The sequence below is a fragment of the Neorhizobium populisoli genome, from assembly GCF_019430945.1.
Lineage (GTDB): Bacteria > Pseudomonadota > Alphaproteobacteria > Rhizobiales > Rhizobiaceae > Neorhizobium > Neorhizobium populisoli.
The window spans coordinates 1-103072 of the sequence record NZ_JAHYCB010000015.1; the positions used below are offsets into that span (position 1 = coordinate 1).

120 protein-coding genes and 15 pseudogenes are annotated in these 103072 nt (G+C 58.6%); 50 read left to right on the forward strand and 85 right to left on the reverse strand.

Translation table 11 applies throughout. The features are described 5' to 3' along the window. Window positions 1–125 precede the first annotated feature (125 nt). The 3 genes and pseudogenes from KX729_RS28365 to htpG all read right to left on the reverse strand — a co-directional run. A pseudogene (locus KX729_RS28365) lies at window positions 126–611 on the reverse strand (PAS domain-containing protein); the annotation flags it as partial. A gap of 315 nt (window positions 612–926) precedes the next feature. Further along, window positions 927–1394 carry a PRC-barrel domain-containing protein gene (locus tag KX729_RS28370; protein ID WP_219745844.1) on the reverse strand — a complete coding sequence of 156 codons (468 nt, stop codon included), beginning with the start codon at window positions 1392–1394 and terminating at the stop codon, window positions 927–929. Between the two features lie 279 nt (window positions 1395–1673). Then, window positions 1674–3563, reverse strand: coding sequence for a molecular chaperone HtpG (gene htpG, locus KX729_RS28375; RefSeq protein WP_219745845.1), 1890 nt, complete (start codon window positions 3561–3563; stop codon window positions 1674–1676). 190 nt (window positions 3564–3753) lie between these two features. On the opposite strand from htpG, the gene KX729_RS28380 reads away from it, so the two are divergent. After that, window positions 3754–3981 carry a hypothetical protein gene (locus tag KX729_RS28380; protein WP_219745846.1) on the forward strand — a complete coding sequence of 76 codons (228 nt, stop codon included), beginning with the start codon at window positions 3754–3756 and terminating at the stop codon, window positions 3979–3981. 80 nt (window positions 3982–4061) lie between these two features. Here the strand turns inward: KX729_RS28380 and KX729_RS28385 are convergent, their stop codons facing one another. Both KX729_RS28385 and KX729_RS28390 read right to left on the reverse strand, forming a co-directional pair. Further along, on the reverse strand, window positions 4062–5144 hold the full coding sequence (locus KX729_RS28385) for a DNA topoisomerase IB (RefSeq protein WP_219745847.1): 1083 nt from the start codon (window positions 5142–5144) through the stop codon (window positions 4062–4064). A gap of 159 nt (window positions 5145–5303) precedes the next feature. Next, on the reverse strand, window positions 5304–5495 hold the full coding sequence (locus KX729_RS28390) for a CsbD family protein (RefSeq protein ID WP_219745848.1): 192 nt from the start codon (window positions 5493–5495) through the stop codon (window positions 5304–5306). A gap of 283 nt (window positions 5496–5778) precedes the next feature. On the opposite strand from KX729_RS28390, the gene KX729_RS28395 reads away from it, so the two are divergent. From KX729_RS28395 to KX729_RS28415, 5 genes are all read left to right on the forward strand, one after another. Then, window positions 5779–6321 carry a lipocalin family protein gene (locus tag KX729_RS28395; protein WP_219745849.1) on the forward strand — a complete coding sequence of 181 codons (543 nt, stop codon included), beginning with the start codon at window positions 5779–5781 and terminating at the stop codon, window positions 6319–6321. 57 nt (window positions 6322–6378) lie between these two features. Then, window positions 6379–6831, forward strand: coding sequence for a TspO/MBR family protein (locus KX729_RS28400; RefSeq protein WP_281423278.1), 453 nt, complete (start codon window positions 6379–6381; stop codon window positions 6829–6831). A gap of 261 nt (window positions 6832–7092) precedes the next feature. Beyond that, the gene (locus KX729_RS28405) at window positions 7093–7326 is read left to right on the forward strand and encodes a DUF6894 family protein (protein ID WP_219745851.1); all 234 of its coding nucleotides are present in this window, start codon (window positions 7093–7095) and stop codon (window positions 7324–7326) included. A 39-nt stretch (window positions 7327–7365) separates the two neighbouring features. Further along, window positions 7366–8082: a Crp/Fnr family transcriptional regulator gene (locus KX729_RS28410; protein ID WP_219745852.1), complete on the forward strand. Its 717-nt coding sequence runs from the start codon at window positions 7366–7368 to the stop codon at window positions 8080–8082. Between the two features lie 178 nt (window positions 8083–8260). After that, complete coding sequence (locus KX729_RS28415; protein ID WP_219745853.1) at window positions 8261–8752, forward strand: sigma-70 family RNA polymerase sigma factor; 492 nt, start codon at window positions 8261–8263, stop codon at window positions 8750–8752. Between the two features lie 481 nt (window positions 8753–9233). On the opposite strand, the gene KX729_RS28420 is transcribed toward KX729_RS28415, so the two are convergent. Further along, the gene (locus KX729_RS28420; protein WP_219745854.1) at window positions 9234–9416 is read right to left on the reverse strand and encodes a hypothetical protein; all 183 of its coding nucleotides are present in this window, start codon (window positions 9414–9416) and stop codon (window positions 9234–9236) included. 670 nt (window positions 9417–10086) lie between these two features. After that, complete coding sequence (locus KX729_RS28425) at window positions 10087–10542, reverse strand: helix-turn-helix domain-containing protein (protein WP_219745855.1); 456 nt, start codon at window positions 10540–10542, stop codon at window positions 10087–10089. A 730-nt stretch (window positions 10543–11272) separates the two neighbouring features. Here KX729_RS28425 and KX729_RS28430 point away from each other — a divergent pair. The 4 genes from KX729_RS28430 to KX729_RS28445 all read left to right on the forward strand — a co-directional run bounded on the left by KX729_RS28430 (window position 11273) and on the right by KX729_RS28445 (window position 13681). Further along, the gene (locus KX729_RS28430) at window positions 11273–12247 is read left to right on the forward strand and encodes an alpha/beta hydrolase (RefSeq protein WP_219745856.1); all 975 of its coding nucleotides are present in this window, start codon (window positions 11273–11275) and stop codon (window positions 12245–12247) included. A 16-nt stretch (window positions 12248–12263) separates the two neighbouring features. Continuing rightward, a complete protein-coding gene (locus KX729_RS28435) occupies window positions 12264–12728 on the forward strand; it encodes a hypothetical protein (protein WP_219745857.1) in 465 nt (154 codons plus the stop codon). Window positions 12729–12913: 185 nt separating this feature from the next. After that, the gene (locus KX729_RS28440) at window positions 12914–13174 is read left to right on the forward strand and encodes a DUF982 domain-containing protein (protein ID WP_219745858.1); all 261 of its coding nucleotides are present in this window, start codon (window positions 12914–12916) and stop codon (window positions 13172–13174) included. 324 nt (window positions 13175–13498) lie between these two features. Then, complete coding sequence (locus tag KX729_RS28445; RefSeq protein ID WP_219745859.1) at window positions 13499–13681, forward strand: hypothetical protein; 183 nt, start codon at window positions 13499–13501, stop codon at window positions 13679–13681. A gap of 624 nt (window positions 13682–14305) precedes the next feature. Here KX729_RS28445 and malQ read toward each other — a convergent pair. Both malQ and KX729_RS28455 read right to left on the reverse strand, forming a co-directional pair. Beyond that, complete coding sequence (malQ, locus tag KX729_RS28450) at window positions 14306–16147, reverse strand: 4-alpha-glucanotransferase (RefSeq protein WP_219745940.1); 1842 nt, start codon at window positions 16145–16147, stop codon at window positions 14306–14308. Next, window positions 16140–16814: a DUF3459 domain-containing protein gene (locus tag KX729_RS28455; protein WP_246617923.1), complete on the reverse strand. Its 675-nt coding sequence runs from the start codon at window positions 16812–16814 to the stop codon at window positions 16140–16142. Before KX729_RS28455 ends, malQ begins: the two co-directional genes overlap by 8 nt. A 145-nt stretch (window positions 16815–16959) precedes the next feature. Here KX729_RS28455 and KX729_RS28460 point away from each other — a divergent pair, with 145 nt between their 5' ends. Both KX729_RS28460 and KX729_RS33805 read left to right on the forward strand, forming a co-directional pair. Further along, window positions 16960–17784: a manganese catalase family protein gene (locus KX729_RS28460; RefSeq protein ID WP_219745860.1), complete on the forward strand. Its 825-nt coding sequence runs from the start codon at window positions 16960–16962 to the stop codon at window positions 17782–17784. Between the two features lie 259 nt (window positions 17785–18043). After that, window positions 18044–18259 carry an alpha/beta hydrolase fold domain-containing protein gene (locus KX729_RS33805; protein ID WP_246617924.1) on the forward strand — a complete coding sequence of 72 codons (216 nt, stop codon included), beginning with the start codon at window positions 18044–18046 and terminating at the stop codon, window positions 18257–18259. Between the two features lie 492 nt (window positions 18260–18751). On the opposite strand, the gene KX729_RS28470 is transcribed toward KX729_RS33805, so the two are convergent. The 9 genes from KX729_RS28470 to KX729_RS28515 form a co-directional block, all read right to left on the reverse strand. Continuing rightward, entirely contained in the window at window positions 18752–19015 is a 264-nt protein-coding gene (locus KX729_RS28470) for a hypothetical protein (RefSeq protein ID WP_219745861.1), read from the reverse strand. Between the two features lie 78 nt (window positions 19016–19093). Beyond that, window positions 19094–20284, reverse strand: a complete 1191-nt coding sequence (locus tag KX729_RS28475; protein WP_219745862.1) for an NADH-quinone oxidoreductase subunit D — start codon at window positions 20282–20284, stop codon at window positions 19094–19096. 8 nt (window positions 20285–20292) lie between these two features. Then, the gene (locus KX729_RS28480; protein WP_219745863.1) at window positions 20293–20907 is read right to left on the reverse strand and encodes an NADH-quinone oxidoreductase subunit C; all 615 of its coding nucleotides are present in this window, start codon (window positions 20905–20907) and stop codon (window positions 20293–20295) included. Between the two features lie 711 nt (window positions 20908–21618). Further along, window positions 21619–22191, reverse strand: a complete 573-nt coding sequence (locus tag KX729_RS28485; protein WP_219745864.1) for an alpha-ketoglutarate-dependent dioxygenase AlkB — start codon at window positions 22189–22191, stop codon at window positions 21619–21621. Then, window positions 22181–22642, reverse strand: coding sequence for a hypothetical protein (locus tag KX729_RS28490; RefSeq protein ID WP_312992459.1), 462 nt, complete (start codon window positions 22640–22642; stop codon window positions 22181–22183). The genes KX729_RS28485 and KX729_RS28490 overlap by 11 nt, the downstream gene beginning before the upstream one ends. A gap of 36 nt (window positions 22643–22678) precedes the next feature. Further along, window positions 22679–22843 (reverse strand): hypothetical protein, encoded by a 165-nt coding sequence (locus KX729_RS28500; protein ID WP_219745865.1) that lies wholly within the window; start codon window positions 22841–22843, stop codon window positions 22679–22681. Window positions 22844–23013: 170 nt separating this feature from the next. Then, complete coding sequence (locus KX729_RS28505; protein WP_246617940.1) at window positions 23014–23928, reverse strand: NAD(P)/FAD-dependent oxidoreductase; 915 nt, start codon at window positions 23926–23928, stop codon at window positions 23014–23016. A gap of 54 nt (window positions 23929–23982) precedes the next feature. Continuing rightward, window positions 23983–24450 carry a DUF2269 family protein gene (locus KX729_RS28510; RefSeq protein ID WP_219745866.1) on the reverse strand — a complete coding sequence of 156 codons (468 nt, stop codon included), beginning with the start codon at window positions 24448–24450 and terminating at the stop codon, window positions 23983–23985. After that, on the reverse strand, window positions 24450–25736 hold the full coding sequence (locus KX729_RS28515) for an SDR family oxidoreductase (RefSeq protein ID WP_219745867.1): 1287 nt from the start codon (window positions 25734–25736) through the stop codon (window positions 24450–24452). Before KX729_RS28515 ends, KX729_RS28510 begins: the two co-directional genes overlap by 1 nt. Before the next feature lie 631 nt (window positions 25737–26367). Between KX729_RS28515 and KX729_RS28520 the strand changes: the two genes are divergently transcribed. From KX729_RS28520 to KX729_RS34465, 3 genes and pseudogenes are all read left to right on the forward strand, one after another. After that, entirely contained in the window at window positions 26368–26868 is a 501-nt protein-coding gene (locus tag KX729_RS28520) for a YciE/YciF ferroxidase family protein (RefSeq protein WP_219745868.1), read from the forward strand. Between the two features lie 182 nt (window positions 26869–27050). Then, window positions 27051–27576: pseudogene (locus KX729_RS34460) on the forward strand (DUF6766 family protein); the annotation flags it as partial. After that, window positions 27560–27670: a hypothetical protein gene (locus KX729_RS34465; protein WP_312992558.1), complete on the forward strand. Its 111-nt coding sequence runs from the start codon at window positions 27560–27562 to the stop codon at window positions 27668–27670. The pseudogene KX729_RS34460 and the gene KX729_RS34465, both read left to right, overlap by 17 nt. A gap of 185 nt (window positions 27671–27855) precedes the next feature. Here KX729_RS34465 and KX729_RS28530 read toward each other — a convergent pair whose 3' ends face one another. From KX729_RS28530 to KX729_RS28560, 7 genes and pseudogenes are all read right to left on the reverse strand, one after another. Continuing rightward, on the reverse strand, window positions 27856–28635 hold the full coding sequence (locus tag KX729_RS28530; protein ID WP_246617941.1) for an EAL domain-containing protein: 780 nt from the start codon (window positions 28633–28635) through the stop codon (window positions 27856–27858). Between the two features lie 84 nt (window positions 28636–28719). Beyond that, a pseudogene (locus KX729_RS34470) lies at window positions 28720–29798 on the reverse strand (sensor domain-containing diguanylate cyclase); the annotation flags it as partial. Between the two features lie 87 nt (window positions 29799–29885). Then, entirely contained in the window at window positions 29886–30068 is a 183-nt protein-coding gene (locus tag KX729_RS34660; protein ID WP_376776091.1) for an MHYT domain-containing protein, read from the reverse strand. Window positions 30069–31033: 965 nt separating this feature from the next. Beyond that, the gene (locus KX729_RS28545) at window positions 31034–32365 is read right to left on the reverse strand and encodes an NAD(P)/FAD-dependent oxidoreductase (RefSeq protein ID WP_219745872.1); all 1332 of its coding nucleotides are present in this window, start codon (window positions 32363–32365) and stop codon (window positions 31034–31036) included. A 50-nt stretch (window positions 32366–32415) separates the two neighbouring features. Continuing rightward, window positions 32416–32577: a hypothetical protein gene (locus KX729_RS28550; RefSeq protein ID WP_219745873.1), complete on the reverse strand. Its 162-nt coding sequence runs from the start codon at window positions 32575–32577 to the stop codon at window positions 32416–32418. Then, window positions 32570–33052, reverse strand: a complete 483-nt coding sequence (locus KX729_RS28555) for a DUF2243 domain-containing protein (protein WP_219745874.1) — start codon at window positions 33050–33052, stop codon at window positions 32570–32572. Before KX729_RS28555 ends, KX729_RS28550 begins: the two co-directional genes overlap by 8 nt. Beyond that, complete coding sequence (locus KX729_RS28560) at window positions 33049–33309, reverse strand: DUF982 domain-containing protein (RefSeq protein WP_219745875.1); 261 nt, start codon at window positions 33307–33309, stop codon at window positions 33049–33051. Before KX729_RS28560 ends, KX729_RS28555 begins: the two co-directional genes overlap by 4 nt. 330 nt (window positions 33310–33639) lie before the next feature. On the opposite strand from KX729_RS28560, the gene KX729_RS28565 reads away from it, so the two are divergent. Together KX729_RS28565 and KX729_RS28570 are read left to right on the forward strand one after the other, a co-directional pair. Then, window positions 33640–34011 carry an SPW repeat domain-containing protein gene (locus KX729_RS28565; RefSeq protein WP_219745876.1) on the forward strand — a complete coding sequence of 124 codons (372 nt, stop codon included), beginning with the start codon at window positions 33640–33642 and terminating at the stop codon, window positions 34009–34011. A 4-nt stretch (window positions 34012–34015) separates the two neighbouring features. Then, complete coding sequence (locus KX729_RS28570; RefSeq protein ID WP_219745877.1) at window positions 34016–35191, forward strand: zinc-dependent alcohol dehydrogenase; 1176 nt, start codon at window positions 34016–34018, stop codon at window positions 35189–35191. Between the two features lie 73 nt (window positions 35192–35264). Here KX729_RS28570 and nadE read toward each other — a convergent pair whose 3' ends face one another. The 5 genes from nadE to KX729_RS28590 all read right to left on the reverse strand — a co-directional run bounded on the left by nadE (window position 35265) and on the right by KX729_RS28590 (window position 37960). Next, window positions 35265–36089 (reverse strand): NAD(+) synthase, encoded by an 825-nt coding sequence (gene nadE, locus KX729_RS28575; protein WP_219745878.1) that lies wholly within the window; start codon window positions 36087–36089, stop codon window positions 35265–35267. 22 nt (window positions 36090–36111) lie between these two features. Continuing rightward, the gene (locus KX729_RS28580; RefSeq protein WP_281423279.1) at window positions 36112–36735 is read right to left on the reverse strand and encodes a cysteine hydrolase family protein; all 624 of its coding nucleotides are present in this window, start codon (window positions 36733–36735) and stop codon (window positions 36112–36114) included. Further along, the gene (locus KX729_RS28585; RefSeq protein WP_219745879.1) at window positions 36701–36868 is read right to left on the reverse strand and encodes a hypothetical protein; all 168 of its coding nucleotides are present in this window, start codon (window positions 36866–36868) and stop codon (window positions 36701–36703) included. The genes KX729_RS28580 and KX729_RS28585 overlap by 35 nt, the downstream gene beginning before the upstream one ends. A 191-nt stretch (window positions 36869–37059) precedes the next feature. Next, window positions 37060–37446 carry a DoxX-related protein gene (locus tag KX729_RS34940; RefSeq protein WP_512699461.1) on the reverse strand — a complete coding sequence of 129 codons (387 nt, stop codon included), beginning with the start codon at window positions 37444–37446 and terminating at the stop codon, window positions 37060–37062. Window positions 37447–37492: 46 nt separating this feature from the next. After that, window positions 37493–37960, reverse strand: a complete 468-nt coding sequence (locus KX729_RS28590) for an alpha/beta hydrolase (protein WP_246617925.1) — start codon at window positions 37958–37960, stop codon at window positions 37493–37495. Window positions 37961–38352: 392 nt separating this feature from the next. Here KX729_RS28590 and KX729_RS28595 point away from each other — a divergent pair, with 392 nt between their 5' ends. The 3 genes from KX729_RS28595 to KX729_RS28605 are packed head-to-tail and all read left to right on the forward strand — an operon-like array spanning window position 38353 to window position 39377. Further along, the gene (locus KX729_RS28595; RefSeq protein WP_219745880.1) at window positions 38353–38523 is read left to right on the forward strand and encodes a hypothetical protein; all 171 of its coding nucleotides are present in this window, start codon (window positions 38353–38355) and stop codon (window positions 38521–38523) included. A 56-nt stretch (window positions 38524–38579) separates the two neighbouring features. After that, entirely contained in the window at window positions 38580–38759 is a 180-nt protein-coding gene (locus tag KX729_RS28600; protein ID WP_219745881.1) for a helix-turn-helix domain-containing protein, read from the forward strand. A 57-nt stretch (window positions 38760–38816) separates the two neighbouring features. Beyond that, on the forward strand, window positions 38817–39377 hold the full coding sequence (locus KX729_RS28605) for a DUF4142 domain-containing protein (protein WP_219745882.1): 561 nt from the start codon (window positions 38817–38819) through the stop codon (window positions 39375–39377). Window positions 39378–39889: 512 nt separating this feature from the next. Here the strand turns inward: KX729_RS28605 and uvsE are convergent. Genes uvsE through KX729_RS28620 form a run of 3 tightly spaced genes read right to left on the reverse strand, consistent with a single transcriptional unit; the run spans window position 39890 to window position 43566 of the window. Further along, the gene (gene uvsE, locus KX729_RS28610; protein WP_219745883.1) at window positions 39890–40921 is read right to left on the reverse strand and encodes a UV DNA damage repair endonuclease UvsE; all 1032 of its coding nucleotides are present in this window, start codon (window positions 40919–40921) and stop codon (window positions 39890–39892) included. Window positions 40922–40955: 34 nt separating this feature from the next. Continuing rightward, complete coding sequence (locus KX729_RS28615) at window positions 40956–41783, reverse strand: SMP-30/gluconolactonase/LRE family protein (RefSeq protein ID WP_219745884.1); 828 nt, start codon at window positions 41781–41783, stop codon at window positions 40956–40958. Continuing rightward, on the reverse strand, window positions 41761–43566 hold the full coding sequence (locus tag KX729_RS28620) for a glycoside hydrolase family 15 protein (protein ID WP_219745885.1): 1806 nt from the start codon (window positions 43564–43566) through the stop codon (window positions 41761–41763). The genes KX729_RS28615 and KX729_RS28620 overlap by 23 nt, the downstream gene beginning before the upstream one ends. 145 nt (window positions 43567–43711) lie before the next feature. Here KX729_RS28620 and KX729_RS28625 point away from each other — a divergent pair, with 145 nt between their 5' ends. After that, entirely contained in the window at window positions 43712–44575 is an 864-nt protein-coding gene (locus tag KX729_RS28625) for an SDR family oxidoreductase (protein ID WP_219745886.1), read from the forward strand. Between the two features lie 31 nt (window positions 44576–44606). Continuing rightward, complete coding sequence (locus KX729_RS28630; protein WP_219745887.1) at window positions 44607–45512, forward strand: c-type cytochrome; 906 nt, start codon at window positions 44607–44609, stop codon at window positions 45510–45512. 1 nt (window position 45513) lies between these two features. Here the strand turns inward: KX729_RS28630 and KX729_RS28635 are convergent, their stop codons facing one another. The 10 genes from KX729_RS28635 to KX729_RS28680 form a co-directional block, all read right to left on the reverse strand. Further along, entirely contained in the window at window positions 45514–45921 is a 408-nt protein-coding gene (locus tag KX729_RS28635) for a c-type cytochrome (RefSeq protein ID WP_219745888.1), read from the reverse strand. Continuing rightward, entirely contained in the window at window positions 45902–46789 is an 888-nt protein-coding gene (locus KX729_RS28640) for a cytochrome c oxidase assembly protein (RefSeq protein WP_219745889.1), read from the reverse strand. The genes KX729_RS28635 and KX729_RS28640 overlap by 20 nt, the downstream gene beginning before the upstream one ends. After that, window positions 46777–47088, reverse strand: a complete 312-nt coding sequence (locus KX729_RS28645; protein ID WP_219745890.1) for a hypothetical protein — start codon at window positions 47086–47088, stop codon at window positions 46777–46779. The genes KX729_RS28640 and KX729_RS28645 overlap by 13 nt, the downstream gene beginning before the upstream one ends. After that, window positions 47085–47687: a cytochrome c oxidase subunit 3 gene (locus tag KX729_RS28650; RefSeq protein ID WP_219745891.1), complete on the reverse strand. Its 603-nt coding sequence runs from the start codon at window positions 47685–47687 to the stop codon at window positions 47085–47087. The genes KX729_RS28645 and KX729_RS28650 overlap by 4 nt, the downstream gene beginning before the upstream one ends. Next, window positions 47684–49594 carry a cytochrome c oxidase subunit I gene (ctaD, locus tag KX729_RS28655; protein WP_219745892.1) on the reverse strand — a complete coding sequence of 637 codons (1911 nt, stop codon included), beginning with the start codon at window positions 49592–49594 and terminating at the stop codon, window positions 47684–47686. The genes KX729_RS28650 and ctaD overlap by 4 nt, the downstream gene beginning before the upstream one ends. Next, on the reverse strand, window positions 49594–50577 hold the full coding sequence (gene coxB / locus KX729_RS28660; RefSeq protein WP_219745893.1) for a cytochrome c oxidase subunit II: 984 nt from the start codon (window positions 50575–50577) through the stop codon (window positions 49594–49596). Before coxB ends, ctaD begins: the two co-directional genes overlap by 1 nt. Beyond that, complete coding sequence (locus KX729_RS28665; RefSeq protein ID WP_219745944.1) at window positions 50574–51143, reverse strand: c-type cytochrome; 570 nt, start codon at window positions 51141–51143, stop codon at window positions 50574–50576. The genes coxB and KX729_RS28665 overlap by 4 nt, the downstream gene beginning before the upstream one ends. Window positions 51144–51187: 44 nt before the next feature. After that, window positions 51188–53590 carry an FdhF/YdeP family oxidoreductase gene (locus tag KX729_RS28670; protein WP_219745894.1) on the reverse strand — a complete coding sequence of 801 codons (2403 nt, stop codon included), beginning with the start codon at window positions 53588–53590 and terminating at the stop codon, window positions 51188–51190. Window positions 53591–53680: 90 nt separating this feature from the next. Continuing rightward, window positions 53681–53941, reverse strand: coding sequence for a hypothetical protein (locus KX729_RS28675; RefSeq protein WP_219745895.1), 261 nt, complete (start codon window positions 53939–53941; stop codon window positions 53681–53683). Beyond that, the gene (locus KX729_RS28680; RefSeq protein WP_219745896.1) at window positions 53938–54276 is read right to left on the reverse strand and encodes a hypothetical protein; all 339 of its coding nucleotides are present in this window, start codon (window positions 54274–54276) and stop codon (window positions 53938–53940) included. The genes KX729_RS28675 and KX729_RS28680 overlap by 4 nt, the downstream gene beginning before the upstream one ends. On the opposite strand from KX729_RS28680, the pseudogene KX729_RS28685 reads away from it, so the two are divergent. Next, window positions 54276–54937 (forward strand): annotated as a pseudogene (locus KX729_RS28685) (manganese catalase family protein); the annotation flags it as partial. The gene KX729_RS28680 and the pseudogene KX729_RS28685 sit on opposite strands and share 1 nt — an antisense overlap. Before the next feature lie 63 nt (window positions 54938–55000). After that, window positions 55001–55159 carry a hypothetical protein gene (locus tag KX729_RS28690; protein ID WP_219745897.1) on the forward strand — a complete coding sequence of 53 codons (159 nt, stop codon included), beginning with the start codon at window positions 55001–55003 and terminating at the stop codon, window positions 55157–55159. Between the two features lie 219 nt (window positions 55160–55378). Here the strand turns inward: KX729_RS28690 and KX729_RS34290 are convergent, their stop codons facing one another. From KX729_RS34290 to KX729_RS34665, 5 genes are all read right to left on the reverse strand, one after another. Continuing rightward, window positions 55379–55513, reverse strand: a complete 135-nt coding sequence (locus KX729_RS34290) for a hypothetical protein (RefSeq protein ID WP_281423280.1) — start codon at window positions 55511–55513, stop codon at window positions 55379–55381. A gap of 123 nt (window positions 55514–55636) precedes the next feature. After that, window positions 55637–56623, reverse strand: a complete 987-nt coding sequence (locus KX729_RS28700) for a DUF3618 domain-containing protein (protein WP_219745898.1) — start codon at window positions 56621–56623, stop codon at window positions 55637–55639. Next, a complete protein-coding gene (locus KX729_RS28705; protein ID WP_219745899.1) occupies window positions 56623–57039 on the reverse strand; it encodes a phage holin family protein in 417 nt (138 codons plus the stop codon). Before KX729_RS28705 ends, KX729_RS28700 begins: the two co-directional genes overlap by 1 nt. After that, window positions 57032–57661: a nutrient deprivation-induced protein gene (locus KX729_RS28710; RefSeq protein WP_219745900.1), complete on the reverse strand. Its 630-nt coding sequence runs from the start codon at window positions 57659–57661 to the stop codon at window positions 57032–57034. Before KX729_RS28710 ends, KX729_RS28705 begins: the two co-directional genes overlap by 8 nt. 116 nt (window positions 57662–57777) lie before the next feature. Continuing rightward, window positions 57778–58212: a hypothetical protein gene (locus KX729_RS34665; protein WP_219745901.1), complete on the reverse strand. Its 435-nt coding sequence runs from the start codon at window positions 58210–58212 to the stop codon at window positions 57778–57780. A gap of 278 nt (window positions 58213–58490) precedes the next feature. Between KX729_RS34665 and KX729_RS28720 the strand changes: the two genes are divergently transcribed. Together KX729_RS28720 and KX729_RS28725 are read left to right on the forward strand one after the other, a co-directional pair. Next, a complete protein-coding gene (locus tag KX729_RS28720) occupies window positions 58491–59144 on the forward strand; it encodes a DUF892 family protein (RefSeq protein WP_281423281.1) in 654 nt (217 codons plus the stop codon). A gap of 336 nt (window positions 59145–59480) precedes the next feature. Then, window positions 59481–60194, forward strand: coding sequence for a Crp/Fnr family transcriptional regulator (locus KX729_RS28725; protein ID WP_219745945.1), 714 nt, complete (start codon window positions 59481–59483; stop codon window positions 60192–60194). Between the two features lie 96 nt (window positions 60195–60290). Here the strand turns inward: KX729_RS28725 and KX729_RS28730 are convergent, their stop codons facing one another. Then, on the reverse strand, window positions 60291–60536 hold the full coding sequence (locus KX729_RS28730) for a DUF6894 family protein (protein ID WP_219745903.1): 246 nt from the start codon (window positions 60534–60536) through the stop codon (window positions 60291–60293). A gap of 695 nt (window positions 60537–61231) precedes the next feature. Here KX729_RS28730 and KX729_RS28735 point away from each other — a divergent pair. Then, a complete protein-coding gene (locus KX729_RS28735) occupies window positions 61232–61501 on the forward strand; it encodes a hypothetical protein (protein WP_219745904.1) in 270 nt (89 codons plus the stop codon). Here the strand turns inward: KX729_RS28735 and KX729_RS28740 are convergent. Further along, window positions 61491–61916 (reverse strand): hypothetical protein, encoded by a 426-nt coding sequence (locus KX729_RS28740; RefSeq protein WP_219745905.1) that lies wholly within the window; start codon window positions 61914–61916, stop codon window positions 61491–61493. The two genes, KX729_RS28735 and KX729_RS28740, sit on opposite strands and share 11 nt — an antisense overlap. Before the next feature lie 643 nt (window positions 61917–62559). Here KX729_RS28740 and KX729_RS34670 point away from each other — a divergent pair. Further along, window positions 62560–62715 (forward strand): annotated as a pseudogene (locus KX729_RS34670) (UDP-glucose 6-dehydrogenase); the annotation flags it as partial. Between the two features lie 14 nt (window positions 62716–62729). Here the strand turns inward: KX729_RS34670 and KX729_RS33825 are convergent. Further along, a pseudogene (locus KX729_RS33825) lies at window positions 62730–63120 on the reverse strand (type II toxin-antitoxin system HipA family toxin); the annotation flags it as partial. After that, a pseudogene (locus KX729_RS33830) lies at window positions 63119–63442 on the reverse strand (helix-turn-helix domain-containing protein); the annotation flags it as partial. The pseudogenes KX729_RS33830 and KX729_RS33825, both read right to left, overlap by 2 nt. Window positions 63443–63690: 248 nt before the next feature. Between KX729_RS33830 and KX729_RS28750 the strand changes: the two are divergent. From KX729_RS28750 to KX729_RS28765, 4 genes are all read left to right on the forward strand, one after another. Next, complete coding sequence (locus KX729_RS28750; RefSeq protein ID WP_219745907.1) at window positions 63691–64089, forward strand: response regulator; 399 nt, start codon at window positions 63691–63693, stop codon at window positions 64087–64089. A 132-nt stretch (window positions 64090–64221) separates the two neighbouring features. Beyond that, complete coding sequence (locus tag KX729_RS28755) at window positions 64222–64800, forward strand: cyclodeaminase/cyclohydrolase family protein (RefSeq protein WP_219745908.1); 579 nt, start codon at window positions 64222–64224, stop codon at window positions 64798–64800. A 101-nt stretch (window positions 64801–64901) separates the two neighbouring features. Beyond that, window positions 64902–65207: a hypothetical protein gene (locus KX729_RS28760; protein WP_219745909.1), complete on the forward strand. Its 306-nt coding sequence runs from the start codon at window positions 64902–64904 to the stop codon at window positions 65205–65207. Further along, window positions 65204–65422 carry a hypothetical protein gene (locus KX729_RS28765; RefSeq protein ID WP_219745910.1) on the forward strand — a complete coding sequence of 73 codons (219 nt, stop codon included), beginning with the start codon at window positions 65204–65206 and terminating at the stop codon, window positions 65420–65422. Before KX729_RS28760 ends, KX729_RS28765 begins: the two co-directional genes overlap by 4 nt. A 386-nt stretch (window positions 65423–65808) precedes the next feature. On the opposite strand, the gene KX729_RS28770 is transcribed toward KX729_RS28765, so the two are convergent. Then, window positions 65809–66102, reverse strand: a complete 294-nt coding sequence (locus KX729_RS28770; protein ID WP_219745911.1) for a BLUF domain-containing protein — start codon at window positions 66100–66102, stop codon at window positions 65809–65811. A gap of 260 nt (window positions 66103–66362) precedes the next feature. Here KX729_RS28770 and KX729_RS28775 point away from each other — a divergent pair, with 260 nt between their 5' ends. From KX729_RS28775 to KX729_RS28800, 6 genes and pseudogenes are all read left to right on the forward strand, one after another. Continuing rightward, complete coding sequence (locus tag KX729_RS28775) at window positions 66363–66596, forward strand: hypothetical protein (protein ID WP_219745950.1); 234 nt, start codon at window positions 66363–66365, stop codon at window positions 66594–66596. Window positions 66597–66610: 14 nt separating this feature from the next. Continuing rightward, window positions 66611–66972 (forward strand): annotated as a pseudogene (locus KX729_RS33840) (PepSY domain-containing protein). A gap of 16 nt (window positions 66973–66988) precedes the next feature. Then, a pseudogene (locus KX729_RS28785) lies at window positions 66989–67258 on the forward strand (YciE/YciF ferroxidase family protein); the annotation flags it as partial. A 29-nt stretch (window positions 67259–67287) separates the two neighbouring features. Continuing rightward, window positions 67288–69252 (forward strand): FdhF/YdeP family oxidoreductase, encoded by a 1965-nt coding sequence (locus tag KX729_RS28790; protein WP_219745946.1) that lies wholly within the window; start codon window positions 67288–67290, stop codon window positions 69250–69252. A 48-nt stretch (window positions 69253–69300) separates the two neighbouring features. Further along, window positions 69301–69537, forward strand: a complete 237-nt coding sequence (locus tag KX729_RS28795; protein ID WP_219745912.1) for a hypothetical protein — start codon at window positions 69301–69303, stop codon at window positions 69535–69537. 179 nt (window positions 69538–69716) lie between these two features. After that, a pseudogene (locus KX729_RS28800) lies at window positions 69717–70242 on the forward strand (SDR family oxidoreductase); the annotation flags it as partial. A gap of 357 nt (window positions 70243–70599) precedes the next feature. On the opposite strand, the gene KX729_RS28805 reads toward KX729_RS28800, so the two are convergent. Together KX729_RS28805 and KX729_RS28810 are read right to left on the reverse strand one after the other, a co-directional pair. After that, entirely contained in the window at window positions 70600–72969 is a 2370-nt protein-coding gene (locus KX729_RS28805; protein ID WP_219745913.1) for a conjugal transfer protein TraA, read from the reverse strand. Then, window positions 72969–73319 (reverse strand): plasmid mobilization protein, encoded by a 351-nt coding sequence (locus KX729_RS28810; protein WP_312992523.1) that lies wholly within the window; start codon window positions 73317–73319, stop codon window positions 72969–72971. The genes KX729_RS28805 and KX729_RS28810 overlap by 1 nt, the downstream gene beginning before the upstream one ends. 512 nt (window positions 73320–73831) lie before the next feature. Here KX729_RS28810 and KX729_RS28815 point away from each other — a divergent pair. Beyond that, window positions 73832–74551: an AAA family ATPase gene (locus tag KX729_RS28815; protein ID WP_219745915.1), complete on the forward strand. Its 720-nt coding sequence runs from the start codon at window positions 73832–73834 to the stop codon at window positions 74549–74551. Further along, entirely contained in the window at window positions 74548–74967 is a 420-nt protein-coding gene (locus KX729_RS33845) for a hypothetical protein (RefSeq protein WP_246617928.1), read from the forward strand. The genes KX729_RS28815 and KX729_RS33845 overlap by 4 nt, the downstream gene beginning before the upstream one ends. An 8-nt stretch (window positions 74968–74975) precedes the next feature. On the opposite strand, the gene KX729_RS28825 is transcribed toward KX729_RS33845, so the two are convergent. Beyond that, entirely contained in the window at window positions 74976–75146 is a 171-nt protein-coding gene (locus KX729_RS28825) for a hypothetical protein (protein WP_219745952.1), read from the reverse strand. Between the two features lie 274 nt (window positions 75147–75420). On the opposite strand from KX729_RS28825, the gene KX729_RS28830 reads away from it, so the two are divergent. Then, window positions 75421–76632: a DUF1173 domain-containing protein gene (locus KX729_RS28830; protein ID WP_219745916.1), complete on the forward strand. Its 1212-nt coding sequence runs from the start codon at window positions 75421–75423 to the stop codon at window positions 76630–76632. 132 nt (window positions 76633–76764) lie between these two features. Here the strand turns inward: KX729_RS28830 and KX729_RS28835 are convergent, their stop codons facing one another. Then, window positions 76765–76986, reverse strand: a complete 222-nt coding sequence (locus tag KX729_RS28835; RefSeq protein WP_219745917.1) for a hypothetical protein — start codon at window positions 76984–76986, stop codon at window positions 76765–76767. A gap of 343 nt (window positions 76987–77329) precedes the next feature. Here KX729_RS28835 and KX729_RS28840 point away from each other — a divergent pair. Then, a pseudogene (locus KX729_RS28840) lies at window positions 77330–77555 on the forward strand (WGR domain-containing protein). Between the two features lie 88 nt (window positions 77556–77643). Then, window positions 77644–77922 (forward strand): HU family DNA-binding protein, encoded by a 279-nt coding sequence (locus KX729_RS28845; RefSeq protein ID WP_219745918.1) that lies wholly within the window; start codon window positions 77644–77646, stop codon window positions 77920–77922. Between the two features lie 47 nt (window positions 77923–77969). Here the strand turns inward: KX729_RS28845 and KX729_RS28850 are convergent, their stop codons facing one another. The 8 genes and pseudogenes from KX729_RS28850 to KX729_RS28880 all read right to left on the reverse strand — a co-directional run bounded on the left by KX729_RS28850 (window position 77970) and on the right by KX729_RS28880 (window position 83162). Beyond that, window positions 77970–78281, reverse strand: a complete 312-nt coding sequence (locus KX729_RS28850; protein ID WP_219745919.1) for a DUF736 domain-containing protein — start codon at window positions 78279–78281, stop codon at window positions 77970–77972. A 642-nt stretch (window positions 78282–78923) separates the two neighbouring features. Continuing rightward, a complete protein-coding gene (locus KX729_RS33850; protein WP_246617929.1) occupies window positions 78924–79109 on the reverse strand; it encodes a hypothetical protein in 186 nt (61 codons plus the stop codon). Between the two features lie 33 nt (window positions 79110–79142). Continuing rightward, the gene (locus KX729_RS28860) at window positions 79143–79346 is read right to left on the reverse strand and encodes a hypothetical protein (RefSeq protein WP_246617930.1); all 204 of its coding nucleotides are present in this window, start codon (window positions 79344–79346) and stop codon (window positions 79143–79145) included. A 92-nt stretch (window positions 79347–79438) separates the two neighbouring features. Then, window positions 79439–80368 carry an ArdC family protein gene (locus KX729_RS28865; protein WP_219745920.1) on the reverse strand — a complete coding sequence of 310 codons (930 nt, stop codon included), beginning with the start codon at window positions 80366–80368 and terminating at the stop codon, window positions 79439–79441. 295 nt (window positions 80369–80663) lie between these two features. Beyond that, window positions 80664–81245: a hypothetical protein gene (locus tag KX729_RS28870; protein ID WP_219745921.1), complete on the reverse strand. Its 582-nt coding sequence runs from the start codon at window positions 81243–81245 to the stop codon at window positions 80664–80666. A 414-nt stretch (window positions 81246–81659) separates the two neighbouring features. After that, window positions 81660–82214 (reverse strand): annotated as a pseudogene (locus KX729_RS33855) (DUF7007 domain-containing protein); the annotation flags it as partial. A gap of 12 nt (window positions 82215–82226) precedes the next feature. Beyond that, the gene (locus KX729_RS33860; protein ID WP_246617932.1) at window positions 82227–82520 is read right to left on the reverse strand and encodes a hypothetical protein; all 294 of its coding nucleotides are present in this window, start codon (window positions 82518–82520) and stop codon (window positions 82227–82229) included. An 84-nt stretch (window positions 82521–82604) separates the two neighbouring features. After that, window positions 82605–83162: a hypothetical protein gene (locus KX729_RS28880; protein WP_219745922.1), complete on the reverse strand. Its 558-nt coding sequence runs from the start codon at window positions 83160–83162 to the stop codon at window positions 82605–82607. Between the two features lie 324 nt (window positions 83163–83486). Between KX729_RS28880 and KX729_RS28885 the strand changes: the two genes are divergently transcribed. Next, the gene (locus KX729_RS28885) at window positions 83487–83768 is read left to right on the forward strand and encodes a hypothetical protein (RefSeq protein ID WP_219745923.1); all 282 of its coding nucleotides are present in this window, start codon (window positions 83487–83489) and stop codon (window positions 83766–83768) included. Window positions 83769–84133: 365 nt separating this feature from the next. Here KX729_RS28885 and KX729_RS28890 read toward each other — a convergent pair. The 10 genes and pseudogenes from KX729_RS28890 to KX729_RS28930 form a co-directional block, all read right to left on the reverse strand. After that, window positions 84134–84522 (reverse strand): annotated as a pseudogene (locus KX729_RS28890) (DoxX family protein). A gap of 224 nt (window positions 84523–84746) precedes the next feature. After that, window positions 84747–85148, reverse strand: a complete 402-nt coding sequence (locus tag KX729_RS28895) for a DUF1419 domain-containing protein (protein WP_219745924.1) — start codon at window positions 85146–85148, stop codon at window positions 84747–84749. A gap of 192 nt (window positions 85149–85340) precedes the next feature. Continuing rightward, window positions 85341–86267, reverse strand: coding sequence for a DUF3991 and toprim domain-containing protein (locus tag KX729_RS28900; protein ID WP_219745925.1), 927 nt, complete (start codon window positions 86265–86267; stop codon window positions 85341–85343). Window positions 86268–86703: 436 nt separating this feature from the next. Continuing rightward, window positions 86704–86778: pseudogene (locus KX729_RS34675) on the reverse strand (hypothetical protein); the annotation flags it as partial. Between the two features lie 123 nt (window positions 86779–86901). Continuing rightward, window positions 86902–87114 (reverse strand): SOS response-associated peptidase family protein, encoded by a 213-nt coding sequence (locus KX729_RS33865; protein ID WP_246617933.1) that lies wholly within the window; start codon window positions 87112–87114, stop codon window positions 86902–86904. Between the two features lie 94 nt (window positions 87115–87208). After that, window positions 87209–87538, reverse strand: coding sequence for a hypothetical protein (locus tag KX729_RS33870; protein ID WP_246617934.1), 330 nt, complete (start codon window positions 87536–87538; stop codon window positions 87209–87211). A 28-nt stretch (window positions 87539–87566) separates the two neighbouring features. Continuing rightward, window positions 87567–88220: an SOS response-associated peptidase family protein gene (locus tag KX729_RS28915; RefSeq protein ID WP_219745926.1), complete on the reverse strand. Its 654-nt coding sequence runs from the start codon at window positions 88218–88220 to the stop codon at window positions 87567–87569. An 11-nt stretch (window positions 88221–88231) separates the two neighbouring features. Then, complete coding sequence (locus KX729_RS28920; protein WP_219745927.1) at window positions 88232–88486, reverse strand: hypothetical protein; 255 nt, start codon at window positions 88484–88486, stop codon at window positions 88232–88234. A gap of 155 nt (window positions 88487–88641) precedes the next feature. Further along, on the reverse strand, window positions 88642–88902 hold the full coding sequence (locus KX729_RS28925) for a hypothetical protein (protein WP_219745928.1): 261 nt from the start codon (window positions 88900–88902) through the stop codon (window positions 88642–88644). A gap of 104 nt (window positions 88903–89006) precedes the next feature. After that, window positions 89007–89261 carry a hypothetical protein gene (locus tag KX729_RS28930; RefSeq protein WP_219745929.1) on the reverse strand — a complete coding sequence of 85 codons (255 nt, stop codon included), beginning with the start codon at window positions 89259–89261 and terminating at the stop codon, window positions 89007–89009. A gap of 297 nt (window positions 89262–89558) precedes the next feature. On the opposite strand from KX729_RS28930, the gene KX729_RS28935 reads away from it, so the two are divergent. From KX729_RS28935 to KX729_RS28945, 3 genes are all read left to right on the forward strand, one after another. After that, entirely contained in the window at window positions 89559–89894 is a 336-nt protein-coding gene (locus tag KX729_RS28935; RefSeq protein WP_312992566.1) for a cyclodeaminase/cyclohydrolase family protein, read from the forward strand. Window positions 89895–89990: 96 nt separating this feature from the next. Continuing rightward, on the forward strand, window positions 89991–90296 hold the full coding sequence (locus KX729_RS28940; RefSeq protein WP_219745930.1) for a hypothetical protein: 306 nt from the start codon (window positions 89991–89993) through the stop codon (window positions 90294–90296). After that, on the forward strand, window positions 90293–90511 hold the full coding sequence (locus tag KX729_RS28945; RefSeq protein WP_219745931.1) for a hypothetical protein: 219 nt from the start codon (window positions 90293–90295) through the stop codon (window positions 90509–90511). The genes KX729_RS28940 and KX729_RS28945 overlap by 4 nt, the downstream gene beginning before the upstream one ends. A gap of 30 nt (window positions 90512–90541) precedes the next feature. Here KX729_RS28945 and KX729_RS28950 read toward each other — a convergent pair. From KX729_RS28950 to KX729_RS34295, 4 genes and pseudogenes are all read right to left on the reverse strand, one after another. Further along, window positions 90542–91582: pseudogene (locus KX729_RS28950) on the reverse strand (OB-fold nucleic acid binding domain-containing protein); the annotation flags it as partial. Between the two features lie 155 nt (window positions 91583–91737). Next, a complete protein-coding gene (locus tag KX729_RS28955; protein WP_246617936.1) occupies window positions 91738–92022 on the reverse strand; it encodes an alpha/beta hydrolase in 285 nt (94 codons plus the stop codon). Continuing rightward, window positions 92019–92432 carry a hypothetical protein gene (locus KX729_RS28960; RefSeq protein WP_219745932.1) on the reverse strand — a complete coding sequence of 138 codons (414 nt, stop codon included), beginning with the start codon at window positions 92430–92432 and terminating at the stop codon, window positions 92019–92021. The genes KX729_RS28955 and KX729_RS28960 overlap by 4 nt, the downstream gene beginning before the upstream one ends. Before the next feature lie 274 nt (window positions 92433–92706). Then, complete coding sequence (locus tag KX729_RS34295; RefSeq protein WP_281423282.1) at window positions 92707–92832, reverse strand: hypothetical protein; 126 nt, start codon at window positions 92830–92832, stop codon at window positions 92707–92709. A 120-nt stretch (window positions 92833–92952) separates the two neighbouring features. Here KX729_RS34295 and KX729_RS34870 point away from each other — a divergent pair, with 120 nt between their 5' ends. Beyond that, the gene (locus KX729_RS34870; protein ID WP_219745933.1) at window positions 92953–93408 is read left to right on the forward strand and encodes a YidB family protein; all 456 of its coding nucleotides are present in this window, start codon (window positions 92953–92955) and stop codon (window positions 93406–93408) included. A gap of 72 nt (window positions 93409–93480) precedes the next feature. Then, complete coding sequence (locus KX729_RS28970) at window positions 93481–93690, forward strand: hypothetical protein (protein ID WP_219745953.1); 210 nt, start codon at window positions 93481–93483, stop codon at window positions 93688–93690. Between the two features lie 30 nt (window positions 93691–93720). On the opposite strand, the gene KX729_RS28975 is transcribed toward KX729_RS28970, so the two are convergent. The 3 genes from KX729_RS28975 to KX729_RS28985 all read right to left on the reverse strand — a co-directional run bounded on the left by KX729_RS28975 (window position 93721) and on the right by KX729_RS28985 (window position 95082). Continuing rightward, a complete protein-coding gene (locus tag KX729_RS28975; protein ID WP_219745934.1) occupies window positions 93721–93966 on the reverse strand; it encodes a DUF982 domain-containing protein in 246 nt (81 codons plus the stop codon). A gap of 108 nt (window positions 93967–94074) precedes the next feature. Further along, window positions 94075–94524 carry a BA14K family protein gene (locus KX729_RS28980; protein WP_219745935.1) on the reverse strand — a complete coding sequence of 150 codons (450 nt, stop codon included), beginning with the start codon at window positions 94522–94524 and terminating at the stop codon, window positions 94075–94077. A 228-nt stretch (window positions 94525–94752) separates the two neighbouring features. Then, window positions 94753–95082, reverse strand: a complete 330-nt coding sequence (locus KX729_RS28985; RefSeq protein WP_219745936.1) for a hypothetical protein — start codon at window positions 95080–95082, stop codon at window positions 94753–94755. A 1544-nt stretch (window positions 95083–96626) separates the two neighbouring features. On the opposite strand from KX729_RS28985, the gene KX729_RS28990 reads away from it, so the two are divergent. After that, window positions 96627–97094 carry a ProQ/FINO family protein gene (locus tag KX729_RS28990; protein WP_246617938.1) on the forward strand — a complete coding sequence of 156 codons (468 nt, stop codon included), beginning with the start codon at window positions 96627–96629 and terminating at the stop codon, window positions 97092–97094. A 355-nt stretch (window positions 97095–97449) separates the two neighbouring features. Here KX729_RS28990 and repC read toward each other — a convergent pair whose 3' ends face one another. The 3 genes from repC to repA form a co-directional block, all read right to left on the reverse strand. After that, window positions 97450–98730, reverse strand: coding sequence for a plasmid replication protein RepC (gene repC, locus KX729_RS28995; RefSeq protein ID WP_219745937.1), 1281 nt, complete (start codon window positions 98728–98730; stop codon window positions 97450–97452). A gap of 196 nt (window positions 98731–98926) precedes the next feature. Continuing rightward, a complete protein-coding gene (gene repB / locus KX729_RS29000; RefSeq protein WP_219745938.1) occupies window positions 98927–99928 on the reverse strand; it encodes a plasmid partitioning protein RepB in 1002 nt (333 codons plus the stop codon). Next, window positions 99925–101139: a plasmid partitioning protein RepA gene (gene repA / locus KX729_RS29005; RefSeq protein WP_219745939.1), complete on the reverse strand. Its 1215-nt coding sequence runs from the start codon at window positions 101137–101139 to the stop codon at window positions 99925–99927. The genes repB and repA overlap by 4 nt, the downstream gene beginning before the upstream one ends. Window positions 101140–103072: the final 1933 nt, after the last annotated feature.

The following is a 103072-nucleotide window of genomic DNA, read 5'->3' on the forward strand; positions in this document are numbered from 1 at the left end:
CATACGAGGATATCGTCGATCATTGCTGCTACGCTTGGCGAACACTGCAGGACCGACCGTGGAAGATAATGTCGATCGGAAGGCGCAACTGGGCACAAGGGTTCTGATCAATGACGGTTGGTATTAGCCACCTCTTCCTCTGCTCGGTGACGCGCAGCAGCTAGGTCGGCTTCGCGGCTTTTCACGTTGCTAAAGTCGAGCTGGGACGCAAAGAAGTAGACGATCTTGCCAGCTTCATCGCGGACCGGTGACAGGAAGAGCGCGTTCCAGAACGAAGCCCCGTCTTTCCGGTAGTTCAAGATGTCGATGGCGATATCCGCGCCGGCTTCCACTGCTTCTCGGATGCGACCGACCGCTGCGCGGCTAGTTTCGGGCCCCTGCAGAAAACGGCAATTTCGGCCTACGACCTCGTCGCTCGAGTAGCCTGTAAGTTTCTCGAAGGCGGCGTTGCAGAAGATGATAGGGTTGTCATCCTGGTTCGGGTCGGTCACGATCATCGGCATTCTTGTCGCCTTGAATGCGGCCGCAAACGGGTCTTCCCGTACGTGCCGAGCAACGAGCCTGTCGCCGGCGTTTTGCGCGTCGTGGCGTTTTTTTTCCTTATCTTGCATAGCTGACCGGTAACTCACAAAACTGGAACCTACGAACCGGGTCCTGATCATATCATCAGCGGGCCATATCCCGCGGGGGCGAACTCGGTGTCTGGAAGTATGTCCTGCGGGGTTGATTTCAAGGCCTCTCCAAATCGCCTTACGGCTGAAGCTTCGGTGCTTCTAGCCAAACAAATAAATGGCGGATATTCGGATGGCCTGCGTCGATGTCCCCGATATACTGTCGATCATCAGCTAAAAAAGAGGCCGGGCGAAACTCGCATCGACCTCTCTGTATGCGCGGCGCCGGTACATCCGCGGTCGCTAGCAAGCTGATTACTTCTTGAACTTGTCGTAGTCGAGCTTGGGAGCCTGCGACAGAGCGTCCTTCGTCGTATCGACATAGGCTTTCCTAGTGCCGTTGTCGTTATTTAGCGCAACCGACGCCGGATCAAGTACGACGTAGCTGGTGCCCATGCCCAAAAAGCCGCCGACGCTGGCGACGATACCAACAACCGACTTGCCGCCACCGATGACGACGTCAGAAATCTCGCCGATAGACTCGTCTGCCTTGTTGTAGATATTGACGCCTACAAGCTTCGACGTGACGAGATCGGTGTCCTTGATCTCTACATACTTTAGCGGCATCGTCGCTGCCTTACCCATCGTCATTCCCGGGGCGGCCATCATGGCGTCGGACCCAGCCGCCGCCGTTGCGGGAGCGGCAGGTGCAGCCGGCTGCTGTGCAAACGCAGCGCCAGACATTGCGGCAAGCGATACGGCGGCGATGATGAAGTTCTTCATTCGAGTTCCTCGTAATTGCATGTTCCACGGTAATCCGTGGCGGGCAGCCAACGACAAGATGGATGAAAGGTTCCATGCAAAACCATGAAATTATTGAGTGATTTCTTTAGCGACACGACATGCACCAGCATCCAAGCTGTAACATCGGGCACGCAAGTCTGCCTGGTATTACTCACTCACGCGATGGCTGTGCGGTACGTGGGCGGCCAGACATCGCCCACCGCCCGTTACTTCCAAGCGCCAATGCGCCCGGTCCTGGGCGCGAATGCCCTGAGCCGATTAGATTTGCTTCAGTGCCAAAGCGAAAAGTCTCGCCTGCCGGCTCGCAAACGCGCGCGGATCTTTCGGTCGGTCACCGTCTAAAATCAGGGCCTCATCCAGTAAGAGCCACGCCGCATCTTCTCGAAATTCGTCATTTGTCACCGCCGCAAGGCTCTGAATGACTGGGCTCTGCGCATTGATTTCCAAAATCGGCTTGGACGCGGTCTGCAACCGCCCTGCCCCTTGGAGAATCTTTTCAAGCTGCCGGTCCGGCCCGTGTTCGGACGCCACAAGGCAGACAGAACTTTCCGTCAGTCGAGTCGACACCCGGACATCCGCTACCTCGTCTTTCAGGATACGACGGCTCACTTCGATGAAGTCGAGCACGCTCTGAGAGGCCTCTGACTTGTCGCCACCATCGCTACCGTTGCTTGAGATATCATCGAGATCGGCCTGCCCCTGGGTTACCGACTTGAGTGTCTTGCCCTCGAATTCACCCGCGTTCGTTGGCCAGAAACTGTCGACTTGGTCTGTCAGCAACAAGACTTCGATGCCCTTGGCACGGAACCCTTCCAGATGCGGCGACGCCTTCAACTGTGCGAGACTGGAACCGCTGATATAATAGATGGAAGACTGCCCTTCCTTCATTGCCCCCAGATAATCGGACAAGCTGCGCGTCGCGTCTTCCGAGGCCGTCGTGCGGAAGCGTGCAAGCTTCAACAACTGCCCGCGACGTTCATAGTCTTCGTAAATGCCTTCCTTGACGATCGCACCGAACAGCTCCCAGAATTTGCCGAAGGTTTCTGGTTCACCCTCGGCCATCTTCTCCAAGCTCGTCAGGATGCGGCTGGTCAGCCCCTTGCGAATTGCCACGAGAACCGGGCTTTCCTGTATCATCTCACGCGAAATGTTCAGCGGCAGGTCCGACGTGTCGACCACGCCACGGATGAAGCGCAGGTAGCGCGGCAGCAACTCTGCCTCGTCGGTGATGAAGACGCGCTTAACATAGAGCTTCATCCGTCCGTGGCGCTCGACATCGAAAAGGTCGAAAGGCTGCGAACCGGGCACGAAGGCAAGTGCCGTATACTCATGGCGGCCTTCGGCGCGGAAATGCACATTCGCCAGCGGCTCGTCATACTGCCCGGAAACGCTGCGATAGAAATCGTCATACTCCTGCTTCGAGATCTCCCCTTTCGGCTTCGTCCACAGGGCTGCGCCATCAGTGACCTGGACTGCGTCCGCGCCGGGTTTCTCGATCAGCTTAATCGGCACAGGCACATGACCAGACTGGTCGCGGATGATCTTCTCGATCGTCCACTTACCCGTGTATTTCTGTGCGTCGCCCATGAGGTGCAGGACGACGCGCGTGCCTCTGGCGGGAGCGTCTGCAGGATCGACGGCGACGACTTCATAACTTCCCTTGCCATCGGAGGACCACATCCATACAGAGTCGTGCCCAGCACGCCTTGAGATGACGTCGACTTTGTCGGCAACCATGAAGGACGAATAGAAACCGACGCCGAACTGACCGATGAGTTCGGCCTTGTCGCCCGACTTCGCCGCTTCCAAGCGCTCCATGAAGGCACGCGTCCCCGACCGGGCGATCGTGCCGAGAGCGTCGATCATTTCGTCTCGGCTCATTCCAATCCCGTTGTCTTCGACAATAAGGCTGGGCGCTTGCTCGTCGAGCTTGACCAGAATTTGCGGCTCTGAACCGTCGGCTGACAGATGTGGCTTTGAAATTGCTTCAAACCGCAGCTTCTCACAGGCGTCTGCCGCGTTGGAAATCAGTTCTCGAAGGAATACATCCTTATCCGAATATACGGAGTGAACCATCATCTGCAGGAGCCGGCTCACGTCAGCCTCGAAGGCGTGATGCTCGGGTTGGCGGTCTTCATTCGTCGTCATCGGTCATCCCCAGATTGCTAAATTCGGGCGACAGATGGATTGCTAGCCAATAGTTTTCAAGAGTGTGTCGAGACGTCAATCACTCAAAACCTTGCTGTTGATACGACATGCGCCTGAGCTGCACCTCTTGCGAAAATTGCGATCGAGAGCAAATACTCTGCCTACGACTCAGACTGCGGAATGCGTACAAATGTTTTCAGGATCCCATCGTTCTCCCTTATCCACGGAATATACACAAGGCGACGTCACCGTAACGGTCGATATCAAACAGACGTTTCGCGATGCCGGGTGGGAACTCGAGGTGACGAGTGCCGATGGTCAAGTCACCGACTGGGATTTGACCTTCGCAACGGATCGCGAGGCCTACGACGAATTCTTGTATGTGGTTGAGACAGAGGGCATTGAGGTGTTTGTATAAGGGCGGATCGTCTCAAGGCTTTGCGGCACGGTGGCCTTCAGCCCGGGATCCGTCGACGCCATTGCCACCACATTTCGCTCTCAGGCAGTAGGCTCAGCGGCTGGCCGTGTCTTTGTCTTCAGCCATCGTAAAACTCGGATTTCTTCATCGTCCAGCCATTGAAGCAGTCGCTCGCTTTTCGTTTTCAGCTTTAAGACATCCCGCAAAATTCCTGCCTGAAAATCTTCGAATACGGCGGGATGAATGTAGGACGAACGGCAAACAGAGCGCGTGTTCACGAGCTTCGCAGCGACCGCATCGACTGCCTCGTTAAGCTGACGCGCAAGGTCACGCTTGGTCTGGGCGACCTCGAGCGAAACCAAGGCTTCGACAGCCATGCAGGTGGCTCCCCAGGTCCGAAACTGCTTGGAAGAAAAGTCTTCACCCGTAATCTCGCGAATGTAGGCATTCACGTCATGTGAGGAAATCGGCCTGCATCCACCTTCGTCGCAGACATATTGGAAAAGTTGCTGGCCTGGCAATTCCTGCAACTTTCGGACAACGTTTGCAATTCTACGATCGCTGTGGGCGAGGTTCCATTCCTTGCCCGATTTACCCTTGAACCGGAACTTCAGGCTTCCGCCTTCAACCTTCACATGCCGATTGCGTAATGTGGTCAGGCCGAAGGACTTATTAGCCTGAGCATATGCGGCGTTGCCGACACGAATGTACAGGTTATCCAACATCCAGACGACGGTAGCGAGCGCCTTATCCATCGATAAACCGCGGGACCTCAGATCATTTTCAACCCGTTCACGCAAATCAGGGAGGCACTCGGCAAAAGATACAAGACGTTCAAATTTGGCTTTGCCGCGCTCCGTGTGCCAATCCGGATGATAACGGTACTGGCGCCGCCCCCGAGCATCCCTGCCGATCGCTTGGAGATGGGAGAAAGGGTTGGTCGAGATGACCACGTCGGTGTAGGCTGGCGGTATAGCCAAGCTGTTCAAGCGGGCGATCTCTGAGGCCTCCGTAATTCTCCTGCCATCCGGCCGATAGTACAAAAAACCTTTAGCGCCCATCTTCCGGGAGATTCCTGTATCCAGTCCAGGAACGTACACCAACCCGGATGCCAATTTGGCTTCCGTGGCGATTGTATCGATTTCGGTGATGATCTGGTTCATTCCGCCATAACTCGCACAGCGTAGCGCAGTTCCCCAATTGACTGCAACTGTGCTTGGTCGGCGTGTATTGACTCCTGACTGAGGCAGCAATTCCGTAAGCGGGCATCAATAAAAAGGCCCGCAATGAGCGGGCCTCCGGGCTTGAGATCGAGAGCTCTATCAGGCTCTATCGACGCCACTTTTTGCGGCGTCCTTCACATGGCCTTTGGCCTGTTGAGCATCACCTTTTGCTTCCTGCGCATACCCTTTTGCCTCAAGGCTTTTGTTATCGGTAGCATCGCCGATCACCTGTTTGGCCTTACCGGCAATCTCATTAGCCTTGCCGGAAATTTTGTCGGATGTCGAACCCATGATCATTTCTCCTTTAATGAAAGGGGTCGTTCTGGCGTTCAAATCGCCCTCCGGTCAATCGCGCCGGGTAAGTCCATTGTCAGCCGTCTCTCGACCTACCTGTCGAGTGAATGCTCCACGACACAGATCGTTCCAGTGAGCTATCTTGCGGGAGGATTGATCATTCTCTAGCGCAAAAACTCTGCACCTGGCAGCGTTGTGAAACGCAACTGATCCAAGGCGGCTCTCTTCGCGTAGATCCTGGAAAGTACACTGCGGAATGATCTCGCTGGAGGGTCGCTTGATGTCAAAGTTCACGAGCATTTTAAAACGGCTGACTTTGGCAGCGTCGTGCACCTTCCCTACCCTCTCGATAGCATCGGCGGAACCTCCCGTCGTCAAAGTCGGCCCGGATCACTACCGGGTTACTTGGCTTGAAATTGGCAGAACGCCGATGTGGCTGACGGATGGTTGCGTGGCAGGCTATTCAATTTATCGTCCCGCCAAGACAAAAGACCAAGTGACGGTGGAAGACGGGTGCCGGGAAGGCACTCCGGACGGGCGTTTGAAGACAGTAAACGGCGTTGGCACCATCTTAGACTTCGGTACGACGAACGCCAAGATGCGGGTTCGATATCCTCTGCTCATTACGTTCAACTACTGGGTCTTGTACAAGTCCCCGGACAAGTCCTGGTTCATCAGCGCCAATCCATCGAGGACGGATCTGTGGATCTATTCACGCAAGGTTCCTTCGAAAACCCAGCTGGCTCGCATGGTGGATAAGGCCCGAGTGCTCGGGTACGATGTCCGGAAGCTCGAATTCCCGCCGCAGCAAGCGAGCAAGTAGGCTCGAAGCGGCGTAACACTCGCGCCTAAGCCTTCAAGGACGAGCATGACAAGACCGTTGAACGAAAAACTTGCACTTGGCATCTTCATACTAATCGTCGTCGGGATGGGAGCGCTCATTGGGCTGATGATCCGACCGGGCGAGTGGTATGCTTCCCTGACCAAGCCGCCCTTCAACCCTCCAAATTGGGTGTTCGGACCGGCGTGGATGATCCTCTACGTTCTGATCGCGATTGCGGGATGGAAAACCTGGAAGGCAGAGGGCTTGTCAGGGGCACGGATGAAGATTTGGTACGGACAGATGATCCTGAACTGGCTCTGGACGCCGGTTTTCTTCGGCTTGCACGCTATGGCGTTCGGTCTTGTGATCATCCTCGGCCTGCTGGTCGTGATCTCGTACTTTCTTGTGCGGACGAGGGATCGCGTGGCAAGATTATGCTTTGTCCCATACGCGCTGTGGGTCGCGTTTGCCTCCACTCTCAACTCGTCGCTGCTGCTGCTCAACAACTAAGCGGAAGTGTCTGCCGGTAAAGAACGGGTGACCTGCTACGCACCCGGAGCAGAAGCCAGTCGCGGCCAGTTGAAACACGCAATCTCGTTTAGACCGGGAACTTCTGATATCATGTCCGGTTTGCGTGTCGTCAATTGAAGGATTTTATCATATTCATGCGAAATAGACCAACTCGAAGCAGTGCTGCCTGAATCGAAAAAGGCGGTTCCGAGCGCGGGCGTGGTGCTCTGTAAGCTCCTCGGCGGGAAAAGGAAAAGTCACATGCGATATTACTTTCACGTTCGTGGTCCGGATGGCTTCGTCGAAGATCTCGAGGGAGCTGAGTTTGCCTCCGATGAGCTTGCGACGGTGGAAGCCCAAGCGGCTGCACGAGAATTGATGGCCGCGAAAGTCGCCAAAGGTGAAGTCGTCGATGGCGGGCAGTTCGAGATAACTACGGAGAATGGAAAGATCATCGACACGATCCTATTTAAGTCAGTGGTCAAGATCGATTGAGGCTGTCTCCCGCTCGGGATAGATTAAGGACGGACCGCTATGAACCTCGCTGAAGCTGAAATCCATGAAAACAAATTGTTGTCAGTTTTGCCTAGTGAAAGCTTAGCGCAAGCTGCATCACACCTGAAGTATCAGAGGCTCCCCCGCGGGACCCGACTCGCGAGCGCAGGAGAGCCAATAGATCATGTGTACTTCCTGACCTCGGGCGTTGGCTCCGTACTGGCTCAAACGCCTGAAGGAAGCGCCGCCGAGGCCGGAATTTTCGGCAGGGAGGGTTACATACCAACTTCCGCCGTCAGCGGTTCCGAGCAGAGCACCTTCGACGTGACAGTCCAGATAGACGCGGCGGGGTACCGCATAGGCTTCGAAGATTTTCGTCGCCAGATGGAAAGCAACCGGGCATTCGCAAAAGTCATGATCCGGGCAATCGAGGCCTTTGCGATCCAGCTCGCGTATACAGCAGTCTCGAATGCCGTGCACGACGTTACGGAGCGTCTCGCCCGGTGGATATTGATGTGCCACGATCGAGTGGGTGTTGACGAGTTACCGCTTACGCATGACTTCATCTCGACCATGCTGGCGGTTCGCAGACCGAGCGTTACAACCGCTCTCCACATCTTGGAGGGAAACCGGTTCGTCATCGCAGAGCGCGGGATGCTGACCATCCGAGACCGTCCTGCCCTCGAGGAGTTCGCTCACGACGCTTACGGAAAGCCGGAACAAGAGTACCGGCGTTTAATGACCGGCCTCTTCTAGAGAGCTTAGGTACGGATGTCTGATGCGGGTGGTGTCTCCGTTAGCTGTGCCCGAACGGAGAGAGGGGCGATAAGCGCATTTGCCCAAGTCCCTGGTCGGTACGGTAGCAGACCCACCTCATTCACGCCGGAACACCATTGATCAACAAACGGTTGTGCTCCTTTAGAGGAGTGGTTCAATGCAAGATAACCGTTGCAGACTTCGCGTCGAAGCCGAAATAATCGGATACATCCCAGCGCTGTACAAATTCGCCCACCGCTTTCATCGCACGGAGAGCGACGTCGAAGATCTGGTTCAAGACACCCTCCTGAAGGCGCTCGGAAATCTTGACAAGTTTCAGGAAGGGACGAGCGTGAAGTCCTGGATGTTTACGATAATGCGAAACGCATTTTGCACCAAGTACGCTCGCAACAAGCGCGAGCAGGTCGGATTGGACGATGTTCAGATAAACAAGTTTTCGACGAAACCGGAGCAGGAGTGGCGAGTGCAAGGCCAGGAGATCGAGCAAGCTATCGCCGCCCTCAACGCCGACCACCGTAAGGCGGTCGATCTGGTAATCCTGCAGGGCACGAGCTACGAGGACGCTGCGGTTTTGTGTCAGTGCGCTGTTGGAACAATGAAGAGCCGCGTCAATCGCGCAAGGGCGTCGCTCTCTCGCATGCTGTCATAGCGGCAGGCAAGAACGCGTCCTATCCTGCCGTTTCCGCGCACTTCAGGGCTAAGGTGCAACTTCTTGATTGCGTTTTGTCCGCAAGGAAATGCGGCGGGCGGCTATTTGTCTATCGTTGTCGTAGCAGACCAACTCATGTCCGATGACGTGAACGGAAACGTCTCAGGTGCAGACGGCGCGCTTCTCGATGTGACCGGTCAAACCGATGGCCTTCACGCTTAAGAGCTTCTATACGTCCAAGATCCGTTTGTTTATGTTGTCACCGCCCAGACTTCGTCAGGGGCACACTACTCCGATCTTCGTAGGGATCATCCGCCCTATTACTTATGGGGAAAACAGTAAAACGGCACTGAAAACCACATCCTCGCGGTGGCTCTCGGGAATCGCGGGCCTCCCATCGTTGGCCCGCATCTATTCGCAAAGTCAGTCCATACGGCGGCATACTAGGCCATAGCTCGATGCGTGCGATGCCATGGTCGCGTTAAGAGCTTTGAAAAATGCCGTACACCGCTATGAACACATAGAGGAACGCGGCAAGTGCCGCGATCCCGACGATAAAGAGCATGAGGCCTTTCCCAGCCTGTAATTTTTTCTTCTTCTGTTCCGAGCTGTCGGACGACGGTGCCAATCCGGTAGGGGTTTCATTCTTGCCGTAATTCGTCATGCATTTTCTCCCATCATAGGAGGGCGACGCCTGCACCAGCGATGGTCAGGACCACCAGTAACAGGACAACTGCTCTGGCGATGCCGCTACTTCCCCCAGTTTGGCCAAAGATTCTGAACCACCAGTCTGGCCCCTGATTGCCGCTGTGAGACATCATTTCCCTTTTTGATCGCTGCCTGAAATCACGTCTGGCGGGCTGAGCGCTGGAGATGTCGCCCCATCGAAGAAACCGTATGCCAGACCCAGTAAACCAGCGAGCGTAACGGCGAACGCAGCAACCGTCCCTTTTTTCGAGGCTACGGACATTGCGAGGCCTAGAAGGGCGGCTCCGACTGCTACCGCGGTGAAGGACATTATCGTAATCATGCCGCAGCGAACTGAAATAAGAGCAAAGAGTTCCATTTGTTGGGCTACATCGACGTGCGAGTGCATTGGCTCTCAGTTTGGGACAAGGCTAGTCGTAAGTCGAAGCGGTACGGCTAGAATGTCCGCCCCCGAATGGCCACCGAACCTCACGCGATCTACCGGAAGGTTTGATCGAACTCCCGGCAGGCCTGCTCTCCGGCAACCTCATCGGTGCAAGTGGTTGAGAACCCAAGCGTGTCACATATGAGCAGCGGGCGGATACGCGATGCGACGAGACCGGTCGCACCAACGCCGGGGAAGACATCTAATGGAGCGGCCCGTCTCCGGTTTCATGGACTTTAATCGCGCTCATGGCAGTGGACTGGTCGCGATCACCAAACGCCCGCCCAACATCGGCATAGGCGAGGCCGAACTTGTCGCGCACCTCCCACATCAGTCGGCGGCGTGCAACGACCACTCGTTTCAAAGCAGAGCGCCCAACGACATCACGATACTCTACGCCTAATTCTCCGCATCGCTTCTTTATGTAACTCACCTCCGGTCGGACACATTTGTTCGCGAGGTGAAACTGGTAAGCGCGGACATGAGCATCGAAGAGGATTTCTGCGCGTTTCCAGATAGGTGGGCGCTGTGAGACCTCGATCTGCAACTTGCGCGCCACTACCATCCGCGATGCCGAAGCATACCTGGCCTGCCGCGATCTGTGGGCGTGGAGAAGTTTAGCTTGTGTGGGAGTGATTTCCTGAACTTGAACGGTCATTTTCCAACATGCCTTATCGCTTGGCCGCACAAGGCCGAAGCTGACATCATCTATGAAGTGGTGAAGCGCACGCACCCCGGACCCGAGAACAGTCCGACGGGAAGTGCGCTGTACGATCAGCCGCAAGAGACGTGCTGTCTCAGATCGTGACCATTAGATGTTGCTTGGAAAGCTCGAATTCAAGTGACGCGAAGAGCGACTTGGAAGGGTTGGTCGATTTGAAATGTGGTCGATCCCAACAATCAGATATGCAAGGAGCGGCTCTACCGCTCTTTCCGGCATTGTCCTTCCTTTCGTATCAAGGGAACTTCGTCTCACACGGTCAGTTCGAGCGAGGCAAAAGGAGATCGATCATGCCCGAAAGAAAACGCCGTGACGCTGTTCTCACCGAAACTGCGACGGAAGCGAGGCAGGGGCGCACCGGACGACCCGTGCTTATGGTACTGATCTGCGGGCTCGTTCTCGTCTTCTTCGCATGGGGTGCAGCCGAATGGTGGGGTGAAGCGACAGACGCACCGCCGCAGCAGACCGCTACTCCACCGGCTGGGGAAAATACCCCTCGCCCGCAGACGACAACGACCGCTCCTTCAGGCGGAATGGCTCCAACCGACCGTACGCCCCACGCCGATGGCGGTAGCGGGAACCCCAACCCCGTCAATGAGCCATCGGGAAACACCGTGACGAAGCCATGATCCTCGAGCCGGCGTCTGTGGCGTAAGGGGTTAACTGGATGCATTACGATCCTAACGCCATTTTCACAGCGAAAGATATAAGGCGAGCCGGGCGGTTAAACAAACTGCTAAAATGGGTCCCGAGATACCGCACGAGCGGCAGGTTCAACGCCCGGTTCATCAACGGCATGTGTTCGGTAGGACGCCATCTGGCCGCAGAGCCCGCAAACATCGGCGTGATGGTCAAAAGCCTATCGGTGAATGGCGGTAAGCTGCCGATCCGCGTCCTGTTTCCCGAAAAGCCGCGTGCCTTGCTTCTTCATTTTCATGGCGGAGCCTGGGTGATTGGGGACTCTAAGCTAGATGATAATTGGAATGTCGAATATGTCCGCCGCTGTCGTGTCGCAGTGGCTAGTGCCAATTTTCATCTGGCGACAGACGATGATCTCGCGCAGACGATCAGGGACGCGCACGCTTTTACTAGGTGGGCGCTGGACAGCCGAGCCAATTTTGGCGTCGACAAAGTTTTTCTGGAGGGTGAGTCTTCGGGTGCCCACCTTGCCGCGTCTTCTCTTGTCCGGTTGTCGCGCAGTCGGTCGCTTGAGTGTATTGCCGGACTTGTCTCCTACTGTGGAGCGTTCGATCTCTCTGGTCCCGCCAGCCTCAAACTGGCAGCTGACAGCCTCGTCATCGACCCGCAGGCTGCAGGCAGAAACTTGGATCGACTTCTGGAAGGGTCACCTTCACTCGCAGTGGATGATCCCGTTGTATCGCCGTTGCGTGCCGACTTGATTGGAATGCCGCCCGGCCTCTTCATTGCCGGACAACTTGACCCGATCATCGGCGACAGCCGGTCGATGCAGACGCGTTGGCAAGACGTCTGCGGGAACGCGGACCTGCTGGTCGTGCCGGAAGGACCCCATGGTTTCCATCGCTTTCCCACCCGACTGGCGGCGCGGACAAAGACGGTTGCCGTTGAATGGATCAACCGCAGACTGCGGAACGAGGTGCAGGAAGCATCGTTTAATGCTTAGGAACAGGAGATGCGAAATGTCTAACGCCACTCAGGACAATCAGCGCGGCACCAAGAACAACGGTGTGAGCGATACGGAATTCGGCAAGTCCGTTGAAAGCCAGGCGCAGATTGCGGATGCTGCGATCTTGGCCTCTGGTACCGACCCAGGCGAGGTCTTGAATGTATATCGGTTGGAACCGGTCGCACCGCCCGACGACTTCAGGTGGGACAAAGCACAAAGCCACGGATCGATTTATGTCGCGGCGCGGACAGCTGGCGACGCGCGCATCGTTGCTGCTGGACACGAGGGTGACTTTCTCGAAATGGCATCCCTCCCAAGCGAAGACGTGACGACAAGGCATGCGAGCGCCTTCCGCGACGAGAAGGCATACACCGTTATCGAAGTCGCCAATGCGGTGCCGGGTCTCCATCGCGGGCTGGTTGAGGATAAAGCGAAATTGGAACGGCTGGCCTCCTCCAATGGCGACATGCTTCGTTGATGACTTCCGTGATCATTGGCATCGTCACCATTGTTGCAGCGGTCGCGTTCATGTCGGTGATGAAGCTGTTCTACAACAGGAGACGCGTCTATTGGCCCAGCGAGTGCCCTTGCGGAGCAACAGCGTGAATGGAACCGGAAGCGCCATACATTGTTATCGCTCGACAGTAATGGGAAAAACAAATTATGGCTGGACCAAACGAAAAGTGGAGCCGACCCGTCGAGGTGCGCATGAATCGGGAAGGGAGGAGGACCGTGGCCGGACCGTTCGAAGCGCTCGCGGTTCTGACCGACTCGTGGCCAGGCGAGCAGAGCTTGAGCTTTGTGAAAGCACGGAGCGCTTGCAGAGGTGCGCTCGCTGGCCACAAATCACTCGAAGACGCGCGCAGAGAATTTGAGACCGCGGCAACCGAAGCCCGTCAAAAATTCGAACGTGGTCGGCACTAGATCAAAACTGACGGTGCCGAAGTTAGCGGCACTTGCACCGCGACTGTCTATCCAATTTTGAACGCAGCCTTTCCAAGTTGTCAAAAGCTCCTTGATTGGCCCCTTTGCGAGTTGCGTTATGCTGAGATGTTCTACCAGCTTAAATAAGCTTCAATGATGAATTTGTTGATGCCGTCGAGCTGGGCCGCTACGTAGGCCTTGTCCAAAGCAGCGCTCGCAGACGATCGGCGCGATCGGCGATGTACGCTATCGTACCCTTCAAAAATTTCTGGAACTAATCGTCGACGGCAGAGTTTTTCGCGCGAATTAGCAAAGGAGTTGACTGTGACCGCGCCCGTTTCCCAGCCCCAGATCACCGGCGCCAAGGAAGTTGTAAGCGTCGTCGATTTCGCCGTCAGGTACGGCCTCTGTACAGAAGAGAAAAATCGGCTCGTAAAGCTTTTCGGTCACTTCGCCCGCAAGCATGAATTGCTGATGAACGCTCGGCGCGAGACAAGGGTTCGCTGATATGATCCGGGCGTTGTTGTCACAGATCTTCAGTCGCTATCAGCAATCGATGGTGGCAGACCTCGTGCCGGCTACAGCTGTCATGTGCGGTGGTCTCTGGCTGACTGCGCTAGTTATGGGAATCTGAATTCGAAAGCTCGCGCTTAGTAGAAACAGGCGCGGGCGGAACGGCCTGAACCTCTTTTCTACATTGACCGTTAACGTTCCGCGTGAAACGTTGATATAGAACGTCCGCAGAATAGAGCGGCGGCAGAGTTGACGGGCGCCCCTGCCGTGCCAAGATCATTGGTTTTAGGGCGTCTCAAAAACCCCCTTTTTGATCCGTCTACACCGAAGTCGAACCTTGCGGACCCGATCCGCTGCCCTCTGCGTGGGCCGCCTAGACCCACTGCTTGAAATGCGTCTTCTGATCCCACTCTAAATCTGCAGTCGCGTACGGCTTGATCCCGCTTCGACGTCAAAAAGCCCAGTTTTTTCTTCCGGGACGAGGACTTTGGTGTTGGGCGATCTCGTATTTTGGTCGCCGTGAAGGAAAATTTCGTGGCATATGCGGCAGCGCTTTTGAGGTCGCACTGACGGTCGTTGCTACATCAAATGGCAATCGAAGACCGCCGATTATAAGGCTCACCTTTGATTCGGCCGCTCCTCGCGCACTGCCTCCGCAATCCGTAAGAGCAGCGACACGCTGGCCAACTGCTCTATCGCAACGGAGAGTTTTGGCTTCCAGTTCGGGTAACTGTCGCTGGTACCGGGAATATTCGTGGGACGCTTCTCACCTGTCATGTCTGCCAGTCGAACCCCAGCCAGCATCGACGCAGTTTTTGCGATGAAGCGATGAGCGCTGACGATCAGGTCATTCAGCTTGTGCTCGCCCGCGGCGGAAGAAGGCAGGCGGTTTGGCGGATCCGTGCCTGCCTCCTCCAGCGCAACCTTCAGATCCTCTCGCTCATGCTGGCGTTCTTTGACATGCGCTTCTGTCAAGTCAGGAGGAACAACCCCATGATCCAACCTGGCTTTGATGTCAGCGCCACGCCACCACCCAGCCAGTGTTTGATGATCATGGGTCGAAATACACGCGAGCGACAGCCGCGGATAAGCCTCCGTGGGCTTAAAGCCTTCTTCTTCCCGTTCATAAGACAAAATGCGGTAGGACAGGATCTGAGCTTCAGCGAGGTCTTTCTGCAAGCCGTCCGGCAGCATCCCTAAATCTTCTCCGATGACCAGACATCTGAATTTCGACGACGCCTCCGCCAAAATCTGCAGCAATCCGTTTTGTGGGTAGTCCACATAGGCACCTCCCTCGGGCAAACTTTCAAGGGGTACGAGAAACAGCCGGCGCAAGGCTGCGGCATGATCGATCCTGATGGCGCCCGCGTAACGCATCGCAGCTGTTACCATCCGTCGATAGGGAGCATCGTCGCCCGACACGATCTTTGCCGGATGGAAAGCAGCCAGATGCCAATCCTGGCCGTTGGGCGCGAAGGGATCAGGGGGACTTCCAACCGTGGCATCGGCAATATAGGCGTCCGGTTCACTCCAAGTCGCCGATCCATCGATTGCTTCACCAACGGCCAGATCAAGATAAAGGCCAATACGCAAACCGGCGTCCCGAGCCGTCTCGGCGACCCGGATTAGTTGCTGATTGCAAAGCCATTGCAGCCAAATGTGAAAGTCGATGGTGTCTGCATGTTCGTCGGCAAACGCGGCAACCTCCGCGCTTTCCGGCTGCTGATACGCCGCGGGCCAGGATTTCCAGCCAGTGCCGCTGCCCTTTTCACCCATGAAGGCTGACAGGGCTTCGAACAACGCGTGCCGCCGCAAGATTTCGCCGCCGTTCGCTACGAAGGCCTCGAAGTTTTGCCGAGACGAATTGTCTGATAAGCGCCGCCAGCTCGCCCAGACTTCCCGCAAAACCGCGAGTTTAGTCTCGGCTACCTGGATATAATCGACGAGATCAGTTGATCGCAACTCCTGTAACCTTGCTTCGAGTTCCGAAGTGCTTTCAAAGCTAGTAATTTTGTCGACGGCGATGTAGAGCGGATTGAGCATCTGCCGGTTCGACGGCTCATACGGGCTGCACCGATCGGGATCGGCAAGAAACGGCGCATGCAGCGGGTTGAGCCCGACGAAATCGGCGCCGAGCGTGGCGGCAAAACGGACCATTTCGACAAGGTCTTCAAAGTCACCGATGCCCCAGTTCCGTTCCGATCGAAGTTCATAGAGCTGCAGACTGATCCCCCACACACGGTCGGCCTCGAGAAAATGCGGAAGGAAGGATGGCGCGATTTTATTGTTCTCAGGACTCTTTCGAACCGGTTTTTGCGGTTCGCTGTCAACCGCGACGCCGAGCGCCGCAAGAACTTTGCGTTTCACGCTATCGGTAATCGGTACCTCCACGTTTTCCGGGCTTGGCCTTGTCAGGCTGATCCCATGCTCTTTGGCCAGTTGGTCGAGGTCCCTATCCATGAACGTCACTTTCTGCTGAAACTGATTTAAGCTGAGTGGATTGAATGCTGAAGATGACGAGCCAAGGAGATAAAGTCTCATCGGTGGATGATCCCAGCGAAAAAATCCGCTTGGCTGACGGCGACGTCTGGTACTGCGCCGGCTTCTCAGAGAGGTTCGCAATCAGGAGGAGCCTCGCCCGATCTTTCAGCACCCACTCGTCAGCGGTGACACTGCCTTCCCGTCGGAACGAACCGCCTCCACCGCCAAGGCCGTGCAACAGCGGCATGATCCGTTGATGCCGCAGAGCAAGAAGGGTCCAATAAAAGGCGAGCATTTCGGACGAATTTGGATCGATCAGCCTGGACCAGTCGAGTTTTGCCGCTTCGAACGTTGACTGCACCGTGGGATCAAGCAGGTCGTCGGCATCAAACCCCGGAAGGCGCGCCGTCGGCCTCGCATCCCTACCAAAACGCCGCTCGGCGAATTCTACGGTGGTGCCGCTTGAGGTGAGCAAACCTGCATCTATCAATTCCCATTCGCCCTGGCCTGACGGGATGCCGTAGAAGATCCCATTTACGATCGAGAGCTGCCGGTAAGCAAGATCCGCTGCGAAACCTTTGGTACCGTCCGCCATATCCTCGAGCGGTACGAGATCGGCATTTTCCAGCACTAATTGGGTTGTCATGAAGGTCTCCGGTGGCTGTATCCTGCGCAACCGGGGTGGGGCAGGAAAGTTCCCATCATTTTCTCCATGTCTGAACTGCAGTTCGGCGGCAGGGAACTTTGTCGACTGCGCTGTGTTAGCGCCGTCGAAACCCAGGAGAGTCCCAATGTTTTATACCGATAACAAGCTGCAGTTTCCCGTTCGCGTGGAAACTCCAGATCCATTGTTCGCCCGAGCGTTGCAGCAGGCAATTGGCGGCGTAGAAGGTGAAATTCGCGTGGCGATGCAATATTTCTTCCAGGCTTGCGGCGCCCGTGGCAATCCGAAGTTCCGCGATCTGCTGATGAACACAGCTGCCGAGGAACTCGGCCATATCGAGATGCTGGCGACAGCGGTCGCACTTAATCTTGAAGGTGCTCCCGTTTCCATCAAGGATGAAGTCGCCGCCGACCCGGTGGCGAGCGCGGTGCTCGGCGGCCTCAACATGAAGAACCTATTGTCGGCCGGCCTATCCGCAATGCCCGTGGATTCCGACGGCGTGCCGTTCGACATGTCTCACATCTACGCCAGCGGAAACATCGCCGCTGACATGACCGCGAACGTTGCCGCGGAATCGACCGGCCGCGTGCTGGCAACCCGCCTCTTCAATCTTACAAATGATCCGGGTATGAAGGAAATGTTGTCGTATCTTATCGCCCGCGACACAATGCACCAGAACCAGTGGCTGGCCGCGTTGGAGGAGCTTGGCGGATCGAAAGCTGTCTTCCCAATCCCCAACAGCTTCCCGCAAGAGCAAGAGTTGAAAGAGTTCAGCTATGCCTTCCTCGGCTTCCAGAACGATGGCAGTGCGCCACCTGCCGGCCGCTGGTCGGAGGGAACGTCCATAGATGGGAAGGGTACGTTCTCCTCAACGTCGCTGGAGCCGTTGGGACAAACGCCGGTGCTGGGGCCGGCGAAACCGAAAAGCGGTGCGCAACTCGAGCAGATGTAACGGCTTTCAGGGCCGGGCAGCCCACCGCCCGGCCTTCGTAACGGCACGACCTACAATCGTTCCTGGGCCAACGACCCACTACTACAAAGGGCTCTATGAGCGTCACCAAAAAGAGCTGGCCCCGATCGGCCCGGTGGAAGTAAAGACCTTGCTACGCCGGCACTATACTCCATGATCACACCGTATTTAGGCGTAGTATCATCGCCAATGATCGGATGATCGGGCTGCGTGTTGCCGGATGGTACCCCTAGAGGCATCTATGTCCACTTCCACGGCGGGGGCGTGGGTGCTGGGCAATGCACGCCTGGATGACGGGATCACCCCGCAGATTGCGAAAGAGTGCCAGGTTCTGGCTGTTGCGGTCGATTTCCACAACGCTTCCGACGACCGCGTCGACAAATTTGTCGACGACCGTGAGGCTGCCCTCGAATGGATGTGTGGAGCCTTGCGGCGCTCGGCGTCGCGCGAATTGTGATTGGACGCGAATCATCCGGTGCTCATCTGGCGGCTCAGGCTTTGCTGCTGTTGAGAGACCGGGGAATGGCAACGGCGTTTTCGGTTTCATCTCGACGTGTGGAGCGTTTGATTCAGCGGCTCGCCGAGCCTGAAGCGCTCGACCGATCGCTCTTTGATCGCCAGCGGGCCCCCGGCCTATCTATCTTCAGAGGCTGCGCCCACACTTGCGGCGCGAAGAAGCGGGCGGTCCTTGGTTCGCACGACTTCACGGGCTGCCACCGGCTCTTTTCATTGCCGGTGAACTCGATCCCATCATCGACGACACTGAAATGCCCCGAGCGCGGCAGCGGGCTAACAGCAACGCGACCCTGACCGTTTCTCCCCTCGGCTCGCATGGCTTCAATCGCCTTCCATCGGCACTCGCGGCGATGACAAATGCTTCGGCAAGACGATGAATCACAGCGATTAATGCCGGGGATCACGATCCGGTCCGCAAGCTGTAAGCGAGGGGCTAATAGACGAGACGGCCCCAGCCTTCATCCCATGTTACGTCTTCTGTCAATTCGACCCAGATATCGTCGCCTCGACCATGGCTTTTGGCGATCGCAAAGGCTGCGTCGGGCTCCATCTCCTCGCCGGGAAAGATCGTATCCTCGTTTGCCGTGTCCGCGACCTTGCGGACATAACCGCGGATCTGATCGCCCGAGTGGTAGAACTTCACGACGATGTCGCCCTGCTTCGGCAGACCCTCGTAATATCTTCGGTATTCAAGCATGCTAATCCTCGTTAATGAATCTTGGCAGTAAGGCTCGGCCGACCCCGGGCAGCAGAGACGAAGCGAACCGGTCGCAGCTCATCGATCCACCTCCCCAAAAACGATGTCTAACGAACCTAGGACCGCCGAGACGTCGGCAAGCTGGTGTCCCCTGCACATATAATCCATCGCTTGCAGGTGGGTGAACCCTGGTGCCCTGATCTTGCAGCGGTACGGGCTGTTTGTTCCGTCAGCGATCAAATACACGCCAAACTCGCCTTTCGGAGCCTCGACGGCGGCATAGGCTTCGCCTGCCGGAACATGGAAGCCCTCTGTATATAGCTTGAAGTGATGGATCAGGGCCTCCATCGAGCGCTTCATCTCTGCGCGTTTCGGCGGCACGACCTTGCCATCGGCAGAGGAGAAGGGGCCCGTCGCTTCGCTCGACAGCAGACGGTCAACGCACTGCTTCATGATGCTGGCCGATTGCCGCATCTCGATCATCCGGATCAGGTAGCGATCATAACAATCGCCGTTTTTGCCGATGGGTATTTCGAAATCCAGCTCCGAATAGCACTCGTAGGGCTGCGATCGCCGCAGATCCCACGCCGCGCCGGATCCGCGAACCAGCACACCGGAAAAGCCCCATGCCCAGGCGTCATCTAGCGATATTACCCCGACATCGACATTTCGTTGTTTGAAAATGCGGTTGTTGGTTAGCAGACCCTCAATATCATCGAGCGTGTTTGGGAACGTCTCGCACCAGCGGCCGATATCCTCGACCAAGTCTCTTGGAAGATCCTGGTGCACGCCTCCAGGCCGGAAATACGCCGCGTGCATGCGAGACCCGGAGGCGCGCTCGTAAAACACCATCAGGTTCTCGCGCTCTTCAAAACCCCATAACGGCGGTGTCAGCGCACCGATATCCATGGCCTGGGTAGTGACGTTGAGGAGGTGGGACAAGATCCGGCTGATCTCGGCATAAAGCACCCTTATCAGCTGACCGCGGATCGGAACCTGCAACCCCAGCAGCTTTTCGATCGCCATGCAGTAGCCGTGTTCCTGGCACATCGGCGCTACATAATCCAGCCGATCGAAATATGGCAGAGCCTGGAGATAGGTCTTCGCCTCGATCAGCTTTTCCGTCCCGCGGTGCAAGAGGCCGATATGGGGATCTACGCGCTCAACCAGTTCTCCGTCGAGTTCGAGGACCAGGCGAAGGACCCCGTGGGCGGCCGGATGCTGCGGCCCGAAATTGATGTTGAAATTTCTGACATTGTGCTCGGGCATCCGCGTCCTCAGCCTTTGCTATCGGTTGATTTTTCGTCGCCAGGCAGGACGTAGTCGGTGCCCTCCCACGGGGACAAGAAGTCGAAGTGTCGATATTCCTGACGGAGTTCGACGGGTTCGTAGACGACCCGTTTCGCGGCATCATCGTACCGAACCTCAACGTAACCCGTGAGCGGAAAGTCCTTTCGCAGCGGATGGCCTTCGAACCCGTAATCCGTCAGAAGTCGCCGGAGGTCCGGATGACCCTCGAACAAGATGCCGTACATGTCCCAGGCTTCCCGTTCATACCAATCCGCAGCCGGGTAGACGCTGCACGCCGATGGCACCGGCAGGTCTTCCGTCGTTGTCAGCTTAAGCCGAACGCGCTGGTTGAGCTGAGGCGAAAGCAGGTGATAAACGACATCGAAACGCTCCGCTCGCTGCGGCCAGTCCACCCCGCAAATATCCAGCAGACAGATAAATCTGAACCTCATGTCGTCACGCAGAAGCAGCAGGAGAGGAATTATCGTCTCGCGGCTCGTGGTTAACGTCAGTTCATCGAGGCGGATGTCAGCCGCCGTGTAAAGACCCGAACATGTCGTCTCGACTTGCTCTCGCAATAAGGAAAGATTGCTGTCCACCATCTGCGCCTCTTAACTTGGAAGCGCTCAAACAATGGTTCGAGGAAAGAGTTCCTCGCTCGGTAATGCGGCAGGTGTTTCGGTGCGCTTCGGTAGGTCCGGCCTGACGGTCAGAGCGGGATTTTCATTGTGGCAACCAAACCTTGCGGATCATAGCTGAGTTGTACGTTGCCGCCGAGATGCGCGCCGTTCCCTGGAGCAATTCAGAGCCATACCCGTTGCGTCCGGGCGGCTGCACGACAGGGCCTTTTTTCTCACGCCACTGGCAGTTGAGGTACGTCCGTCCGCGAACGCCCTCTTCCAGCGATGAGGTGACGATACTTCGCCATCGGTAACAGACAGCGCCCTTGTTTTACGGCGTTGGTCGTCAGCTCGTGGAAGATCATGCTGCGGCCAGAATCGTCGAGCTGCCGACCTCGACAGCCGGCCCTCGACATTCGAACCGACTGGCCCAGGTGCCGCCCACTGGCCCAAGCGATGCGCGGCGATGGCGCGCTCTCACATATACCGATCATTCTGGTAAGTGGGGCACAGGGGAGCGTCGGCCGGTTATCCTGGGCTTTTGGCGATGGCCAGCGCACGGTCCATCATCAACGTGGAGCTCACAGCCACAGCCTACGATCCGAGGCGGATGGATGCTCAGCCGCTTGCGCTGGCGCCTCGGCTGTGCGCAGTGCCGATTGACGCTACACGCATCTAGGCCAGGAACGGCAATTATGCGGCATCTGACAGCTCCCTGAAGGTGATCGAATATCGCAGCCGGTCGACGGGAGGGATCGAATGTTCCCATACAGTTCGTGCCGGGCCAGACAGAACGTAGATGGATCCGGGCTGGGCCTCGGTCGATGCACGCTCCCACTTCTCGCCGTTCCGGCGGCGAAGGCGAAATGTGCAGGGCGATAGCAGCGAGATGCCGACGACAACGCCAAAGACGGCCTTGTCTCGATGCCAGCCAATTGGCGCGCCGATATCATATTCGCTCACAAGGGTCTGCTGAAGACGCTCCGGGGCCAATCCAGCGAAAGCAGCCGCGATGTCACGCAAAGGAAACAGAATGTCAGGTATGTCATCGGTTTTCCGGAGCGAGGCGAGAGCAGAATCATACTTCCAGCCGAATGAAACGACCCGTCGCTTGCCCTCGAAACCATGGAAGTCGAATGCCTTGAGCGGCAATGTTCCTATCCACTGAACGAGTTCGTCCTGCGTTGCCTGAGAAACAGCATCCGGCTTGTACTGGAATCCCTCCGGCAAACGCTGCGGCAGATCGCCGAAAAGATCATCCTGCATGCGCGGTGTTCTTTAATTGCAATCGCCTTGACCGCTTCGTCAGCAATCCGGCCGCGGTTCTCGGGTGCAGGTCACGTGGGTCAACACCAACGTCGAACTGGCGCGGCATGGGCCTTAATCTACCATGAGAATGACCGTGCAGATTGATCGACCTCTTGCCCATCTGGTTCCAGGTGCGGAACGGATATCGACAGAGAATGAGCCGCTGGCTGTCGATCGTCAGTTCTGCATAGTGCTGAACGCTCGCCCATCGGGTAGCACATGTGGTTTCGGCTGGATAATTGTTGCCGACGTGGCTGGCCTGTTTGAATGCCAGGCAACGAAAACTATCCCATTTCGGCTCGTATTGCCAACCGCCGCCCGCCGGCAAGCTGTCTGCGGACCCTGCTTCCGTTGGTTCGATCTCAAGGGAGAGGCCGAAATTGAAAACCTCGGTAGCTGCCTTTGTCACTTCGGTGCCCTTTGCTAGACGCCGCGCCTCAAAGGTTTACTCTGGCGACGGTTCGGCTGCTTCAGAGCCCGCGACATTCTCGCTTCTCGGCTCTTTACTGCTTGGCGAAGGCACCTGCTTTTGCCGCTTCAAATCCCTCTCGACGGTTTCCCTGCTGCCTTCCGCCGGATCCTGCTCTGGGTGCTTGTCATCGTTCATCATCTCGGTTCTCCTTCGTGACGCAAACCTCATCCAGAACCGAAAGTTCCTCCTCTGTACCGGCTTGCGCACAAAGCCACACCATGACCACAGTGCGCTCGGTGCTCCGGCGCCCCCAGATAGAACCCGGAGGATCGCATTGCTGCCTGTCTTTAAGGAGGCGCGGGGGGTGGTCACCGCACGAGCGGTGACCGTTCAGACAAATCATTCCTGATCGTAGTGGCGGCAACGCCTGCCTGGCCCATTGCATGGCTGATCTGATCGAGGCCGATCACGACATCCCCAGCCGCGTAAAGGCCGGGAACATTTGTCCGCTGATGATCGTCGACGCGGATGCACCCCTCATTCGATAGTGTTGCTCCAACGCAGGTGACGAGCTCGGACCGTACATCCGAGCCAAGCGCCGGGTAGATGGAATCAAAGCGATATTCCGCCGCTCCCGCCCGTATAAGGATCGCCTCCTGCTCGACCTCGAATTTGAGCGGTCCGCTCTCGAAATGGATCCCGAGTTCCGTCAACCGAGCCTGTTGGTGGGGCTGAAGATCATGTTCGCCCGGTAAGAACAACTTGACCTCGCGCGTATAGCTTCTGAGAAAAACCGCCTCGTCAAACGCTTTTGCGCCTTGTCCGACAACGGCAACTTGTTTGTCGGTAACCTCAAATCCATCGCACACCGGGCAGTAGCGGATCAGCCCCCGACGGAGAGCTTCGTCATGCTCGCCCTTTGGCATCGCGGGCGGCCGGTTGATTACCCCAGTTGCGATCATAACGGTTCGGGCCGGCAATGTGTGATTGCCGAAAGAGACAAGGAATTCGTCTCCTCTCTGGCTCAACGCGTTCACGTGCTCGTTGACGATTTCGGCGCCGTAGGTGAGCGCTTGAGCGCGCATCCTCTCCAGCAGTTCGCTTCCGCCGATCCCGTCCGGGAAGCCGGCATGGTTATGGGAGATCGGGATAGTGGCTGCTCTGCTTGTGCCATCGTCAAAGACAATGACGGAAAGATGGTAGCGCGAAAGATAGATCGCAGCTGTCAATCCGGCTGGCCCGCCTCCGATGATGACGCAATCCCTTCGTTTCAAACCCATCATCTTGTTCACTTTTCGTATTAGGTTACGGTGGTCTCGCAAAAGGCAGGCGAAGATCTACCAGGCCGGGCGGGTTATCATCAGCCAGACAATGGCGAGGACAGCGCCGAAAGCAGGAAAGCCGAAAAAGAACCAGCGCCGGAACAGCGCATAGTACCGCTGCGGCAATTCAAGCCCTTGTCGGTCGGCTTCGGCCGCGAGGTCCCGCATCTCCATCTGCATCCACACGACCGGCAGCCAGAAGATCCCGGTCAGGATGTAGAGCATGATTGAGACGACGATCCAGCCGTCAGTGAGAGAGTAGCCAACGGTCCAGGCGAGTGCGATTCCACTAACGGGCTGCACCACGACAGCAGTTGCGGTGAAGAGGAAGTCCGCGAGAACCACGATGCGAGCGACAGGTGCGACCGTCGACGCCTTTCCCGTTCGATGCGCAATCAGCATGAAGAACGCAATTCCAGCTCCGGTTCCCAGCAGCACGCAGGCGCCGATGATGTGGATGAATTTCAAGAGGAAGTAGAGCATCAGCGCTCCTCCAGTATCGCCAGGGCCACCAGATGAAGAACGAGAATGGGCCCGATCTTCAGGAGCGGCCCAAGGGGCTCATTCCAAAGCGCAGGGACGAGGATTGTGCCGGCGATGGCATAGAAGATCGATACGAGGACTGCAGCCCATAGACCAACGCGGCTCGTTCGCCGGAACGCGATCATTGCGCCTATGACAATGTCTGCCAGAGCTCCTGCGATGACCGAAGGCGCCGATAGCTGGCCTGCGGCTGCCCGGTCCATCAGCGTCATTCCTTCGTCGAAGCCGGCCGTAAGGGAAATGATGCCGGTCGAGATCCAGAACAGCGGCAGGACTATGAACATCAACGGCTTGAGGAAGAAGAGATTGGCAAACCACCGCTCCTGCACGGTCGCCGGGGTTGAACTCAGTACTTCGGGTAGGGAGCGAGGATAGATGCCGACTACCACAGCCCACGGCTGCGGGTCGCCTGTCGCTCCGCGGACGATTTCCTTTTTCGCCGTCGTTCGCAGCGCTGGCCTCCAGCCGAGCAAGCTTGCGAGGTCGCCGAGGGTGTAAAGCAGAGAGGCGATGACCGTCGGCAGGCGGATCTGAGTGGCCGGACCTCTGCCAAGCCAGCGGCGATAGAACGCGACCACGTCTTCAAATCGAAGCCGCTGCGGGCCCACCAGCTCCAGGACCACGCGGCTCCTGGCGTTCGGCTCGATCAACCGCACCACTGTTTCAACAACGTCCTCCAGTTGTACGACCTGAAGTTCAGCGGCGGCAGGCATGATCGGTAGTACGGGGAGAGCGGCCAAACCACGGATGAGAGCACTTGCGCCAAACGCCGAACGTCCAAGCACGACGGAAGGTCGCAAGATGACCCAGTCGAGGTCACGCGCCATCAGGACATCGTCACCACGCAGTTTGGTATCGGAAAATGCGCTTGGTTGTTGTCGATCGACGCCGATCGCGGAAAAATGCACGACTCGTCTGACACCAAGCTGCTCGCAGGCCTGAAAAAGGGCCGCTGGGCCTGCGACATGCGCCCCTGCTAGATCCTCTCTTGCGCTCTGCTGCAACACACCCACGCAGTTCACCACCGCATCGACATCCTCCAGAACCGGAAGCCATCCATCGATTGCGGTTGCGGTCGCGACGTCGAGATAGATGGTATTGGCGACACCATAAGGTCGACGGCTGCCTGGCCTCACGACCCCAACGACCTGGTGGCCCTCCCGAATAAGCCGCCCGCATATCGCCGAGCCTATGAGCCCGTTCGCGCCCGTCACAAGAATGTTCATCGTTTCCCAAGAGTTTTAAGCAATCAGATTTTCTCCGCGCATGTGCGCGCGCCAAAGCAAACTTCACGAACGTGCCGAAGTTCCCTAGAGGTGGACCGGCTAGGCGGAGGCTTCCAAATTGTTTGTCCGGCCGGCATTCAAACTGAGTTCACGGTTGTTGCAGTACACGTCACGGCTATGGAGATGCCGAAAAAGGACCAACGGCTCTGGGGCCTGCTGTCTGCGCTACCGACGGATATGGCGAAGGCCGCCTAAGGGCACCGGGCTCAAGACGTCAATACGGTGCTGGAGTTTGGCTTGATGTTGGCGCGGGGCGACTTGAAGCAGAGACGTTATCGCTTGACGGCGGTGGGGGCACAGTTGACGAAGCGGCATGTCGATCAACACGAAATGGGTAAATAAGGCTGCGAACACATGCTGCGCCTGCTTTGGCCCGTGGCCGGCTGCGGCGTCTCTTTTACCGCCACATCCGGTTTGGCTGGGCCACGCTCCGCATCAACAGCTGCAGTCACCCGTAACTCCGAGTAAGCCAAAGTCGGAACAAATGTGGCGGAAAGGTGTTTACCGGCCATGTTGGCCTCCGCCGACATGTCTGCCGATCCGGCACCATTTCCTTTTACGGAGTACATTCATGGCGACCAAGACCCTGGAAGACCTCTTCATCGACGGCGTGAAGGACATCTATTATGCCGAGCGAAAGATCGTAGCAGCGCTGAAAAAGATGATCCGTGGCGCGCAGTCGCAGGACCTGAAGACAGCATTCGAAACCCACCTGCAGGAGACCGAAGGTCAGATTGAACGCCTTGTTCAGGTGTTCGAAATTCTCGGCAAGCCGGCCCGTGGCAAGACCTGCCCGGCGATCGATGGCATCGTTGAGGAAGGACAGGAGATCCTGGAGGAATTCAAGGACTCGCCGGCGCTCGACGCAGGTTTGCTGGCTGCTGCCCAGGCCGTTGAGCATTATGAGATCGCCCGCTACGGCACTCTTCGCAATTGGGCTCGCGAACTTGGCAAGGATGACGTCGCCCAGCTTCTCGAAGAGACCCTGGCTGAAGAAGAAAAGACCGACGAACTGCTGACGCAACTTGCGGATGCCAAGGTCAATCGCAAGGGCAAGACAAAAGCTGCATGATATCAACGGGAGCGGCATCGTAGCCGCTCCCGTTCCGCCGGCAAACCAACTGGTATCCCGGGTTAACCGGCGACAGAGTTGCGTCCGGCCCGACTGTCGAAGCTCTTGCAGGATAATCTCTTGCGTTTTCTACGTGACAGTGGCCTCACCATTGCCCCTTTTCGGTATTGACAGTAGGCGGAATGCTTTTGACCGGCTGGGGGGTCCACAATGAGGAGCTGACCCAGCATGGGGCGCAGCAGCTTGACTTGTGGAGCGATGCGCTCTCAGGGCACTTCTTGTCGGCTCTGTTCGAGAAATGGGAGAGTGAGTTCCTGCAGATGTCGGCCTATGTGATGCTGACGGCCATCTTCTTCCAACGCGGCTCGGCAGAATCGAAGGATCCCGACGAGCCTGCCTCACAGGATCAGGACCCGAGAGAGAAACAGCACGATGCTCGAAGCGCCTTGGCCTGTTCGAGTCGGTCGGGTAGCGCGCTCCCTCTATTCCTATTCCCTCGCGACAGCACTGGCGATCCTCTTCATCCTGAGCTTTCTGCTCCATCTGCGTTACAGCGCTGAAGACGCGAATGCCGGAGGGCTCATCCATTGCCAGCCCGCAGTACCCCTCATTGAGCATCTAGCCAGTACCCAGTTCTGGTTTGAATCCTTTCCAGAACTGGCAGTCGGAATTTCTGTCGACTGCCGTGCTTGTGGTCCTGTCAATCTTCCTACGCTTCAAGGGGCGCCGGAATCAAAATCCGTGGCAGCACCTCACTCTGAAACGGGCAGCTGATGGCCGGTCCCAATATTCGCACGACTGACGGTGACGAAGACGTCATCAGGGAGCCCCGGGAGCCACAACGGTGGCCGCATCTAACGGCCGGCGAAGCAGTTCGGGTGCGGCCCGTTTTAAAGGTATCGCCTGCATGATTTCTGGTTGCCCCTCTGAAATGACCGGGCGGCACATCAGCGACAGACCCGCCGGCAGCTATTGCGCCAGGCGGTTCTAGACCGATCGCCAGGTCAACTCTGCATCCTCCGACGCGGCCTGACCCACGCAGGCCTCGGGGCTGCCAAAGAGGAATCCCTGCATGAGATGAGGGCCCTTCGATGATATCACCGCTCGTTGTTCTTCTGTCTCCACGCCTTCCACGACCACCCTCAACCTAAGGCTTCGACCAAGTGCAAGGGCACAGTCGATGATCACCCCAGCCACAGGGTCTTTATCAAGGGCAGCAACGTAGCTGCGATCGATCTTGAGTGTGTCGAAGGGGTATCGCCTAAGGTTCGTCATTGACGAATAACCGCTGCCGTAGTCGTCCATTGCAAGCCTTACCTCGAGCGCCCTGAGCCTAAGAAGGGACTGCGCTACCTCGACACGATCTTCAAGGAGCGACGTCTCGGTCACCTCCAGTTCGAGCCTCGCAGCGGAGAGACCGCTTGCGGTGAGGGCGCCACTCACCTGATCAAGCAAATCAACGGAGAGAAGTTGCCGCGGCGAAACGTTCACGGCCAGGAACAGGTTTTCGTCCCAGCTTGCCGCCTGCCGGCACGCTTCCTGGAGAACCCATGCGCCGATCTCGACAATGGCGCCGCTTTCTTCCGCAGCCTCAAGGAAAACGGCGGGCGATAGAACGCCATAAGTGGGATGGCGCCAACGCAATAGTGCCTCGTAGCCTGCCGGCTGCCCTGACAGGGTATCGACGATGGGCTGGTACAGTAGAAAGAATTCGTTTTCTCTCACTGCCCGTCTAAGCTCGTCCTCAAGCCGCCGGCGCTCCCGCATTTGTTGATCGAGGAAACGGTCAAAAGCGCATACCCGCCCACGCCCTCGCGATTTCGCGCGATACAGAGCCGCGTCCGCGTTGTGCTGCAGCTGACTAAGGGTGCCACCATGGGCAGGAAAGGCCGCGATCCCCACGCTCACCCCCAGCGCAGCTGCCTTTGGATAGGGGGCGAAGACCGCTTTAAAGCGCGACATGAAGGCCGACGCTACTTGTTGCCCCTCGAAATCAGAACTCGCAGGGAGAAGCACGGAAAACTCGTCCCCCCTATTCTTCCGATGAGCGCTGTGCTGCCGAAGGACGATCTCAGCACTTGGGCGACTTGCTGCAGCACCAGATCTCCTTCGCCATGGCCATGAATGTCGTTGATCGCTTTGAAGCGGTCGAGATCGAGGATCAGCAGAGCCGCAGCTGATCCTTCAGCCTCAGCCAGGCGGATAGTGTTCTCGGACTGAGCGTTGAATGCCCGCCTGTTCAAAAGACCTGTCAGCGGATCGTGTGAGGCGAGGTGATCGAGACGCTCGTGCGCTTCAAGGCGTTCGCGAACGTCGCGTAGTCCAAAGACCAATGTCTCGCGCCCGCGGTACTCGATGACTCCGTCGACGATATCGACCGGCACCCTGCCGTCAAGGGATTTGACAAGTCCATGTTTTCCTTCCTTCTGCTCAAGGAAATTTTCGAGAGGAAGTGCCTTGAGCTCGGCGAGCGGCTTGCCGACCATCGATACGAACTGCTCGTTAGCATGAATTATCATACCCCCTCGCGTCAGGACAACAGCCTCAGACGTGGCGTTCGCAAGACCTTTCACATCCGTCAGGTGTCGATCGAAGAAGAGCGCCGCGACGCCTGCCGCGATCAGCAAGCTTGATACAACGCAGACAGCTGCTGCAATACCGATACGATCGATAAACGTCAGGCCATTGTCCGGACCGGGATAAAGCGGCACGACGCGCAGCCCGCTCATCGAGATCAGGTGGTGGCCGCAGACAGCCGATACCAGTAGCAATGCAGTGATTACCAGTCTCGGTCTGGTAACCTGACCGCAGGCGATCAGCATCGCCGAGACCGTAAAGACGCCACCGACCGCCCACGCCGCAATCAAGGTGTCCGTGCGGCTTTCAACAACCGCAGAGTCGCTGATAGCGCTGAGCCCGACTGTATGCATCCCAGCGATTGCAAGTCCGAGGAGGCACCCACTCGCTACGGCGCCCCCACAGCCCGAGATCCCGACCAGGGTATAGGTCGCGAGGCACTAGATCGCGATCGCGACCAGAATGGACGCGCCGGTTTCAAATATCTGATAGGAGACGGGAATGCTGTAAGCCAGCATCGCGAGGAAATGCGTCGCCCAGATCGTCCCCCCAAGCACGATGCCAGCAACGCAAACCCAGAGATTGCGGTGTACTCTTACACACCGTCGCGCGCGAGACAGCATGAACAGCCGCAAGGTTTCCCCCGACGCAAACACAGACTGCCACGAGCAGAAGCGGAAAATTATGCTGCTCGGCAATACAGGAAACCAGTGAGATCATCGCCACCTCCGGTCTCCACACTTTCATGCGCTATATAATCTGCCGTTAGGCAGCTTCCTAAAAGTTTAACTTCTGTTTTGATTGTTCTGGGTCATCTGAAGAAGCGTGTCCCTCCCCTCCCCTCCCCTCAAGTCCGCGTAAATAGGGCGTTTCCTGAGGCGGAGGAACTCCTGCCAAGTCCAGAGGTTCGCTGTCGAAATCTCCCAACGACTGACATCTTGAACCTTCGCACCATTCTGTCGGCCGCAATCTTGCTAACCGCGAGCATGAGGACAAGAAACTCGGCTTGATAGAAGCCGTTCCGGCCATCGGGCTGGGACGAACCGGGCTCATCCTGCTATGGCGCGGAAGCCGCACTGACCGTGCTGTCCGCCTGGGTAGCCCGGGTTTTGTGACCTTGCCGCTGACGCTCGGTGGCGTCGTCGAACAGCACCAGGATATGGTACTGTAATGTCCGGGTGGACAAAGCGCCGGACATCGACAAGGATGGTGCGTTGGCCTATCCACAAAAATCGTGTCACCTAAAAGCCCGTGACAGCTGCCGCGCGCGGTATGACGCCGGCGATCAGCTCGCGGAGCTCGGGGATGTCCCGTTGAAACGGTCGCCTCCTCGCGCATGGCCCCCTCTTCCGCCGCGTCAGCGACAGGGTAAAATCAGGTCTTCAGGTAACCGAGCGTGCATCCGACCGTTCCGAACGCAAGCGGAGTACAGATGCGAATATGGGTCCAGTCGCCCCTTGTGGTGCGGCGGCGCAGGTTCTGGATTCATGCACGGCAGCACTTTTCCAACCTGCCTTGACGACCGATATAAGGGTGCTCTGACGGATCGAGGTAAGCGTCGTCTTAAGATCGGGCGAGTTCAACCGTGCTATAGCCGGCATCCATCACGAGCGGCGGAGTGACAGCTGGCTTCAGTCTCTTCGGCCGTTTCGTCAATGATGCGCGCACCGCGTTGTCGCGTGAGATACCGACCGACCCACTGGATGGCGACAAGAAGGCGCTTCTCGAAATTGATGAGGAGATAGACGTGAACAAGTGCCCAAAGCAGCCAGGCTGCCCGGCCTTTCATCGTCCACTTTCCGAAGTCGAAAACAGCGGCGTTCCGGCCAATCACCGCCGTATTGCCGCGATTTTTGAACGTGAAGCCTGGCAGGGCATGGCCACTTCGCAGACTTTTTCCCAGGTATGCGCCTTGCTGCTTGGCGACCTGCGCTAGGCCTGGCAGAAGCTTCCCGTCCGCCCCATTGAGTGCGGATGTGTCTCCAATGGCGTAGATGTCGTCAAACCCCAGGACACGAAGGTGATCATCAACAGGAATCCGGCCGCCCGCGATCCCGGGTATCCCGAGCCATGAGTGGGCAGGAGATGCCTTAACGCCAGCGCCCCATATGACCGACCCGGTGGGAACGAATTCGCCCTCGATCTCGGCCCCATCCTCGCGAATATTCGTTACCCGTCTGCCTGTGCGGACCTCGACCCCCATCTTTTCGAGGTACGACCTCGCGTACGCAGATAGGTGCTCGGGGAACGCGGCCAGTAAGCGTGGTCCCGCCTCAATGAGGATCACTCTCAGATTGTCGGGGTGGAGCTTTCGAAAGTCGCGACTGATCATAAAGCGACCCAATTCTGAGATCGCACCGGCCATTTCTACGCCCGTCGGTCCCCCGCCGATGACAATGCTGGTGAGCAACGCCTGCTTCTCCAGCTCGCTCTTCGCCCGCTCAGCTTTTTCAAAGGCCAGAAGCAGCCGATGACGGATCTGCCGCGCCTCGTGAATGCTTTTCAGGCCGGGCGCAAACTGTCGCCAGTCGTCGTGTCCGAAGTAGTTATAGTCGGAGCCGGTGGCGATGACCAGCTGATCGTAAGACAGAAGATCGCCGTCAGACAGTGACACTGTGCACGACGACGGATCTATACCGGCCACCTCCGCCATGATCATGTTGATGTTCTTGAACCGGGCAAGCGTTTTACGGATCGGCTCGGCGATGTCGGCGGGCGACAGAGCGGCTGTTGCAACCTGATAAAGCAGGGGCTGAAACAGATTGTGGTTGCGACGATCGATGACCGTCACCACAATGTCCGGAGCATTACCGAGTTCGATCGCGCAAGCCAAACCGCCAAAACCGCCGCCCACGATGACCACGTGGCGGGAGGCACGGGGTACGGCATTGAGGTCAATTCGGTCGGGATACGCAGTCATGGATCAGCTCCGTCGATTGCTTGGGATAGGTCGCGCGCTCGACCGGCGCTTTATGTCGGCAGGCCGAAGCAGCGCAATGAGAGCAGGTCTTCAAGCGTGAAGTTTGGGCCGAAGAGAAGAAACGACCACACCGGTCGTGTCGCGAGGACGAGACCAAGGCCGAACGCCGCCCAGATCATCGCGGTGCGCAGTTCACGCAGCGTCTCAGCCATGACGCCGCCTCAGCATCAGTACGCCGACGGCTATCATCGCTCCACCCCAGGCAAGGAATACGAGATCCCAGAAGAGCCACTGCCCGCGCGGCACTGTTTCGTTGACGTGGTGCAGGCCGAGAACATGATGATCGACAATGCCTTCGACCAGGTTGAATGCTCCGAAGCCAATGAGCATCGTCGCGACGAGGTCGGCTGTCGACCAGAGGAAATGGCTAAGGCGGCCGGACCGCCACAGGATGAAGAGACCGGCGAGCACGAAGACATAAGTGCCGGAGTGGAAGACGCCGTCCCAGAAGGTGTTAAGTTCGAGGTTCTCGATTGTGGTGATTGGATACCGCGAGCTTAGCATATGATGCCACTGCAGAAGCTGGTGGAGAACGATGCCGTCGAAGAAACCGCCAAGCCCCAAGCCCAGCAGCAGGCCGGCGGATAATGGGAAGCTTCGTGAGGCGCGGCGCTCCAGGCCTGTCATGCAAGCACCTTCGCCGCGACCGCTGCTTCCACAAACGCCTCGCGGGCGAGCTTAGGGCTGCCGTGGTTTGCAACGGCGTCGACGCAGCGGCGTTTGGCGACAGCCTGTTCCGATTGATGGCTTGACGGCCAGCGGTGGAGAAGCGCCGCCACTGCCGCGTCAGGCCCGTCGATGCGTTCCCGCATGCCATTCCCGATCCGTATGAAGACGGGCGATTGCCACGTTACATGGAAATCGACGTCGATGACCTTGTCCATAGAAGACCTCCATCAGTAGTTTCCGACGAACATTCGTACGGCATCCAAGTTCCCTTGCTTCCGACTTGATATGAAACCAACGAGCCGCAACAGCTCGAACAAGGTCCTCGGCCTCCGGAAGCACGCGATGCTCGCTGTGGCAGCATCAGGGGCCTCGCCATGGCAGGCCTTCACGAGGGACCGGAGAAGCCGGTGGAAATGTGGGAGTTTCCGCGACATCTAAGAAAGCCGGAGACATGCCGGGGGACGTCGAAGCGGCGGCCGCCAAGTGAGACGAGGGAACTCTCCGCATGTTTTAAGGTTAGGCAACACTCGTGATGGAGCTCGACCTTGCGCATTATCCCTACGTCACTGCATGGAATAGCCGACTACGTTGTCGGTCTCTTTGTCATCGCCCTGCCCTTCATCTTGAACCTAGAGGTTTCCGCCAGTTGGTTCTTTGTGGTGATAGGTGTCGTGGCGATCTCCTATAGCCTTCTCACCGACTACGAGTTCGGTGTCGTGCGCGTCCTGCCCATCCTTTTCCATCTCTTCCTCGATGCCGTTTTTGGGCTGCTGCTACTTCTGGGACCTTGGCTCCTTGATCTTCCGCAGAATGCCCGCTGGTCGAGCAATGTGATAGGCGCCCTTGCTCTGGCGCTGGTCGCAACTACTAAAATTCGAGCCAAAGGAACGGCGGCAACGCATCTGAAGGAGAAATAATATCATGAAAGCACTGTGCTGGCACGGCAAAGGCGACATCCGCTGCGATGAAGTTCCAGATCCCCGAATCGAAGACGGTCGAGACGTCATCATCAAGATGACGGCCTGTGCCATCTGCGGATCGGATCTTCACCTGATGGACGGATACATCCCGTTCATGGAGAAGGGAGACGTTCTCGGTCACGAGTTCATGGGTGAAGTGGTCGAGGTCGGGCGCGACAACAAGAAGCTGAAGGTCGGCGATCGCGTTGTCGTTCCATTCACGATCTGCTGCGGTGAATGCCAGCAATGCCGGAAGGGGAACTGGTCCGTCTGCGAGCGCACCAATCGCAATGCCGACAACGCCACCAAAGCGTTTGGCTATCCGACGGCCGGGCTGTTCGGCTACTCGCATCTGACGGGCGCCTATGCTGGGGGCCAGGCGGAATACGTCCGTGTACCGTTCGCGGATGTATCACCAATCGTCATTCCGAACGGGATGACCGACGAACAAGCGCTGTTTCTCGGCGATATCTTCCCGACCGGTTGGATGGCTGCGGCCAACTGCGAAATCGAGCCGACCGACATTGTCGCGATCTGGGGCTGTGGTCCTGTCGGCCAGTTCTGCATCAAGAGCGCGCTGATGCAGGGAGCTGCGCGCGTGATCGCGATCGACAATGTACCGGAACGGTTGGCTTTGGCGCAAGCCGCGGGTGCCGAAACCATCAACTTTGATGAAGTTGATGACAACATTCCGGATGTCATCAAGCAAATGACGGCCGGCCATGGTGCCGACAAGTGCATCGATGCCGTTGGCGCGGAATCACACGCGACCGCGTCTTTCGACGCCATCGTCGACAAGGTGAAAGCCGCTACCCTGCTCGGAACCGACCGGCCCCATGTTCTTCGGACTGCAATCATGGCGTGCCGGCCCGGCGGTATTGTCTCGGTACCAGGCGTCTACGGCGGCTTTCTTGACAAGATCCCGTTCGGCGCCGCTATGAATAAAGGGCTGACGATCCGCACCGGCCAAACTCATGTGAACCGTTACTCGCTCGATCTCCTGCGTCGGATCGAGGAAGGCGAGATTGACCCAAGTTTTATCATCACCCACCGCGCAAAGCTGGAAGACGGTCCGGGTCTTTACGAAACTTTTCGCGACAAGAAGGACGGCTGCATCAAAGTCGTCCTGACGGCATGAGGCAAAAGGGCGGCGGTACGCGCCGCCGCCCTCTCCTTGCGCTGCTCAATAAAGCTCCCGCCGAATAGCGACTTTAAACCAGTGCGACCGGCAGAGCCCGTTTGTGAGAGCTCGCGTAATGCGTCGCGATGATCTTCTGCCTTGCAACTTCCGAAACGTCCTTTCCTTCCAGAAAATCGTCGATCTCGTCATAGGTGACGCCGTAGACGTCCTCATCGGGACGAAGCGGGGCATCTGTTTCTAGATCGGCCGTCGGGACTTTGAAAACCAATTCATCCGGTGCGCCGAGATGCGTTGCGATGGCCCTAACGCGTCGTTTCGTCAGGCCGGACAAAGGGAGGATATCAGCAGCGCCATCGCCGAATTTGGTGAAAAATCCCATTAGCGCTTCAGCGGCCTGATCGGTTCCGATAACAAGTCCGCGTGTCGTGCCAGCTAGCGCGTACTGCGCGATCATTCGCTGGCGCGCTTTGATATTTCCGAGATGGAAATTGAGCCTTGCGGTATCCAGAAGGTCGCCGCCCTCGACACGCACAGCCTCCAACATTGCATCTGTGGCCGGCTTAATATCTATAGTTACAACTCGGTCGGGTTTGATGACTTGCAATGACCTTTGCGCGTCTGCTTCGTCGGCCTGGGTGCCGTAAGGAAGTCGGACCGCGATGAACTGAGCTTCGTGCCCCTGCGAACGGAGGCTCTCGACGGCTGACTGAGCAAGCATCCCGGCGGCCAGTGAATCGACACCGCCGCTGATTCCAAGCACATAGGACTGCAAGGACGATGCGCGCAAATAATCTGCCAAAAACCGGATGCGCTGCTCCGCCTCTGCTGCTGCATCGAAGCTCTTGGCCACGCCCAGTCGTTCGGCGATCTGAGATTGCTGATCGTGAAATGTCATTTCTTTGCCTGTGTTGAGTGGCTCAACCGTAACGCCTGATGAACGTTTCCGTCTCGACAATTTCCACTTGAACGGAGAAGCGATCGCCGAGAAGTTGGAGTGATGCATCGTATGTGTCATCAGCGCCGCTGCAAACCGCGTCCTTAAGCAGTTTGACCTCGTATCCGAGATCGATGGCTCCTAGAGCGGCAGCGAGGACGCAGACATCGGTCTCACCGCCGGAGATGGCAAGCGTCTGCACACCTTGCGTCTGCAGCTTGCGGTGAAGATTCCCATCGATCCAGGGCGAGTAAGTCATCTTGTCGAAAACCTTGGCCGGGGGGATGTAACGCTTAAGTTCAGGGATGACATCTACCATTTCGGGCCCGAGACGCTCAAATGTCATATTTTCCCACTTGCGATAGTAGTCCCGCCAGGCTCCTGGCACCTGCTCGGGGCTAACCGGCGGGACGAAACGTGTGAAGATGGTCTTCTCAGGATGTCGTCCGGCTATTTCGACGATAGCAGGCGACACCTTTGCCATCCATGGCACATGCCAAGGCGTATCCTCCTTGAACATCCGCTGCATGTCGATGCAAAGATGGACCCAGTTGTCACTCAACACGTCTGCCTCACTTCGTGGTGCCGTAAAGCGGCTTTCGGCCAACGCGGGCCACCTTGGCGGCTTCGATTTCCTCAAGGGGCGTCCGACTCGTGTCGATGCTTTCCGCAACGCGCGCCGACCCCTGTGCGCCGAGTACAGGTTTATCGAAACGATTGTCTTTTTTTTCTTCAGACATTCTCACACTCCATATCCGGGGCGGGAGGCATATCGTTCTCAATCAACGAGGTCCGAGGACGCCATCTCGACATGCCTCCCATGTTGCGAACTGCCAATCAGCTCGAGAGTTTCAGTCTGCTTTCGTACGGTCCATTTATCAACGACTAGCAGGAGCGCGTAACGGTCCTACCGTCGATACTGAAATATCGTCTACCGTTCTTTTTTGCTCTTATTGTCTTGACCTTCCAAGCCACTTATTTCGGCTCCTGCAATATGAACTTGCATCTGCGACGGCAGATGCGCAATCTCAGCGACCCTTCGGCCGGAGCGGCCGTCAACTCGCCCCTTCAGCGAATCTTGCGACGTATGGCCGACGTTCGCTGCTATTACGCAGACGGCATAGAGCCTCAACCCGATGTCAGCCAGCCCTTGACTACCTGGCCACCAGAGACTAGCCGTCCCAGCATTTTCGCATACGCCGGTCGCAGCGATGACCAACGAAGGATGTGGAACCCATCCAAACATGATCGTCAGGAACGGCCCCGCAAAGACAAGGTGGACGATGCCCGCGACGAGATAGCGGATGGACACGGCCACTCAAGCACGCCCGCCACCCCGCGGTTTGGTGCTGAATATCTCCATCTTACTGAAGCTTTCGCTTCAGAACGGCGAGCACCCTGGCTGCGCCCGAAGATGATATGGTGTGCCTTGTACCTAGTTTTACATCGACTTCGACCTCAAACCTCGCCGTCCCCAGTTGCGAAGCGGCGAGCGTAGAAGCAGTTGCCGGGATCGTCGTGTCCGCCTGACCGTGTACCAGTAGGATCGGCGTGGTCCGACTCAAGGATAAAATCGGCTGCGGAGGAAGAAGACCTGAGAACGCGACCACCGAACCGATCTTCCAGCGTCCGTTGGCGACGGCATCCAGGCCCATGAGAGCGCCATGCGAGATGCCCGTGAGAGCGACGCGGTCGTGCACTTCCTCGAACCCTTCGCGCCGCGCGACATCTTTGATCAGCGCGTCGAAGACCTGCTGCGCGGCCAGAATGCGCTCGGGCGCGAGGGGGTTGCCTTCGGTCGTGAACCACTGATGGCCCCGCCGATGATGCATAGGAGCATCCGGCGCTACGAAGCAAGTGCCAGAGAGGGCTGTCCCGCCAAAAAGCGGCAAGCGGCATGAGCTGCGCGCCGGAAGCGCCGATCCCATGGACAAGGATTACGAGGTGGTCGTGCGACGCCATGATTTTCCGTGATCGCTGAAAAAGGTCCGAGGGCGCTCGACCCGAGGCAGGGAGCAGCCCTCTCACCCGCGCAAGCCATCACGATGGCGCCGGCGGACGGCGCTGCGGAGGCTCTCTTGGGGGTGGCAGACACTACATGGTGTCGGTTCCGCGATCTCGCAAGGACGTCCGCTACGTCGTACGCTAGCGGACGCGCCCCTTCGGACCTGTTGATCCTGATCATCGTGATTTCCATATGTCGGGAAACCCCAAAGGATTTGTCATGGTGAGCAGGCTCAGAAAAACTCTGACCGTGCAAGAACGCGCGGCGGCTTTCGAACACACGCACAAGGTCGCGGCGGACGCTCTGGAGGAAGAGCGCCGGCTGCGTGAGGAGAAGAGCGGACGGCTTCGGCGGCTGCGTCTGGCAGCCCGCGAAAGCGCTTCTAGTTGACCACCGGAACCCGGCCCGCGCTCAGGCATTTTCAGGACGCCCTCAAGGAGAACGACATGGATCATCACACTCACGCAAAATCATCGCTGGACCTTCAGGCGGCTCGCCTTGCGAAAGGGTATAGTCTTGAGGACCTTGCAATCGCCACAGGGCTTACGGTGGAGGAAATTACGGTCGCCGAACAAGGGGCTGCTCCGGCGCAGCATCTGGAGCGCATTGAGCACGCGCTGACCTAAGGAACTCCGGGATGGCCTCGTTGTTAGAGCGCCGTTCCATAACCCTCGGAGAAGTTCATGAACCGCCGCACAATGCTTTCTGTCGCTGCAGCCGCAGCCACCCTTCCAGTCCTCCTTTCCTCTACCGCCAGCTTCGCGCAGACCGCCAAGGCCGCAGGCGACGCTGAGAAGAAGCACGCCGACGAAACGAAGAAGGTCGGTTCGCTGTCGCTCGCGACAAGCCGCGTCGCCGCCGAGAAGGCTTCCGATCCTATGGTGAAAGAGTTCGCGAAATGGGAGACCGCGGAGCAGGAGACGATTGCCGATATCCTCAAGTCGATGGAGATGGACGGCAAGGCCGAGGGCGCCCTCAAGCCGCCGTCAGACAGCGAGGTGCAGGCGATGCTCGACGCGGAAGGCAAGGCCTCGCTCGAAAAGCTGAAGGCTGCCAGCGGCGCTGCCTTCGACAAGGCCTACGTAGCGTCCCAGCTCGAGGGCCATAAGAAACTGTTGGCGATCCAGGAAGACTACCTCAAGGTTGGCCAGGTACGAGAGCATCTCAGCGTGACGAAGCTCGCGCGAGGCCAGATCAAGGAACATATCGACCATCTCGACATGCTGAAATCGAAGATTGGATGAAGATGATGTGACCACGGATGAATTGGCACGACTTCAAAGGGGGCCGGCGGAGACGCCGGCCTTCTTGCGTTAATGTGGCGCATCGTCTTGACGAGTTGCGACCGGACTTTATCTGCCTGTGAATGAGACCCGTCCCATCCCCGCCGAAGAATACAGACGCAGATCGCTTCCTAAAGTGTCAGGAAGCGATGGCGGACGGGGTCTCAGACGTCGCCCTCTCCGCGATTAAGGCGGGATGGCGGCCCGAAGAGGTCGCCGCCGCGCTCGTCGAGTTGGCAGATCACGTCATGCTCGGAATGCTTGCGAGCCGGGACGTCGAGTGCAGCCAGGCAAACCTGCGCAGAAGATGAAGGACGGAGTTACCTTTTCCCTCTCCATGTTCAAGACTGATCGGTCATTCGCGGCCAGGATTTCCGGCGATGCCGACGACACGTTGCGGTCTTCGCTGCTTTATTCTCGATGGCGTGCCAGCTTGGCGTGACGCTTATGCCTGTGGCAAACGGAGAAGCACCTTAGTCGTCCCCCTTCTCGTCCAGAAAATCCTCCGCCGGGGCATGATCATCGGACCCGGAGTTTCGGAACCTTAACGCCACGTCCCGAGCGTAACGGTGCAGGTCGGAGCGCAGGCGAAGAACCGCCAGATCTTTCCCCTTGGCCTCGAGCATGACGTCGAAGTCGAACTCGTCTACGATCCTCATAAATGTTGCGAACTCGAACGGATGACAGAAGTCCGCGTGCCTGGTCGTCACGGGGGCGAGCAGCTTCGTGGCTTTCTTCTTTGTGACGCGATCGATAACGACCTTTTCCTGAAAATCTATCCTCGGCGACGAGAAATGAATCTTCGGCTGCTGCCCGTCAGGCCATGTCCTCATGAAGCTCGAGAACGTTTCCTTCAGATCGGCGCGTTCAGGGTTTAGGCACCAGAAATGATGATGGTCGAAGATGAGACGTACGCCTGTCTGCTCGTGTATCCATAGCGTGTCGGCCGCAGAGAAACGAATGTCGTCATGTTCGAGAACCAGCCGCCTTTTCACCGGCTCCGGAAGAGCGTGCCATGTCTGTACCCAGCGTTCACGGCTGGACTGCAGGTCGCCGTACGCGCCGCCCACATGGATGACGACGACGGACTCGGGTCCGAGCTCCATCAGGTCGAGCATCTCGGCTTGGCTCTGAAGATCCCACACGCTTTTTGCGACGAGCTCCGGATCGGGGCTGTTGAGCACCACGAACTGTGAGGGATGAAACGACAGCCGGATGTCGAGATCTTTGGCCTTTCTGCCAACTGCCGCGAGCTCGCTTCTGCTCTCTTGCACCATGCCATGAAACTGGGGCATGTCGGGGTGCGTCGCATACGGAGCGATATCGGAAGACATCCGGTACATGTCGATCCGATGTCGCGCCAGATGATCGAGAATGGCATCGAGATACTCGAGCGAGGTCTTCAGATGCGGCCCGCTGGCTGCCCGTCGGGCATCATTGCTCTTAAGGTCGTCCCGGACCATCACCTTGACGGGAAATCCGAGCCGTGAAGTTCGCTGTCGCATGTATGTCCTCGGTATGTGTGTATATGGGAACACGTTAGCCTGGCAGCGGGACGCAGAAGACCGCACCCGACATCGGCGCCCGTCTTTGGTCGGCGTCGCTCATCCCGTCGTAGGCGGTCGTGATGATGATCTCCCCGTCCGCGATGTCGCTACTTGTCACATTCGGTACGGGCAGCTCGACGGATTGGATCAGATCGCCGCGGTGGGTGTATATTTCAAGGGCCGCCCCCCCGAAGACTGCGACGAGCAGCCTGTTTTCGGGATCCATGCAGAGGCCGTCGGGTGACCAGCCGTCCTTCTTTACGAACACCCGCTTGTTAGTGGGAACTCCCTGTTCGAGATCGTAGTCATAGACCCAAATCGTGCCCCGGCCGGTGTCGGCGTGATACATCAGCGCGCCGTCCGTGCTCCAGGCCTTGCCGTTGGCGTTGGTGAACCCGCCTTCAAAGAGCTCGAGCATCCCGTTTTTGAGTACGTACAGCCCGGCAGTCTCGCTCGGCTCGGGGCTCGTGTTTATCGAGCCCACCCATAGCCTGCCCTTGGGGTCTAGCTTGCCATCGTTCAGACGATGGTCATGCGGCAGTTCTATCCTCGCAATCGGGGTTTCCCTGCCCGTCGCCGGATCAAAGTCGTAGATGCCGTCACGGAGCCCTAAAACGAGGCCGCCAGTTGCGCTCGTGAACACGAAGCTGACCTCCTTGCTCACTGACCACGACTGGTGGCTCCTCGACTCCATCTGAAATGCGTGAACGGCTTTCCCTTTGATGTCGACCCAATAGAACGTCGAACTCCTTCCATCCCAGAAGGCTCCCTCTCCGAGCTGGCTCTTAGGCAGGTCTTCATCGAGAAGTTGGGGGATCATTTGCGTTCTCCTGGATGGATAGGATGGCGTGGAGCAGCGTGAGATGGCTAAGGCCTTGCGGAACGTTTCCCAAAGCCCTTCCTGAAGAAGGATCGATCTGCTCGCTCAAAATGCCAAAGTTGTTTCCAAGCGGCACCAGGAGATCGTTCAGCAGTTTCTCGGCGTGATCGACGTCGCCAAGAAACGCGTAGGCTTCAACCAGCCAGCACGAACAGGCGACGAAGGCGGCCTCCTCTTCCGAGGCGCCAGTGTAACGGTAGACGAGCGGTCCGACTGCGAGCTCCTTCTCCACGGCCGCGCGCGTCGAGCGCAGACGTTCTTCGCCATCGAAGCCGAACCGAGTGGCAAGAAGCAGGACGGCATCCAGTCTCTCCGTTCCGGAATGCATAGTGTAGGCCTGCTTGTGCTCGGACCAGCAGTGCTCGTCGATCCATACTCGGATTGTATCGCGCTCACGTGCCCATACATCCCGGCGATCGCGGGGTATGTGTCCTTCCTCGGCGAGCCACACCGCTCTGTCGAGCGCCAGCCAGCAGCCGATTTTGGAGAATGTATAGTGCTGGAGATCCTCAAGTTCCCAAATTCCCGAGTCCTTCATCCGCCACCGGTCGACGACCTGGTCTGCCAGTCGCTCCAACAGTCTCGAAGCGCGTGGGTCGAGAACGTGTCCCATCTGCGCAAAGAGAGCCGCCGTCTCCAGGAAGTCGCCATAGCAGCTCAACTGGATCTGGTGCTTGGCCCGGTTTCCCCGCCTGACCGGAGAGGAACCGCGGTAGCCCGGAACGTCGATCTCCTCCTCGTCCGGGACCTCCCCGCCGCGAAGGGTGTAGACGACTTTTGGTTTGGGTCCGTCATCGTCGATGGTGCGGACGAGCCAGCCGAACGCGGCGATGGGTTCCGAGAGTGCTCCGGCCCGGAGCAGCGCCTTGATCGTGTAGGCGGCGTCCCTCACCCAGGCATACCTGTAGTCATAATTCTTTTTGCCGCCGATGCGCTCGGGGAGGCCTGCGGTGGCGGCGGCGACGATTGCCCCCGTCTCGGAAAACAGCAGGAACTTGAGGGACAGCGCGCACCTGACAAGGTCCGCCTTGAACGGGCCCTTGTAGGTCAACGTTCCGGCCCATCGTCTCCATTCGTCGTCGCTGAGGTCGATCCGGCCGTCGATGTCGGACACGGCGGGTATCGCCAATGGTGCCCGGTCGGCGACGAGCAGCGCGACGCATGTCCGGCTTTCTGGATGCGTCACCAGCCTTGCAGTGGTCCGCGTATTGGTCTCCTCCTCGATGTCTACGTCATATCCGTGACAGAATGTCGTGGTAAGATCGCCGATGTAGCGGACGCGCGCGTTTGGATGCTCTACACACCGTACGGGACCTCCGGCACAGATGGGCGCGAGCACGATTTCAAACTCGACGGACCCCGATAGCCCTTCGATGCGTCGAGCCAACTCGCACCAAGGGAGCCGCCCGGACACTCCGCTGTTAAGCGACTCGGTGACTCGCGCGCTGCCGCAGTCTGTGATGAACACGGTTTCGAGGACATTGCTATCATCTCGATAGCGCCTCTCGATCGAGAAAGGCTGCGTCGGACGAAGGGTGAAGTGGCCGCCCTCCGGATCATGGAGACGGTTGAACAGTGGTGGCGAGTCCATGTCGGGTGCGCACCACCAGTCGATGGCGCCGTCCGCCCCGACGAGTGGAACGGAACGCCCGTCGCCGATCGCGGCGTAATGTTCGAGGGGAAGGAAGCCGCCGGACCGCTCCGGCTTGAGGGAATGAAGCATGGAAGTACTGGGATTGCCTGGCTTTCGATCTTTGTGACGACAAGAAGCGTCTGGAGCGCACAATGTTCCCTTGAATGAGCGCCTCGCACGGAACTCATGGCAATGTCAGAGGTTAAGGCGGCACACCCACACAACGGAGACGATCATGAACGAGACACGCCGTCCCACTCCTCCGCATCCCGAACAGCATCAGGAGCCGCCAGGCCAGACCGCGTTGATGGAGCCGGTGCCGGATCACGGCGAGCAATCCTACCGTGGCGATGGCAAGCTAAAAGGCAAGGTCGCACTGATAACTGGGGCGGATTCGGGAATCGGCAAGGCCGTCGCCATTGCCTTCGCTCGCGAAGGGGCCGACGTGGTGATCTCGTACCTGTCCGAGGACGAGGATGCGCACGACACGGCAAGGTGGGTCAAGGAGGCTGGCCGCCGGGCGGTCGTCGCATCTGGCGACATCAAGTCCGAGGACCACTGCAAGGCTCTCGTGAAGCGTGCCGTCGAAGAGCTTGGCGGGATCGACATCCTAGTCAACAACGCCGCGTTCCAGAGGACCTACGCCGACATCGCCGACATTACAGCCGAGGAGTGGGACGAGACCTTCCGCACAAACATCTATGGCCCGTTCTTTCTGACGAAGGCCGCCGTGCCCCACATGAAGCCGGGCAGCTCTATCATCAACACGACATCGATACAGTCGCGCCAGCCTTCGCCTCAGCTACTAGCCTATGCATCGACCAAAGGATCGATTTCGAATTTCACTGCAGGCCTTGCCGAGATGCTCGCCGACAAAGGCATCCGCGTCAACGCAGTCGCTCCGGGCCCGATCTGGACGCCGCTGATCCCGTCGACGATGCCAGCCGAGAAGGCGGCGAAATTCGGCGAGCAGACCTTGCTGAAGCGTGCCGGACAGCCAGCCGAACTCGCTGGCGCTTATGTCCTGCTGGCTTCCGAACTGGGCAGCTACATGACGGGCGCGGTCATCCCAGTGACTGGCGGTGAGATCATGATCTGAAGAGACGGTTGCTCAATAAGGATGCTAGTAAATGCGCTCCAAACTTTCGATCTGGTTTGGCGCAGGGCTCGCCGTAGGCGCGGCATCGTTGCTTGTCTCCATTTGGCTGACCGATGCGGTGCCCCGCTTCTCTGGGGAGGGCGCCAACCTGCAAGGTGGCGATGCAGCGCGCGGCAAGCTCGTCTTTACCGCCGCCGACTGTTCCTCCTGCCATGCTACACCTGGGCAGACCGATCCCTTGAAACTCGGCGGCGGGCTGGCGCTGGCATCGCCTTTCGGAACCTTCCGGGTTCCGAACATTTCTCCAGATCGGGCAGACGGTATCGGATCCTGGACCGTTGCCGAGTTCGCCAACGCGCTGATCGCCGGCGTCTCCCCCACAGAACAACATTATTATCCAGCCTTCCCCTATACGAGCTATACCGGAATGAGCCTCAACGATATCCAAGACCTCTACGCTTATCTGCGCATATTGCCTGCGGTTTCCGGCAAGCCGCCGCCGCATGATCTGCCCCTCCTGTTTCGCCTCCGCCGCGCCATCGGTTTCTGGAAGCTTCTGTTCTTCGAGGAGGGCAAAGCGGAAGCTGTGACCGCTCAGGATCGCGGCGCCTACCTTACCGAAACCCTTGGCCACTGCGCGGAATGTCATTCCACCCGCAACATGCTTGGCGCCATCAAGCCGGAGACCAGGTTCGCCGGTGGAGTCGATCCCGAAGGGGCCGGCTTCGTCCCGAACATCACCGCCGTTGGCATCGGGGACTGGACGGAAGCGGATATTGCCGACATGCTGAAAACAGGCGAAACTCCCTTTAACGGTCGGGTCGGTTCGTCCATGGCGGATGTCGTCATCAACGCGGCGCAACTGCCGCAGAGCGATCGGGATGCCATTGCCCGCTATGTAAAGTCGCTGCCGCCCCGGCCGACGCCGCATCCCTGACCTATCGCGCGTAGAGATAGGCCGCCAGATCCTTGGCCTCATGTTGAGAAATTCCGGTAACCGGCATCGCCGTCCCCGGCGAAAACGTTGGCGGAGATACGATCCAGCGGACCATGTTCTTCGGCGTATTGTTCATCACGCCCCCGACATACACCCGCTGCCGCATGTCGGTCAGCGGCCCTCCAACCCTGCCGTCCGCACCCGGAATGCCAGGGATCGTATGACAGCCCGTACAGCCGTATTTCCGAAAGATCGGCGGGGCCATCGCCGGATTGCCGCCGGTCATCGCGATTGCCACCGCATTCCGCTTCTGTCTGTCCCACATTATCGAGGTACCAACGCCGGTTGCCGCAGCGACCAGCAGGATCGTCGTCCCGATCAACCACGCTCTAGCGGACGCGACTCGCATAGGCGCCTCCCCGACTCGACGTTGATATCCACGCCGCAAGCATGACCAGCGCGGCTCCGGCATAGATGATGCCGCCCGGCACCCACATCACGATGCCGGCCAATTGCTGGTCTTCGAGCGGCGTCAACCCCCATTCAGGCGCGGACCGCGTTTGCGATACGTAAGCAACGCGGGGAGCAACCGTAATGAGCGCGCCGAGGATGCTCGTATGTATCATCGTCACAAACAAATGCCAGGCAGCCGATCCCTTCTCGGCCTTCCAGATGACCGCCCACCAGAAGACGATCGCCGTGAGGAAGAAGCTCAAATGCTGCAGCCGATGCAGCGACACGATGGTCACGGTGGCATCGAACAGGGCCGGCGCATGCCAGACCCAGATGGCTAGACCATGTAGCAAGGTCGCGACGGAGCCGCGCGAGAGGAAATCCCACGCCCGCTCCACCGGAGGTGGTTTGAGGACGATCATGGCAGAGTGCCGGATGCCCCGCGGCATTCCCCAGAACAGGACCCCGATCGGCCGCGCCAGCACGATCAACGGTGCGGCGACCGCCATCACGAGCTCATGCTCGATCATGTGGAAAGTGAAGAGGTGCTCGCCCAGGAAATGCAGCGGGGACATCAGTGCAATGACTAGTACGATCCACCCGCTCCAGTAGGCGGCGCCCGACTTCACCAGCAGCCGCGCATCTTTAATCCGCGCCCAGAGCCTGAGGGAACCAAGCGCATAAAGCGCACCGGTAAACGCGATCGGCGTAACAATCCATGTATCGAAGGTCCATTCCGGTAAGGCACCGTGCTCCTCTCCCCCGTGAGCCATAGCAGGGACAGCACTCATGAGGGAGATGAGTAGGGAGATTAACGCTCGCATGCATCCAGCAGCAAGGTTGCCGCTCCCTGCAGGTAAAGCGCGAATACGAAGGCAGCCCCGATCAGCACGGCGAGGCCTGCCACAAACCGGGTGCCCCGGGAGACCGAAGGGGTATAAGTCCGGTACGATAGCACCGTTCCAATGATGGCCAGCAGCATGGCAATGAAGCTACCCGTAGCCGTCAGAATCAGTTCCGATGCGCAATCGATATGGGGCAGGATCTGCCCGAGCTGCATGTTGACCGCCCAGGCCGCAGGCGCGACGACCAGTCCGCCAAACTGTGCTATGGCTGGTCTCATAAGCGTGGAACCCAATAAAGGCAGGCATAGATCGGCAGCCAGGTAATGACCACGAAATTCCAGTAGAGGCAGTTGTCCTCGACATCGCCGTAGCGCCGCGCATTGTCGCCGTGGCGGGAAAACATCAGGCAGGTCAGCACCAGCGTATCGACGAGATCGGTCAGGATATGCGTCGTATGAAGCCCGAGGATCGTCCAGGTGATCGAGCCATAGGCGTTGTCGTCCCACAGCACATGCAAGGCGGGAAACTCGTAAGCGCGAAAGACGAGCGGCACGATCCCCGTCACCGACATCACGACGAGCCCTACCCGAACCCGCCACATATTCCGCTGCCGCGCCCAGCGCGACACGAGCATGTTTGGGACCACGCTTGCGACGAGCAGCGCCGTCAGCACCGTTCCCGCCCTAAGATCCGGTGGCGGCACATCGATCGGCCAAATGGGTGCAAGGCTCATGAGATAAAAATAAACCGCGATCGCCAAGCTGAAGCCGGAGGCTTCGATCAGCATGAAGGCGCAGGTGCCCCACCACGTCGGGCTCGCCGTGCCCGTGGCATGCAGCGGCAGATGCGAAACGTCCAGAGCAACCCTTTCTTTCATGATTCTTCCTCCGGCGCGCCCTTCGGCCAGAACCAGCCGATCAGCGCAATCGCGATCGGCATAGAACCCCAGACGACGGCCCAGGCGGAAAACATCGACCAGATCAGCATGATCGATGTGGCGATTGCCGCCCAGAAGGGCCAGACGGATTGCGGCGCCGAGGACTCGCGTGCGTGCGGCAATGCTTCAACCACACTGGTGACCAAAAGTTCGCGGCGATCGGTCCGCAGGCCAGCCGCTACAGTGAGTTCACCCGGCCGCGACCAGAGCGGGTTTCGGTCCTCGACGACGGGAATTGAGCGGAAATTATAGGAGGGTGGCGGCGAGCTTGTCGCCCATTCGAGCGTTGGCGCATTCCATGGATTTTCGCCAGCCTTGGGTCCGTGCACACAACTGCGTACCGCATCGATGAAGAACACCAGAAAGCCGGCGGCCAACATGACGGAGCTCAGGCTGACGAACAGGTTGAGCCCGCCCCAGGGCAGTTCGGGCTGATAGGTATAAATCCGCCGCGGCATGCCCTGCAGGCCGAGGATATGCATTGGGAAGAAGGTGAGGTGAAAACCGATGAAGATCAGCCAGAACGCCCAGCGCCCCAAAATCTCGCTCATCATCCGACCGGTCATCTTCGGAAACCAGTAGTAGATGGCGGCGAGCAGCGGATAGACAGCGCCGCCGATCAGCACGTAGTGGAAATGCGCCACCACGAAATAGGTGTCGTGCACCTGTGTGTCGAAAGGCACCGAGGCGACCATCACGCCGGTCAAGCCGCCAATCACGAAGGTGATGATGAAGCCGATGATGAACAGCATCGGCACCTTGAAGACCGGCCGCCCCGCCCAGAGCGTCGCAAGCCAGCAAAAGATCTGGATGCCGGCCGGGACGGCTATCGCCATGCTGGAAGCGGTAAAGAAACTCTCGCCGAGCCGCGGTAATCCGACGACGAACATGTGGTGGACCCAGAGGCCGAAGGACAGGATGCCCGTCGCGATCAGCGCCATCACGAGCGGCAGATAACCGAAGACCGGCCTCTGAACGAAGGTCGGCAGGATCGTCGAGACCATGCCGACCGCCGGCAGGAAGATGATATAGACCTCCGGATGACCAAAGAACCAGAAGACGTGCTGCCAGAGCAACGCATCGCCTCCTTCCGCCGGATTATAGAATTGCGTGCCGACGAGCCGGTCCATGATCAGTGTCGAACTGGCGAACATGATGGCCGGCATTGCCATGATGACGAGGAACGCCATGACGAGCATTGCCCAGACCAGCAGCGGGATCCGATCGAGCGACATGCCCGGCGCGCGTTGCGTGAAGACGGTCACGACGATTTCCACTGCAATCGCCAGCGCTGAAAGCTCGGTGAACGTAATCATCTGAGCCCAGATATCGGCCCGCTTGCCCGCTCCGTATTCGGGACCGGCGAGCGGCACATAGGCGAACCATCCGACATCGGGCGCGGCATCGAGCAGAAACGCCAGCCAGAGCAATATCCCGCCGGCGAGAAACACCCAGTAGGAAAACGCATTGAGGCGCGGAAAGGCGATGTTGCGCGTGCCGACCATCAGCGGCACCAGATAGACCGCCATCGCCTCCATGACAGGCACGGCGAAGAGGAACATCATGTTCGAGCCATGCATGGTGAAGATCTGATTGTATCGATCGGGATTGATGAACCGCGCTTCCGGCTGCGCCAGCTGCAGCCGCATTGCCAGTGCCAGAAGGCCGCCAAGGATCAGGAAAACGAAGGCCGTGACGATGTAGCGGCGTGCGATGACCTTGTGATCGACTGTCGCGATCATGCCCCAAAACCCCGGCTGGGCGCCCCAGGTCTTTTCCAGCTCCCGTTCCAGCCCCGCCCGATCCAGGTCTGTGTCCGCTATAACCGATAAACGCTGTTCGACCATTACTTCAGACTTTCCATATAGGCGGAGATCTGTCGGAGCTCTTGGGCGGAAAGTGGCACGAGCGGCATGCTGTTGCCGGGCTTCAACGTCTGCGGATCGGCGATCCACGCGGCAAGCGAGCCTCGGCTGTTTTCCATGAGGCCCGCGCCGATCGTCATCCGGCTGCCGACATGGGTCAGGTCCGGACCGGAAATCCCGGTCGCTTGCGTCCCGCGGATCGTATGGCAGGCGCTGCATTGTCTGGCCATGAAAACTGCCTTGCCGGCCAGAGCCTCGGCTTCGCGCGGTTCGCTGGGCGTTGCACGTTGGGTAGCCTCCCATTGCCGATAGTTCTGCTCGTCTTCGGCTATCACCACGAAGGCCATGTGGCTGTGCTGCAGCCCGCAGAATTCAGCGCACTGGCCGCGATAAAATCCGGGTTTTTCCGCCCGGAGGGTCAGGACATTCTCACGACCTGGGATGAGATCCTGCTTGCCGGCAAGGCTCGGCACCCAGAAGGAGTGGATGACGTCGATGCTCTCGAGCAAAACGCGGACATTCTTGCCGACCGGGATATGGATTTCGTTCGCCGTCTGGAACGCATGCACGGGCTCCCTGTCCTCGTAGGTGAACTGCCACCACCACTGCTGTGCCCGCACCCTGATCGTGACGTCAACATCCGGCACCGGCCCCAGGCCTCGTGTCGTGTAGAAGCTGGCAACCGTCAGGCCGGTGATGATGACGACGGTTGCTGCCACCGCCGCAATGACCGCGGTTTGCATCGGTTTGTCGGTACGGCTGTCCTCGGGTTTCGGCCTGTCACGCCGAAGCAATGCCCAGAAAAGCATAGCCATGACCGCCAGCCAGACGATGGAGCAGACGATGACGATGACAAAAATCAGGTTCCTGAGGAGGATCGCCGATTGTCCCTGCGCGTCGAGCGCGGACTGCACGCCGGCGCAGCCGCTTAATATGACCGGCAGGAGGAGAAGGGTCCGTTTCACGGCGAAGGTCCCTGGTCGGGGTGAACCGGCACCGGCCCTTCGTCGAAAAGCGATGCGGCCGGCGCCCGGTTCTCGGCCGGACGCGTCTGCCGGTCGTCGTTCCGCGCCGGCGCGTTGACGCTGGCCGAATAGGCGCCGATTGTCTTGACGTAGCCGGACAGCTGCCAGATCTCGTCGATCGTTATCCTGCTCCCGAACGCCGGCATGCCATGCGGCCGGCCGTCCCGGATGGAGGCCGCGATCGAAACCATGGACGGACCGTAAAGCCACCAGCCGTCGAGAAACGATGGCCCCTTCCCGCCCTCGCCTTCGCCATGGCATTCGGCGCAACCGAACCAGGTATAGAGTCGCTTGCCCTGAGAGAGGTCGTAGGCCGTCTTCTCGTAGGGCTTCCCGAGCGCGAAATAGACGTCAGGCGGAGTGCCGGCAATCCCGTTCGGCATCAGCCTCATCCCCTCCAGCGCTTCCGAAACCGGCGGATCCGTACGATATTGCCGCGGTTCACGCAGATAGGCGATGAGAGCGGCAGTCAATGCGAACAGGATCAGGAGGATGGCCGGGAGCATGATCGAACTGTTACGCGAAACACTGGCCGACATGCTTCTCCTCCTCAATTGAAAGGCAGTTCCGTTGAGGGTGAAAAACGCACGGGCAGGAGCTTGTAGGACGGTGTCTTGGCCTTTGGGCTGTGGTGGCTTAAAGGAAACAGCGGATTGGTTTCCGGATAATAGGCGGCGCAGCATCCTTCCGGAATATCGTAGCCGACGATCCGGAAACCCTTCACGGCTCTGCGCGTCTGCGTGTCTATCGCGGTAGTCAGGTCGACGACATCGCCGGCGCCAAAGCCGAGCCTGACAATATCTTTGCGGTTCATGAACACGACCTGCCTTGTTCCGTCCACGCCGCGGAAGCGATCGCTATAGCCATAGATCGTCGTGTTGAACTGGTCGTTCGAGCGCAGGCTTGCGAGATGAAGCACATCGTCGGCAAATGCCTCTTCCGGAAGGTCGGGAAACAGCCGCCCGGGTGTGAGAAAGTTCGCTTTGCCGCTCTTTGTAACCCATTTCCGCTCCCTCGCCGGAAGCGGCCGTGGAATGCCGCCCGGCTGGAACAGGCGTCTGTTGAAATCCTTGAACGTTTCGGGATAGGTCTCCTCGATCGCATTACGGATTAGCGAATAATCGTCCACCCAGCGGTCCCAAGGCACTCGACCTTCGGTCAACGTCGCCTTGGCGATACCCGCGACAATCGCCGGCTCCGACAGGAGCTCCGGGCTTGCGGGCTTGGTCTTGCCGCGCGATCCGTGGAAATGCGCGACGGAGCTTTCCATCGACACCGCCTGCGGGCCGCTCGCCTGTTCATCGATCTCGATGCGGCCGAGACAGGGAAGCAGATAGGCGATCTCTCCATGGATGACATGGCTGCGATTGAGCTTGGTAGCGATCTGCACCGTAAGCCGCAATTTCCGCCATGCCGCTTCCATGGCCTCCGTCTCCGGCGCCGCCCGCAGGAAATTGCCGCCGAGGCTAACGAATGCCTTGGTTTCACCCTCTATGATCGACTTGCAGGCGTCGACCGTCGTATGGCCTTCCCATCGCGGCGGCTCGAACTGATAAAGTTCCTTCAGCTTGTCGAGCGGTACGAGGCCTGGCTTTTCGGTGATCCCGACCGTTCGCTGCCCCTGAACGTTAGAGTGGCCGCGCACGGCACAGATATTGGCGCCGGGCTTACCGACATTGCCGCGCAGCAGCGCCAGATTGGCGACCATATGGACATTCTCGACACCCATCAACTGCTGTGTGAGCCCCATTCCGTAGACCATCAGGACCGCATCAGACGCGGCATAAACCCTGGCCGCCTCCATCATCTCCCGCCGGGTCAGGCCGGAGACGCGTTCCAGTTCGCACCATTCATACGTCCGCGCAGCCGCGGCGAATTCTTCGAAGCCTGCCGTATGGGTCTGAATGAAATCGTGATCGAGAACGTGTTTATTATCTGCTGCCGCGACGGAAGCTGCAAAGGCAAAGGCTGCGGCGTTTGAAGGATCCTCCGGTACGTCATCCGACCCGGAAACCTTGCTGACCCGCGCCACATGGAGTGCATCGTCCGCCTCGATCAGCGCCTTGGCGATCCCGAACATGGCGGCAATGTCACCGCCGCTTCTAACCTGGTAATAGTTGGAGGAGATCGGCGTTTCCTTGCCGGTTAGCATCTCGCTCGGTGCTTGGGGGTTGATAAAGCGCTCCAGCCCCGGCTCGCGCAGAAGGTTGATGGTGACCACCTTGACGCCGCGGTCCACGGCATCCTGCAGGTCGTGCAGCAGGCGCGGCGAGGAAGTCCCGACATTCTGGGCGATGTAGAAGATACAGTCGCAGTTCTGGAAATCGGACAGGATCGCGGTGCCGACCGAAGCGCCGATACTCTCCGGTAACCCAACGGAGGAGCTCTCGTGACACATGTTGGACGAATCCGGCAGATTGTTGCTGCCATAGATCCTGGCCATGAGTTGATACATATAGGATGTTTCAAGCGAAGCGCGGCCGGATGTATAGAACTCCGCCTTCTCCGGCAAAATCGCGCGAAGCTCGCGGCCGATCTCCGCGAACGCGTCGTCCCAGGTAACGGGCGCGTATTTGTCGGTCCCAGCATCCCAGCGCATAGGGTGGGTAAGCCGGCCCTGCTCTTCCAGATCGTGATCGCGCCAGCTTTCCAGTTCGGTTAGTGTGTGGGCAGCGAAAAAGTCTCTGTCGGCGCGTCTGCTCGTGACCTCCCAAGCCGTCGCCTTTGCGCCGTTTTCGCAGAACTCCAGCGGATGCGTCTTTGCCGGCTTCGCCCAGGCGCAGCTCACACACATATAGCCTTCCGGCTTGTTCTGCTGCGCCAGAAGTGCTGCACCGGACAGCGGCACATGTTCGCGGATCAGCACTTCGCTGACCGATTTCGCCGATCCCCATCCTCCGGCGGGACCGCTGTCGAAACCGATCCTGGGCTTTCTCTTCGGATTTTTGGTCATGATACGCCATGTGCTGCAGGAAGGGCGCGCAGGCATGCCGGTTGCGCGCCTGCGATCTTCAACTCCTCGCTTCGAGGAGAAGCGACAGGTTCAGCGTTCGACGAATTTGTTGAAGCGGCTCGTTTCGCCGTCCCTGGTCTTGTCCTGATAGAGGAATGCGAGCTTGTTCTTGTCGAAAACATCGAAGAATTCGTCCCAGCCGATCTCATCGAACTCTTCTTCCTTTTCACGGAAATCGATACGGAGAACGCCGCCCTCCTTGCCATTGCGGATAATGGCGGGGCGGCCTTCGCGGGCTTCGGCCCATTTCTGGATCGTCTTGTGATCGGTCGTCGTTTCTGAACTGCTCATCTTCTTTCCTTTCTACTCGCCAGCTTCGAACGCGGCGCCGGATCTTTCGGCGTGGCACTTTGTTCCGCTTTTAGCCTCGACTCGCCGTCCTGGCGGCGCAATTCCTTGTCGATCACCCTGCAAGAACCTTCCGCAGGCTGCTTGCTTTTCGGATCTGCCATAATCACCTCCGTTGCCGGACCTTCCGAACCAAGACCGGCGCTCGGAGTTCCGTCATGTCTCTCCGTTCTTCGAATATTGCCGGGAGGAAAATAGTCTTCCGGTCGCCACGAATAATCCAAGTTCCCCGCTGTCTGCTTCGGAAGCAAACGCAGAAGGAGAAAATGATGTTTCACGGCAGCTCCTCATGAACACCGCGGCCGAAGAGCTCGGCCATATCGAAATGCTGGCCACCGCTGTCGCCCTGAACCTCGAAGGCGCGCCGCTCAAGCTTAGGGAGGAGATCGCAGCCGATCCGGTCGGCGGCGCCGTGCTCGGCGGCATCAACCTGAAGAACCTGCTCTCTGCGGGTCAGTCCGCCATGCCAGTCGATTCCGACGGCGTGCCGTTCAACATGTCGCATATCTATGCGAGCGGCAATATCGCCGCTGACATGACAGCCAATGTCACGGCCGAATCCGCCGGCCGGGTGCTGGCCGTGCGGCTCTACAACATGACCAGCGATCCCGGCATGAAGGACATGCTCTCCTTTCTGATCGCCCGCGACACGATGCACCAGAACCAGTGGCTGGCAGCGCTCGAAGAACTCGGGGGCACGGCCGGCGCTTTCCAATTCCCAACAGCTTCCCGCAGGAAGAGGAAAAGCAGGAATTCTCCTACGCCTTCCTCGGCTTCCAGGCAGACGGCAGCGATCCGGTTGCCGGGCGTTGGTCTGAAGGCCCTTCCGCCGATGGCAAGGGCGAATTCAAATCAATGCCGATGACCGAGGCTCTGGGGCAGAAACCGGTGCTTGGCCAGGCAAAGCCTGGCGGAGGCGCGCAGGTCGAGCAGATGTAAACAGTGACTGCCGCCGCACCCAGTTTGCGGCGGCAGCGTCATCTATCGTGTCGGAGGAATGTAATGAGCAGACGGATTGCTTTTCGCTGCGGTCGCGTCATTGTCGTCCTGGCCGTCGTTATCGCCGTTGTCGATCAGGCCATGATGAGCGTCAATGGAGACCATCCGACCCCGGCAGTCCGCGATCCTCGCAACCCGGCGGCTCAGGCTCCATCCCAATGATGCAAAGATCCTAAGGCGAGGCCGTTCCCGGCCCTGCGCTGCTCAGCCTGTGTCTTCTCAATCCGGACAAGGATGGCAACCGGGCCTGTCCTATCGCTTAGCCAGTAACCACATTTAGCAAATGGGGCTAGGACGAGACTCTTTGTGGCCCAGCAACCTTTTCGAAGAAAATATAGTTCTCGAGCGAATAGTGCTGGTCGGTGCCCATGACTGCGGTGGTCAGATATTCAGGGGAGGATCCGAACACTGTCGAGCCCGGACGATCTCCAACTCCATTTCTTCAGAAGAAACGCCCTGCCTGACGGCCCAATAATAGGCGCCCGTTTCAAGTTCGGAAGGGTCGATCTGTTGCATTACCGGATCTCCCTTGACGTTGGCTGTCTTGGATAGGACGATTCGTCCCTCCAAATGTGCCGTGCACGCTGGCGTGCAAACGGCGGATGAGGCCACCTGCTCGACAGGTGGCCTCACGACCGCCTAATGAGGGCGGGTACTCGACGAGGACTGGTCGTCGCTGCTCCGAAGGTTGGTTGCCTCTTCAGCAATCCGTTTGCGCGCAACGTCGTGCACGTCGGCCGCAACCGAGGTGGTCTTTTCATAGACTTCGGAGGCCAGGTTCCCGGCCTTGTCCATGGCCTTCGAAGCCTCGCTGGAAACTCGGCCTCTGACATCGGCGGCGGCCGAACCAAGGGCCTCATCTTCCGTGCGCGTATGCGGCAGAGCGGCGCCGATGGCGGCTCCGACGGCAAAGGCGAGTGCGCCGCCGACCAGCGGCTGATCCTTGAATTGCCTCAGGATCGTTTCGTTGAGCTGCGTCCCGGCGTTCAGCGAGCTCCGGCCGGCGCCTGCAACGGCGTCGCCGATCTTACCGGTCGAATGCGTAATCTGCCGCCAGGTGTGGGAGGCCCAGCCCGAAGCCTGGTCCAGAAGCTTGCCCGCCTCATCGCGGATGTCATGAATCTGGCGCCCCGAAGCGTCGGCAAAGCCGCGGAAGGTCTGGCCGCTTTCATCCATGAAATGGCCCGCCCGCCTGCCGGTCTCGTCCGTCAGCGCTTTGAAGCGTTTTCCCGCGCCGTCGATGAAGTGGCTGTAGCGCTTGTCGCCATCCGCCTGAACAGGCCCCGCCCGGCGCATGTCGCCGCTGACGACGGCAAGCGGATATTCCACCTCGTCCTCCTGACGATCGGCATAGGAGGAGACGGTTGTCTTCGGCGCAGCCATCAGCCAGGCAAGGCTGACGCCCATCAGAGCAAGCGGGATCGGGTTGTTCTTGAACGCATTGCCGAGATTAGCGACATACTCGCCACCACCGGACGATTTAACATAGGCAAGAGCCTCGTCGACGATCTGTCCGGGTGACATGCGCTGCTGGATCGCGTCGATCTTCTCTTCGATCCGGCGGCGGTCGGCTTCGATCTCCCGTTCGATTTCGACCGATTTGGTGGTTTCGGATGTGTGAGCCATCACGTTCTCTCCTTGATCATCTGCCCATCCCGCCGCAGCGAGGCGGAGGTGCGGTCGAGCTTCAGGTTTTCTCCGCGAAGCGTGGCAAGCCCGCGGGAAATAAGCCCCCACGCAATGAGGGCGACGACGACGCCGACGATGACGGAGGACAGAGCGTCCGCGCTCGGCTCCGCCATGCCGCGGGCGACGAAGAAGGCCGTCAGGCCGTTGACGAGCGCCGCAAGCAGAACGCCGACGGCGCAGATCGCGAAGACAAGTCCTGCAGCGAATGCCTCCACGCCGGCGATCGCATGGGACATCTTCTCGGAGGCTTCGGTTTTGGCGAGATTGATCTCCTTGCGGAACAGTCCCGATATATCCGTCACCAGGCCGGTGACGAGTTCAGGAAGCGAGCGGGTGTCAAGCGGCTTAGCCATTGAAATGATCCTCCGTCGAAGGGGTGACATTTGTGTCGTGGCGGGTTGCGGACGCGCCGTCCGGAGTTTGCGGGGAACGCTGTTCGGCACCGTGCATGCCTGATCGCGAACCACGAATGGAAGAGGCTGTCAGGAAGCGGCTTGCGGCAAGGCCGGCGATGGCGGCCATGCCCAAGAAAGCCAAAGGCTGCTTGCGGCCGAAATCTTCCGCCATCTGCGCAATTTCACCGATATCGCGATCCTTGATGTCATCGGAAAACGTGCGCATGCTCGAGCCGATATTGCGGGTGAGGCGGCCGATATCCCGTTGATCGCCCTGCTCGAGTTCGGCCGCGACCTTTTCCATGGCTGCAGCAATGCCGCCGACCTTAGAGGCGATGACGTTCTTTTGTTCGATGGCAACGTCATTGGCTTTGTCGGCTGCACCGGACAGCTCGTCCTTGGCCGTCTGTCTTAGCGATGCGATGTCATCCGATATTTTCTGGCCCAATCCGGCGGCGCTCGATTGGGAGGAGCCCGCCTCCCTGGGATTTTCGGAATGGGGTTCCTGGCTTTCCTGGAATCGCGAAGAGCCGGAAGCGGCTGCGCCTCCGTGACCCGGGGTGAGATCTCGTTCAGTCATGGAAATTCTCCCGATATGACGCTGATCTGTCTGCGTGGCTGCAGTGACCTATTCACGAACCGGAAGCTCACCGGATTGTTCCCTTTCAAGCATCGATGGGACTTCAGTCCCTTTGTCTACGGGACCGTCCTGCGTTTCGTGTCTGAATGATCTACATCCGCACTATAATTTATCTCACCAGCGATACCCATTTCGCCGATCCGCGTGTCCTGCGCATAGACCGCCGTCCGTTTCCGGATATAGCGGCACACGACATCGCCCTGATCCGGAACGAGAATACACTCGTTGGCGAGGAGGAGGAAGTCTGGCACCTGGGCGACCTCATGTCGGCGCGGGGCGGCGACTGCGACCAGCTGCCGTCGAAGCTGAACGGGTGAAAGCACCTGGTCACCGGCAACAATGATCCCGCAACGACGACCAACGCCAGGGGCTGGGCGGGTGTCCCGCACTACGCCGAGTTCGTTCTCGATCGTCATCTGGCCATCCTTTCCAATTACCCTTTCCGGACCTGGAACAAGATGGGCGAGAAGTCGATCAACCTGAATGGTCATTCGCTAGGTCGCCTTGAGCCGACGCCTCCTAAGTTCGATGTCGGCGTCGATGCATGTGACCTCGTCCCGTAACGCTCGGAGCGCTCCTGGTTCGACCGTGAGAGCTGGATCTGCCGACGTGGGCAGGTCTCAATCGACCTCACCCTGACGCCCTGCCGTGTGGCAGCGCTCACCAAACCGAAGCGACCGAACTTCCTTCGCGACGCGTGGTCGGTAGCGACCCAGAACAGGAGAGCGAGAAGACATGGCCGAGCAGCGTGTGATCTGTTTGTAAAGGATTGAAGAATGCCCATGCCATGGAAAAACCAGCCGTTTCGATCATGAAGCCGCAGCTTCGCCGGATCAAATTTTATCTGGCATCGCTGGAAAAGCTGGACGAACATATTCGCGACACGGAAGGTCAGATCGTGCGCCTGGAGTACGTGCTGGAAAGCCTTGGGGAGCATCATTCCTTGGCGAAGTATGCGGGGATTTTCGCTCGCCGGAACCATAGCGGGGATCGGCCACAGTTTGGCAGCTGCCAAGATTCTCAAGATAACAATGGGCGAACTTCGCGTCCGAGGATATCGAGATCGCGGCTGCAAGCCGCTGATCTCGTTTTCCGAGTACGCCGAACGTCCGCGCGCACCACACCCTTTAAGGCAAACCTCGAGGAGGAACTGGCGATGGCGAATGGCTGGACGGAACATCTTCGCCTTGACCACCACGCTTGCTGCCCAGAAAACCCGCTGTCGGACTTACTGGACCAGGCGGCATTCTCGCACCGCTTCAATAAAGTCGTCGGGCTTGCAGGGTTTGGTGATCCACCGACACTTGCTTTTCACCAGCGGAGACGCGCCTTACCTGTCATAGACGCCGGAACGGACGATGTAACAGATGCCGCGTGCGCCAAGTGCGGCAGCGTCCCTAAAACGCGTCTCGATGACCGCTAGTTCCGGCGTATGCTCTTCCAGCCCGTTGGCGACTGCGGAGCATGACGAGCATATATTGATGGTGCGGAAACCGCCTTTTCGACAACATCTTCAAAAAAAAAGCGCGATCAGTGCCTGATCTCCCAAAAGCAGGACGGTTTCCTTTTCGTAATTTGCCATTGCACTTCCACCCGTTGGATGCTTGCATATTAGCAGCATCAAGAAGACGCGGCCCAAGGGTATGCCAGCGTACGTAAAATCAAGTCGGCAGAGCGGATGGTATAGAATCGCCAACCGTCAGTGAAAGCTCAGGGCTTGGCGGCCGGAAGCAGACGCTTCTGCCCGACAGCGAGAGTCATGGACGTTTTACGACAACCTTATCTGCGCAATCGCCTCCTTGCGCTTTTGCCTCAGAACGAAATCCAGCATATTGCGTCTGCAGTTCAACCGGTCGAGCTTCCGCGCGGCATCATCATCGTTGGCGCCGATTGCCCTATCGACCATGTTTATTTTCTCTGTAGTGGCATTGGTTCGGTGGTCACCATCTCGGCGGAAGGCCAGAGGGCGGAGGCAGGCATGTTCGGGCGGGAAGGCTTTTCGCCTACATCGGCTGGTGTCGGCGGCACGATCAGCGTCCATGAAGTGTTGATGCAGGTGGCGGGCGAGGGTTTCCGAATGTCGCTCCAATCCATTCACACAGCGCTTACCCACAATCCGGTGTTCGCCAACCTGCTTGCAAGATTTATTCAGAACTTCGCGTCGCAGATCTCGTACACAGCGCTTTGCAACGCGAATTATCAGGTGGACGAACGTCTCGCCCGCTGGCTGCTCATGTGCCACGATCGGGTGGATGGCGACGAGATTGCCCTTACCCACGATTTCATCTCGCTGATGCTTGCCGTAAGGCGGCCAAGTGTCACGAATGCAATCCACATCCTGGAAGGCAACAAACTTGTGCGGGCCGAGCGGGGGCGGATTACGATCCGCGACCGGAGGGGGCTGGAGGAGTTTGCGGGCGGCGCATACGGCAAGCCGGAAGAAGAATACCGCCGCCTCATCGGCCAAATCTAAAGCATTTCCAGCATGCGAAGCAGTTTCTTGCTCAGAGATAAGTTAAGAAAAAGTTCAGAATTCCAAGATTCGGAGGAAAGCGAGACCGTTCTGAGCCTACTTCTTCAGCTGCTCCTGAATAATGGCATGGAAGGACGGGCTGAACTGCAAGGTGCCGGCCTCGTTATGAACGTCCATGTGCGCGTCGGAAATCGCCACGCCACTTTTGATTTGCGCCGCTATCAACTCGCGCACCGCGTCAAATGCATTGTTGCGCGCGTCTTCCACATTGGCACACTCATCGCCTTCTTCATCGAAGACGTTGCCGTCACTGCGGCGGATGTGGAAGAAATACCTGTTCATAAGCTCAACCTCAGTTCCCGCTCGATAAGAGGCTTGCTGGCAACCTAATTAATCTATGCGCTCGGAAAAAGTCTTTCATAAGATGCCGGTATGCCTCTTTCTGCAGACACCAGGTGTTAAGTGCAAACTCTTCAAGAGCGGCGCGATCGTCACCGGGCCGCGCTCCGACTTGATGAAGCCCTTACGTTTGAGGATATGCAACCCGGGGTCACGCTCGGCCGTCGGAGGGCGAGCGTGAGGGATACATGTTCATGAGTCAGCGAGAACTTATTGTTACCCGGTCGTGACACTATGAGCAGCAGCGCGCCAGCCGCTCGTCGACTTCGTGTACCGCATTAGAGGCGGCTGTGGCGTCAGCTGCATCGAAAAGGCTTCCACGGAAAGTTGACGACAATCCCAAAGCTCTTGTTGCGGTCCATCCAGTCTCTGAACGTGTCAAAATCCAAGCGGTACGCATCTTCACTCAATTTCATGCTTACGAAGTGCGAACGGATCGTCAAGATTCAGCGTTGTCGTCGGTAATCTTATTCCCACCGGGTTTAAGGTTTGTACGGTAGCAGACGGAAAAAATAATGCTCTGACGCAGCCCGCGCACCACGCGGATGGATGCATGGGCAGTCGGCCGTCGGTCTGGAAGCGTACGGGAACGAGATCACCTGCGCAGACATTATGGACGGAGACGATGGAGAAGCTCAATGACCATCACTCGCAGTTCACTACATCCCCAAACGCTAGCCCGAAATTCACTCCTGAACGAGGATATGGTGAGTGTCGCTCGCCGTATGGCCTTACGCTTCATGGCTCTGGAAAAGGATGCGTACGAACTTGCGCTAAACACAATTCTTCGGGCGAAATTGGAGGCTACGCCGGGACTGGACAGTCGGACATTACAATTCCTGCTATTCACGCTGATGCGGGAAATCGCGCTTACAAGCAAGAACGCCAATACGGGTGTTAATGCCTGACCCCGTGATCTCCGTCTTGAAAAATGGAAGACAAGATTTTGCCGATCTCGTTCCGGCGGTCGCTCAACACGAACATCTTGTTACGATCCTGGTAGGCGGCATCCGGCAGGACGTATAGCGACGGGACCAGCGCATCATCCAGCCGCTCCGACAATCCGAACAGGCTACCCTCGTCGCCGTTCGTTATGTCCATTAGAACTCCATGAAAAGCTCTCAGGTCATAGGCTAAAGCTCTATGAACCGGGACCGGCCCCAGCAACTCGACGCCAACTTCGCTCCAAGCCGTTTGGATGGCGAGCGATACAAGATCTTCAGGTCCGACAACGAGTAATTTGTAGCGGGTCAAATACCACCTGTTCGACATGTTGCGAAGACTAACCAGAAACGCGGTGGCCGGTTGCGTGTCGCTATACATTTTCGGCGGTTTCCAAAAGTTGAGGAAGCAATGCCTCATGCGGCCCAACACCCCCTCATGCCCTAAAGAATAGCCACAGGATGGTGCCGGCAAGCGCCGACGATAGCGCCATGATAATGACGAAGTGGGCATGCCGGCATTGCTATTCTGCCGGCCGAACAGCACAGAACCAATAAGGGCTCTGGGCTGCCGCTATGTGACGTACCTCCCCCTTCGAGATATCCCGCTTTCAATCCAACAGTGCAATTTGTTGTTAGCGTAAAACGTCAAGCTCTTTTTTTCGCCGTGGAGCCTGACGAACAGCCGGGCACGACCGGAATTTCCGCCGCAATTTCGATTTTTTGCGGCGCCGGTTTTGTGGGAGGATTTCAGCAATTCAATCCGGTTCACCGTACTTCGCTTGAGGGAACTGCGAAGCGGTTCAACGCCCTCTCGATGAGCACGATTACTCCGACAACAAAAAGCGCTCGGGAGCCACAGCTCCATCTTGAATGTCATCTTCCTCAACATCATCCGGAACTCTTCCACACAGTTTCTCTTCGGCCACCCTATCGAGACCAGCAATCAGCCAACCAAAGGGTAATCAAATGAATGCGGTGATGATCCGGGCCGGCTATGTCGGCCTGACGACGGTGCGTGCTTCGCGTCGATGGGCCACGATGTATGTTGCGTCGATATCGCCGAGGACCGCGTTCGCGAACTCGAAGCCGGCAGGATTCCGATATATGAATCAGGTCTCGACGAGCTGATCGCCGCGAACCGTGCCGACGGGCGGATCCGGTTTTCATGCGATAGCACTTCGGCGGTCGCTGGTGGAGCGAAAATGAGCTGGAGGTCCTCGTCTGTCTCTTCGTCTCGCAGAATGGGCTCAGTGATCTACAAGAGCCGATCAAGCTCGATGACGGTCGGGACGCCGGTCTGGATGGGGGCGTTGAAGACCTCCTTATCGACCCACCGGAAACGAAGTGCACCGAGGCGGGTTTCGTCGGCAACTCCCAGCAGGTAGTCGCTTTCGGCGAGGGTGCGAACCGATCGCCTCCCGCTCCGCGCTGCGACGCTCCGTGCGTTGCATGAGCCGCTTCCCGTACGTGTTAGGAGCAGAGTCTCTGATCGACCCGCACGTTGCCCAGCCTGTCGGCGGAGCAAAGGCCCCGCGGGTCAATGCAAGCGCCGGTTCCAGCGAGAAGCGATCGGGATGCTTCAGTCGATCCCGATGCCGACTTCAAGCGGAGGCGCCTAGACAGATCGGCACCGGCAAGCGCCTGGCCGACACCGTCGTTGCTGATGTCAGGCACCTAGGTAAGCCCGTCGAGTAGCTCTAACGCCAGGAGAACGCCCGCATATATCCCGATGCTGACACTCGTGTCTCCCGCCTCTATCTTTTGCAGCGTCGAGCGCGAGGTAAAAGCTCGTTCTGCAACGACCGCCATCTGCAGCTTACGTCGACGACGAGCATCCTGGATATCCGCACCGAGCTTTCGCAAAGCGCGCCGGACGACTGCCGGTGGTTGATGGGGAGTAGGCATGTCGGACCTTCGCGCTACCGTTTTGCTTTTATGAAGCACGAAGCTAACAATATTTTTTTGATCACAACACAATCACTCGCCACGATGACCAATGCGATGAATACGCCTAGTCGGAGACGGCCGAGCAGCGTCTTCGCGTGAACTTGCGAGAGAGAATCCGCAATACGCGGACGGGGCCGCAGTTCAGACGGAACAATACAAATGTCGGAGCGGTTTAACCTTTACAACAGCAAGAAGGCCAATAGCCCATGACCTGCCGTATCCTTATCGTCGAAGACCAACCGCTTATCGCTCTTTGTCTGGAAGAAGCCGTTATTGAACTCGGCTACAAACCAGCCGGGATGGCATCGAACATGTCTGAGGCTCTGGCACTCGGGGCGAACGCGGATGTCGCTTTGGTCGACGTCGATCTCCTCGATGGTCCGACAGGTCCGGAAATCGGCAGGAGCCTGGCAGAAAACGATGTGTCTGTGGTTTTCATGACGGGCAATCCGGCCTACCTCGGCGACGGCGTGCCCGGCACACTTGGCGTGATCAGTAAGCCGCTGATGGACATCGAGATGGTTCAGGCAATTCAATATGCTGTGGACCGCCATGAGAACCGCATTGCCGCCTGTCCGCGTCGGATGACCGAGTTCGCGCAGTAGGCTAGATGGGAGTTTCCAGCTTGCAAAATTCTGCATCGCCGATAGTCACGCTCGAAACAGACCGTCTCAAGATGCGTCCGTGGCAAGCGGATGGCCGAATAATCGAATGCGTTAATGGTCGAAGGGATATTCATGAGCCTCCAAGAACTCGATCTTGCATCGATGCTTGCCCAGATCGGTCGAACGTCACCGGTTATTAGCGGCAGCACGACCGCCCTTATCGCCGCCCAGCTTGGTACTGCGATGACGCGAATGGCGTTGGCCGTTTCGAACAAGCACGGCAGCGATACCGACATGGTAATTGAGCGCCTTGACTCGATTTCCGCAAAGGTGAAGGATGCAACCGAGAACGACAGATCGGCCTCCGCCGCGCTGCTCCATGCATACCGTCCGAATTCCGATGCGACGGCCAGACGGGCCGCTCTCGTCGATGCGACCCGTGCACCTATTGCAGCCGCCCTCCTGTTGCTCGAACTCCTTGAACTGCTGGAAGAGTCGACCAATCAGATAACCGACGCCGCCGCGAGTGATTTCCATGGTGGAGTCGAATTAATCGGCGCCGCGTTCTCGGCTGTCATGATGGCTGTAGAGAGCAATCTCCGCGATGATGACGCCGCGGATCTACGCGGACGCACCTCATGTAATCGTTCGACCCTTCGCATCCGCTTCGACCTCGCCATGAGTGAATTAAGGAGAGCAAGATCCTCGTAGGGCTCAGTGACGCCGCCTCTTCTTCTGCTCCGAAAAATCCCGGAGGAACTCCTGATCTTCGATACCGTTTCGAGAGCGGGAGAAATCTAAGGAGACCAACTATGGCCGACAGCAATAACAAGACCGTCGTCGCCCCAACCGTCAACCGAGTCGATGGAACGTTGTCGACCGGCGCTGATCCAGCTCGCCTGAGCGCCGCCGCGCAACAACGCGAACTGGAGGAGCTTCGTGCAGAACTCAGGTATGCACGCAGCGCGGCTCGACGGCCGATGCTTGCATCATCGAAGCCGGTGGCCGAAACGGCTCGCTCTACCCGCGAAAAGGTCGAATATCAAATTACCCTGCAGCCCATCAAGTCAGTGACGCTCGCGGCTGTCGTTGGCTTTGTTTACGGGATCGCGCTATGACCGGCCCCTCTACCGAAGCCGCTCGGCTCGCTGGCCAATACGTTCGCCTCGGCGGCAAGCGCAAAGCGAAACTCGACGACAACATTGTGAGCACCCGCAAGTGGGAGGATGAACCTCGGGAAGCATCTGCGTTCTGGCGCGACGAGATAGAGACGCTGCCGGAAGAAAAGCGGCGAGAGGTCGAAAGCAACCTCCCGAACATGAATCCGGATTGATTGAAGGGAGTAGATGCTTGGCCATCGCGCCAATGGAAGGGCATTTCACGGTCGCCGGACTTAGCTGCGTAATCGACCTCTACAGCGTCGCCTTGACGTCGGAGCGTACCAGCTTCACACGCTCAATCAAAAGATCGGTAACGGCTCAAGCGGGAGTTTATCACATCTAGGCTGAGGAGGTCGTGGATAGCGAGCAGCAGGTCAATGGTTTTGACGGAGAATGGCAATCACCTCATGATCGACCAGACGCGGTCGCGGACGGCATGCCGAAAAGCGGCAACATCCAGCAGCTCTGAGATTGTTGAAAAGCTCGATAAAAATACGCTGAATAGACAAGTCATCTCAGCCAGCGGGTATTCCGCCGGCGTTTTCCATGACTTGTTTCATCACGCCGGTAGCGGTGACGCGACCCGGTCGCGGAGCCGGGCCAACAGACGCTCGCCGAGAATTTTCGATTCATCGAAGCCTGTGCGTCCTGCAAGGCCCGCAAACAGATCGGAGGGTTCGCCGACATAGGCCATCGCCCAGCTGTCAAAAATTCGAGCCTCAGCGGGCGCGAACTCCAGAAGGGTTACTTCACCAAGGGGAAGATCCTGCTGGATACGCTCGAATGTCGCCTCTATCGCGGCCTGAGACCCCTCCAGCACCTGACCAAAATATCCCGACGGCCATCCCTTCATCCTGTTTCACGAGTTCCGCAGGTGGAACCAGATGGCAAGGGATCGATCAACCTGCGTGGCCACCGCCGTGGTCAAATGAACCCTGTTCCTCGGCAGTTCAATGTAGGCGTCGATGCGAAAGGCTGCGGCCGGTTCCTCGGGAACCCCCTCTCGCCCCCGGGAGCAACGCGAGGATTCGGCGGCCGGGCGTGGCACCTTGACGCTGGGTTCGGAACTCTCCACATGCTGGTTCCGTAAACGGAAACGAGATTTGGATACGTTTGAATACGAAGAGTGAGCAGGCGTTGAACAGCGAGATATCGATCGATGAAGACGAGCTTCGTGCTGGCTCCTATTATTGGGCGCGACGCATGGATGGCACGGAGATCGAGATCGTTCTGGTGACTGATATCTTCGGCTCCGACCGAGAGTACTGGTCGGTCGCCGTTATGGGATCGGACCAGCACCACAGCCTCAGGGAGTTCAAGTTTTTCATTAGGCTGATGAAGCCTTGAAGCTTTTGGAAACGATCGGTCGAACGCGATGGGCACGCAGCCGTACAGCTCGGCTTTACTGGCGCAGGATAATCTTTGTGGCGGCGCTGTTCGGAGCGTCAGCCCTGACGGCGTATGCGCAGACGACCACAGCACCCACTGCAAACGGCAACACGCCGGCCGTCGCAACCCCTGACACGAAGAACTCGACGGCCCCGGTGGAAGGCAAGAACAGCTTCACCGAATCGCAAGCATAGTCGGCATCGACGGCTCCGGCGTCAACGCGCTGATGGGCCTGAAGCTCGATGACAAGGGTGTCTGGCAGGCGGTGGGAACAACGGATGTCAAGTCCGTTGCGGTCTCGCTCGATTACCAGGGCAACATCGTCACCAAATAATTGGCGCTCTTCGCCGCTCCAGGGCTTCATCGCCGAAAGCGAGGAGGTTATCGAGGAATTCAGGAATTCCCCCGCTCTCGATGCAGGCTTAATCTCTTCCGCGCAAGCTGTCGAACACTACGAAATGGCCCGCTACGGCACGCTGATCGAATGGGCGAACCAGCTGGGCCTGAAGGATGCAATACCGCTGCTGAAGGCCAACCTTGCCGAGGAGGAAGCTACCGACAAGAAGCTGACCCAGCTTGCTAAAGCGTCAGCGAACGCCAAAGGCAAAAAAGCCTCCTGAAGCTCCAGCCGTTCATTTGAGGCCACGACCTGGAGGCAACGGGTCGCTTGACCCATCCCTTGTGCTATGATGCCGGGAGGGATCGCTATGTCGAGGTGACATGGAACGAGGCCTTCGCCAAGATCGGCAAGGTGCTTCAGTCCTTGCCGCGCGACAGTGCCGTCTTCTATTCGTCCGGCCATGCCGGGCTCGAAGCCTCGTTTCTTTATGCGCTGCTGGCGCGGGTCTATGGCAACAACAACCTGCCGCAAAGCTCCAACATGTGCCACGAGACCACATCGGTCGGCCTACAAAAGGTCGTCGGGTCGCCGGTCGGAACAATCGTCTGGGATGACCTTGAAAAGGCCGACGCCTTCTTTTTCTTTGGGCAGAACCCGGGATCAAACAGTCCCCGGTTTCTTCATCCGTTGCAGGAAGCCAAGAAGCGCGGCGCACGCATCGTCACGTTCAATCCAGTGGTCGAGCAGGGTCTAGTATCTTTTGTCAATCCGCAAAGCCCCGTTGATATGCTGACGGGACGCGAGACTCAGATTTCCGACGAATATCTGCAGGTCCAGGCCGGCGGTGATATCGCTGCTATCCTCGGCCTATGCAAGGTCGTGATCGAAGCTGACGACGACGCCTTGGCCAGAGGCTTGAAGAGGATCATCGATGTCGATTTCATTTCCGAGCACACCATGGGCTTTGAGACCTTCATCGCCTGTGTACGGCAGACGTCGTGGAGCGATATCGAGCAGGAAAGCGGCCTGACGGAGGCTGCGATCCGCCGCGCCGGCGAGATCTACATCGGCGCCGAACGGGTCATCGGCGTTTACGGCATGGGTCTGACACAGCATTCGCAGGGCTCGGTCAATGTCGCGATGGTCGTCAATCTCCTTCTCCTGCGCGGCAATATCGGGCGCGAGGGAGCTGGCTGCTGCCCTGTTCGCGGTCACTCTAACGTGCAGGGACAGCGAACGGTCGGAATTGCGGAAAAGACCAAGCTCATTCCAATGGACAAACTGAAGCAGCTGTTCGACTTCGATCCACCGACTGAGGACGGCGTAACCATCGTCGATGCGGTCAAAGGACTGATGGCCGGCAAGATCAGGGGTTTCGTCTCGCTGGGCGGCAATCTCGTACGGGCCGTTCCTGACCAGAAGGCGATGGAACAGGCCTGGGCGGCGCAGGAACTGACTGTGGTCGTATCCACCAAGCTCAACCGCACCCACCTGTTTCCCGGCAAGAACGCCTATATCCTGCCTTGCCTATCGCGTGCCGAGATCGATGAACAGGCGACTGGCAATCAGACCGTCACCACCGAGGACAGCTTCTCGCATATCTCCGGGTCGATCGGAAAACGCACGCCGGCCTCAAAACATTTGAAGAGTGAGCTTGCGATCGTTGTCGGCATCGCCAAGGCGACGCTCGATTCCAACCCCAGACGGAAATGGGATGAGTGGCTTGGGGACTACGGTCTTGTGCGTGATCTAATCGAGGCGACCTATCCGAAGGAGTTCAAGGACTACAATGCCCGCATGTTTAAACCCGGTGGCTTCTACCGCGGGAATGCCGCGCATGAACGCATCTGGAAGACGGAACAAGGAAAGGCTATCTTCACCGCCCCAAAACGGTTGAACGCACTCTCCTTCGGCAACACGGATGGCCGCTTCAGGCTGGTGACCATGCGTTCCAACGACCAGTTCAACACGACGATTTATGGCTATAGCGATCGATTCCGCGGCATTGAAGGGACACGCGACGTGCTTCTGATGTGCGAGGAAGATATGGCAGTGTCGGATCTAAAAGCGCGTCAGATCGTGACTTTGGTCAGCGATTTCGAGGACGGGATCCGCCGCGAGCTCCCCGGGCTTGTGGTGACGGCTCATAACCTGCCGAGAGGAACGATCGGCGCCTACTACCCGGAAGCCAATGTGCTCAACGCCATCGATCACTATGACGAACTGTCGAAAACACCTGCATCCAAGGCCATTCCGGTTCGTATAGAAGCATAGGCGATAAAAAAATTCTCCCGCGCCGTAGATTGACACAAGATAATTTGAATGGACTGCGAAGATCAACCGCTCCGCGTTATAAGTGCCGTTTGGCCGGATCACCACCTTAATGCATCCGTCGGCCTTGTCGCGGTAGGCTTTGGGGCTTTCTTCCAGTCCGATACGGTGGGTGATCAGGAAAGAAGGGTCGATCTTGCCTTCGACGATCATCCGCATCAGCGGCTCAAGATAACGCTGTACGTGCTTCTGCCCTGTCTTCAGCGTCAGTCCCTTGCCAATAAATGAACCGAGCGGAGCAGGAACGGCGGGACCTGCGAAAACACCAGGCGATGAGACCACACCCCCGGGCCGGCAAGCGAGAATGGCTTGGCTCAGGGCGTAGGGCTATTCGGTAGAGGAAGGTTTCGTCTGGAGAGTTTCCATCACCCCGCCGGCGCCATGACTTTTCCCGTCCGACGGCCTCTAAGCGCGCAATGGACAGGCTCGGACGCATCGACATCCTTGTCAACAACGCAGCGTTTCAACGGACCTATGCCGATATCGGCGATATCACCGCAGATGAGTGGGACGAGACGTTCAGGACGAATATCTACGCGCCGTTCTTCTTGTCGAAGGCGGCCGTGCCGCATATGAAGCCGGGAAGCTCCATTATCAACACGACCTCGATCCAGTCGCGCCAACCTTCCCCGCAACTTCTTGCCTATACCTCAACAAAGGGCGCAATCTCGAACTTCACGGCAGGACTGGCAGAAATGGTCGCGGAAAAAAGGTATCCGTGTGAATGCCGTCGCACCGGGACCGATCTGGACACCGCTCATTCCATCGACAATGCCGGCAGAAAAGGCGGCAAAGTTTGGCGAACAGACCCTGCTCGGCCGGGCTGGCCAACCAGCGGAACTGGCAGGCGCCTATGTGTTGCTCGCGTCCGATCTCGGAAGCTACATGACGGGTGCGGTCATACCTGTCACTGGCGGTGAAATCATGATCTGATCGTAAGGGAGGGCGGCTTCTCAAGCGCCTTTCCCTCGGATCCATAGCAAACGGTCGCCGGCAGTGAGATAACTCGGGCGATCACTATGTTCTACCCGTTCAGCCTGAGTGCGTTTCGGGAGGCCTAGAACCCGCTCCCCCTAGCGAGCACCAATTTCGGCAACGCGCCAGCAACGGTCACGATCCCGATAGGCTGAAAGCGAAGAGCCTCCAAAACCATGTGAACTTATAGTCCAGTGCCGCAACGATCATGATGACCCAAAAGACAATGCCAAACACCTTCGCCAGGCCATCTTCGGACTCGGCCGCCCGTTCAGGGTTGATGACAGTCCGGCGTTCGTCGCGCGTGGTCAGCTCCTATCGATCCCTATCGTCTCGATCCTTGGCGTCGCGGTTCTGATCCTCCTCCGCGTCACGCTGCAGTTGTTCAATCCGCGGAACGCGCTGTTGCGCTGGATTGCTGCGATTAGTGTCTCCCCGCCTGGAGGGCTCTGAATTCTCGTCTGCACCTCTCGTCTCGCGTGACCGCGACCCGTCGGTGGTCTGCCGCTGATCACCGGGAATGTCACCGACTGCACCCTCGTCACGCCGTTCCCCGCGAACCTGCGTTACAGTCGTCCCGACATCTCGGCGGTCATCCCGCTCCCGCGATCGTCTGGCCGCCTCGACGGCTAAACGGAGCTCCTGATCCATCTCCGCGATCTCACGGACCAGACCATTCCCTGCGGCCCCGAGCTCACCGGCTCGCGCAAGCTCCAAATTCAATCCCGCCTGTAGCCTCGAATTGTCGGTCTTGTCTTCCGCTGCTTCCGCACGATCGATCCGCTCGCGATAGTGCTCGACCGCAAGCATGACGTCGTTTGCGGCTCTGACCACCTCCAGGCCATGCCGTGCTACGGCGCGATCCCAATGGTCGTTCGGCTTGTCTACCTCTTCGCGACGTCGCTCTGCTGCCTTGCTCCTGGCCTGTTCGGCATTCTCCATCAATTCACGCCGTGCTTCGACATGATCGCGAGCAGCCGCAGCGATTTCCTCGAAACTGGCCCTCTCACTTTCCGGAATGACCTTCCTGGCATTGAGCAAAGCGGCGTCCACCTGACTTTCGTATGCCGTAAACTCTTCGCGTGTCATCTGGCGCACGTCGTCAGCCTCCGAAATCATTCGGCCCAACATTACTAGATTTGTTTGATAATGCGAACCAGAAACTTCCGGCTTATGATCCCTCGCGCGAACAGGATTATGCTCTGATCTCGCGCGTTCAAGCCGAAAAGCTTGCGATCTGCTGTAGCTATCAAGGTTTTTTGCATCGACATCCGCCGCCAGATCGGACCACGCCCTACCAGCACCATCGGAATAATTTACGCTACGTTGTGTGCGCGGCGCAGCAACGCTGTCGTCTCGTTTGCCACGATAGCGCCCGTCGGCCGCGATGCTGGTGCCTTCGTGCACTGTCCGTCCCGCGCGGCTGATTGGACGGACCTGGTTTTTTGTGTAGGCTGGAGCGCTTGCCCGATCCCGCCGATCCGTCATTTCCATGTCGATCCCGTGTGCGCGTGCCTTTTCGGCCATGGCCACTCGCCACTCGCGGAACGTCCTGATGGTGGTCTCGATCCTGTCGCCGGCATCAGAGCGCATCGCGACGATCGCATGGACGTGAACATGCGGACGCTTGCCACCCGTCTCTACAGGTTTCGGATCGTGGGCCGGATCGTGCATCGAGAACGCGTAGCGATGTCCTGCAAACCGATCCGCCAGAAAATCCCGGGCGGCGGAGTGAAACGCCTGCACGTCCGTCCCTGCACGGGCGGAGATGACGACATGCATGACGTCGCGGGCTTTACGGCTATGCAACTGGCCGCGCCATCCGAGCTGAACGAGATCGCCGGCCTGCTTGGCATCCTCGATCGCTTGCCCGCTTTCGGTCCGGACGATATCGCCGCTGCGTTCCACCAGAGCGCGGACCCGGCTCGTGCCATAGTCGACGCCATTGCCATGGCCGGTAAAGCCAAACGCCGCCACGTCGCCTGTTTGCGAACCCTCACCAAGACGGTTGTGCACGATTTCCGACGATTTTCGGTCCGCCGTCAGCCGTTCGCCTGCGCTGTCTCGCAATACGGCGACACCATTCACGGAGAGGCTCCCGACAGCCTGTTTTCGATCGACCGTAAAGGCGAAGCTTCGGTCGCCGAGTGCGCGCTTCAGCAAGCCGCCTGCCAGATCATAGGGATCGGATTCGTTCGCCTGCCTTGCCTTGATCGTCATCGTGAAGGTGCCGATATCGCGGCTCTCTGCACGATTACCCATCAGGTGATCCCATTCACTCTCGACCACCGCAAGTGCATCCCGACCGCGCAACTGCTCGCCGCGCTCGTTCTCCACCGCAACGCTCCCGTCGCGCGACACATAGTTGATCATCGCGCCGAGACGGCCGCCTTCTCCAAAGGAGGCGAGCTTTACGACCGCAGGCTGGCTTCCGGACGCCAGTCCCCGGAACCGGGTCCGCATGCTCGGCTCTGCGATGAGGGCGCCTTTCCTCCAGGCCAGAGCGTCCACCTTCAACCGAATTCCGCGGCCACCTCGACCGCCCCTCGGCTCCGCTCCAGCCAATCCACCCCTGCGCCGAACCTCCTCTTCTTCCAGGCCGCGCTTGCGGATCGACCGTTCGTGCAGGATCGCAGCACGACGGCGCTCCCAATCGTTCTCGAAGGCGCCCAGAAAGAATTCCATCAGTCCACCCTCCGGTGGCGTTGCGCGCCTTGCGAGGCGTGGCGCCTCAATTCGATCAGAGCAGCCGCGATCAATTGCTGCGACACCAGCATCGTCTCGAGAATCTCGTGGTCCGGCGGCCGACCACCTCGATTCAGCTCGCGGCCGACCTGGTTGAGATTGATGCCAATTGCGCGGATATCAAAAATGAGCACTTCGAGGACAGCGCGATCGTCCTCAGAAAAGAAAGGCCGAACACCCGCACCCTCGAGCGTGAGGCATCGAAGAAAGCCCGACACGGTCATATCAGCCGCCGTTGCGGCAGAAGTAATCGCGGCGAGTTCACTTGCCGAAAAGCGCGCGTGCACCACCCGTTCTCTCGGCTCACCCCTCGCCTTGGCTGGAACGACTGGGCCTGTTTTTCCCCACATCGCAACCCCTCTTTAAAGCGCCGCAGGCGTCATCGACGGCTCGTCCGTCGATCGTCAGCAAATTTGTATCACAAAATTGCGTATCCTGCCAACCATAACATTACGCATTTTAGTATCGACATCAATTCCGCTCGTTCGGCGGTTATCCTTCATTCATCATGCCGCTGTAGCTCGCAACACCATTGAACCTCGACACACCACGACCGAGGCAAAGCAGCGTATCGAACCATTTATCGGTCGTTTCGTGCATATAATCAATGGCTCCGCACATTCACTCGGTGTATTCACTCGCTGTGAAAATGCAGAATGATTGAAGCATGCAGCCGTCCGATCCCAGCGATTGAACACATGAAGGGTGACTTGACCGATGACCCTTATCGAATAATATTTGTTCACAGCACTGAACGATGGAGCTCTAAGTCCTGAGCTTCGCAGATGCATTGGAGATGAACGTGGCACGGATCTACTCGACCGTCAGCAACAAGGGTGGCGCTGGAAAAACCACGCTGGTCACGCTGATTGCTGGAGAATATGCGCTTAGGGGAGAACGGGTCCTGTTGATCGACGCCGATCCCCGTCTCAACCTGTCGGGATGGTGGAAGCTCTGCCGCAGCAAGGACAATGTGCCCGACAATATCAGCGTCACCATCGCCGCCTCGCGACGGACGATCGAGGCCGAGATCGCTCGGCTCGGTCAGGAGTTCGACCTGATCATCATCGATGCGCCGGGTGTCGACAGCACCATCCAGGAGACGATCATCGGCTCGTCCGAGCTCGTCCTTTCGCCGGTGCAGCCCGGCATCAAGGAGATCGAGGCGGCCGGGCAGACCGTCGCAGCCGTCAACCAGTTCAACGATCGGGCGGGCGCGAACATCCGCCACCTCAACATCAGGACGCGCATCACGCTTCCGGCCCGTAATCTCGAAGCCTATCGCTATGTCCGTCCATTCGTGGCCGGGTTACGAGAAGCCGGCTATCAGACCGCATTGCTCGACACGGAACTGTTCGAGCGCAACGTCTATCGGGAAATCCAGAACGGTCTTGGCACGTTGCAGATGCAGCCTTTGACCGACCCGGTCAAAAAAGCCCGCTACGAGGTGCAGAGCCTTGTCGACGAAATCGAGAGCAAACGGCCTGGTGAGCCTATCGCCGCGAAAGATGTCGCGGCATGAGCAAGGCCAATTTGGCGCTGGGCGACTTCATGATTGCCGGCAAGTCCACCGCGAGAAGCGAAGCGTCGCCTGAGGCCATCAAAGAGGGCGAGCCGGATAGCATGGGACAGCGCGATGCGGAGGCCGATGCGTTTCAACCGTCGGAACGCGCAAAAGATCAGCCGCTTCTGAGCAAAGCCTCGGCTGGAGACCGTGACCGACGGGCCCGCGACCGTGCAATCGCCCAGGACGAGGTTCGCAACAGCTTAAAGAACCTGAAGCGGGCCAAGCAACGCGAGGTCAAGTTTTTCGTAAACGTCGCCCTTGACCAAGCGACGAAAGCGCGCCTCAAGCGCGCAGCCGACGAGAACGATATCAAGATGGCAATCGTCATGAGGGCCGCCATCGACTTCTACCTGAAGGAGAATGGATATTGACGGCCGCCTCAGAAGGGCGGCTCGGCTTCGATCGTGCCGTCGAGCTCGGCGATGACGATGGCGAGTTCGGCGCGTGCCAGCTCGAGTTCGGCTTCGATCGCGCGGCGCTCCTCCAGGGTGGGAGCGCTCATCGCTTCCAGGCGAAGTTCTTCGATGTGGTCTTCGATTGCCATCGTCATCATCGTCTCCTTGACGTTTGTGAGAGATGACGGCGGCACGCAGGGCGGGGAAAGTCAGGTCAAGGCTCGTGGAACACGACCGGCGGAGCCGGCGCGCGGAGGAACCGAATTTGTTGGAGCGGAGTGAAACGCAGCGGAGAGAAATTTGGAGGGGCCGCGCGGCCTTGAGCTGGGTTTGCCCGTCCGGCACAATCGGCCGGTCTGAACAGACAGGTTTACCTCTCGCGTGGCACCCCCAACGACCGCTGCGGCGCGCTCGGCGGGAACATCAGGCATGAGGAAGTTCCTTTTCGACACCACTGTCTGCGTGGAGGATGGCGACGACTTTGTCGATCGGCTGGCGCGCGCCTATCGCGAGAAAGTCCGCCCTCAATGCTTGTGCTGCGACCCGGCCGTTCCGATGTATATCGCCGACATAGGCGACCAGCTGGTGATCAAGCGAATGCCGCTGACCGGCGGCAGACATGATCCGGCCTGTACGTCCTACGAACCACCCTATGAATTGTCGGGCCTCGGGCCGTTGATCGGTGGCGCAATCAAGCTTGATCCATCGGCGGGCACGACCGCGCTCAAGCTTGACTTCTCATTATCGAAACGCGGGTCGACTGCGAGGGACGAGACGGGCGCGAGCCCGGCTGACCGCGTCAGGAACGAGAGCAAGAAGCTGTCGCTGCGGGCACTGCTGCACTTCCTGTGGCATGAGAGCGGCCTGACCGAATGGACCGGCCACTGGTCGGGCAAACGGCACTGGTGGCAAGTCTACCACCACCTAACGGAAGCCACCCGGCTCATGGATGTCAGGGGCGAGACCTTGGCCGAAAGGTTGCTCGTACCCGAACCGTTCCGGGCCGACGAGAAGACCGCGATCGAGCAACGAAGGGCGCAAAAGCTTGGCCAGCTGTTTCACAAGACGAATGGACCGAACCAGCTGATGATGCTGGTCGGCGAGATCAAGGAATTCGCGGACGCCCGCCATGGCAGGCAGGTCGTGATCAAGCACATGCCGGGCTTCCGGCTCTGTCTCGAAGAACCGGCATGGCAGTCTCTCCAGCGCCGATTCGAGGCCGAGCTGATGTTGTGGCAGAGCACCGAGGCATCGCATCTGATGGCGATCATGACGATCGGCGGCACGCCGGCGGGCATCACCACCATAAACGAGATCGCCTTGATGACAGTCACCGAGCAATGGCTACCAATCGAAAACGCCTATGAGCAAAACCTCGTCGAGCGCCTTGCTCGACTGCGCTCGAAATCCGTGAAGGGGTTGCGGTTCAACCTCTCCCGCACTCAGCCATTCGCCAATGCGACCCTGCTGGAGACGAAGCCCCTGCCCTATGCGCTGTTTATTGTTCCACCGAATGTCGATGAGAACTTTGAAACGGCGCTTCAGGATATGATCGGGGCTCGCCCGGATCTGACACCGTGGATCTGGCGGGTCTCCGATGGCGAGATGCCGAGATTGCCGGGGGCCGGCAACAATGAGTGAATGCAATGGGCGGGCCGGCGACCTTACGCCGTTTATTGAGGAAAAACATTCGGGCGGAAAGATTAGGAGACGGGATCGCGAGGAGGCCCGGCGGCACTCGGCACCCTGCCGACTGCGAAGTAAAAATGGACGTCATTCTTCCGGCGCGCCGTCGAGCAGGCCGTCGTAGACTTCCAGCAAGGCGTTGGTGATCGCCTGGCCGAGCGCATTTCCGGCAGCGCGCACGTCGTCCTCGGAGCCATCCCGCGCTGCTCTCGCCAGCTCGAAACCTTGTTCGCTGACGATTAGCTTGGCGACCTCGATCGCCCACTGGGCGAAATCGCCGCGATTGTCGATACTGATTGCATCATTCATGTTGGCCTCCCTGTGAACGTGGCGATGATCTAGCCCTTCCTTGATTGAATGACCAGAGCGCGCTCTTCATCTGTTCTCTGTCAACAAACTTCTGGGGAACAGCGAGAGGATCGTCACCTGAAACGGACGAAACCGCATCGCGGGTTCGGTGCGCTTGCCCAAAGCGCCGTGCGGTAAAGCCCCCCGCCCATCGCAAGACATGGCAATCCATTAGCGACAGGAATCGAACCTTCCTGACCGATTCAAAACTCTCGTTGGACGTCGGGTTCCCTGACTGCGATTCTTCGCGCATGTCATTTATCCCTACCGCCTTTACTGTCAGCGTGTCGATCGCTCTCGCAACATGGCGCGATACTACGCGCTGTCGATCCAGCCGACCTTGTTCGGCGAGATCGCTGTCGTGCTGCTGGGGCCGTATCGGCGGGCAGGGAGAGAAGTCAGAGATCTTTGCTACGGAGCGCGAAGCGGCGGCGCATTTCCTCGACATCGCCCGTCTGAAGCGACGGAAAGGCTATAAGCCCGTCAAAACCGATGAGAAACTGTGGAAATCCGGGGTTTCTCTCGAATAGATCGGCGGCGCGTCGATGACAGGCCATGTTCAAGATGCCGGGGATTTTGCTAGGAGATTCCGTATCGATTTCGATGCGGAGACTAGACATGACGACCACCAACGAAATTGCCGACAAGATCGCGGCGGAACACAGCCTAACCAAGGCGCAGGGCAAGGCCATCGTCGAGGCGGTGATCGCCTCGATCACCGCCGCTGCAGTTGCCGGCAACGAAACCTCACTGCCCGGCTTTGGCAAGTTCAAAGTAAAGGCCACGCCAGAACGCGAAGCGCGCAATCCCGGTACCGGCGCGACGATCAAGGTCGCCGCCGCCAAAAAGCTCAGCTTCCAGCCTGCCAAGGCCCTGAAGGATGCTCTCAACAAGTGACATGGCGAAAGCCCAGCTCGGATCGAGCGGGGCTTTCGACGCATTCTTCAGCGGCGCGTGTTGCGCGACCAGATGAGCTGCAAGCCCTGCTGGCCCTGGACTTCGGTCAGTGTTGCGTAGATCGGTGCTGCGAAGCTCGGATCGTCAAGCTTGATGGAAATGTAGTCGCGGTCGCTTTCGCGCGCCTGCTTCTGCCAGCCGGCGCCGAATTCGACGTTGCCGGCGAGAACCCGGAAATCCGGTGCCTCGTCAGAGGAGCGCTCGACGCGGATGATCTTGGCCTTGACGTTGAGGTTGAGCGTCTTAATGGTGCCGGTGAAGCCGCCTTCAGATGCGGTGAACGTGCCGATAGTTGCCATTGTCGTGATCTTATTCAGTTGATCGGGCCGCGCCCATCGCGGCCTCGATGGTTGTCGATGAGACCGGCAACGAGCGGACCGCACCCGAAGGGCCGTAACGAAGTGAAGGATGGCCTTGGGCCGAGGCTTTCTTGTTTCGCGAGGAATGGCGGCTGATCCGGGGTCCCCGCTTGACCCGTCAAGCGGGGTGGTCGTCGCCAGGGGAAGAAAACGAGCCGGCCGTTGCGGGAAACGATCGAGCCGAGCCCGCGAGGCGATTTCCGGTCAGACAAACCCCATCGAGACCGCGGGGGTGAGCCCACAGAAAGACAAGACGCGACACCTGGTAACCGCTGCTCGGCCACGACGTCTCTAACCGGGCTTCGCGCATCTGTGCGACACCGGTCAGATCAAGGCCTGATTGTGGTGCGATCGCCTGGGCAGCTTGAGAATGTTGGGTGATGAAGGTCGAGGGCGCAACAACACGGAAGGCCTAGCTCCCTCAAGACCGTGACACGGCAACCAGCCGGCGGCTTGCCGTTTGTTTGACGACGCCGGCAATTTTCCGGAGGAAGGCCGGACCGAAACTGCCCATCGGTACGTCAAGAATGACAAAGCAGGGAGGATCGAGGCCGGCCCGGCGACATTCAATCTGGCTGATTGCTAAAAAAAAAGACGGTCATCGGTCGGAAGCCGCGAGGTGATCGCAAACAGGAATACGACGCCTGGAACGGCGGCCGTACGGACGACGACACAGACCGGGCGGGCCTTCCGGCCGGTCTCTTCGCCGGCATCCGCCTGACGTTTCCAAAGATAGTGAAAACGAACGACGTCTCCCGCGTCAAACATGACCGTCCTCGAGCAGCGCATCGAGACCGGTCATCAGTTCGGCATCGACCGTATCGGGTGCGTCCTCGAGGCTATAGGCGGCGGTATGGGAGCGGCCGAGCAGTTTGCGGTATTGCTCGGCCGCGAGAATGACGAGCTTTCTTTGCCACGCTTGGTCAGCGTCACCGGTTCGATCAGTGCGGCCTCAAGGATCTCGCCCGAGGCCCGGTTCATGTCGGAGAAGGAAAACAGTTCCATCGGCGCCTCCATTCAAGTACGTAAAACACGTATTCTATGCGATTTATGCAAGTCGGTTCGCATCGGAAACCGACTTGCAGCAATAGCGATTGTCAGGCAGCGACCAAGCTGCGGTCGGGCCGCAGATCGTGCAGATAGCCGACAGCCCGTTGCGCCTGCGCCGCTGCCTGGACGATGAACCGCTTGTCGTTCTTGAGGACCGCCAGCCAGGATGCCAGATAGCTTGCATGATCCGCTCTCGGTTCGAGCTCCGGCACCAACCCGAGGTCGGCCGCAAGAAAGACGGCACCCAGTTCGGCGATCAGTTCTTCGCGAGCCCGCTCCGAACGATCCTTCGCATAGCGGGACAGATCGCGATTGAGCCTGTGGGCCGCTCCCGCCCAATGGATCTCCTCATGGGCAAGTGTCGCATAGTAGCTTTCGATGTCACGAAACGCCTCGATCGGCGGCATCTGGATGATGTCCGCTCCCGTCGCATAAAATGCCTGATTGCCGCCGTGACGGATGACGGCACCGGTTGCGCGGAAAAAAGCGTCGGCTTGCGCAAGCCGTTCGATGGATTTTACGGGCGGTGCGTCTTGCTGTGAGCCGTATTCTTCGGGAAGGCCTTCGAGCTGCTCGAGATTGAAAACCATGTAGGCTTTCAGGAACGGAATGTTGCGTTCGACGTCCTCGCCATTGCCGTCCGTCTCCGTTTTCTTGATGCGATTGGCGTAGACGACCATCGAGCCGGTCTCGCCCTTGCGGACGTTGCCGCCGAGCTCGAGCGCCTGGCGAAACGTCATCCACATCGTCGAACTATAGCCGCGGGTCGTGGCTTCGGACCACAACAGCAGGACATTGATGCCGGAATAGGGTTCGCCGTTGAAGCGAAGCGGTCGAGAAACATGCCGGCCGACATGGGCGGTACTCCATGGCTGCACCCAAGGGCGCACGCCCCTTTCGAGCTCGGCGATCATGATATCTGTGATGCGCGAATAGACGTCGGGTCGCGCGACATTGGTCTTGGCGGTGTTCTTCATCGTGTTATCCTTCCAATTTTTCTGACCGCGCCGATCGCGGTCCGTCACGGCGGTCGACCAGCGCGTCGGCGGAGGTGGCGCACCCGGCCGCGATGCGTCGTGTCATCGAGGGCTTGGTGGCCGGGCCGAAACGGCAGTGGAGGACGGCTTGCCCGTTGCGCCGATCCGCTCCGCCTTCGCGCTAGACCGCGATCCGGGACGGGCCGCGATCGGCGGGAGCGCCGCGGCTGCGAATGAAAAAAGGCCGGCATTAAGCCGGCCGTCGGGGCTGCGGAGCGAACTTGTCCTGCCGCCTTCAATCGAAGGCGGACATCTGCAGCGAGGCCGCCTTCTGGTCGAGCGAGGCAGACGGTGCTGTCGCGCCCATCCGCTCATAGGGTTTCCAGGTCTCGCCGGTGATCTCTTCATAGGCACGGAAGGCGCCTTCGGCGGCCATCCGCAGCACGTGGGCCTGCAGTCCCATGTCGGCGGCAAATTCCCGCTTGCGCTGCGCGCGCCCGTCGAAGCCGACCGGACCGTCGAGATCCTCGTCGCGAAACTCGTTGGCGAGCTTGGTGGTGAGATCGCGTGCTTCGGTCACCGAACGGCTGTAGAATTGGCCGGCGCCATAGGCCGAACCGATAAAGGAACCAACCATGCGCTGCATGTGGATCTGCATGGCTTTCTCGCCGAGACCGTCCTTCAGCGCTTCGGCGCTGTCGAGCAACTGATGGCGGTGGAGCTCGCGAATGCCGTCGCTGTCAATGACGGGAAGGCCGTAGCTTTCGGAGATGCGCAGAGCCTGAGCGCTGTCCGGGCAAGCGTGGCGGACCATGTCGAGGGTGGTGGCGCGCTGGGCTGCGGGGCGGGCTTTTGTGGAACGGTTGAGCGATGCCATGATCTGATGTCCTTGTCTGTTCGGTTGAGCAAAGCCCGAGGGTCCGGTCATCCGGTGCTGTTCCTCGGGTGCGGTCGACACGAACCGCGCAAGCGGCCCGGCCCAAGGCCAGGCCGATGCGCGCAAGCAAGGTGGGGTTGCGGAGGCCGCGGACCCCCTTAGGCGGTCTTGCGGAAAACGCGGCCGCGCCTTGCGGAGCACGCGTCGAGACTGCCGCTCTGCGGCGCGGTACGCGGCCTTTGACCGGGACGCGACCGGTTCAGACCGCAGCAAGACCGAGGGACTGCGCGCGATGACGGCTCCAGATCTCCGCTCCTCCGAACAAAGGGCAACGGGCACGTCGCTCGGATCCTGCCTTGCGACCGCCCCGGTCGTGGCGCGGCAGACGATGATGCCGCCGCGCCCGCTTGGCTGTTACGAACCGCTCCAGCCAACGAAGCTCGACGGTCCGTCGTAGGCGCGGTCCCGCTCCTCGTCGATCACGAATCCATAAACGCCGATGTCGTATCGGTCTTCCGCAACGAGAAACTGACGCTCGACAATGTCCTGGGCGGGGCCGGCAATACGGCCTCCGCGCCTGCCGCCGCGCGTCGCGATGCACTGGACAAATCCGGGATGCTGGCTCGACAGGATCGCCGCAATGACGACCCATCGATCGGCGTTGTCCGCATCGAAGCGTTGGCGGTCCCTGCCACGCGACTGGCCGGGTTGAAGAGCTGTGCCGTGATTGACTTCCCAGGCGTCAGGATAGGAGTGCCGAAGCGTGTCGTCGGCATGACGGCCCTCCAGATCAGTGAAGAGTTCCGGAAATGCGATCGCGACGGCGGACCAGGCGCAATCCTCCTCGTAAAACCCGTCCTCGGTCCGCACCAGGTCGAGGATTGCCGCATTTCGGTCCGGTGTCAGCGCAAAGCCTCCATGGCTTGCCGTCTGGTGGGAAACGATACCGTCGGCGTAGGCGACGGCAACCTGCGAACGGCCCTAAGGTGTTGTGACCCCGCTCGGGATCGACCGGCGATCCATGCCCGCGAGTTGCCGGCGATGGACCGCCCACTCCTCGACTACCTCGCGAAACCTCTGCTCGTCGAAAGGGTCGCTCCTACCATTTTGAAAATCGGCGGCAACCCAGTCTTCGATCGGGCCTCGCAGCCCCCAGGCTTTGGCCAGATGATGGCCGGCCTCCTGCGGGATCATCACGAACGCCTGTTCGCCAACGCGAGCCGCGAGCCATCCCTCGCGGGTGCGGCCGTATCGTGGGTTCGACAAAGTGGACATGTTCTTCTCCTGTCCGGATCTTCGAAAATAGCGCCGCCGGACGGGTGTCTAGCGGCGCTTCGGCGAGACAAGGATGGGCGGCTGTTATTCCGCGGCTTCTCGGCAATCGCTCTCGATCTCCTCGGCGCCCGCCGGCTCATCGGCGACCCATGGTTCGCCGACCTCCGGCTCGACCGGACGATCGTCGCTGCTCTTGGTAATCTCAATGTCCTGGGGTGCAGCGGCGGCATCGGCCTTGGCGAAGGCGGCGGCAAAGGCTGTGACCTCCCGTTCATCGGGCGCGATCAATGCGGCCGGGTGAACAGAGCGGCTTTCGGCAAAATGCGCGACGAGGGCGGCGCGGGTCTCCTTGACCTTGGCTCCCGTCTCGACACCCGCCTCACCGGCTGCCGTTTCCAGGGCGTTACGCGACAGGCAGGACAGGAATTCGTCGGTGGCTGTGTTGACCAAGAACTGGTCGGCGCCGATCGTATCGCCGGCGATGCCGCCATCCGGATCGAGCCGGACGACGGGCGCCTGCACGACGCCGATCGCCTTGATCGAAGCGCATAAAAGCGCATCGGGCTGCGGCGAGGATTGCGACCGGCGGGATCGGTCGGGATTTTCCTTCAGGCTGCGCGGATCAACTGAGATCAATTGCATGGGAGATGTCCGTTTGAGTTGGCGGACAGGCTGTCCTCTTTTCTAGTCTTCTTCTCGAAGACACCTTCCGGACCGCCGGCCCGGCTGATGGCTGCAATTGCGATCAAGCGTGGCCGGGCTGCGCTCCGGCGGGGCGCCCCGCCCTGCAGCGGAGCGCGGACCTGCCATGCGGTGATCGCGCTAGCGCGTCAGCACCAGCCATCAGCCGGGCCTGCGAACCCTCCAAAATCTCTCCTTTTTTTGATTATTCCTTCGAAGCGCCGATCGCGCCCACCGGGCGCGCGGGTCTCCTCTCGGCCGGCGCGGTCATCGCGGACGAGGGCGATGAGCCGCAGACGAGAGATTGCCGGTCGCGTGCTCGCGAAATGGAACGCACGCGGCTTCTCGCTGGAGGCGGTTCCTGACCTTGTCGAACTGTGGATGGCCGGTGAGATCGATAGCGCCGAAATGTATCGCCGCTATCTGGCAGCGCTGCAGGCGCAGGCGGCTGCGCGCCACGCTCGAAGGGGTGAGGAAGCGCCTGAGCGTTCCGGCCTCACGACGTTCGGGGCCAATCCAGACGCCATGCCGGCGACCGCGACGGCTCCGTCTGAGCCCGCCGGCTGATCCGACCGGGGTCGGCGTCACAGCGCAGGCAATTGAGCGACAATGAAGCGTATCGGAGCTTTCAGCATAGCGCCGCGCGGTTCGCGCGGGAAAGCGGGAATTCGCGTCCTGTGTCGGACGTGAACCGAGGGCAGCCGCAGGAGCTTCAGCATAGCGGTCCGAAGGAGAAGCGGGACCGACTGCCTCACGGCCGACACAGTCCGCTCGAGCAGACCGCGGGAAAAACTAGAGACAACCGCATGCATCGTCGAGGGGACAAATGGCAGGTCTGCCGCGGGCGGCCCGCAGGCGCGGGTTCGCGTTGGGCGCCTCCTCACAGAAACAGGGAGCAAAGACGGCCTTCAACTCGACCGCCCCGGTCGACGTCAGGCCTTGCGGGCTGCGTCGACCGACCACGCGCCGCTGCCGGCGATGAAGAGATCAGGAAGATGAAGCAGAACAGGATCGCCGCCTCCCCTTGGTTGACGGCCGGATAAAATGCCTTCGGCGCATGTCCCATGAAATAGGCAAAGGCCATTTCGCCAGACAGCAGGAAAGCGACGGGGCGCGTGAACAGGCCGATCGCGATCAGGGCGCCGCCGAAGACTTCCAGGCAGGCTACGACCATCAGCAACGGCGGCAGGTTGCCGTCGCCTCCGGCGGGAAAACCGAAAAGCTTCATCGTGCCGTGCTCGATGAAGAGGAGGGCGGTTATGATCCGCAGCAGCGCCAGCGCGTGCGGTCTATATCGGGAAAAACGTTCTAAGGACTGCACTTCAACCTCATGTCGTCAATGTTTGACGCGAGGACGGATATCGCCGGAAGTGCCGCTTTTGCAAATTGACTCAGGAGCGTTAGAAATCACACCGGATTGAGCAGAGATTGACCACCCGTTCTGGAAACAGTGCCTTCACGATCACGGCGATTGCCTGACAATAATGAGGCAGCCCCGACAAAGCATCGGGCGCCCCACGTAGCGCTCAAGCCACTCGACGATCTTCATCGGCGACGTCTTCCTCTTGCGTCGCCGCAGCCATGAAACTCGGCTGCGCGTGCTCCAGATATGATCGAGCTTTTCGCACGGCTCATGAGCCGGACCTCCACGCTTTTGCGCTGTATGATCCCAGCCCGCATGCGGTCGATTGAGGCGCGGTCGGAGACATCGCAGTAGCCGTGGAAGTGACGCAGGCCGCCGCTCAGCCGCAGCTCGAAGGAGACGCGGGCGGCGATGAACTCGCGCAGTGCGAAAAGGTCGCCGCGGAAGAAGAGAGGTGGCAGGATCTCAAACATGCGGTCGTGGTCGCCCTCGCTACCCTCGAACCACTCGCCGCTATAACGGCTGCCGCTGGCGCTCTCGTCGTCGGCGGGTGCCTGGGCGTGACGGTTGAAGAGGGCATACATCCGCTGGCGGGCGGCGACGCCCTCGAAGGTCTTGCGCGGTTCGGCGGCGACGATCGGAATAGGAGAGATGGGTGCTGCTTTGGGATGTGGCCGAAGGGTGGCGTATTGACCTCCACCTCTGTCCTTTGATCACCTCTCCCCCGCGGTCGCCTTGGCACGAGCATGTCAGGGGCCGCGGGCGGCGGGCGAAGCTTACCCTTGACGCGGTCGCACCGCATGCGGCAGCCCGTCTCCTTCCCGTCTTTCCTTCCATTCCTCATTCCAGTCGACCGCCTTCGGTCGCAGCCGCCGAAAGTCGGCGCCGGCTTGGTCGGCCAGATGGCGCAGTCGGTCTGCGTAAACGTCCCCTTGCGGATCGGCATCGGTTGCCGCCACAAGGAGACGGTTGGCGGCGACGATCGCGATGGCGTGCGCGGTCGTCGGTGACCATCCGCCGCCGGTGCTGGTATAGAGCGTGTCGGAGCGGACCGCTTCGAGTGCGGCCAGGCTCAGGGCATCGACCGCCGCCTCGGTGATACAGACGCGCGGTGCGGACCGATCGCCGAAACGAAACAACGACTTGAAGCCGCCTTTGGCGAATCCGCGCCAGTCGGGACCGCGCTCCTCCCAGCCCGACAGGGTTGCGGTCTCGTCGTCATGGCGAAACCACGCGCTGCCACAGGGTCCCTGCCGGATCAGGCCGGCGCCGGCCGCATGCAGCAGCACGGCGCGTGGCAAGGCCCTCGTCTCTTCCAGATAGATCGTCGCCGGCGAGCCCGGGCCAAGCGCCGGACGGCGCGCCCAACGTGCGGCGACCGGCATCGGATCGGTGCGGCGGGCCGGGAGCCGGGCCACGACCTGAAAGTCCCGGACGCCGGCGAGCGCGCCGAGATGCTTAAGTGCAGCCGGAAAACTTACCCGCTCGATCAGACGCACCAGCGAAAACACGTCGCCTTTCATCTCCGACAGCGGATCGAACCAGCCGGCCCCCTGATGGGTGACGATCAGGATCTCGCTGCCGCGCCGGAACTTCTGCGCGCCGCGGCTGCTTTCCCTGATATCGAGGGCAAAGCCAGCCTGACTCAGCACCAGCGCGCAGGACACCCTGGCGCGCAATTCCTCTATTCTTTCCCTGTTCATGATTTTCTCCGATTGCCCTTCTCACGATGGAGGTCTGGCCAAAACCCGGGCGCGAAGGCCTGGGCTGCAAGGGCGCGGTCGCGGGACTGATGGAACGAGAAAACGGTCCGCGGCGAAGCTTCCCTTGCGGCCAAGATGCCGCAAGCGCCAAACGCGTCAGGGATAGAAGCCTTTCCCAAGAGCAAGACGGTGCGGCAGCACCGGTTTGCGCGCAGCCGACAGCCCAGGCCGCCAGGCGACACCGATCCTCAACCGGGCAAGAAGCACAGCGGCGCATATCTGCGCAGAGCCTCTGTCTCGATCTTGTAGACGGCCGCATCGTCCTGCACCTCCCGCGGGCCTTGTATGACGCATGGCAGCCTACCGTCGTCGAAACCGGCCTTCCTTCGTCGTCGGGCACCACCGCTTCGCCATCGAGGATGGCGGTCCCGAAGGGCCGCTCGCTGGCGGCGGTAACGATGGCCGGAAAGCGATCCCTACAGTCGTGCCCGCCACGGGTCAGGAAGCGCACCGCGCCGTGCTCGACATGGATCGCCAGCCGGTGGCCGTCGAGCCTGACCTCGTAGAGCTAGCGCGCTCCGGCGGCTTATCTTTCAGGAGTGCCATGCAGGATTCGGCCGGCAAACCAGGCCGGTCACAGCAGCAAGGGCTTCTCGGCGACGGTCTTCTTTTTCGACCAGAGTTCGGTCGTGCGGTCCATGGCGAGCAATTCCGGCGGAAACGTCCGCTCCTCAAATGCCCGCGCGTCGTCGAAGCTTCCGTGCAGCCATTGCTCGTATTCGTCCTTGTGGAGCAGGACGGGCATGCGGTTGTGAACAGGCTCTATCGCCTCGTTGGCATTGGTCATGCCCCCGGAATATAAGGGATCCATTGGTCGCTGACACGCCACAGGCCAGCCCAGGCGAAGATCGGGTCGTCCCGAAGCGAAAACCAGGTCCGCGTCATGCGTCCCTTCGGCCCTTCGGCTTCGGCCAAAATGCCTCAGCGGGATCAGGCACCGTGCCTGCGGTTTGCGGGCCAAGCCGCCCACATCCTTCCCCGAGATCGGCAATGTTGTTGACGGGTTTGGATTTCGCCTCGGGCTTCATGTCTTTCAGACGGAGCAAAAACCCCAACACCATCGACCGCAGCTCGCGCACAGCCTCGGTGACGACCATACCGGGCGTCCCCGGATAGACCTCTTCCGGAGCATTCGATGCCATCGGGTTCGGCACGCCTAAATGGGCGGCGACCTCGACTGCCGATTTGCGGACGGTATAAAGGTTGCACATGCGGTCTTCCTTCAGGTTGGCTAGGCTATCACAACATAGAGCGGCTCGACGGGCGGAGAATCGCGCCTCGCGGTGGAGAGCCGCTCTGCCAGCGGTCGCGGGTCTCAAGCACGTCGAGGTCCTCGGAACGCATGGGATCGCGAAACTGGAACCTAATGACCTCTTGGATGTTGCCATGGAGCCATCGTTCATATTCTTCAGGCTTCAAGAGGATCGGCATGCGGTCGTTCAACGGCCGGACTCGCTCGTTCGCCTCCCCTGTCATCCCCGCGAAAGCGGCTCCAAATTCCGGCGTATTCCTGCAGAAGCCAGCCCAGGCCAAGAGCGGCTGCCGATTGAGGCTGAACCACGTCCTCGTCTTCTCACCCTTGCGGCCGTCGGGATTGGCGAAATGGGTGATCGGGATCAGACAGCGATACCGGGGATCGACGACCGTGCGTTCCCACATCGGGTTCGTCAGATCGGCGACGAGGCCGAGCCGTGTCGGCGGACCGTCGCGCGTCTTTCGCGGAAAACCCCACGGTATCGATTTCAGATTACGAAGGCCGTTCTTCTCAAACACGATGAGGCCCTGGGTCCCCTCGATCGTTTCGCTCGGCACATCGAAGGAGGCCGGAACGTCGATGCCGAAGTGCTCGACGATCTCCTCGATGCTTTTCGTGACGGCGAAGAGGCGGGACATCGTGTCGGTTCCTACTCCCGGCCTGCTTGATGGAGAATGCGAAGCCGCATGATTTCTCCGGCCAGCATCAGCATCCCCGCACTGACGAGGACATCGACCGCGTCTTCTTGTCCTGCCAAACGCGCCAGCGTCGGCATGTCCGACATGAAGCCTGGCTGAAGGGCGAATGTGGTTCCGTTCAAACGAAGCAGTTCCTGCTGTGCGTGAACGGTCGCGATGCCGCGGTCGATCAATCGGCGGCGTTTGACGGGCTTGATCGCGCGCAAGGTATTCGCCGCTTCGACCAGTTCAGAGATGAAGTCCGTCGTGGTCGTAATGCCTTTGGCTCAAAGGTTGGTTTTCGCATCTCGATGCCAGAGCATAACCCAACGCCCGTTGCTTTCCGAATTGAATTCCTGGGGCCGGGTGCCGAAATCGGCGCTCACTTACCCCTGTCGGATAGAGGATTGCCGAACAGATCGGTCGGAGGAGTGCTTTTCACATCCGCCTTCAGGTCACTCACCCTCCCCCCGAACGAGCGGGCGCTATTGGGCTTACCGCACCAGAGGGCGATCGCGATTTTCTCCCCCGCCTTTATGTCTCGGTGCGCGATCAGATACCCTTGGTGATCCGGCGCGGCCTCACGTCCCATTTTTTCGTTTTCGAAAAGGCATACCTCGCCCGGCTTCGCTTCGTAGCCCATGTCGTCCTCCGATGGTTTAAACAGAAGAAGAAGGGCTCAAAAAAGTCCGAGCCCTGAAATTCAGTCGCATCGTTGGCTACGCCGAATTTGAATCTATGGACGCCTCAGGCATCCAGCGGCTTCAACATAGCCTTCAACTCATCGGGTTGCCGCACTCCGAAGAGATACCAGTTGACCAGATTATGAGCGTAATGCTCGGCGTCGGGATGCTGAAGGGTAATGTTGCGCTCTTCGCATACCTGCTCGAGGACCTGCCGTAGCAGCGACAAATCCTTGGGCTCGAGCGTGTCGTAAGAAGCGAAAACCATATTCCCCATACCTTCGACGCCGCAAATAGCCATTTTAGGATTTACTGGCATCTGTGAACTTTCGTAGGCGATTTCGCATGGTGCGAGAGCCAGCAGACAGGGCCGCTGATGAGCCTCCAGGAACTCGAGCTTGATCGAATACTCGCTGAGATCGGCCCGGCTCCGCGACGATCAGCGGCAGCGCGGCCGCTCTCGTGGCAGCTCAACCCGGCGCTGCTATTGCACGGATGGCATCGGTGGTCTCGCAAAAGCATGGCGGCAATACCGACCTGTCGATCGAGCGTCTCGACTCCCTTCTTTCGCAGTTGAAGAACGCACCGAGAGCGGCAGGTAGCATCGACTGTTCTGATCGATGCATATCGTCACGATTCCAAAGCGGCCGAGAAACGCGCGGCTCTCATCGATGCGACGCGCGAACCATTGGCGTCCGCTCATCTGCTGATCGAATTGCTGGAATCGATGGAAGATGCTTCCCATAAGGTCGCCGACCATGTCGCAAGTGATTTCGGCGGCGGGGTCAAACTCATCTGCGCGGCATTCCGGGCAGTGATGATGGCGGTCGAAAACAATCTGCGCGACGATGACGCCGAGCAACTCCGGGAGCGCACCACTTCCAATCATTCCAGCCTCGTCGCCCGGTTCGATTTGGTCGGAAAAGCATTGCGACGAGCAGGATCGACCTAGGCTCGCTGTCGTGCAGCCTGGCGCCCAATCTGTATCGTGTCGGAACTCCTAATGAGAGAGGCCGTTTCGATGGAGACGCAACTCAGGGAGATCGACATGTCTGACAATGACGAAAAGACCGTGATGACCGCTTCCGGCAACAAAGTCGACGAGAGCTTGTCGACGAACCCTGGACGGTCTCGCGACATGAATTCTGATCAGCGCCGGGAACTCGAGGAACTACGAGCCGAGCTCAAGTATCTTCGCAGCGCAGTCAGACGCCCGGCGCTGGCCAGATCGACATCAAGCGTCGCAGGCGTGGCCTCGGTGCGCGAGGAGGTGGAGCACCAAATCAGGCTGCAGCCTATCGCGTCGGTCGCGCTCGCGGCAGTTGTTGGTTTTGTTTACGGGATCGCTCGATGACCGAACCATCAACGAATGCTTCGCGCCTGGCTGAAGAATACGTCGGTCTTGGCGGAAAACGCAAAGGCAAACTCGACGACAACATCGTCAGCACGCGGATATGGGACGACGAGCCGAAAGAAGCCGCCCAGTTCTGGCGCGACAAGATCGAACCGCTGTCCGAAAAGGAACGGCGGGACGTGGAAACGAACCTTCCCAACATGAACCCGGGTTGACGGGCAATCCCGGAGTGGACGACGCCCTGTTCAATAATAATTCCGGCTTTTCACCTTCAGCGTGTCAATATGCAGGTCGGGGATGTAAATGTCCCTGGCCTGCATCGCCGGTTTCGGATCGTCGCGCGGTTCAGGTCCGCCGCCATGTTTGACCTGATCACCCCCACGACCATGGCAAGACGAACCCGCTATCCCGATCGCCAAGGCTCGAAAGATCGCTCGAAAAAGCAAACAACCTCTGGGCGACGAGATGCACGACCTCGCCCTCACGCTGGATTTTTCCGTTGATGCCCATCATCGACGCCGTCATCAGCACCCGCCTCTGCTTCTCGAGAAGCGACGGCCAGACCACGGCGTTGACGATCCCGGTCTCGTCTTCGAGTGTCAGGAACATCACGCCCTTGACCGAACCGGGTCGCTGTCGCACCAGGACAAGGCCCGCCGTCCAAATCCACCGGCAATCGCGTTGGCTCATCGCCTCCACACAGGTGACGATGCGTTTTGCCGTGAGATCCACGCGCAGGAAGGTCATCGGGTGGGCGCGCAGGGTAAGCCCGGTGTTGATGTGGTTCGCAACGACTTCCCTACCCCCGGGTCATCGATTTCAGGGAAACGCTGGCTCCTGTATCTCGGACTCTGTCATCGATACGTGCTCGGCCGCGGCTGCCCATAGTTCCAGGGGTTGATCGCGACGGAGTAGATTCACATCGGCTGGCTATTGATGAGCGCCGCACAGAAGATATCGGGGTGATGGCATTTCATCCATGACGACGCATAGGCGATGAGCGCGAAGCTCGCGGCATGCTTTCGGGAAAGCCGTAGGATCCGAAGGCCCCCAACTGGCTGAAGGTGCGCTCGGCGAAATCGGATGTGTAGCCGTTCTTGACCATGCCGCCGACCAGCTTGTCCTTGAATTTCGAGACGCCGCCTGTCAACTTGAATGTCGCCATGGCGCGTCGGAGCTGATCCGCCTCGCCGGCGCTGAAACCCGCGCAAACCATTGCAACCTTCATCGCCGGTTCCTGGAGACAGCGGGACGCCGAGGGTCTTCCCGAGGACGGCTTCGAGCTCCGGTGTGACATCGACATGCCAAGGCGGCAACGCGCTTGCTGAAATTCTGTTTGAGAGAAATCGTTTGCCATATCAGCCAAGTTTCCGCTGCAGAAACGCCAGCACTTTCGCCGCACCGAGTGAGGATATCGTGTACCCGACACCTGGTTCGACGTTCACTTCGACCTTGACCCCGGTCGCGCCGAGCTGGGCCGCGGCAAGGTCGAGGCTTGGGCCGGGATGGTCATGTCGCTCTTACCTTGCACCAGGAGCATCGGCTTATCCTTGCTCGCTGCCGATGTCGGCTGAGGCGGCAGCAGACCAGCAAAGGCAACCAGGGCCCCGAGGTTCCACCGCCCGGACGCAACCGCGTCGAGCGCGACGATCGCGCCTTGGGAAACGCTGACGAAGGCGATCCGGTCGTGAGCGGCCCCGAATCCTTCCCGTTCGACGACGCTCATGCCCAGCCATTCTCCCTGTCGAGAGTTTTGATCGCGTCGCCGATCTGCTGAATCGTCACCGCATGATCAGAGCGAAGCAAGACCCTGCCATCTGAGCTGATAAGAACGACACCCGGTTTTTCATCCTCCGGATTGCCCAGCACCTCCACCTTCAGCCTGTCAGTCGGAAGCGTAGCGTGAATGCCGTTCAGGAGGACGCCATCGCCTTCGGAGGGTATACTGACAACGGATACGTTCAGCAGCCGTAATCGGTCGCGGTCGATCCATAGGAGATCGTTATGCCAGTCCTTAAGCGTTGTTCTGCCGTTTTCGAACACGATGAGGACGCGTCGTCCGGGGGCTATGTCGGTAGCGGCGTCGGATATCGGTATCGCGCCGGTTATTTCCGCGACAAGTGACTGCAGGGCCATGATCGAGCCTTCTCTATCTAAGAAGCGGAGACCACCGCGGGTTCCGTCCATGCAATCGAACCGGGCGTCGCCCGGAAGGTTCCGCCGTTTCCTCCTCTGATGCACGCTCGACGTCGCTGGCCGTTGCGTCCGGTTCGCTTGCGCCCGCTCGTGCGATCAGTTCGCGCGGGCCGATACACGCCCTGAATCCTCTGATCTTTTTATCGTCGAATTCAAGGACGCTAACGCCTGAGTACGAGACGGACTGACCGTCGATGACACCCACGCTCTGCCATTAAATCGCGGCGGCTTTTCCGCTTGCGAACGTGGCATCGTCGTTGAACAGACTGGCGATGACGTCGACGTTGCCGGACTCTTCCAGTCGATGCAGGGCATCCATGAATTTTACGGTAAAGGTCATTTGGCCTCCTTGGGTTCTCCATTCAAACCTCACCACCGGATGGCTGTTCCGTCAGCGCCTATCTTCCTGGGCGGAATCAGGCACGCTATGGCTCGTTTTCGCGGAAATAGGAGAAACGACATGCCGAGCGGATCACTCAACGCTACCCGCCGTCCTCGCCGTCGCGGGTTATCAAAACCGCGACAAGATCGCTGGAATCCTCAAAGGGGTCACCGAGCGTCCTCAGTCGGCGCCCGGTGGCGCAACGCAAGGCTCTACGCCGAACGCCTCCATGTCGCCGACTTCGGGTGGCTTCGACGACATTCTATCATCAACGGCGGCCTCAGCGACTTGATCGATTGGTTCAAACAGGCTGGACAGGAAAGGAAGGCTGAGTCTTGGGTCAAGCCGGGCGCGAACGAACCGATTGACGACAGCGAACTCGCATCGGCACTTGGTCCGGACGTCCTGCGCGATATCGCCGCGCGAACAGGGCTGTCCGAGGAGGAGGTCCTGAAGAGACTGTCAAAGAACCTTCCCGACGCCGTGGATGGTCTGACGCCTGACGGATCGTTTCCGCCAGCCTCGCCTATTTGATTCCTGAACCCTCACAACCGATGAAGTCTAAAGCAGCTGTCGCAGCTCGTTCAGACAGCCAAGGAGGAAAGAATGGATGTCTCTTCGACAACCCTCACTTCGACAAGCCACCAGATCGCCGAGGACCTTTTCAACGCGCGCGTCAGCAAGGGCTATACCGTTGACCAGCTGGAGATAGCCACCGGGCTGACGGAAAGCGAGATCAGGCGTGTGGAGGAGGGTCGCGGAAATCTCAGCTCGAGCTTATATCCGCCGGATACGCATCGCATTGAGCTGACTTAGGAAAAAGTGATTGGTGGCAGCTTCTGCATTTCAGTGCCGGAGTATGCCAGCGTCTGCGGCTGCCTTCCTGAAAGCTTTCTCTGCTACACCCGAGTCCACCCTACCATCAACTGCGCCCATGCACGCCCTGCGAGCGGCGGCAAAAGCTTTGCCGCCGCGGGTGGGCCAACAGGTCATCAAACACGCGAGCGCTTCGCGACTGTTGCTGACGCTCTTGAAGTGATCTCCGCAATCAAGGCTAACTTCAACCGTCGGTTCCCAAAGTTCGGTAGACATTCCAACACCCGTTTTCCGATTTTCGTTTCGTCTGGCAACGTTGCTTGAGAGGCGGCGTTCCGTCGTAGGACTTAGGTCCCAAGTCTATAGCGAAGGTTCACCTGCGCGTCAGAACCGGATGACTGTAGTGGTGCCATCCACATCCCTCACGGCGTTGCTGGCCGACTGCGATCCCGCCCCCGAACACTGTTTCCTGCCGCCCGTGAACGGCTGATACGTGTTGTCCGCAATCCTATACGAGCTGTACCGCTCCATGCACCACCGCACGGTCGCATCGGGCACGCTCGCCCGATCAATATCCGCGACCTGATCGACCGAAGCTGCCGGAGTTTCGACGGGTGCGTTACAGGCCTGACGCTGACCGCCGCCGTATGGCTGGTAGGTGTTGTCGCTCGGGTTATATGAGCGGTAGCGCGCGCCGCACCACTGCTGCGTCCTGGCCGCCTGCCGTTGCGCGAGGAGGACATCGGACGGCGCACCCTGCTCGCCAGCCGCGTCAGTGGTCCTTGCCGAACTGAGCATCACCTTAACCCGCTGCGCGGGCTTGGCCTCAGCCACCATCGTATCTGCAGACAGAGCAGCTGGGAGCCGTTCATATACCTGTAGATTGGGATCAACTCTTCTAACTTCCGTTGGCCACAAAGGCTCGCCGTTCAGGTCGGTGAATGTGTGGGGGGCAGGAGGTTCAGCAAGGTCGGATGCTAGCTGCATACTGCCTGCGGCGATCGGCAGAAGGCAGGAAGCGAGGAGAAGGGCTGTGAGTAGTTCGCGCATGGGGACATTGACCTAATGATTTTGCCCCCCGAATGCCGACCGAGATGAGTTTGTTCCTAAGCCAAAAGTCCGATCTCGGGGTTTGAGTTTCATCGGCGTTATCTTGTTTTGACAGAGGCCGCTGACGAGTTGAGGTCCGGAACCATGCCTCATGCGCGACAAAAACGGCGGGAAATTGGAAAGATCGCGGGCATCATCCGCGTTTTCGCCCACCCCAGAATGATACCAAAACAGCTCATCAACGCTGTCAATGAACGGCATCGGGATGCCAGCCGCAAGGAAATTGCCCGAGCCGCCTTTCCTGCGTGTCATCAAGACAACGAAAAATAGTACTGAAGACATTTAGGCACTTCATGATCTCGCTCGGGATGCGCGCAACGGCGGCGATACCTGACGAGGGTCCTAACCGCATTAAGATTTCATTGTGCCGTCATGAAACTTCAGGCCGCCTGAACACTTCTGGCTGCAGATCTCCAAAAGGATTTCACGATGTCAGACAAATTCGAACGAGTTTAAGTGCAAATACCGTTCCTGGACGACTTGCGCCGCGACAGCCAGACGATAGTCGAAATAACTGTCGAGGCGCATATGATGCACGGCCGTTTTCCTGGGATGTCGATCCACAGGATATGGCGAGGGCGTTGTCGTCTGCAGCGGCCCTTCCGAGGGTCATCTGGTCCACATTAATATCGCTCGCCTACTCGATGCCGCAAATGCCGATCAATCTGTTTGCATGACCAGCGACGTCCAATCGTTAACCCCTCAATCGGGGTCGAGGGGTTGCATGCTTCTCGTCCTGCAATGTTGCAGGCCGAATCTCGGCCTTCATGACCCTCCGCCCAATGCGGATACGTGACTTAGGCCGTCAACCTACCCTCGCCTTCCGTCGTGACGTGACAGCCTTGCCTTTGGGCATATACACGATCTCGCCGCGTTCCGCCGTCACGGTTCCCGCGCCCGTCGACACCGACACCGGTCCTTTTCCGGTGGTCGCTTCTTGGTTCGATTTACATGCGCGCTTGACTCCGCGTCACTGATCGGCGCGGTACCAAAGCTTTCGAAGTTGATGATATCAGGATGTGGTAGTTTATTGCCTCATCATTAACTTATTCTCGCCTTGCGATGAACAAACTCCGGCATATTCTTCGCTGTGAACAATAGAGTGAGCGGTATGTATGACGAATAACAGTAAACGCAAAAATTTAGATAAATCTAAAACAACTTCCGATATAGATTTTACCGAGGAGGAACTTGAGCAGGGTGCACTCGACATCACAAACGCGCTCACTTTTGATCCGAACCCCCGGCTGAATGTTGTGCTATCGAAAGATGCAAGACCCTCTCCTGAGGACGTGAAGAAGACCTCCTAGGCCTGCTCATTCGCACCGTGAAATACCAGCTTCACCTGTTGCTATGGACTTCGACACCTCCAAGATGGCCCGGGTCCTCGTCGACGTTCAACTACGGAGTTTTCAGAAGCGTTCCTTGAGACGCCACAGGTCTCACTTGCATGCTGGCATCCCCGGTCATGGAGTGGACAGACCCGGCGGAGGCTTCTGTTCTCAATTGCCAAATACAACGCTGCAGATGCTAGCGGCTTCTCCGGGTGATTTGACGGCCGATCGCTGGGTACTCCGGCTGCAGGTCGGAAAAATCAACTGGGCGTCGATCCCGACAACTGACCGTGATCTTATGTTTCAACTGCTGGATTCTCGAGCTTCATTGTCCTCGAGGCTTCGAAGGAGCCAAGTCAACGTGGCATGGCTGCTGATATAGGCGTCGCTTCCAAGAGATGGACGGGCAACCCAGCCCCGGCCAAATAGTCTCTTGCGCCCAGCGCCGCCGGTTTCTATTGGTCGGGAGGCGGGAATCACGGGAAGGCTGGCATGATTGCGAAGATCTGGACTGTTAGCAGAGGGCCTGTGGCAGCGACGCAGATCGACGTCGAAAAGGCACAGGTCATCAACGCATTGATTGAGCCGCCGGCGGCAATCCTTCCATCATTACCTGGTGATCTGGTCAAGCCGTTTTCGAAAGGGCTGTTTGATCAATTCCGGCAACGATTAAAGCCGGGTATCGGGGCGACCACGCTACGGCGCGCCATCGGCGCTTTTGTACATTCCCGGCGGTACTATTTCGCGAGTGCTCAACCCGATGCTATGCGCCATTCAATTGACGGTTTGCCCACCGAAGCAGTTTCCGCTGAGGACCGTCTGCTCGCGCAACTTCGTTTTGTGGAGTTAAAGCGCAAACATTCCCGGATGCAAGGGCAGAATGCTGCTTCCCCTGGCGCGCTCATAACAAACATCGGAGTAGACCAGAGCGGATCTCCTCATCCTCTAACGATAGATTAAGTCAAGTCGACGATCTACCTCCGGCTCATTTGCCATCGATGGGGCGCACCCGAATATGGAAAACTGTTTGATATCAAATGATTAGGCTTTCTCTGACAAAACCATTGGCTGAAGCTCTTGGTAAGACGCTTCCCGAGCAAGGTACAGCTTTGGTGATAGGATATTGATCTGGGAAAGTCACGCTTGACCGCCAGACATGTGTGCCAGTGTTCGGAACACCAACATCCTTAATCTCGAATAGATTTCCAACATTCTGTTCGGGCGTCGCTGTGTTGCCGATCTCGTGAGAGCGTGGCAACACCGGTATACGCGTGTCTCTTTCGTTCTATCGATAAACGGGTTATTTGCGGCCCCTTCAAGCGGCCCCTTGCTGAGGTTGACTCTTTGCGCGGACCAAAGCCATTAACATCGGGCTGAGGCTGAATTCGCCGCGCTCGGCCTTACGCGTCAGATCGCGCAAATAGCCGCCGGCCGAGTTGATTTGGTCTCCTCTCTCAAGGATGCATGCGATGATGACTGCGGCATGTTCTGGGCCCATCGCCGCACACGCATCCTGGTAGGCCGAGGGACTGACACCCAGCATTGTGCGCACCACGTCCGCCGCAGCCATCAGATCGCGCCAACCCGAAACGATGCCAGCGCTCGAGTAATCGGCGATCTGAGGGCAGGCTCGCAGGACCAGACCAAGCGAGAGTGATCGTAGACCGGCGACTTGGCTAGTTCTCGTCAATACCATTCCAACAGCGGCCAGTGGTCCTGATGCCAACTTCGCCTCAACGTCAGGTGCGATGGCGAGTGACGATGGTTTTTCCAGCGCGGTTTCGGTGCCATCTTCAAGTTCAGAGAAAGATTCGGATTGTGAATTCTGTATATGCCGCTCATTTTGAGAGACATTGCCGCTTACTTTCTCGATTTTTAGCTGTGTTTCCAGAGCGTTGAAGATTTCGTCGCGGAAAGCACTCAGTTCGTTGTAAAGTTCTTCCAGCTGTCGCGCGCTTGCAGGCCGTGGCAATCGGGCGAGAGCCGATTTCAACATTTCCGTCATTGCCTGCCAGTCGCCGGCCATGTCCTCTTCTATGGCCGTTTCGATGAGCTTGGTTATGTCCCGCCGGCAGACCGTTAATTGTTCGCGCAACCTTTGAAGGTTCAGTCGCGCGTCGGCAACGTCTTGTGCCAGTCTTTCAATCTCCAGGGCTCGCGCAAGAAGCGGCGCGAATGAAAAACCGAATGCGTCGCAAATGTTACCGCCGCGCCCGCGTCGGGCAAACCGCTTGCCGTTCGCGCTGTCTTTTCGAAGAAGAAGGCCGGCTTCGATAAGTGCGGCAATATGCCGGCGGATCGTCTGCTCCGCCATGCCATGCGCCCTTAGTGACAACTGAGTGTTGGATGGAAAGACGATCAATCCATTGTCCTCGGAAAGTTCGTCATGGGGGTAAAAGCTCAAAAGCGCGTTTAGCACCGAGAGCGCTCGGTCATTGATACCGAGCGATGATCGGGCTTCGCAGAGCGAGCGGTATAGTCTCCATTTGTTGACCGACACACCGGGCTTGATCTTGCGCGCCATCATCTGGCTTGCGAGCATGCCAAGCGACACCGATCGCCGCCCAAAAGGCGTCGTTACATGTCCACTTTCCATTGTCTTTCACCTTTCATCAGGCAAAAGAAATCCGCTCACCAAAAAGGTGCCAAAGACTCTTGACTAGGATTCGTGGAAATGCGATTCTCGTTCTTGCTTAGAGAATTGAGAGAGGCTTCCACGGCGGTACCGTTTTGGGGGCCTTTTTCTTTTGTACTGCTGCTCCTTTTGCTAGCTCAACTTTCCTCGACCACACCTAGTTTGAGGGGCTGGTCTGGTGTTCATATTCACGCATCAGGTCCGGCATTCGCTCTGCCAGCCATCGCGCAAAGGCATCTTCGGCCTTTGGAATCGTTACAGTCGTGCCGGAAGCGGAATTTTTCATTCGGCCGAAATGCCGTCCTCCCAGCGCGAATTCGACAGTTTCAGCCGGTTTGACACTGTGTGTCATCGTTGTGCCAGCTGCCGCCATCATGGCGATGCCGATCCGACCAGCACCGTCGGCCTGCCGAAATCCGCTGGTTTGGACCACATCACGAACCGCACTGATTTTGCTGCCGTCTTTGAGGAGATCGGCAAACGCTGTCCACTTTGGTCGGCCGACCGCTTTTGCACGGCCGATGGCAAATACGACATCACTTGGAACGACGGACGTCACGCGGAAAAGCTGGGAGACAGCAGCCTCGGTGAGACCGAGAACTGGGCAAATTGCGCGGTTTGATAATCCTGCTTCTTTCAATTGAAGCGCCCACATGGCTTGCTCGATCCAGGTGAGGTTTTCCCGAATTCCATTTTCGACGGCCTGTTCTTCAATAAGCTGTCGATCTGTTAGATCGCGCACATAGGCCTTTATCTTGACCGTCTCCGGCCGGTCGGTCTGTCCCATCATAGACTTGATGGCATTTAGGCGCCGGTGGCCATAAGCTAACTGATAGTGGTCGCGCTTGCTCGGATGAGGACGAACCAGAACCGGAATTTTCTGGCCCTCAGTCGCGATCGACATTTTCAAGGCGTCGAGTTCAGCCTCCGCTTCTTCATCGTTATCGAAACGATCCTGATAGGGCGAGCGATCAATCTTGGCGGGATCGAGAGATAGGATCGTATCCTCACCCAGATGCGTGAGTGCCCTACCGACATTCGAGATGACCGGTGACGAATGCCGCCGGCCGGAAACGGGCTTTTCTGTCTCGTCAGATTCGGCAACATCCGTGCGGTTTTCCGCCTCTTCGGCCATGCGGCGCAGAATGCTTTTTTTCATGGACGGCGCCCCCATACCTGATGAGCCAAACCAAGGATTTCGAAGTTGACGCGATCGGCACTTTCCACGGCGCGTTTTAGTGCCTCGCGACCCACCTCCCCGGCTTCGAGCTCGTAGAGACTTTTCTTGGCGACAGCCGCACCTGCAATTGCGGTGGATTCGAGAGCCTCGGCGACGAGCACGTCGTTGCCGAAAAGCCTTCGCATCACACCCGCCATGTATTTTTGCGGTCCGTCATTCGGATTGACGCGTGTCAGGAGGAAGCGGAAGAAGTCGTGTTCGAACCGCGCACCAAATTGATCGAGCACTTCGGAGAGATCTGAGATCATGATCAGGAACTGATTACATGATGCAACGTCGAGCATCGCGGGATGGACGGTGACGATCAGCGCAGTCGCAGCATAAAGCGCTGCAAGCGTTGAGTAACCGAGTGACGGCGGCGTATCGAGGATGACAAAATCATAACGATCTTCAACACTAGCGATTGCCCTGCCGAGGCGTTCGAAGAATAAGCCTAGGTCATCACGCGTTTTAGAGGTCAGATAGGTCGGGGTATCGAACTCGAAATCCATCAATTCGAGATTACCGGGGACAAGGTCTATTCCTGGAAAATAGGTCGGGCGAATGACGTCTGCGAAGGTCCGTCTTTCGTTGTCGTATCGAATTGCCGCATATGCGGTCTCGTTGTCACCGAGATCAAATTCCGGCTGCAGTCCGAAAAGCGCGGTCATTGACGCCTGGGGGTCAAGATCGACGCAAAGAACGCGGTAACCTTGAACGCCAAGAAAATGCGCAAGATGGATCGACGTGGTGGTCTTGGAACTTCCGCCTTTGAAATTGACTGTGGCGATGACTTGGAGTTTCTCGTTGTCGCGACGGTAGGGCAGAAGCTGTCCGGCCTCGTCTGGACGCTGAGACGCAAGGAATGATCGTAGCTCTTTAACCTGCCCGATCGTGTAGGTGCGGCGATTGTTTTCGGCCCGTTCAGGAACAGGTCCTTTGCCCTCTATCGACAGCTGGCGCAATGTACTTTCGGGAACGGCGAGAAGGCGGGCCAGATCCATCGTCGAGAACGTCTTGGCGAAGGTCTTTTTCGCTTCCGGGGGATAGACTGCCTCGCGCATGTCGCGCAGTTCTGCCGAGAGCTTCGACGTATAGGCGTCGATTTTCGAGGCGGTGTCTCTGACGTTTTTAGATGCAGCTTGCGGCATCTCATCCTCTTGACGGTTTTCGTCCCTTTACGGAGCTTTATCCGTCGACGTTGCCAGAGACCATCCGATTCCACAAGGGGTTTTTGGTTAATCAATTCTAAACGGTGAAGGGCTTCGTTTGGCCCGGAAAGGGGAGCGTGTCGAGGTGACCTTTACAGTTGTAAAGTTTTCCACTGGAATCGTCCAGGGCTTGGAGCTTTACAATTGTAAAGTCGAGTGCGCTCGTTGCAGCTCCATTGTCCGCGAGTCTCAGGCCAAATTCCAATTTCGGCTTGGAGGCGCTAAAATAGAGGAGGCACGCATTCGGCTGTCGGCTTTTCACGACTGGTCGCTCACGGTGTATTTTGGAAGCGAGAACAGGCTACAGATCATCCAGCGGCGGCGGTGATCATCATATGCAAGACGGTCCCAAGACTTCCGCGCGCGATCAATAGGTCTCCGCTCTCGAACGTAGACGGATGTCAGGGTGTTGCTGCAAATAATTGCCCCTCCCCTCATGTCGAATGATTGAGGGCCCGATGCGGGGGGCGCCCAGCCTTGAAGTCTCAAGGCGTCTAGCGCGGCCCCGGGGACGCTGTCCTGATTGCCCGCCTGAGCTTCGCCTCGTTGTGCGAGAGGCGAGGGAACTGCTAGGCTACGCGACCGACACTCGCCTCCTCGCTCGCCGGTGCCAATGGCCGGTGGTCGAAGATCAGTTCCTGCCATGTTGTTAAAAGGGCATGTTTTGGTGATAGGGATCCAACTGGCCACTTTGTCCGTGCGTGACCCCAACCGGAAACCGCTCGGGTATTTTGAATTTGAGGTGGTCTTACAATGACCTGATTGGAACACTTCGAGGTCATCGTCTGCTTCGGCGACAGGTGATGGCAGAGGCTTAATCGGCGGAGGCCACCGGCTCCGAGAGATTTGCCGGCCGGGAGGCCCTTCGTATTCCTTTGGGGATCTCTGCCGCGACGATAATACGATCAGGGCCGCAAGCATCACTTCCCACCTCACCTCATCCTCCGCCCGCGTCCGCGCATCTTTGACAACTCCGACACTTCTGGCAAATGCAACCACGCTTTCGCCAGTGGGAGGCCACGGGGGATCCGGATCCTGCTCGAACGCAAAGCTCGGTGTCTTCGGCAGACTGATCCTCGCGACTTTATTGATTTCATGGTTGGGAGCGTTAGGCTTCAAACTGGATGGGATGGAGTCTCGATGCGGCGTCAAAGCGGTTCATCCGTCAAAGATCGGTCGGATCAGGATTCGAGGAGTTACTTCGGCAACGCGCATTTTCGGCCGCTGAGGCGCGCGACGGATCATCAAGATATGAAAGAAATCAGCAATGCCGGTTCTTATGCTGGCAATCCGCCAATGCGACAGGTCGAGATTGCGCAAAGCTCTCGACTAGGCTCCGGTTCCTGAAGTCATGTTGGTCGATTGCGCGTACGATGGAGCTTTCTGAATATGCCGATCCTCGCTGGTTGGCGGGGAAGGAGTGACGGTGGAAAATTTTGGCGTTGGGCCTATTGCCGTCCGGCGAGGGTGGGTCTGCTCCGGCGCCGAATTCGACATTGTTGCTCGCATTCGATCCGTTGACGCGGCTGTGGGTCCTCTCCTACTGGAGAAGGAAGACCAGGCTTATGCTACGCGGTCGCTGATCACTTCTGAAACAACTGGCTTTAAATCTGCCTTCTCAAAAATTGGATCGAGACTGGCCTGATGAAGCTGGCGCCTCCGGGATATCTAGATTGAGTTAACCGCACAGTCCGTGGGATGAACCGGGCCGTTTTTTAACGCAGAGATCCGTTGATGTGGCAGGTCTTTGCTCTGAGACCGAACCTTGGATCGCCGAAAGCTGGAGTTTTCCGGCTTTGATCACGATGGCTGGCTGGTTGCACCACCGGGATTATGCAGGTCAATCGGGACGTTATATCCGATCGCCGAGTGA

Coding starts and splice junctions, on each gene's coding strand:
- KX729_RS28420 (WP_219745854.1), bottom strand. CDS start 9,416: ATGACGAATTACGGCAAGAATGAAACCCCTACCGGATTGGCACCGTCG.
- KX729_RS28595 (WP_219745880.1), top strand. CDS start 38,353: ATGGTGAGCAGGCTCAGAAAAACTCTGACCGTGCAAGAACGCGCGGCG.
- KX729_RS28945 (WP_219745931.1), top strand. CDS start 90,293: ATGACCGAACCATCAACGAATGCTTCGCGCCTGGCTGAAGAATACGTC.
- KX729_RS28690 (WP_219745897.1), top strand. CDS start 55,001: ATGAGCAGACGGATTGCTTTTCGCTGCGGTCGCGTCATTGTCGTCCTG.
- KX729_RS28770 (WP_219745911.1), bottom strand. CDS start 66,102: ATGAAGGGATGGCCGTCGGGATATTTTGGTCAGGTGCTGGAGGGGTCT.
- KX729_RS28615 (WP_219745884.1), bottom strand. CDS start 41,783: ATGATCCCCCAACTTCTCGATGAAGACCTGCCTAAGAGCCAGCTCGGA.
- KX729_RS34660 (WP_376776091.1), bottom strand. CDS start 30,068: ATGCTGTCTCGCGCGCGACGGTGTGTAAGAGTACACCGCAATCTCTGG.
- KX729_RS28990 (WP_246617938.1), top strand. CDS start 96,627: ATGATTGCGAAGATCTGGACTGTTAGCAGAGGGCCTGTGGCAGCGACG.
- KX729_RS28805 (WP_219745913.1), bottom strand. CDS start 72,969: ATGGAATTCTTTCTGGGCGCCTTCGAGAACGATTGGGAGCGCCGTCGT.
- KX729_RS28795 (WP_219745912.1), top strand. CDS start 69,301: ATGGACTGCGAAGATCAACCGCTCCGCGTTATAAGTGCCGTTTGGCCG.
- KX729_RS28625 (WP_219745886.1), top strand. CDS start 43,712: ATGAACGAGACACGCCGTCCCACTCCTCCGCATCCCGAACAGCATCAG.
- KX729_RS28865 (WP_219745920.1), bottom strand. CDS start 80,368: ATGAAGAACACCGCCAAGACCAATGTCGCGCGACCCGACGTCTATTCG.
- KX729_RS28435 (WP_219745857.1), top strand. CDS start 12,264: ATGTCTAACGCCACTCAGGACAATCAGCGCGGCACCAAGAACAACGGT.
- KX729_RS28630 (WP_219745887.1), top strand. CDS start 44,607: ATGCGCTCCAAACTTTCGATCTGGTTTGGCGCAGGGCTCGCCGTAGGC.
- KX729_RS28900 (WP_219745925.1), bottom strand. CDS start 86,267: ATGAACAGGGAAAGAATAGAGGAATTGCGCGCCAGGGTGTCCTGCGCG.
- KX729_RS28440 (WP_219745858.1), top strand. CDS start 12,914: ATGGCTGGACCAAACGAAAAGTGGAGCCGACCCGTCGAGGTGCGCATG.
- KX729_RS28475 (WP_219745862.1), bottom strand. CDS start 20,284: ATGCCCGAGCACAATGTCAGAAATTTCAACATCAATTTCGGGCCGCAG.
- KX729_RS28730 (WP_219745903.1), bottom strand. CDS start 60,536: ATGAACAGGTATTTCTTCCACATCCGCCGCAGTGACGGCAACGTCTTC.
- KX729_RS28880 (WP_219745922.1), bottom strand. CDS start 83,162: ATGCAATTGATCTCAGTTGATCCGCGCAGCCTGAAGGAAAATCCCGAC.
- repC (WP_219745937.1), bottom strand. CDS start 98,730: ATGGAAAGTGGACATGTAACGACGCCTTTTGGGCGGCGATCGGTGTCG.
- KX729_RS33870 (WP_246617934.1), bottom strand. CDS start 87,538: ATGTGCAACCTTTATACCGTCCGCAAATCGGCAGTCGAGGTCGCCGCC.
- KX729_RS28500 (WP_219745865.1), bottom strand. CDS start 22,843: ATGATGAACGATGACAAGCACCCAGAGCAGGATCCGGCGGAAGGCAGC.
- KX729_RS28750 (WP_219745907.1), top strand. CDS start 63,691: ATGACCTGCCGTATCCTTATCGTCGAAGACCAACCGCTTATCGCTCTT.
- KX729_RS33860 (WP_246617932.1), bottom strand. CDS start 82,520: ATGTCCACTTTGTCGAACCCACGATACGGCCGCACCCGCGAGGGATGG.
- KX729_RS28755 (WP_219745908.1), top strand. CDS start 64,222: ATGAGCCTCCAAGAACTCGATCTTGCATCGATGCTTGCCCAGATCGGT.
- KX729_RS28760 (WP_219745909.1), top strand. CDS start 64,902: ATGGCCGACAGCAATAACAAGACCGTCGTCGCCCCAACCGTCAACCGA.
- KX729_RS28675 (WP_219745895.1), bottom strand. CDS start 53,941: ATGAGCAGTTCAGAAACGACGACCGATCACAAGACGATCCAGAAATGG.
- KX729_RS28645 (WP_219745890.1), bottom strand. CDS start 47,088: ATGAGACCAGCCATAGCACAGTTTGGCGGACTGGTCGTCGCGCCTGCG.
- KX729_RS28515 (WP_219745867.1), bottom strand. CDS start 25,736: ATGAACATTCTTGTGACGGGCGCGAACGGGCTCATAGGCTCGGCGATA.
- KX729_RS28735 (WP_219745904.1), top strand. CDS start 61,232: ATGACCATCACTCGCAGTTCACTACATCCCCAAACGCTAGCCCGAAAT.
- KX729_RS34870 (WP_219745933.1), top strand. CDS start 92,953: ATGCCGAGCGGATCACTCAACGCTACCCGCCGTCCTCGCCGTCGCGGG.
- repB (WP_219745938.1), bottom strand. CDS start 99,928: ATGAAAAAAAGCATTCTGCGCCGCATGGCCGAAGAGGCGGAAAACCGC.
- KX729_RS28570 (WP_219745877.1), top strand. CDS start 34,016: ATGAAAGCACTGTGCTGGCACGGCAAAGGCGACATCCGCTGCGATGAA.
- KX729_RS28505 (WP_246617940.1), bottom strand. CDS start 23,928: ATGATGGGTTTGAAACGAAGGGATTGCGTCATCATCGGAGGCGGGCCA.
- KX729_RS28835 (WP_219745917.1), bottom strand. CDS start 76,986: ATGAATGATGCAATCAGTATCGACAATCGCGGCGATTTCGCCCAGTGG.
- KX729_RS28960 (WP_219745932.1), bottom strand. CDS start 92,432: ATGGCCCTGCAGTCACTTGTCGCGGAAATAACCGGCGCGATACCGATA.
- KX729_RS28380 (WP_219745846.1), top strand. CDS start 3,754: ATGTTTTCAGGATCCCATCGTTCTCCCTTATCCACGGAATATACACAA.
- KX729_RS28600 (WP_219745881.1), top strand. CDS start 38,580: ATGGATCATCACACTCACGCAAAATCATCGCTGGACCTTCAGGCGGCT.
- KX729_RS28825 (WP_219745952.1), bottom strand. CDS start 75,146: ATGACGATGGCAATCGAAGACCACATCGAAGAACTTCGCCTGGAAGCG.
- KX729_RS28915 (WP_219745926.1), bottom strand. CDS start 88,220: ATGTCCCGCCTCTTCGCCGTCACGAAAAGCATCGAGGAGATCGTCGAG.
- KX729_RS33805 (WP_246617924.1), top strand. CDS start 18,044: ATGTCCACTTCCACGGCGGGGGCGTGGGTGCTGGGCAATGCACGCCTG.
- KX729_RS28530 (WP_246617941.1), bottom strand. CDS start 28,635: ATGCGGGAGCGCCGGCGGCTTGAGGACGAGCTTAGACGGGCAGTGAGA.
- KX729_RS28640 (WP_219745889.1), bottom strand. CDS start 46,789: ATGCGAGCGTTAATCTCCCTACTCATCTCCCTCATGAGTGCTGTCCCT.
- KX729_RS28940 (WP_219745930.1), top strand. CDS start 89,991: ATGTCTGACAATGACGAAAAGACCGTGATGACCGCTTCCGGCAACAAA.
- KX729_RS33865 (WP_246617933.1), bottom strand. CDS start 87,114: ATGACCAATGCCAACGAGGCGATAGAGCCTGTTCACAACCGCATGCCC.
- KX729_RS28480 (WP_219745863.1), bottom strand. CDS start 20,907: ATGGTGGACAGCAATCTTTCCTTATTGCGAGAGCAAGTCGAGACGACA.
- KX729_RS28850 (WP_219745919.1), bottom strand. CDS start 78,281: ATGGCAACTATCGGCACGTTCACCGCATCTGAAGGCGGCTTCACCGGC.
- uvsE (WP_219745883.1), bottom strand. CDS start 40,921: ATGCGACAGCGAACTTCACGGCTCGGATTTCCCGTCAAGGTGATGGTC.
- htpG (WP_219745845.1), bottom strand. CDS start 3,563: ATGACGACGAATGAAGACCGCCAACCCGAGCATCACGCCTTCGAGGCT.
- KX729_RS28705 (WP_219745899.1), bottom strand. CDS start 57,039: ATGGCTAAGCCGCTTGACACCCGCTCGCTTCCTGAACTCGTCACCGGC.
- KX729_RS28860 (WP_246617930.1), bottom strand. CDS start 79,346: ATGGAACTGTTTTCCTTCTCCGACATGAACCGGGCCTCGGGCGAGATC.
- KX729_RS28370 (WP_219745844.1), bottom strand. CDS start 1,394: ATGAAGAACTTCATCATCGCCGCCGTATCGCTTGCCGCAATGTCTGGC.
- KX729_RS28765 (WP_219745910.1), top strand. CDS start 65,204: ATGACCGGCCCCTCTACCGAAGCCGCTCGGCTCGCTGGCCAATACGTT.
- KX729_RS28390 (WP_219745848.1), bottom strand. CDS start 5,495: ATGGGTTCGACATCCGACAAAATTTCCGGCAAGGCTAATGAGATTGCC.
- ctaD (WP_219745892.1), bottom strand. CDS start 49,594: ATGGTCGAACAGCGTTTATCGGTTATAGCGGACACAGACCTGGATCGG.
- KX729_RS28425 (WP_219745855.1), bottom strand. CDS start 10,542: ATGACCGTTCAAGTTCAGGAAATCACTCCCACACAAGCTAAACTTCTC.
- KX729_RS28985 (WP_219745936.1), bottom strand. CDS start 95,082: ATGTCTTCAGTACTATTTTTCGTTGTCTTGATGACACGCAGGAAAGGC.
- KX729_RS28670 (WP_219745894.1), bottom strand. CDS start 53,590: ATGACCAAAAATCCGAAGAGAAAGCCCAGGATCGGTTTCGACAGCGGT.
- KX729_RS28410 (WP_219745852.1), top strand. CDS start 7,366: ATGAACCTCGCTGAAGCTGAAATCCATGAAAACAAATTGTTGTCAGTT.
- nadE (WP_219745878.1), bottom strand. CDS start 36,089: ATGACATTTCACGATCAGCAATCTCAGATCGCCGAACGACTGGGCGTG.
- KX729_RS28545 (WP_219745872.1), bottom strand. CDS start 32,365: ATGACTGCGTATCCCGACCGAATTGACCTCAATGCCGTACCCCGTGCC.
- KX729_RS28665 (WP_219745944.1), bottom strand. CDS start 51,143: ATGCTCCCGGCCATCCTCCTGATCCTGTTCGCATTGACTGCCGCTCTC.
- KX729_RS28585 (WP_219745879.1), bottom strand. CDS start 36,868: ATGTCTGAAGAAAAAAAAGACAATCGTTTCGATAAACCTGTACTCGGC.
- KX729_RS28395 (WP_219745849.1), top strand. CDS start 5,779: ATGTCAAAGTTCACGAGCATTTTAAAACGGCTGACTTTGGCAGCGTCG.
- KX729_RS28455 (WP_246617923.1), bottom strand. CDS start 16,814: ATGACAACCCAATTAGTGCTGGAAAATGCCGATCTCGTACCGCTCGAG.
- KX729_RS28470 (WP_219745861.1), bottom strand. CDS start 19,015: ATGCTTGAATACCGAAGATATTACGAGGGTCTGCCGAAGCAGGGCGAC.
- KX729_RS33845 (WP_246617928.1), top strand. CDS start 74,548: ATGAGCAAGGCCAATTTGGCGCTGGGCGACTTCATGATTGCCGGCAAG.
- KX729_RS28650 (WP_219745891.1), bottom strand. CDS start 47,687: ATGAAAGAAAGGGTTGCTCTGGACGTTTCGCATCTGCCGCTGCATGCC.
- KX729_RS28385 (WP_219745847.1), bottom strand. CDS start 5,144: ATGAACCAGATCATCACCGAAATCGATACAATCGCCACGGAAGCCAAA.
- KX729_RS28460 (WP_219745860.1), top strand. CDS start 16,960: ATGTTTTATACCGATAACAAGCTGCAGTTTCCCGTTCGCGTGGAAACT.
- KX729_RS28415 (WP_219745853.1), top strand. CDS start 8,261: ATGCAAGATAACCGTTGCAGACTTCGCGTCGAAGCCGAAATAATCGGA.
- KX729_RS28740 (WP_219745905.1), bottom strand. CDS start 61,916: ATGTATAGCGACACGCAACCGGCCACCGCGTTTCTGGTTAGTCTTCGC.
- KX729_RS28885 (WP_219745923.1), top strand. CDS start 83,487: ATGAGCCGCAGACGAGAGATTGCCGGTCGCGTGCTCGCGAAATGGAAC.
- KX729_RS28510 (WP_219745866.1), bottom strand. CDS start 24,450: ATGCTCTACTTCCTCTTGAAATTCATCCACATCATCGGCGCCTGCGTG.
- KX729_RS34295 (WP_281423282.1), bottom strand. CDS start 92,832: ATGACCTTTACCGTAAAATTCATGGATGCCCTGCATCGACTGGAAGAG.
- KX729_RS28635 (WP_219745888.1), bottom strand. CDS start 45,921: ATGCGAGTCGCGTCCGCTAGAGCGTGGTTGATCGGGACGACGATCCTG.
- KX729_RS34665 (WP_219745901.1), bottom strand. CDS start 58,212: ATGACCATTCAGGTTGATCGACTTCTCGCCCATCTTGTTCCAGGTCCG.
- KX729_RS28555 (WP_219745874.1), bottom strand. CDS start 33,052: ATGACAGGCCTGGAGCGCCGCGCCTCACGAAGCTTCCCATTATCCGCC.
- KX729_RS28930 (WP_219745929.1), bottom strand. CDS start 89,261: ATGCCAGTAAATCCTAAAATGGCTATTTGCGGCGTCGAAGGTATGGGG.
- KX729_RS28620 (WP_219745885.1), bottom strand. CDS start 43,566: ATGCTTCATTCCCTCAAGCCGGAGCGGTCCGGCGGCTTCCTTCCCCTC.
- KX729_RS28975 (WP_219745934.1), bottom strand. CDS start 93,966: ATGTCTACCGAACTTTGGGAACCGACGGTTGAAGTTAGCCTTGATTGC.
- KX729_RS28590 (WP_246617925.1), bottom strand. CDS start 37,960: ATGCATCATCGGCGGGGCCATCAGTGGTTCACGACCGAAGGCAACCCC.
- KX729_RS28700 (WP_219745898.1), bottom strand. CDS start 56,623: ATGGCTCACACATCCGAAACCACCAAATCGGTCGAAATCGAACGGGAG.
- KX729_RS28895 (WP_219745924.1), bottom strand. CDS start 85,148: ATGTATGCCCTCTTCAACCGTCACGCCCAGGCACCCGCCGACGACGAG.
- KX729_RS28710 (WP_219745900.1), bottom strand. CDS start 57,661: ATGACTGAACGAGATCTCACCCCGGGTCACGGAGGCGCAGCCGCTTCC.
- KX729_RS28485 (WP_219745864.1), bottom strand. CDS start 22,191: ATGCAGGATGATCTTTTCGGCGATCTGCCGCAGCGTTTGCCGGAGGGA.
- KX729_RS28605 (WP_219745882.1), top strand. CDS start 38,817: ATGAACCGCCGCACAATGCTTTCTGTCGCTGCAGCCGCAGCCACCCTT.
- KX729_RS28405 (WP_219745851.1), top strand. CDS start 7,093: ATGCGATATTACTTTCACGTTCGTGGTCCGGATGGCTTCGTCGAAGAT.
- KX729_RS28520 (WP_219745868.1), top strand. CDS start 26,368: ATGGCGACCAAGACCCTGGAAGACCTCTTCATCGACGGCGTGAAGGAC.
- KX729_RS28955 (WP_246617936.1), bottom strand. CDS start 92,022: ATGAGCGTCGTCGAACGGGAAGGATTCGGGGCCGCTCACGACCGGATC.
- KX729_RS28430 (WP_219745856.1), top strand. CDS start 11,273: ATGCATTACGATCCTAACGCCATTTTCACAGCGAAAGATATAAGGCGA.
- repA (WP_219745939.1), bottom strand. CDS start 101,139: ATGCCGCAAGCTGCATCTAAAAACGTCAGAGACACCGCCTCGAAAATC.
- KX729_RS28725 (WP_219745945.1), top strand. CDS start 59,481: ATGGACGTTTTACGACAACCTTATCTGCGCAATCGCCTCCTTGCGCTT.
- KX729_RS28845 (WP_219745918.1), top strand. CDS start 77,644: ATGACGACCACCAACGAAATTGCCGACAAGATCGCGGCGGAACACAGC.
- KX729_RS28560 (WP_219745875.1), bottom strand. CDS start 33,309: ATGGACAAGGTCATCGACGTCGATTTCCATGTAACGTGGCAATCGCCC.
- KX729_RS28550 (WP_219745873.1), bottom strand. CDS start 32,577: ATGGCTGAGACGCTGCGTGAACTGCGCACCGCGATGATCTGGGCGGCG.
- malQ (WP_219745940.1), bottom strand. CDS start 16,147: ATGGATAGGGACCTCGACCAACTGGCCAAAGAGCATGGGATCAGCCTG.
- KX729_RS33850 (WP_246617929.1), bottom strand. CDS start 79,109: ATGTTTGACGCGGGAGACGTCGTTCGTTTTCACTATCTTTGGAAACGT.
- KX729_RS28830 (WP_219745916.1), top strand. CDS start 75,421: ATGAGGAAGTTCCTTTTCGACACCACTGTCTGCGTGGAGGATGGCGAC.
- KX729_RS28870 (WP_219745921.1), bottom strand. CDS start 81,245: ATGGCATCGCTCAACCGTTCCACAAAAGCCCGCCCCGCAGCCCAGCGC.
- KX729_RS28970 (WP_219745953.1), top strand. CDS start 93,481: ATGGATGTCTCTTCGACAACCCTCACTTCGACAAGCCACCAGATCGCC.
- KX729_RS34290 (WP_281423280.1), bottom strand. CDS start 55,513: ATGCAACAGATCGACCCTTCCGAACTTGAAACGGGCGCCTATTATTGG.
- KX729_RS28925 (WP_219745928.1), bottom strand. CDS start 88,902: ATGGGCTACGAAGCGAAGCCGGGCGAGGTATGCCTTTTCGAAAACGAA.